General features: G+C 59.2%; 103 protein-coding genes and 4 pseudogenes (1 of these 107 cut by a window edge). 63 read left to right on the top strand and 44 right to left on the bottom strand.

What is annotated here, in order from left to right; genetic code table 11:
• On the top strand, positions 1–672 hold the final stretch of the coding sequence (tldD, locus tag CYD26_RS13965; protein WP_065759396.1) for a metalloprotease TldD. The gene continues 768 nt to the left of window position 1, outside the view; 672 of the gene's 1,440 nt are visible here — the last part of the coding sequence; the start codon falls outside the window, past its left edge; it ends in the stop codon at positions 670–672.
• Between the two features lie 42 nt (positions 673–714).
• Here tldD and yjgA read toward each other — a convergent pair whose 3' ends face one another.
• Positions 715–1,239 carry a ribosome biogenesis factor YjgA gene (yjgA, locus tag CYD26_RS13960; protein ID WP_065759397.1) on the bottom strand — a complete coding sequence of 175 codons (525 nt, stop codon included), beginning with the start codon at positions 1,237–1,239 and terminating at the stop codon, positions 715–717.
• A gap of 108 nt (positions 1,240–1,347) precedes the next feature.
• Between yjgA and pmbA the strand changes: the two genes are divergently transcribed.
• Positions 1,348–2,694, top strand: coding sequence for a metalloprotease PmbA (gene pmbA, locus CYD26_RS13955; protein WP_102052851.1), 1,347 nt, complete (start codon positions 1,348–1,350; stop codon positions 2,692–2,694).
• Between the two features lie 477 nt (positions 2,695–3,171).
• Positions 3,172–3,360, top strand: a pseudogene (locus CYD26_RS13950) (metallopeptidase TldD-related protein); the annotation flags it as partial.
• Between the two features lie 104 nt (positions 3,361–3,464).
• On the opposite strand, the gene CYD26_RS13945 reads toward CYD26_RS13950, so the two are convergent.
• The 10 genes from CYD26_RS13945 to CYD26_RS13900 form a co-directional block, all read right to left on the bottom strand.
• The gene (locus CYD26_RS13945; protein ID WP_065759401.1) at positions 3,465–3,737 is read right to left on the bottom strand and encodes an HPr family phosphocarrier protein; all 273 of its coding nucleotides are present in this window, start codon (positions 3,735–3,737) and stop codon (positions 3,465–3,467) included.
• Positions 3,738–3,755: 18 nt separating this feature from the next.
• Complete coding sequence (gene rapZ / locus CYD26_RS13940) at positions 3,756–4,610, bottom strand: RNase adapter RapZ (RefSeq protein WP_065759402.1); 855 nt, start codon at positions 4,608–4,610, stop codon at positions 3,756–3,758.
• Between the two features lie 2 nt (positions 4,611–4,612).
• Entirely contained in the window at positions 4,613–5,077 is a 465-nt protein-coding gene (ptsN, locus tag CYD26_RS13935; protein WP_099773638.1) for a PTS IIA-like nitrogen regulatory protein PtsN, read from the bottom strand.
• Between the two features lie 12 nt (positions 5,078–5,089).
• On the bottom strand, positions 5,090–5,398 hold the full coding sequence (gene hpf / locus CYD26_RS13930; protein ID WP_065760933.1) for a ribosome hibernation-promoting factor, HPF/YfiA family: 309 nt from the start codon (positions 5,396–5,398) through the stop codon (positions 5,090–5,092).
• Between the two features lie 83 nt (positions 5,399–5,481).
• Positions 5,482–6,975, bottom strand: coding sequence for an RNA polymerase factor sigma-54 (locus tag CYD26_RS13925; protein WP_065760932.1), 1,494 nt, complete (start codon positions 6,973–6,975; stop codon positions 5,482–5,484).
• 179 nt (positions 6,976–7,154) lie between these two features.
• The gene (gene lptB / locus CYD26_RS13920) at positions 7,155–7,880 is read right to left on the bottom strand and encodes an LPS export ABC transporter ATP-binding protein (RefSeq protein ID WP_065760931.1); all 726 of its coding nucleotides are present in this window, start codon (positions 7,878–7,880) and stop codon (positions 7,155–7,157) included.
• Complete coding sequence (gene lptA, locus CYD26_RS13915) at positions 7,880–8,404, bottom strand: lipopolysaccharide transport periplasmic protein LptA (RefSeq protein ID WP_065760930.1); 525 nt, start codon at positions 8,402–8,404, stop codon at positions 7,880–7,882. The genes lptB and lptA overlap by 1 nt, the downstream gene beginning before the upstream one ends.
• A complete protein-coding gene (gene lptC / locus CYD26_RS13910; RefSeq protein WP_065760929.1) occupies positions 8,391–8,963 on the bottom strand; it encodes an LPS export ABC transporter periplasmic protein LptC in 573 nt (190 codons plus the stop codon). The genes lptA and lptC overlap by 14 nt, the downstream gene beginning before the upstream one ends.
• A gap of 8 nt (positions 8,964–8,971) precedes the next feature.
• The gene (locus tag CYD26_RS13905; protein WP_065760928.1) at positions 8,972–9,496 is read right to left on the bottom strand and encodes an HAD family hydrolase; all 525 of its coding nucleotides are present in this window, start codon (positions 9,494–9,496) and stop codon (positions 8,972–8,974) included.
• On the bottom strand, positions 9,496–10,470 hold the full coding sequence (locus CYD26_RS13900) for a KpsF/GutQ family sugar-phosphate isomerase (RefSeq protein ID WP_065760927.1): 975 nt from the start codon (positions 10,468–10,470) through the stop codon (positions 9,496–9,498). The genes CYD26_RS13905 and CYD26_RS13900 overlap by 1 nt, the downstream gene beginning before the upstream one ends.
• A 257-nt stretch (positions 10,471–10,727) precedes the next feature.
• On the opposite strand from CYD26_RS13900, the gene CYD26_RS13895 reads away from it, so the two are divergent.
• The 13 genes from CYD26_RS13895 (at position 10,728) to CYD26_RS13835 (ending at position 20,997) form a co-directional block, all read left to right on the top strand.
• The gene (locus tag CYD26_RS13895; protein WP_065760926.1) at positions 10,728–11,537 is read left to right on the top strand and encodes an ATP-binding cassette domain-containing protein; all 810 of its coding nucleotides are present in this window, start codon (positions 10,728–10,730) and stop codon (positions 11,535–11,537) included.
• On the top strand, positions 11,538–12,335 hold the full coding sequence (gene mlaE / locus CYD26_RS13890) for a lipid asymmetry maintenance ABC transporter permease subunit MlaE (RefSeq protein ID WP_065760925.1): 798 nt from the start codon (positions 11,538–11,540) through the stop codon (positions 12,333–12,335).
• Positions 12,335–12,802: an outer membrane lipid asymmetry maintenance protein MlaD gene (mlaD, locus tag CYD26_RS13885; protein WP_065760924.1), complete on the top strand. Its 468-nt coding sequence runs from the start codon at positions 12,335–12,337 to the stop codon at positions 12,800–12,802. Before mlaE ends, mlaD begins: the two co-directional genes overlap by 1 nt.
• A 9-nt stretch (positions 12,803–12,811) precedes the next feature.
• Entirely contained in the window at positions 12,812–13,465 is a 654-nt protein-coding gene (locus CYD26_RS13880; RefSeq protein ID WP_065760923.1) for a phospholipid-binding protein MlaC, read from the top strand.
• Positions 13,462–13,767, top strand: a complete 306-nt coding sequence (locus CYD26_RS13875; protein ID WP_065760922.1) for a lipid asymmetry maintenance protein MlaB — start codon at positions 13,462–13,464, stop codon at positions 13,765–13,767. The genes CYD26_RS13880 and CYD26_RS13875 overlap by 4 nt, the downstream gene beginning before the upstream one ends.
• Positions 13,768–13,882: 115 nt before the next feature.
• Complete coding sequence (locus tag CYD26_RS13870) at positions 13,883–14,122, top strand: BolA family protein (RefSeq protein ID WP_065760921.1); 240 nt, start codon at positions 13,883–13,885, stop codon at positions 14,120–14,122.
• A gap of 21 nt (positions 14,123–14,143) precedes the next feature.
• Complete coding sequence (gene murA / locus CYD26_RS13865) at positions 14,144–15,409, top strand: UDP-N-acetylglucosamine 1-carboxyvinyltransferase (RefSeq protein WP_065760920.1); 1,266 nt, start codon at positions 14,144–14,146, stop codon at positions 15,407–15,409.
• 106 nt (positions 15,410–15,515) lie between these two features.
• Positions 15,516–16,151, top strand: a complete 636-nt coding sequence (gene hisG / locus CYD26_RS13860; RefSeq protein ID WP_065760919.1) for an ATP phosphoribosyltransferase — start codon at positions 15,516–15,518, stop codon at positions 16,149–16,151.
• Between the two features lie 127 nt (positions 16,152–16,278).
• A complete protein-coding gene (gene hisD / locus CYD26_RS13855; RefSeq protein ID WP_065760918.1) occupies positions 16,279–17,604 on the top strand; it encodes a histidinol dehydrogenase in 1,326 nt (441 codons plus the stop codon).
• A gap of 2 nt (positions 17,605–17,606) precedes the next feature.
• Complete coding sequence (gene hisC, locus CYD26_RS13850) at positions 17,607–18,653, top strand: histidinol-phosphate transaminase (protein WP_065760917.1); 1,047 nt, start codon at positions 17,607–17,609, stop codon at positions 18,651–18,653.
• Positions 18,654–18,772: 119 nt separating this feature from the next.
• The gene (locus CYD26_RS13845; protein ID WP_099773642.1) at positions 18,773–20,059 is read left to right on the top strand and encodes an MFS transporter; all 1,287 of its coding nucleotides are present in this window, start codon (positions 18,773–18,775) and stop codon (positions 20,057–20,059) included.
• 124 nt (positions 20,060–20,183) lie between these two features.
• Positions 20,184–20,654, top strand: coding sequence for a nuclear transport factor 2 family protein (locus CYD26_RS13840; RefSeq protein ID WP_065760915.1), 471 nt, complete (start codon positions 20,184–20,186; stop codon positions 20,652–20,654).
• Positions 20,655–20,697: 43 nt separating this feature from the next.
• Entirely contained in the window at positions 20,698–20,997 is a 300-nt protein-coding gene (locus tag CYD26_RS13835; RefSeq protein WP_099773643.1) for a GIY-YIG nuclease family protein, read from the top strand.
• Here CYD26_RS13835 and yejK read toward each other — a convergent pair.
• Positions 20,978–21,985: a nucleoid-associated protein YejK gene (gene yejK, locus CYD26_RS13830; RefSeq protein ID WP_065760913.1), complete on the bottom strand. Its 1,008-nt coding sequence runs from the start codon at positions 21,983–21,985 to the stop codon at positions 20,978–20,980. The genes CYD26_RS13835 and yejK overlap by 20 nt on opposite strands.
• 410 nt (positions 21,986–22,395) lie before the next feature.
• Between yejK and CYD26_RS13825 the strand changes: the two genes are divergently transcribed.
• Positions 22,396–22,677, top strand: coding sequence for an HU family DNA-binding protein (locus CYD26_RS13825; protein WP_009398256.1), 282 nt, complete (start codon positions 22,396–22,398; stop codon positions 22,675–22,677).
• A 51-nt stretch (positions 22,678–22,728) separates the two neighbouring features.
• Here CYD26_RS13825 and rlmF read toward each other — a convergent pair whose 3' ends face one another.
• The 5 genes from rlmF to CYD26_RS13800 form a co-directional block, all read right to left on the bottom strand.
• Positions 22,729–23,691, bottom strand: a complete 963-nt coding sequence (gene rlmF / locus CYD26_RS13820) for a 23S rRNA (adenine(1618)-N(6))-methyltransferase RlmF (protein ID WP_099773644.1) — start codon at positions 23,689–23,691, stop codon at positions 22,729–22,731.
• A 108-nt stretch (positions 23,692–23,799) separates the two neighbouring features.
• A complete protein-coding gene (locus CYD26_RS13815; RefSeq protein ID WP_065760911.1) occupies positions 23,800–26,646 on the bottom strand; it encodes a valine--tRNA ligase in 2,847 nt (948 codons plus the stop codon).
• A 170-nt stretch (positions 26,647–26,816) separates the two neighbouring features.
• The gene (locus tag CYD26_RS13810) at positions 26,817–27,212 is read right to left on the bottom strand and encodes a DNA polymerase III subunit chi (RefSeq protein ID WP_065760910.1); all 396 of its coding nucleotides are present in this window, start codon (positions 27,210–27,212) and stop codon (positions 26,817–26,819) included.
• A gap of 5 nt (positions 27,213–27,217) precedes the next feature.
• Positions 27,218–27,646, bottom strand: coding sequence for a DNA polymerase III subunit chi (locus CYD26_RS13805; protein ID WP_102052850.1), 429 nt, complete (start codon positions 27,644–27,646; stop codon positions 27,218–27,220).
• Positions 27,647–27,699: 53 nt separating this feature from the next.
• Complete coding sequence (locus tag CYD26_RS13800; RefSeq protein ID WP_099773647.1) at positions 27,700–29,193, bottom strand: leucyl aminopeptidase; 1,494 nt, start codon at positions 29,191–29,193, stop codon at positions 27,700–27,702.
• A gap of 282 nt (positions 29,194–29,475) precedes the next feature.
• On the opposite strand from CYD26_RS13800, the gene lptF reads away from it, so the two are divergent.
• Both lptF and lptG read left to right on the top strand, forming a co-directional pair.
• Complete coding sequence (gene lptF, locus CYD26_RS13795; RefSeq protein ID WP_099773648.1) at positions 29,476–30,591, top strand: LPS export ABC transporter permease LptF; 1,116 nt, start codon at positions 29,476–29,478, stop codon at positions 30,589–30,591.
• On the top strand, positions 30,584–31,645 hold the full coding sequence (lptG, locus tag CYD26_RS13790; RefSeq protein ID WP_102052849.1) for an LPS export ABC transporter permease LptG: 1,062 nt from the start codon (positions 30,584–30,586) through the stop codon (positions 31,643–31,645). Before lptF ends, lptG begins: the two co-directional genes overlap by 8 nt.
• 70 nt (positions 31,646–31,715) lie before the next feature.
• On the opposite strand, the gene CYD26_RS13785 is transcribed toward lptG, so the two are convergent.
• From CYD26_RS13785 to gap, 16 genes and pseudogenes are all read right to left on the bottom strand, one after another.
• Positions 31,716–32,213, bottom strand: a complete 498-nt coding sequence (locus CYD26_RS13785) for an RDD family protein (protein WP_065760171.1) — start codon at positions 32,211–32,213, stop codon at positions 31,716–31,718.
• A gap of 94 nt (positions 32,214–32,307) precedes the next feature.
• Positions 32,308–32,520 (bottom strand): cold-shock protein, encoded by a 213-nt coding sequence (locus CYD26_RS13780; RefSeq protein WP_065760170.1) that lies wholly within the window; start codon positions 32,518–32,520, stop codon positions 32,308–32,310.
• A gap of 347 nt (positions 32,521–32,867) precedes the next feature.
• Positions 32,868–33,992 (bottom strand): glycine cleavage system aminomethyltransferase GcvT, encoded by a 1,125-nt coding sequence (gene gcvT / locus CYD26_RS13775; RefSeq protein ID WP_065760169.1) that lies wholly within the window; start codon positions 33,990–33,992, stop codon positions 32,868–32,870.
• Positions 33,993–34,022: 30 nt separating this feature from the next.
• A complete protein-coding gene (locus CYD26_RS13770; RefSeq protein ID WP_102052848.1) occupies positions 34,023–35,399 on the bottom strand; it encodes an L-serine ammonia-lyase in 1,377 nt (458 codons plus the stop codon).
• A 64-nt stretch (positions 35,400–35,463) separates the two neighbouring features.
• Positions 35,464–38,319 (bottom strand): aminomethyl-transferring glycine dehydrogenase, encoded by a 2,856-nt coding sequence (gcvP, locus tag CYD26_RS13765; protein WP_065760167.1) that lies wholly within the window; start codon positions 38,317–38,319, stop codon positions 35,464–35,466.
• Positions 38,320–38,328: 9 nt separating this feature from the next.
• Positions 38,329–38,712, bottom strand: a complete 384-nt coding sequence (gcvH, locus tag CYD26_RS13760; protein ID WP_102052847.1) for a glycine cleavage system protein GcvH — start codon at positions 38,710–38,712, stop codon at positions 38,329–38,331.
• A 275-nt stretch (positions 38,713–38,987) separates the two neighbouring features.
• Positions 38,988–40,496, bottom strand: coding sequence for a sigma-54-dependent transcriptional regulator (locus tag CYD26_RS13755; protein WP_102052846.1), 1,509 nt, complete (start codon positions 40,494–40,496; stop codon positions 38,988–38,990).
• Between the two features lie 115 nt (positions 40,497–40,611).
• On the bottom strand, positions 40,612–40,971 hold the full coding sequence (locus tag CYD26_RS13750) for a DUF5064 family protein (RefSeq protein WP_102052845.1): 360 nt from the start codon (positions 40,969–40,971) through the stop codon (positions 40,612–40,614).
• A 52-nt stretch (positions 40,972–41,023) separates the two neighbouring features.
• Entirely contained in the window at positions 41,024–41,953 is a 930-nt protein-coding gene (gene arcC, locus CYD26_RS13745) for a carbamate kinase (RefSeq protein WP_102052844.1), read from the bottom strand.
• Between the two features lie 105 nt (positions 41,954–42,058).
• The gene (locus CYD26_RS13740) at positions 42,059–43,069 is read right to left on the bottom strand and encodes an ornithine carbamoyltransferase (protein WP_065760162.1); all 1,011 of its coding nucleotides are present in this window, start codon (positions 43,067–43,069) and stop codon (positions 42,059–42,061) included.
• Between the two features lie 69 nt (positions 43,070–43,138).
• Positions 43,139–44,395: an arginine deiminase gene (gene arcA, locus CYD26_RS13735; protein WP_102052843.1), complete on the bottom strand. Its 1,257-nt coding sequence runs from the start codon at positions 44,393–44,395 to the stop codon at positions 43,139–43,141.
• Positions 44,396–44,427: 32 nt separating this feature from the next.
• Positions 44,428–45,855, bottom strand: a complete 1,428-nt coding sequence (gene arcD / locus CYD26_RS13730; protein ID WP_065760160.1) for an arginine-ornithine antiporter — start codon at positions 45,853–45,855, stop codon at positions 44,428–44,430.
• Between the two features lie 573 nt (positions 45,856–46,428).
• Positions 46,429–47,184, bottom strand: a complete 756-nt coding sequence (locus CYD26_RS25945; RefSeq protein WP_371917225.1) for a methyl-accepting chemotaxis protein — start codon at positions 47,182–47,184, stop codon at positions 46,429–46,431.
• A 102-nt stretch (positions 47,185–47,286) separates the two neighbouring features.
• Positions 47,287–48,276 (bottom strand): annotated as a pseudogene (locus tag CYD26_RS25940) (HAMP domain-containing protein); the annotation flags it as partial.
• A 416-nt stretch (positions 48,277–48,692) separates the two neighbouring features.
• Complete coding sequence (locus CYD26_RS13720) at positions 48,693–49,091, bottom strand: YbaN family protein (protein ID WP_065760158.1); 399 nt, start codon at positions 49,089–49,091, stop codon at positions 48,693–48,695.
• Positions 49,092–49,308: 217 nt separating this feature from the next.
• A complete protein-coding gene (gene gap / locus CYD26_RS13715; protein ID WP_099773652.1) occupies positions 49,309–50,310 on the bottom strand; it encodes a type I glyceraldehyde-3-phosphate dehydrogenase in 1,002 nt (333 codons plus the stop codon).
• A gap of 266 nt (positions 50,311–50,576) precedes the next feature.
• Here gap and edd point away from each other — a divergent pair, with 266 nt between their 5' ends.
• The 10 genes from edd to CYD26_RS13665 all read left to right on the top strand — a co-directional run bounded on the left by edd (position 50,577) and on the right by CYD26_RS13665 (position 62,392).
• A complete protein-coding gene (gene edd / locus CYD26_RS13710) occupies positions 50,577–52,403 on the top strand; it encodes a phosphogluconate dehydratase (RefSeq protein ID WP_102052841.1) in 1,827 nt (608 codons plus the stop codon).
• Positions 52,400–53,356 (top strand): glucokinase, encoded by a 957-nt coding sequence (locus tag CYD26_RS13705; RefSeq protein ID WP_102052840.1) that lies wholly within the window; start codon positions 52,400–52,402, stop codon positions 53,354–53,356. Before edd ends, CYD26_RS13705 begins: the two co-directional genes overlap by 4 nt.
• A gap of 47 nt (positions 53,357–53,403) precedes the next feature.
• Entirely contained in the window at positions 53,404–54,129 is a 726-nt protein-coding gene (locus CYD26_RS13700) for a response regulator (protein WP_065760153.1), read from the top strand.
• Complete coding sequence (locus CYD26_RS13695) at positions 54,110–55,570, top strand: ATP-binding protein (RefSeq protein ID WP_065760152.1); 1,461 nt, start codon at positions 54,110–54,112, stop codon at positions 55,568–55,570. The genes CYD26_RS13700 and CYD26_RS13695 overlap by 20 nt, the downstream gene beginning before the upstream one ends.
• Before the next feature lie 172 nt (positions 55,571–55,742).
• Positions 55,743–57,005 carry an ABC transporter substrate-binding protein gene (locus CYD26_RS13690; protein ID WP_102052859.1) on the top strand — a complete coding sequence of 421 codons (1,263 nt, stop codon included), beginning with the start codon at positions 55,743–55,745 and terminating at the stop codon, positions 57,003–57,005.
• Between the two features lie 86 nt (positions 57,006–57,091).
• Positions 57,092–58,000: a carbohydrate ABC transporter permease gene (locus CYD26_RS13685; protein ID WP_065760150.1), complete on the top strand. Its 909-nt coding sequence runs from the start codon at positions 57,092–57,094 to the stop codon at positions 57,998–58,000.
• Entirely contained in the window at positions 57,993–58,838 is an 846-nt protein-coding gene (locus tag CYD26_RS13680; RefSeq protein ID WP_102052839.1) for a carbohydrate ABC transporter permease, read from the top strand. The genes CYD26_RS13685 and CYD26_RS13680 overlap by 8 nt, the downstream gene beginning before the upstream one ends.
• Positions 58,839–58,841: 3 nt before the next feature.
• On the top strand, positions 58,842–60,017 hold the full coding sequence (locus CYD26_RS13675; RefSeq protein WP_099773657.1) for an ABC transporter ATP-binding protein: 1,176 nt from the start codon (positions 58,842–58,844) through the stop codon (positions 60,015–60,017).
• A gap of 54 nt (positions 60,018–60,071) precedes the next feature.
• A complete protein-coding gene (locus CYD26_RS13670) occupies positions 60,072–61,418 on the top strand; it encodes a carbohydrate porin (protein WP_102052838.1) in 1,347 nt (448 codons plus the stop codon).
• Positions 61,419–61,537: 119 nt separating this feature from the next.
• Entirely contained in the window at positions 61,538–62,392 is an 855-nt protein-coding gene (locus tag CYD26_RS13665; protein WP_102052837.1) for a D-hexose-6-phosphate mutarotase, read from the top strand.
• Here CYD26_RS13665 and hexR read toward each other — a convergent pair.
• Positions 62,385–63,245 carry a MurR/RpiR family transcriptional regulator gene (hexR, locus tag CYD26_RS13660; RefSeq protein ID WP_218060847.1) on the bottom strand — a complete coding sequence of 287 codons (861 nt, stop codon included), beginning with the start codon at positions 63,243–63,245 and terminating at the stop codon, positions 62,385–62,387. The genes CYD26_RS13665 and hexR overlap by 8 nt on opposite strands.
• Positions 63,246–63,458: 213 nt before the next feature.
• On the opposite strand from hexR, the gene zwf reads away from it, so the two are divergent.
• The 3 genes from zwf to CYD26_RS13645 are packed head-to-tail and all read left to right on the top strand — an operon-like array spanning position 63,459 to position 66,320.
• A complete protein-coding gene (zwf, locus tag CYD26_RS13655) occupies positions 63,459–64,928 on the top strand; it encodes a glucose-6-phosphate dehydrogenase (RefSeq protein ID WP_102052836.1) in 1,470 nt (489 codons plus the stop codon).
• Positions 64,915–65,628 carry a 6-phosphogluconolactonase gene (pgl, locus tag CYD26_RS13650; RefSeq protein WP_102052835.1) on the top strand — a complete coding sequence of 238 codons (714 nt, stop codon included), beginning with the start codon at positions 64,915–64,917 and terminating at the stop codon, positions 65,626–65,628. Before zwf ends, pgl begins: the two co-directional genes overlap by 14 nt.
• A 17-nt stretch (positions 65,629–65,645) precedes the next feature.
• Entirely contained in the window at positions 65,646–66,320 is a 675-nt protein-coding gene (locus CYD26_RS13645; protein ID WP_065760142.1) for a bifunctional 4-hydroxy-2-oxoglutarate aldolase/2-dehydro-3-deoxy-phosphogluconate aldolase, read from the top strand.
• Positions 66,321–66,618: 298 nt separating this feature from the next.
• Here the strand turns inward: CYD26_RS13645 and leuA are convergent, their stop codons facing one another.
• The 3 genes from leuA to xseA form a co-directional block, all read right to left on the bottom strand.
• Positions 66,619–68,292 carry a 2-isopropylmalate synthase gene (gene leuA / locus CYD26_RS13640; RefSeq protein ID WP_099773660.1) on the bottom strand — a complete coding sequence of 558 codons (1,674 nt, stop codon included), beginning with the start codon at positions 68,290–68,292 and terminating at the stop codon, positions 66,619–66,621.
• A gap of 311 nt (positions 68,293–68,603) precedes the next feature.
• The gene (locus tag CYD26_RS13635; protein WP_099773661.1) at positions 68,604–69,422 is read right to left on the bottom strand and encodes a M23 family metallopeptidase; all 819 of its coding nucleotides are present in this window, start codon (positions 69,420–69,422) and stop codon (positions 68,604–68,606) included.
• A gap of 3 nt (positions 69,423–69,425) precedes the next feature.
• Positions 69,426–70,805, bottom strand: coding sequence for an exodeoxyribonuclease VII large subunit (gene xseA / locus CYD26_RS13630; RefSeq protein WP_099773662.1), 1,380 nt, complete (start codon positions 70,803–70,805; stop codon positions 69,426–69,428).
• Positions 70,806–71,309: 504 nt separating this feature from the next.
• Between xseA and CYD26_RS13625 the strand changes: the two genes are divergently transcribed.
• The 3 genes from CYD26_RS13625 (at position 71,310) to CYD26_RS13610 (ending at position 73,349) form a co-directional block, all read left to right on the top strand.
• On the top strand, positions 71,310–71,600 hold the full coding sequence (locus CYD26_RS13625; protein ID WP_145991793.1) for an immunity protein: 291 nt from the start codon (positions 71,310–71,312) through the stop codon (positions 71,598–71,600).
• A gap of 877 nt (positions 71,601–72,477) precedes the next feature.
• Positions 72,478–72,768: an immunity protein gene (locus CYD26_RS13615; RefSeq protein ID WP_099773665.1), complete on the top strand. Its 291-nt coding sequence runs from the start codon at positions 72,478–72,480 to the stop codon at positions 72,766–72,768.
• Positions 72,769–73,058: 290 nt separating this feature from the next.
• On the top strand, positions 73,059–73,349 hold the full coding sequence (locus tag CYD26_RS13610; RefSeq protein WP_102052832.1) for an immunity protein: 291 nt from the start codon (positions 73,059–73,061) through the stop codon (positions 73,347–73,349).
• A gap of 44 nt (positions 73,350–73,393) precedes the next feature.
• On the opposite strand, the gene CYD26_RS13605 is transcribed toward CYD26_RS13610, so the two are convergent.
• The gene (locus CYD26_RS13605) at positions 73,394–74,281 is read right to left on the bottom strand and encodes a LysR family transcriptional regulator (protein WP_102052831.1); all 888 of its coding nucleotides are present in this window, start codon (positions 74,279–74,281) and stop codon (positions 73,394–73,396) included.
• A gap of 114 nt (positions 74,282–74,395) precedes the next feature.
• Between CYD26_RS13605 and CYD26_RS13600 the strand changes: the two genes are divergently transcribed.
• The 4 genes from CYD26_RS13600 to guaA all read left to right on the top strand — a co-directional run bounded on the left by CYD26_RS13600 (position 74,396) and on the right by guaA (position 78,967).
• Positions 74,396–75,154 (top strand): sulfite exporter TauE/SafE family protein, encoded by a 759-nt coding sequence (locus CYD26_RS13600; RefSeq protein ID WP_256588023.1) that lies wholly within the window; start codon positions 74,396–74,398, stop codon positions 75,152–75,154.
• A gap of 43 nt (positions 75,155–75,197) precedes the next feature.
• The gene (locus CYD26_RS13595; RefSeq protein ID WP_102052829.1) at positions 75,198–75,755 is read left to right on the top strand and encodes a sugar ABC transporter ATPase; all 558 of its coding nucleotides are present in this window, start codon (positions 75,198–75,200) and stop codon (positions 75,753–75,755) included.
• Between the two features lie 85 nt (positions 75,756–75,840).
• Positions 75,841–77,310 (top strand): IMP dehydrogenase, encoded by a 1,470-nt coding sequence (gene guaB, locus CYD26_RS13590; protein WP_099773668.1) that lies wholly within the window; start codon positions 75,841–75,843, stop codon positions 77,308–77,310.
• A 79-nt stretch (positions 77,311–77,389) separates the two neighbouring features.
• Entirely contained in the window at positions 77,390–78,967 is a 1,578-nt protein-coding gene (gene guaA / locus CYD26_RS13585) for a glutamine-hydrolyzing GMP synthase (RefSeq protein ID WP_065761731.1), read from the top strand.
• 57 nt (positions 78,968–79,024) lie between these two features.
• On the opposite strand, the pseudogene CYD26_RS13580 reads toward guaA, so the two are convergent.
• Positions 79,025–79,171: pseudogene (locus CYD26_RS13580) on the bottom strand (PH domain-containing protein); the annotation flags it as partial.
• A 148-nt stretch (positions 79,172–79,319) separates the two neighbouring features.
• Between CYD26_RS13580 and CYD26_RS13575 the strand changes: the two are divergent.
• Positions 79,320–79,721 (top strand): Rid family hydrolase, encoded by a 402-nt coding sequence (locus tag CYD26_RS13575; RefSeq protein ID WP_102052828.1) that lies wholly within the window; start codon positions 79,320–79,322, stop codon positions 79,719–79,721.
• Positions 79,722–79,938: 217 nt separating this feature from the next.
• Here the strand turns inward: CYD26_RS13575 and CYD26_RS13570 are convergent, their stop codons facing one another.
• Positions 79,939–80,310: a PH domain-containing protein gene (locus CYD26_RS13570; protein ID WP_099773671.1), complete on the bottom strand. Its 372-nt coding sequence runs from the start codon at positions 80,308–80,310 to the stop codon at positions 79,939–79,941.
• Positions 80,311–80,523: 213 nt separating this feature from the next.
• Between CYD26_RS13570 and CYD26_RS13565 the strand changes: the two genes are divergently transcribed.
• Together CYD26_RS13565 and tadA are read left to right on the top strand one after the other, a co-directional pair.
• The gene (locus CYD26_RS13565) at positions 80,524–81,897 is read left to right on the top strand and encodes a multicopper oxidase family protein (protein WP_102052858.1); all 1,374 of its coding nucleotides are present in this window, start codon (positions 80,524–80,526) and stop codon (positions 81,895–81,897) included.
• The gene (tadA, locus tag CYD26_RS13560; protein WP_099776550.1) at positions 81,897–82,379 is read left to right on the top strand and encodes a tRNA adenosine(34) deaminase TadA; all 483 of its coding nucleotides are present in this window, start codon (positions 81,897–81,899) and stop codon (positions 82,377–82,379) included. Before CYD26_RS13565 ends, tadA begins: the two co-directional genes overlap by 1 nt.
• A 43-nt stretch (positions 82,380–82,422) precedes the next feature.
• Here tadA and mltF read toward each other — a convergent pair whose 3' ends face one another.
• On the bottom strand, positions 82,423–83,883 hold the full coding sequence (mltF, locus tag CYD26_RS13555) for a membrane-bound lytic murein transglycosylase MltF (protein WP_102052827.1): 1,461 nt from the start codon (positions 83,881–83,883) through the stop codon (positions 82,423–82,425).
• Between the two features lie 260 nt (positions 83,884–84,143).
• On the opposite strand from mltF, the gene purL reads away from it, so the two are divergent.
• Positions 84,144–88,043: a phosphoribosylformylglycinamidine synthase gene (purL, locus tag CYD26_RS13550; protein WP_102052826.1), complete on the top strand. Its 3,900-nt coding sequence runs from the start codon at positions 84,144–84,146 to the stop codon at positions 88,041–88,043.
• 5 nt (positions 88,044–88,048) lie between these two features.
• Positions 88,049–88,360, top strand: a complete 312-nt coding sequence (locus CYD26_RS13545) for a YqfO family protein (protein WP_099773673.1) — start codon at positions 88,049–88,051, stop codon at positions 88,358–88,360.
• Between the two features lie 76 nt (positions 88,361–88,436).
• Here CYD26_RS13545 and CYD26_RS13540 read toward each other — a convergent pair whose 3' ends face one another.
• Entirely contained in the window at positions 88,437–88,958 is a 522-nt protein-coding gene (locus tag CYD26_RS13540) for a murein L,D-transpeptidase family protein (protein WP_102052825.1), read from the bottom strand.
• 29 nt (positions 88,959–88,987) lie between these two features.
• Entirely contained in the window at positions 88,988–89,542 is a 555-nt protein-coding gene (locus CYD26_RS13535) for an NUDIX hydrolase (RefSeq protein WP_102052824.1), read from the bottom strand.
• A gap of 134 nt (positions 89,543–89,676) precedes the next feature.
• Here CYD26_RS13535 and CYD26_RS13530 point away from each other — a divergent pair, with 134 nt between their 5' ends.
• The 13 genes from CYD26_RS13530 (at position 89,677) to CYD26_RS13470 (ending at position 109,396) form a co-directional block, all read left to right on the top strand.
• Complete coding sequence (locus CYD26_RS13530; RefSeq protein WP_102052823.1) at positions 89,677–90,276, top strand: CoA pyrophosphatase; 600 nt, start codon at positions 89,677–89,679, stop codon at positions 90,274–90,276.
• A gap of 40 nt (positions 90,277–90,316) precedes the next feature.
• Complete coding sequence (locus CYD26_RS13525; protein WP_065759971.1) at positions 90,317–90,841, top strand: gamma carbonic anhydrase family protein; 525 nt, start codon at positions 90,317–90,319, stop codon at positions 90,839–90,841.
• Positions 90,841–91,053: a DUF1289 domain-containing protein gene (locus CYD26_RS13520; protein WP_102052822.1), complete on the top strand. Its 213-nt coding sequence runs from the start codon at positions 90,841–90,843 to the stop codon at positions 91,051–91,053. Before CYD26_RS13525 ends, CYD26_RS13520 begins: the two co-directional genes overlap by 1 nt.
• 52 nt (positions 91,054–91,105) lie before the next feature.
• The gene (locus CYD26_RS13515; protein WP_065759969.1) at positions 91,106–91,573 is read left to right on the top strand and encodes a VUT family protein; all 468 of its coding nucleotides are present in this window, start codon (positions 91,106–91,108) and stop codon (positions 91,571–91,573) included.
• Between the two features lie 95 nt (positions 91,574–91,668).
• Positions 91,669–92,541 (top strand): formate-dependent phosphoribosylglycinamide formyltransferase, encoded by an 873-nt coding sequence (purT, locus tag CYD26_RS13510; protein ID WP_256588022.1) that lies wholly within the window; start codon positions 91,669–91,671, stop codon positions 92,539–92,541.
• Positions 92,542–93,002: 461 nt separating this feature from the next.
• A complete protein-coding gene (locus CYD26_RS13505) occupies positions 93,003–93,902 on the top strand; it encodes a WYL domain-containing protein (protein WP_099169454.1) in 900 nt (299 codons plus the stop codon).
• A complete protein-coding gene (locus CYD26_RS13500) occupies positions 93,899–99,184 on the top strand; it encodes a DEAD/DEAH box helicase (RefSeq protein ID WP_102052821.1) in 5,286 nt (1,761 codons plus the stop codon). The genes CYD26_RS13505 and CYD26_RS13500 overlap by 4 nt, the downstream gene beginning before the upstream one ends.
• Positions 99,181–101,964, top strand: a complete 2,784-nt coding sequence (locus tag CYD26_RS13495) for a helicase-related protein (protein WP_102052820.1) — start codon at positions 99,181–99,183, stop codon at positions 101,962–101,964. Before CYD26_RS13500 ends, CYD26_RS13495 begins: the two co-directional genes overlap by 4 nt.
• A 24-nt stretch (positions 101,965–101,988) precedes the next feature.
• Complete coding sequence (locus tag CYD26_RS13490) at positions 101,989–106,062, top strand: Eco57I restriction-modification methylase domain-containing protein (protein WP_102052819.1); 4,074 nt, start codon at positions 101,989–101,991, stop codon at positions 106,060–106,062.
• A complete protein-coding gene (locus CYD26_RS13485) occupies positions 106,062–107,408 on the top strand; it encodes a DUF3696 domain-containing protein (protein WP_102052818.1) in 1,347 nt (448 codons plus the stop codon). The genes CYD26_RS13490 and CYD26_RS13485 overlap by 1 nt, the downstream gene beginning before the upstream one ends.
• Positions 107,395–107,931 (top strand): hypothetical protein, encoded by a 537-nt coding sequence (locus CYD26_RS13480; RefSeq protein ID WP_145991792.1) that lies wholly within the window; start codon positions 107,395–107,397, stop codon positions 107,929–107,931. Before CYD26_RS13485 ends, CYD26_RS13480 begins: the two co-directional genes overlap by 14 nt.
• Positions 107,928–108,629, top strand: a complete 702-nt coding sequence (locus CYD26_RS13475) for an RNA ligase family protein (RefSeq protein ID WP_102052816.1) — start codon at positions 107,928–107,930, stop codon at positions 108,627–108,629. The genes CYD26_RS13480 and CYD26_RS13475 overlap by 4 nt, the downstream gene beginning before the upstream one ends.
• Positions 108,626–109,396, top strand: coding sequence for an HNH endonuclease (locus CYD26_RS13470; RefSeq protein ID WP_102052815.1), 771 nt, complete (start codon positions 108,626–108,628; stop codon positions 109,394–109,396). Before CYD26_RS13475 ends, CYD26_RS13470 begins: the two co-directional genes overlap by 4 nt.
• 132 nt (positions 109,397–109,528) lie before the next feature.
• Here the strand turns inward: CYD26_RS13470 and CYD26_RS13465 are convergent, their stop codons facing one another.
• Positions 109,529–109,750 (bottom strand): helix-turn-helix domain-containing protein, encoded by a 222-nt coding sequence (locus CYD26_RS13465; protein WP_099169446.1) that lies wholly within the window; start codon positions 109,748–109,750, stop codon positions 109,529–109,531.
• A gap of 103 nt (positions 109,751–109,853) precedes the next feature.
• On the opposite strand from CYD26_RS13465, the gene CYD26_RS13460 reads away from it, so the two are divergent.
• The 6 genes and pseudogenes from CYD26_RS13460 (at position 109,854) to CYD26_RS25115 (ending at position 114,124) form a co-directional block, all read left to right on the top strand.
• The gene (locus CYD26_RS13460) at positions 109,854–110,444 is read left to right on the top strand and encodes a hypothetical protein (RefSeq protein WP_102052814.1); all 591 of its coding nucleotides are present in this window, start codon (positions 109,854–109,856) and stop codon (positions 110,442–110,444) included.
• Positions 110,441–111,841 carry a DEAD/DEAH box helicase gene (locus tag CYD26_RS13455; protein WP_102052813.1) on the top strand — a complete coding sequence of 467 codons (1,401 nt, stop codon included), beginning with the start codon at positions 110,441–110,443 and terminating at the stop codon, positions 111,839–111,841. Before CYD26_RS13460 ends, CYD26_RS13455 begins: the two co-directional genes overlap by 4 nt.
• Positions 111,842–111,931: 90 nt before the next feature.
• Positions 111,932–112,234 (top strand): hypothetical protein, encoded by a 303-nt coding sequence (locus CYD26_RS13450; protein WP_102052812.1) that lies wholly within the window; start codon positions 111,932–111,934, stop codon positions 112,232–112,234.
• Positions 112,235–112,296: 62 nt separating this feature from the next.
• A pseudogene (locus tag CYD26_RS13445) lies at positions 112,297–112,500 on the top strand (IS21 family transposase); the annotation flags it as partial.
• 70 nt (positions 112,501–112,570) lie between these two features.
• Positions 112,571–113,839: a site-specific integrase gene (locus CYD26_RS13440; RefSeq protein ID WP_102052810.1), complete on the top strand. Its 1,269-nt coding sequence runs from the start codon at positions 112,571–112,573 to the stop codon at positions 113,837–113,839.
• Between the two features lie 6 nt (positions 113,840–113,845).
• A complete protein-coding gene (locus CYD26_RS25115) occupies positions 113,846–114,124 on the top strand; it encodes a hypothetical protein (RefSeq protein ID WP_158240128.1) in 279 nt (92 codons plus the stop codon).
• Positions 114,125–114,181: the final 57 nt, after the last annotated feature.

Below are 114,181 nucleotides of genomic sequence, written 5' to 3'. Positions count from 1 at the left end.
TTGCTCCATGAAGCGGTCGGCCATGGTCTTGAGGGTGATTTCAACCGCAAGGGCAGCTCGGCCTATAGCGGTCGTTTGGGGGAGCAGGTCGCGTCCAGTCTCTGCACCATTGTCGACGACGGTACCCTGGAAGGGCGCCGCGGCTCGCTGAGCGTCGATGACGAAGGTACCCCCACCGAATGCACCACCTTGATCGAGAACGGCATCCTCAAAGGCTACATGCAGGACAAGCTCAATGCCCGCTTGATGGGGATGGCGCGCACCGGTAACGGCCGGCGTGAGTCCTATGCACACTTGCCGATGCCGCGCATGACCAACACCTACATGCGCGCCGGTGATAGCGACCCGGCTGAAATCATCGCTTCGGTGAAGCGTGGCCTGTACTGCGCAAACCTTGGCGGCGGGCAGGTGGATATCACCAGTGGCAAGTTCGTGTTTTCCACCAGTGAGGCCTACCTCATCGAGGACGGCAAGATTACCACGCCGGTGAAGGGAGCGACCCTGATCGGTAACGGGCCGGAGGCCATGAGCCGTGTGTCGATGGTCGGTAACGACCTGTCGCTGGACAGTGGTGTCGGCACGTGTGGCAAGGATGGGCAATCGGTGCCTGTGGGTGTGGGTCAGCCGACGCTGAAGATCGATGCGATCACCGTGGGTGGCACGGGCGCATGACGAAAAGGTCGAGCCGGCAGGGTGCCGGCTCGGCTACGAAGATCAGCGCAGGCCGCGCTGGGTTTCGTCGAGGTCGCGGATGTACTTGAAGATCTTGCGGCTGGCAGTTGGCGGCTTGTTGCGCGCCAGCTCATGCTGGGCCTGACGGATCAGCGAGCGCAGCTGTTGGCGATCCGCTTCGGCGTATTCGTTGACGAAACGCTCGAGGTCTTCGTCGGTGCCGCCGATCAGACGGTCGCGCCAGCGTTCAAGGTTGTGGAATCGTTCGTTGTACTGGCGAGTGGAGGCATCGAGTTGGTCCAGCAGCGCAAGAATGGCCTCGATGTCCTGATCGCGCATCAATTTGCCGATGAACGACAAGTGGCGTTTACGGGCAATGTGGGCGGTGTGTTTGCTGGCATCGGCCAAGGCCCGGCGCAGGGCGTCGGTCAGCGGCAGGCGTGCCAGGGTGTCCGGCTTGAGCGTTGTAAGGCGCTCGCCGAGGTCGACCAGCGCATGCAGCTCGCGCTTGATCTGGGTTTTGCTTTTTTCGCCTTCGTCGAAGGCATCGTCGTAAGAATCAACCATGGTGGCAGTCCGCGTGGAAACGCCGCCATGATAACCAGTCGGGGGCCGCTTGTCCGGCCCGGTCGTGAGTTGACCCGTGCCGAGAGCAGATTTTGAGTGGAGAAGACCATGAGTTCAGTCCAGAGCGTAGGTCCGCAAGCCCTGCCGGCACTGCAGGAGCAGGTCGAGCAGATCATTGCCGAGGCCCGGCGCCAAGGCGCCAGTGCCTGCGAAGTAGCCGTTTCGCTGGAGCAGGGGCTGTCGACCTCGGTGCGTCAACGTGAAGTAGAGACGGTTGAGTTCAACCGTGACCAAGGCTTTGGTATCACTTTGTACGTTGGTCAGCGCAAAGGTTCGGCCAGCACCTCGGCCAGCGGCAGTGAGGCGATTCGTGAAACCGTTGCTGCCGCACTGGCGATTGCCAAGCACACCTCCGAAGACGATTGCGCCGGGCTGGCTGATGCCGCGTTGATGGCTCGCGATTTGCCGGACTTCGATCTTTACCATGCCTGGGACATCACTCCGGAACAGGCCATCGAGAAGGCCTTGGCCTGCGAGGCGGCGGCATTCGAGGCCGATCCACGGATCAAGAATGCTGATGGCACCACCCTCAATACCCATCAGGGCTGCCGCGTCTACGGCAACAGCCATGGTTTCATCGGCGGTTATGCCTCGACGCGTCACAGCTTGAGTTGCGTGATGATCGCCGAGGGCGATGGGCAGATGCAGCGCGACTACTGGTATGACGTCAATCGTCAGGGCGAGTTGCTGGCCGACCCGCAGAGCATTGGCCGGCGCGCTGCGCAGCGTGCTGCCAGCCGTCTGGGCGCGCGCCCGGTACCCACCTGCGAGGTGCCGGTGCTGTTCTCGGCGGAACTGGCCGGTGGGCTGTTCAGCAGCTTCCTGTCGGCGATCTCCGGTGGAAACCTGTACCGCAAATCGTCGTTCCTCGATGGCGCCATGGGCCAGCAGTTGTTCCCGAATTGGCTGACCCTGGATGAGCGTCCGCACCTGCAGCGTGCCTTGGGCAGTGCGGCCTTCGATGGTGATGGGCTGGCAACCTATGCCAAGCCATTCGTCAAAAACGGTGAGTTGGTGTCTTATGTTCTGGGCACTTATTCCGGGCGCAAACTGGGCATGCCGAGCACCGCCAACGCCGGTGGTGTGCACAACCTGTTTGTCACCCATGGTGATGAAGATCAGGCTGAACTGCTGCGTCGCATGGGGCGCGGCCTGTTGGTCACTGAACTGATGGGGCATGGCCTGAATATGGTGACAGGCGATTACTCCCGTGGCGCGGCAGGTTTCTGGGTGGAGAACGGTGAGATCCAGTTTGCGGTTCAGGAGGTGACGATCGCCGGCAATATGAAAGACATGTTCCAGCAAATCGTTGCAATCGGTAATGATCTGGAAACCCGCAGCAATATCCACACTGGCTCCGTACTGATCGAGAAAATGACGGTCGCTGGTAGCTGATTCCCTTGGGCCTGGCCATAACTATGTAGGATCAGGTCATCTGTTTGCAGGCGTAGAGTCCGTTCTGTCGTTCGATAAGGATACGAACACTGAAACGGACTCTCGTACTGTCGTGGCGTAAGCCCTTCTTCGCTGTTCGTCCTTCTTGAACGTATCGCTTGCCCGGCGAACGTGCGCGTTAGCGCTGCGCAGGCCTCACTTTACCTGGCTCAAGAAAAGGATTTCCCAATGATGAATGATGTGAACAAGGCGCCGGAGGCTGTAGGGCCTGAAAATCTGCCCGACTTGAAGGCGCATGTCGAAGTGCTGCTTGCTGAGGCTCGCGCACAAGGTGCAGCGGGTGGCAGATGATCACGTGGACCCCCTGTACACCGACGCTACAGCTTGGCTTGGGCTGGCAGTCTACGTTGGTCAGTGCAAGGCTGAGGTGAGCATCGACCTGAATGAGGAATTCTCGCCTGATGAAGCGGTGAGTTCTCCATGCGCGGCATTGGTTTCTGGATTGAGCATGGCGAGGTGCAGCATGCGCTGAACCCGTTTATTGTCTCGGGCAATATGAACGCACTGTTCAAGCAAATCGTTGCTGTAGGCCGTGATCGCGAGCCCGTTGGACGCTCATTGGGGCGCTCGCTTCTGATTGAACAACTAGATATCGTGAGTGATTGAGCAACTGTCGTAGTGGATCCTACGTCTGGTAGCTCGGCTTGGTGTTGGGCTACCAGAAGGGCACGCGGCTGTGTGAGACAAGGGGGCAGTAGAATGCTTGTGCGTTATTCGCCTTCGTCAAAGCGATTGTTGATCAGCTCAACCAGTGCGTTGAGTGCCTCTGTGTCGTCTTCACCTTCGGTGTGCAGGTGTACCTGAGTACCTTTGCCTGCTGCGAGCATCATCACGGCCATGATGCTCTTGCCATCGACCAGTTTGTCCGGTGCACGGCCAATTCGTACCTGGCAAGGAAAACGGCCGGCAACGCCAACGAATTTTGCGGCTGCGCGGGCATGCAGGCCCAGCTTGTTGATGATGGTTATTTCAAGAGCAGGCATCGCACAAGAGTCCTGTGGCTAGAGGTCGCGGTGGCGGACCTGGACGTTCTTCAGCGATTGCTGCAGCAACTGACCCAGGCGTTCGGTCAGATAGACCGAGCGATGATGACCACCGGTACAACCGATGGCAATGGTGACATACGCACGGTTGCTGGCGGCAAAGCGGGGTAGCCATTTGAGAAGATACCCGGAGATATCCTGGAACATGTCTTCGACATCCGGCTGGGCGGCCAGGTAGTCGATTACCGGTTGCTCAAGCCCGGAGTGATCCCGCAGTTCTGGCTTCCAGTAGGGGTTGGGCAGGCAGCGCACATCGAACACCACGTCAGCGTCTACGGGCATTCCACGCTTGAAGCCGAATGATTCGACCAGGAACGCAGTACCCGGCTCGGGTTGATTGAGCAGGCGAAGCTTGATCGAGTCTTTGAGCTGGTACAGGTTGAGGTTGGTGGTGTCGATCTTCAGGTCGGCCAGATCGGAAATAGGACCGAGCAGTTCGGTCTCGACCCGGATGGCCTCAGCCAGCGAGCGCTGAGCGTTGGTCAGCGGGTGACGGCGACGGGTTTCCGAGAAGCGCTTGAGCAGGGTTTCTTCATCGGCGTCCAGATACAGCACATCGCATTGGATATGCCGGTTGCGTGCATCTTCAAGCAGTTCCGGGAACCGGGATAGATGGCTTGGCAGGTTGCGTGCATCAATGGACACGGCAACCTTGGGTTGCATCAGTTCGGTATTGATCAGCGCATTTTCGGCAAGCTGCGGCAGCAAGCCGGCTGGAAGGTTGTCGATGCAATAGTAGCCATTGTCCTCAAGCACATCGAGGGCAGTGCTTTTACCTGAGCCGGACCGGCCGCTGACGATGATCAAACGCATGTTCAGTGCCCGTTCTGTACATCCAGTACGACCTGATACAGGGACTGGCTATCGCCGGCCGCACGCAGTTTTTCGCGAACGTCCTTGCGGTCAAGCATGCTGGCGATCTGGCGCAGCAGCTCCAGGTGCTCGTCGGTGGCGGCTTCCGGAACCAGCAGTACGAACAGCAGGTCTACGGGAGCACCATCGATGGCGTCGTAATCTATGGGGGCATCCAGGTGGAGCAGCGCACTGATCGGTGCGGTGCAGCCACTGAGGCGGCAGTGTGGAATGGCGATACCGTTGCCGAAACCGGTTGAACCCAGTTTTTCGCGGGCAATCAGGCTCTCGAAGACATCTTGCATTTCCAGATCCGGTACTTCCCGGTCAATCAGGTTGGCAATGTGTTCGAGTACGCGTTTTTTACTGCCGCCCGGCACGTTCACAAGTGAACGGCCGGGGGTCAGGATATCTTCAAGTCGGATCATGAGTGGGGGGGATCAGCGAGCGGCTGCACCTTGCAGCAAGGCCTGCTGTTTTTCCTTGTGTTTTTTCAGTTGGCGGTCGAGCTTGTCGGCAAGCAGGTCGATCGCGGCATACATGTCTTCATGCTCGGCATTGGCGACGACTTCGCCGCCTGGGATGCGCAGGGTGGCCTCGATTTTCTGTTTCAGCTTCTCGACCTCCAGAATGACCTGCACATTGGTGATCTTGTCGAAGTGACGCTCAACACGCTCGAGTTTTTCCCCGATATAAGTGCGCAGCGCTTCGGTGACTTCTACTTGGTGTCCACTGATGTTGACTTGCATACAGCTTCTCCTTTTGTTGCCGGTGCATAAAGAGGCAGGTATTGCGCCTGCCACTTGAATTGCGGTGGCACACCTCAGGTGCGTTACATCAGTCGCTTGCGTTCACTCGACGGTGCAATGCCGAGCGACTCGCGGTACTTGGCGACGGTGCGTCGTGCTACCTGGATGCCTTGTGCCTCCAGTAAACCAGCGATCTTGCTGTCACTCAATGGCTTTTTCTGATTTTCCGCTGCAACCAGTTTTTTGATGATCGCGCGAATCGCCGTGGACGAGCATTCTCCGCCTTCGGAGGTGCTGACATGGCTGGAGAAAAAGTACTTCAGTTCGTAAATTCCACGCGGGGTATGCATGTACTTTTGCGTGGTCACCCGGGATATGGTCGATTCGTGCATGCCCACCGCTTCGGCGATGTCGTGCAGCACCAGCGGCTTCATGGCCTCGTCACCGTGGTCGAGGAATCCACGCTGGTGTTCGACGATCTGGGTGGCAACCTTCATCAGCGTTTCGTTGCGGCTTTGCAGGCTCTTGATGAACCAGCGGGCTTCCTGAAGCTGATTGCGCATGAAGGTGTTGTCTGCGCTGGTATCGGCGCGGCGTACAAAGCCTGCGTATTGTGGATTGACGCGCAGGCGTGGGACGGCTTCCTGGTTCAGTTCAACCAGCCAGCGATCGCTGTCCTTGCGCACGATCACGTCAGGCACCACGTATTCGGGTTCACTGGACTCGATCTGTGAGCCGGGGCGTGGGTTCAGGCTTTGTACCAGTTCGATCACCTGGCGCAGCTCGTCTTCCTTGAGCTTCATGCGGCGCATCAGCTGGCTGTAGTCGCGGCTGCCGAGCAGGTCGATGTAGTCGCTGACCAGTCGTTGCGCTTCAGTCATCCAGGGTGTTTGTGCCGGCATCTGACGCAACTGCAACAACAGGCATTCGCTCAGGTTGCGGGCGCCTATACCGGCAGGCTCGAATTGCTGGATGCGGTGCAGGACGGCTTCCACTTCGTCCAGCTCGATATCGAGTTCCGGGTCGAAGGACTCACAGACCTCTTCCAGGGTTTCGTCGAGATAGCCCTGGTTGTTGATGCAGTCGATCAGGGTGACGGCAATCAGTCGGTCGGTATCCGACATTGGCGCCAGGTTCAACTGCCACAGCAGGTGGCTCTGCAGGCTTTCACCGGCCGAGGTGCGGGTGGTGAAGTCCCACTCGTCGTCATCGTTGCTGGGAAGGCTGCTGGCGCTGGTTTGATAGATATCTTCCCAGGCGGTGTCTACCGGCAGCTCATTGGGAATACGCTCGTTCCACTCACCTTCCTCAAGGCTTTCCACGGGAGTGGCGGTTTCCTGGAAGCTGGTTTCCTGGGATTCCGAGGTCGGCTTGGATTCGGCGTTATCCGCCATCGGGTCGCTGTTATCGAAGTCGTCGCCATCTTCCTGGCGTTCGAGCATCGGGTTGGATTCCAGGGCTTCCTGGATTTCCTGCTGCAGGTCCAGTGTGGAAAGCTGGAGCAGACGGATGGCCTGTTGCAACTGCGGTGTCATCGTCAGTTGCTGGCCCATTCTTAGGACGAGCGATGGTTTCATGGCAGGGGCTTAACACCTTATTCGCCGGCGCACATGCGCCATCCACTACAAGGGCGCCGAAGCGCCTTCTTTAAGCAAATTATATGCCTGAAACCGAGGTGTTTGCCTAGAGCGCTGTAACAAATAAGCCGGTATTTGGGCGGATCGTCAGCGCTCTGGCGGTGCCTCGCACCTCGGGCTTACAGGCGGAACTCGTGGCCGAGGTAAACCTCTTTCACCAGTTCGTTGGCCAGGATGGTTTCTGCATCACCTTCGGCGATTAGGCGACCATCGTTGACGATGTAAGCGGTTTCGCAGATATCCAGTGTTTCACGGACGTTGTGGTCGGTGATCAGAACGCCAATGCCTTTGGCTTTCAGGTGGTGGATGATCTGCTTGATGTCGCCGACCGAGATCGGGTCGACACCGGCAAACGGTTCGTCGAGCAGGATGAATTTCGGTGCAGTCGCCAGTGCGCGGGCGATCTCCACACGGCGACGTTCACCACCGGAAAGGCTCATGCCGAGGTTGTCGCGGATGTGGCTGATGTGAAACTCCTGCAGCAGGCTTTCCAGTTCCTTGCGACGCCCTGCGGCGTCCAGCTCCTTGCGTGTTTCCAGGATCGCCATGATGTTGTCGGCCACCGACAACTTGCGGAAGATCGAGGCTTCCTGGGGCAGGTAGCCAATCCCAGCGCGTGCACGACCGTGCATCGGCTGGTGGCTGACATCCAGGTCGTCGATGAGCACGCGGCCCTGGTCGGCCTGTACCAGGCCGACAATCATGTAGAAGCACGTTGTCTTGCCGGCGCCGTTAGGGCCGAGCAGGCCGACGATCTGGCCGCTGTCGATTGACAGGCTGACGTCACGTACGACTTGTCGACTCTTGTAGCTCTTGGCCAGGTGCTGGGCTTTGAGGGTTGCCATTACTCGGCCTTCTTCTTCGGCTGGATCACCATGTCGATGCGTGGGCGCGGTGCGGTAATGTTGCTGCCGCGGCCGGCGGTGGCGACCTGAGACTTGGTGTTGTAGACGATTTTCTCGCCTTCGGTGGTGTTGCCTTCGTTGATCACCTTGGCCCGGTCAGTCAGAACCACCAGGTCTTTCAATGCCTGGTATTGGATCTGCACGGCATAGCCTTGCATCTTGTCCGGCTTTGCAGCGCTTTGTTGCTGCTCGAAATACGCCAGGTTGCCCACCGAAGTGACCACGTCGATATCGCCGGAAGCGGAGCGGGTGATGGTCACGGTGTTGCCTTTGATCATCATCGAGCCTTGGGTGATGATCACGTCGCCGGTGTAGGTGGCAATGCCTTTCTTGTCGTCCAGTTGGGCGTTATCGGCCTGGATGCGGATTGGCTGGTCGCGGTCGTTCGGCAGGGCCAAGGCGCTCGCGCTTCCCAGTGCTGCGCTCAGGCTGAGCAAAAAGGGGAGGGTTTTAACGAGCCTCATACTGTCCTCTTACGTTGGACAGCAGGTCCATCCTGCCGTCTTTCAAATACGCTTTCATTCCCTTGCCCGTAGTGGTTCCACCGGCGCCGTCGATTCTAACGGCTTGATCGGTTTGAGCATATTGCTTCTGTGGGAATACCGTCATGCGGGTCGTGGTAATAATGGTTTCGCGGTTCTGTTCATCGGTGCGGGCAACCCGTACCGAGTCAATCAGCTCGACTTCGGTACCGTCCGGGTTGACCTCGCCGCGTTCGCTCTGAACGTGCCAAGGGTAGGCGGTGCCGCGGTACATGTGCAGGTCGGGCGTGGTCAGCAGGGTGATCTCGCTGGCCTGCAGGTGCTCGACCTTGTCTGCCGTCATGTCGTATTGCAGCTTGCCGTCAGGTAGAAACTGAACGCTGTGGGCATTGGTGGCGTAATAGTCGATGGCGCCTTTGTCGACAGTGGCCACCGGTTTCTCGAGGAAAGTATCGGGGCCGACCTTCCAGTAGCCAACCGCCGCCAGCAGGACGGCGATCGCCCCGAGCAGCGCAATGTTGCGGATTTTATTGCTGAACATGTGTCGCCCTACAGATAGTTGGCGTTTGCCGCATCGAGGTTGCCTTGGGCTCGCAGGATCAACTCGCAGAATTCGCGAGCGGCACCTTCGCCACCGCGTGCGAGGGTAACGCCATCAGCGTGTTCGCGTACGAAGGCCGCGGCGTTGGCCACGGCCATTCCCAAGCCAACCCGGCGGATGACGGGCAGGTCCGGTAGATCGTCGCCCAGGTAGGCAACCTGTTCATAGTCTAGGCCGAGCTGGCCGAGAAGTTCGTCCAGTACGACCAATTTATCTTCACGCCCTTGGTACAGGTGCGGGATGCCGAGGTTTTTCGCTCGGCGTTCGACCACCGGTGTCTTGCGACCGCTGATGATCGCGGTGGTCACACCCGAGGCCATGAGCATTTTGATGCCTTGACCGTCCAGGGTGTTGAAGGTCTTGAACTCGCTGCCATCTTCGAGGAAATACAGGCGACCGTCGGTGAGGACGCCATCAACATCAAAAACGGCCAGTTTGATGGCCTTGCCGCGCTGCAGCAGATCGGTTTGCATTACATTACTCCCGCACGCAGCAGGTCGTGCATGTTCAGTGCGCCTACCGGGTGATCGTCCGTGTCTACGACGACCAGGGCGTTGATCTTGTGGTCTTCCATGATTTTCAAGGCCTCGGCGGCGAGCATTTCGGCGCGGGCGGTTTTGCCGTGCGGTGTCATCACGTCTTCGATTCGCGCCTTGTGCAGGTCGATGTTGCGGTCGAGCGTGCGGCGCAGGTCGCCGTCAGTGAAGATCCCGGCCAGACGGCCGTCGGCTTCCAGTACCACGGTCATGCCCAGGCCCTTGCGGGTCATTTCCATCAGGGCATCCTTGAGCAGGGTGCCGCGGGCAACCTGGGGCAGCTCGGCGCCGGCGTGCATGACGTTTTCGACTTTCAGCAGCAGGCGTCGGCCCAGTGCGCCACCGGGGTGCGAGAACGCGAAGTCCTCTGCGGTGAAGCCTCGCGCTTCCAGCAGGGCAATGGCCAGTGCATCGCCCAGCACCAGGGCTGCGGTGGTCGAGGAGGTTGGCGCCAGGTTAAGCGGGCAGGCTTCCTGTTGCACACGGGCGTCAAGGTTGACTTCGGCGGCTTTGGCCAGTGGCGAATCCGGGTTGCCGGTGAGGCTGATGAGTTGAATGCCCAGGCGTTTGATCAGCGGCAGCAGGGTCACGATTTCAGCGGTTGAACCGGAGTTCGACAACGCCAGGATGATATCGTCACGGGTGATCATGCCCATGTCGCCATGGCTGGCTTCGGCAGGGTGGACAAAGAACGCCGGTGTGCCGGTACTGGCCAGGGTTGCGGCGATCTTGTTGCCGATGTGCCCCGACTTGCCCATGCCGACTACCACGACCCGGCCTTTGCTGGCCTGGATCAGCTCGCAGGCCTTGACGAAATCAGCGTCGATATGGGCAAGCAGGCCTTCTACCGCTTCAAGTTCGAGGCGGATGGTGCGTTGTGCGGATTGGATCAGGTCGCTGGATTGGCTCATGTGGAAAATCGGATTGCCTGATGAAAAGGCGGCGATTATAGCGGGAATGCGCGAAAGCCTCACCTGCGAATCGCTGTCAGTGGCGTGTCAGTCGTTCATTTTTGGCTCAAGGAAGTCTGCGCAAGCGCTGCGATGGCCTTGGGGCGGCCCTGTCTGCGGTGCTATAGTTCGCCGCCAGTTCGGCCCGCTCAGGGCGTGCGTGCCTCCATGAAGGAGGTGGACGTCTGAGTGAGAAGGCTGCATCGCAAGGAGTTTAGATGAGCGTTGATAACGCCTACGCGGTCGAGTTGAAGGGCGTAACCTTCAAGCGCGGTTCGCGCAGTATCTTCAATAATGTCGATATACGCATTCCCCGAGGCAAGGTCACCGGCATCATGGGGCCATCCGGGTGTGGCAAGACCACGCTGCTGCGGCTGATTGGTGCGCAGCTGCGACCGGCCAGCGGCGAAGTCTGGGTGGCGGGGCAGAATTTGCCGACCCTGTCACGAAGCGACCTGTTCGATGCGCGCAAGCAGATGGGCGTGCTGTTCCAGAGTGGCGCCTTGTTCACGGATCTCGACGTGTTCGAGAACGTCGCCTTCCCCCTGCGCGTTCATACGCAGTTGTCTGATGAGATGATTCGCGACATCGTGCTGATGAAGTTGCAGGCGGTGGGCTTGCGCGGCGCCTTCGAGTTGATGCCCGACGAGCTGTCAGGCGGCATGAAGCGCCGTGTGGCGTTGGCCCGTGCAATTGCCCTGGACCCGCAAATCCTCATGTACGACGAACCCTTCGTTGGTCAGGATCCGATCGCAATGGGCGTGTTGGTGCGCTTGATTCGCCTGCTCAACGATGCCCTGGGTATCACCAGTATCGTCGTTTCGCATGACCTGGCGGAAACCGCCAGTATTGCCGACTACCTCTATGTGGTGGGTGATGGGCAGGTATTGGGGCAAGGCACGCCGCAGGAGCTGATGAGCTCCGATAACCCCCGTATTCGTCAGTTCATGAAGGGCGATCCGGACGGCCCGGTGCCTTTCCATTTTCCTGCGCCTGACTACCGCGCCGATTTGCTGGGGAAGCGTTAGATGCGCAGAAAATCGTTACTTGAGCGTATTCGTCTTTTCGGTCGCTCGGCCATTGATGTGCTCGCTGTGCTGGGCCGATCCTGGCTGTTCCTGCTGCATGCGTTGATTGGGCGTGGCGGTATTGGTGGCAGCTTTCAGTTGCTGATCAAGCAGCTCTACTCGGTCGGTGTGTTGTCGCTGGCGATCATCGTGGTTTCCGGTATTTTCATCGGCATGGTGCTGTCGTTGCAGGGCTTCAATATCCTGAGCAGCTATGGCTCGGAACAGGCAGTAGGGCAGATGATTGCCCTGACCCTGCTGCGTGAGCTTGGCCCGGTGGTGACCGCGCTGCTGTTTGCTGGGCGGGCGGGCTCTGCATTGACCGCTGAAATCGGCAACATGAAGTCCACCGAGCAACTGTCCAGTCTTGAGATGATCGGTGTCGATCCGCTCAAGTACATTGTTGCCCCACGCCTGTGGGCAGGCTTCATTTCCCTGCCGCTGCTGGCAATGATTTTCAGTGTGGTGGGTATCTGGGGTGGGTCCTGGGTCGCGGTTGACTGGCTGGGGGTCTATGAAGGCTCTTTCTGGTCCAACATGCAAAACAGTGTGTCCTTCACCGATGATGTGCTTAACGGGATCATCAAGAGCCTGGTTTTTGCCTTTGTCGTTACCTGGATCGCCGTATTCCAAGGCTATGACTGCGAGCCCACCTCAGAGGGGATCAGCCGTGCCACTACCAAGACCGTGGTCTATGCCTCGTTGGCAGTCCTGGGTCTGGACTTTATTCTGACCGCCTTGATGTTTGGAGATTTCTGATGCAAAACCGCACCCTGGAAATCGGTGTCGGCCTGTTCCTCCTGGCCGGGATCCTGGCGCTGCTTCTGCTGGCACTGCGTGTCAGCGGCCTGTCTGCCAGCCCGAGCAGCGATACCTATAAACTTTATGCCAACTTCGACAATATCGCCGGTTTGACGGTCAGATCCAAAGTGACCATGGCCGGTGTCACCATCGGTCGGGTCACGGCCATCGACCTTGACCGCGACAGCTTCACCGGTCGCGTGACCATGGAGCTGGAAAAACGCCTAGACAATCTGCCTTCGGACTCCACGGCGTCGATCCTGACCGCGGGGTTGCTGGGTGAAAAGTACGTAGGTATCAGTGTCGGTGGCGATGAGACGGTGTTGAAGGATGGCGGTGTCATCCATGACACCCAGTCGTCATTGGTGCTTGAGGACCTGATCGGCAAGTTCCTGCTCAACAGTGTTGGCAAAGAAGCCAAATAAGGAGTTTCTATGATCTCTATTCTGCGACGCGGCCTGCTGGTGTTGCTGGCGGCACTGCCAATGTTTGCGGGCGCGGCAGTGGCCCCGTCGGCTCATGACCTTATACAGGGCACGACCAATCAACTGCTGTCCGACCTGAAGTCGAACAAAGAGCAGTACAAGGCCAACCCGAGCGCCTTCTACGACGCCCTCAACCGTATCCTAGGGCCTGTGGTGGATGCCGATGGCATCTCGCGCAGCATCATGACCGTTAAGTATTCGCGCAAAGCCACGCCTGAGCAGATGGCGCGCTTTCAGGAGAACTTCAAGCGCAGCTTGATGCAGTTCTACGGTAACGCCCTGCTGGAGTACAACAACCAGGGTATTACGGTCAGCCCGGCCAAGGATGAAAGCGGCGATCGGACCAGCGTTGACATGAAGGTCACGGGTAACAACGGCGCGATCTATCCTGTTTCCTACACGCTGGAGAAGATCGATGGCGTCTGGAAAGTGCGCAATGTGATCGTCAATGGCATCAACATCGGCAAGTTGTTCCGTGACCAGTTTGCCGATGCCATGCAGCGCAACGGTAACAACCTGGACAAGACCATCGATGGTTGGGCTGGCGAAGTCGCCAAGGCCAAGGAAACGGCGGAGCAGTCCACCGAGAAGCAAACGCAATGAGCAGTGCCTCTGTTCAGTGGGGTGAGGCCGGTGTCCTGAACCTTTCGGGGGTTCTGGATTACCGCACGGGCCCGACCTTGCGCAAGGAAGGTCAGGTGCTGATTGCTTCCGAGAAGGCGCCCGCGCTGGTGCTCGACTGCTCTGCGGTAGAGAAATCGAGCAGTGTAGGCCTCTCACTGTTACTGGCCTTCATGCGTGATGCCAGTGCAAGCGGGAAAACCGTCGAAGTGCGCGCAATGCCCCAGGACATGCGCGAAATCGCCGAGGTCTATGGCCTCGCCGAACTGTTGGCGGGCCGATAATCGGCCCCCGTCTAGCGGCCCCTCGGTCAGAGTCCTCGTTTACGGGGTTCGCAGGCGAGGGGCTTTTTTGTATGATGGCCGACCCGCGCGCACAGGGCGCCGATTGAGGTTGAGCATGCAGGCCGTAGAAGTTAAGAGCTTCCTTGAAGAAAAGTTGCCGGGAACCCGGGTCGAAGTTGAAGGCGAAGGCTGCAACTTCCAGTTGAATCTGATCAGCGACGAGTTGGCGGCCCTGAGCCCGGTCAAACGTCAGCAAGCGATCTATGCTCACCTGAACCCGTGGATCGCCGATGGCAGCATCCATGCGGTAACCATGAAATTTTTCAGCAGCGCAGCCTGGGCTGAGCGCACCTGAGCCAATTGGCGCGAGACTCAAATGGATAAACTGATTATTACTGGCGGTTCTCGTCTTGATGGCGAAATCCGCATTTCCGGGGCGAAGAACGCTGCCCTGCCGATTCTGGCTGCCACCTTGTTGGCTGACGGCCCTGTGACGGTTGGCAACCTGCCACACCTGCACGACATCACCACCATGATCGAGCTGTTCGGGCGTATGGGCATTGAGCCTGTCATCGATGAAAAGCTTTCGGTGGAAATTGACCCGCGTAGCATCAAGACGCTGATCGCGCCTTACGAGCTGGTGAAAACCATGCGCGCCTCGATCCTGGTACTCGGCCCGATGGTCGCGCGCTTTGGCGAGGCTGAAGTGGCCCTGCCTGGCGGTTGCGCCATCGGTTCGCGTCCTGTCGACCTGCACATTCGTGGCCTTGAAGCCATGGGTGCGAAGATCGAAGTCGAGGGTGGTTACATCAAGGCCAAGGCACCTGAAGGTGGCTTGCGTGGTGCGCACTTCTTCTTCGACACCGTCAGTGTGACCGGTACCGAGAACATCATGATGGCGGCGGCGCTGGCCAAAGGCCGCAGCGTACTGCAAAACGCCGCGCGTGAGCCGGAAGTGGTCGACCTGGCCAACTTCATCAACGCCATGGGCGGCAAGGTTCAGGGCGCTGGCACCGATACCATCACCATCGATGGCGTCGAGCGCCTGGGTTCGGCGACCTACCGTGTCATGCCTGACCGTATCGAGACCGGTACCTACCTGGTGGCTGCCGCCATTACCGGTGGCCGCGTCAAGGTCAAGGACACCGATCCAACCATCCTCGAAGCGGTTCTTGAGAAACTCAAGGAAGCCGGTGCCGAAATCACCACGGGTGAAGACTGGATCGAGCTGGACATGCACGGCAAGCGGCCTAAAGCCGTGAACCTGCGTACCGCCCCATACCCGGCGTTCCCGACGGACATGCAGGCGCAGTTCATCTCCCTCAACGCCATCGCCGAAGGCACTGGCGCAGTGATCGAGACGATCTTTGAGAACCGTTTCATGCACGTGTACGAGATGCACCGCATGGGCGCCTTGATCCAGGTCGAAGGCAACACGGCCATCGTTACCGGGACCAAGACCCTCAAAGGCGCGCCAGTGATGGCGACTGACCTGCGGGCTTCGGCCAGCCTGGTGCTGTCGGCGCTGGTTGCCGAAGGTGATACCCTGATCGACCGCATCTACCACATCGACCGTGGTTATGAGTGCATCGAGGAAAAACTGCAGATGCTGGGCGCGAAGATCCGTCGCGTACCGGGCTAGTCTGCCTGCGGCGCAAGGACGCGCCACACATTGCTGGACCGAATTGAATGCTGTCGAGCCTGCTGTGCGGCTCGACGGGCACATGCCGCATAAGGACCGACGTTTCATGTTGACCATCGCGCTGTCCAAGGGCCGTATTCTTGACGATACCCTGCCGTTGCTGGCAGAGGCGGGCATTGTCCCGACCGAGAATCCGGACAAGAGCCGCAAACTGATCATCCCGACGACCCAGGCCGATGTACGCCTGCTGATCGTGCGGGCCACCGACGTGCCGACGTATGTCGAGCATGGTGCCGCCGATCTGGGTGTGGCCGGCAAGGACGTGTTGATGGAGTACGGTGGTCAGGGCCTTTACGAGCCGCTGGATTTGCAGATTGCCAAGTGCAAGCTGATGACCGCCGGCGCAGTCGGTGCTGCCGAACCCAAAGGCCGTCTGCGGGTGGCGACCAAGTTCGTCAACGTTGCCAAGCGCTACTATGCCGAGCAGGGCCGTCAGGTCGATATCATCAAGCTCTATGGCTCGATGGAGCTGGCGCCTTTGATTGGCCTGGCTGACAAGATCATCGACGTCGTCGATACCGGTAATACCCTGCGGGCAAACGGCCTGGAGCCCCAGGAACTGATCGCGACCATCAGCTCCCGCCTGGTGGTCAACAAAGCGTCCATGAAAATGCAGCATGCGCGTATTCAAAGCCTGATCGATACCCTGCGTCAGGCCGTAGAGTCGCGACACCGCGGTTGATACCTGCGCGCGACCTTCGCTGTCGCGCCCGTCTATCCGCGTCATAGCCAACTTTTTCAGGTGCCCTCGCGGATCGGCTGCTACGTTAAGGGCGCCTGAGCATCCGCCAATTATTGAGGCCCTCGCTATGACCACGTCCACTGCTATTGCCCGACTCAATGCCGCTGACCCGGATTTCGCCCGACATCTGGATCATCTGCTGAGCTGGGAAAGTGTGTCCGACGACACGGTCAATCAGCGCGTGCTGGACATCATCAAGGCCGTGCGCGAGCGCGGTGACGCCGCACTGGTGGAGTTCACCCAGCGTTTTGATGGGGTTGAAGCCACCTCGATGAGCGACCTGATTCTCGGTCGCGAGCGCCTGGAACTGGCCCTGAGCCGAATCACTGTCGCCCAGCGCGAAGCACTGGAAAAGGCTGCTGCGCGGGTTCGCAGCTACCACGAAAAACAGAAGCAGGACTCCTGGACCTACACCGAGGCCGATGGCACCGTGTTGGGTCAGAAAGTCACGCCGTTGGACCGTGCGGGCTTGTACGTACCCGGCGGCAAAGCCTCCTACCCGTCTTCAGTGCTGATGAACGCCATTCCGGCCAAGGTCGCTGGTGTTGCCGAGGTGGTAATGGTCGTGCCGACTCCGCGTGGCGAGGTCAATGAACTGGTACTGGCTGCTGCCTGCATCGCTGGCGTTGATCGCGTCTTCACTATTGGTGGCGCCCAGGCCGTTGCAGCGCTGGCCTATGGTACCGAAAGCGTGCCGCAGGTCGACAAGGTGGTAGGGCCGGGCAACATCTACGTCGCAACCGCCAAGCGCCATGTGTTCGGCCAGGTGGGGATCGACATGATTGCCGGTCCTTCTGAAATCCTGGTGGTGTGTGATGGCCTGACCGATCCGGACTGGATCGCGATGGACCTGTTCTCCCAGGCCGAGCATGACGAAGATGCCCAGGCCATTCTGGTAAGCCCGGACGCGGCCTTCCTTGATCGCGTCGCTGCGAGCATCGACAAGCTGTTGCCGACCATGGACCGTGCCGAGATCATCAAGACCTCGATCAATGGCCGTGGCGCCCTGATCCAGGTGCGCGACATGCAGCAGGCTATCGAGGTGGCCAACCGTATTGCCCCCGAGCACCTGGAGCTGTCGGTTGCCGACCCGCAGGCCTGGCTGCCGCAGATTCGTCACGCCGGGGCCATCTTCATGGGCCGTCACACCAGCGAGGCGCTAGGCGACTACTGCGCCGGGCCGAATCACGTCTTGCCGACTTCCGGCACGGCGCGCTTTTCCTCGCCTCTGGGGGTGTATGACTTCCAGAAGCGTTCCTCGATCATCTTCTGCTCCGAACAAGGCGCTTCCGAACTGGGCAAGACCGCTTCGGTCCTGGCCCGTGGCGAATCGCTCAGTGCTCACGCGCGCAGCGCCGAATACCGCATCATTGCCGACAACGAGGGGAACTGAACATGAGTAAATTCTGGAGCCCCTTCGTCAAGGACCTGGTGCCTTACGTGCCGGGTGAGCAGCCGAAACTGGCCAAACTGGTGAAGCTCAATACCAACGAGAATCCGTATGGGCCCTCGCCGAAAGCCCTTGAGGCCATGCGCGCCGAGTTGAATGACAACCTGCGTCTGTACCCTGACCCGAACAGCGATCTGCTCAAGCAGGCCGTGGCCGAGTACTACGGCGTGCAGGGTAACCAGGTGTTCCTGGGTAACGGTTCCGATGAAGTGCTGGCGCACATCTTCCACGGCCTGTTCCAGCATGACGCGCCGCTGTTGTTCCCGGACATCAGCTACAGCTTCTATCCGGTTTACTGCGGCCTTTACGGTATTCCGTACGAGGCGGTAGCGCTGGATGAGCAGTTCCAGATTCGCGTCGAGGATTATCAACGAGCGAATGCCGGGATCATCTTCCCGAACCCTAATGCGCCAACTGGCTGCCTGCTGGCCCTGGACGCCATTGAGCAGTTGCTCAAGGCCAACCCGGATTCCGTGGTGGTGGTCGACGAGGCTTACATCGACTTCGGTGGGCAGACGGCGATCAGCCTGGTTGACCGTTATCCGAACCTGCTGGTCACCCAGACCCTGTCCAAGTCGCGTTCGCTGGCCGGGTTGCGTGTGGGCCTGGCGGTCGGTCATCCAGACCTGATTGAGGCCCTGGAGCGGATCAAGAACAGCTTCAACTCCTACCCGCTCGACCGTATGGCCATTGTCGGGGCTGCTGCGGCGTTCCAGGACAAGGCTTACTTTGACGAGACCTGCCGCAAGGTCATCGACAGCCGCGAACATTTGGTGGCCGAGCTCACCGCGCGCGGTTTTGAAGTGTTGCCGTCGGCGGCGAACTTTATCTTTGCCCGTCATCCTGAGCAGGATGCTGCCGGCCTGGCTGCCCGTCTGCGTGAACAGGGCGTGATTGTGCGGCACTTCAAGCAAGCGCGTATCGCGCAGTTCCTGCGGATCACCATCGGTACCCCGGAGCAGAATCAGGCGTTGCTCGACGCGTTGAACTGATATCGGTTGGGCCCTCTCGCCGGCCAGGCTGGCTCTTGCGCATGTGTATTGCACTGGAGCTGGTCTGGCCGGCGATTGCATTTGTACCGCAGTCTAACCCCTTTGCTGGAGCCCGATGGATGAACCCTGAACACGCTGCTGCCCGTGACCGCGAAGCGCGTGGAGCGGAACTCGACGAACTGCTGATCGACGCTGAAGCTGACGATGAGCAGGTTCAACAACAGCCCGTGGTATTGCAACGCCCTTGGTTGCTGCTTCTGGGGCTGGTGTTGGTGGCCCTGAACCTGCGCCCGGCGTTGTCGAGCATGGCGCCGGTGCTCGGGCAGGTCTCTGAGAGTCTTGGGCTGAGTGCTTCCCAAGCGGGCCTGCTGACCACCTTGCCCGTGCTGTGCCTGGGCCTGTTTGCACCGTTGGCGCCTGTGCTGGCGCGGCGTTTCGGCAGTGAGCGGGTCGTGCTGGGTGTTCTCTTGTGCCTGGCGGCCGGTATTTTCCTGCGCAGCGTCCTGGGCAGTTTTGGGGTGTTTGTCGGCAGCATACTGGCCGGCGCCAGCATCGGCGTGATCGGCGTTTTGTTGCCGGGTATCGTCAAGCGTGATTTTGCCAAGCATGCCGGTACGCTCACCGGCGTCTACACCATGGCCCTGTGCCTCGGCGCTGCAGTTGCCGCTGGCGCCACCGTGCCGCTTGGTCGTTACTTTGATGACAGCTGGTCGATGGGGCTGGGTTTCTGGTTGCTGCCAGCGGTCGTTGCGGCGCTGTTCTGGCTGCCTCAGGCACGTCAGGGCCATGCGGCGCATAGCGTCGCCTACCGGGTGCGCGGTGTGTGGCGTGATCCGCTGGCCTGGCAGGTGACCTTGTACATGGGGCTGCAGTCGTCGTTGGCCTACATCGTCTTCGGTTGGCTGCCTTCGGTGCTGATCGGGCGCGGCCTCAGCCCGACCGAGGCAGGCCTGGTGTTGTCCGGTTCGGTCATTGTTCAACTGCTCAGCTCGTTGACTGCACCTTGGCTGGCCACCCGGGGCAAGGATCAGCGCTTGGCCATTGTGTTGGCCATGCTGATGACGTTGGCCGGGTTGTTCGGTTGTCTTTATGCGCCGCTGAACGGCCTCTGGGGCTGGGCGGTGGTCTTGGGCTTGGGGCAGGGCGGAGCGTTTGCGCTGGCATTGACCCTGATCGTGCTGCGCTCCCGGGATGCCCATGTCGCGGCCAACCTGTCGAGCATGGCGCAAGGGGTGGGTTACACCCTGGCGTCCCTTGGGCCTTTCGCCGTGGGTGTGGTGCATGACCTGACGGGCGGGTGGAAGGCTGTGGGGTGGATTTTCGCGGTGCTCGGTGTCAGCGCCATAGTCTTCGGCCTCAAGGCCGGGCGCGCCCTGTATGTGAACGCGACCAGCGAGCGGGTCTGATCCGCGCTGGCGGTCAGCGATTGATTTCAGGTGGTGCGCGCTATTCGCCGTGCAAATGTCCGTAGCTTTTCGGCCTCGGCCCGGACTATCGTTCCAGACTCTCTTCTCGGTAATGGATCTGCCCATGAGCGATGCCCACAGTGCCCTGATCACCCGCTTCTATCAGGCCTTTCAGCGGCTGGATGCCGAGGCCATGGTGGCCTGCTACAGCGACGATGTGCTTTTCAGTGACCCGGCCTTCGGCATTTTGCAGGGCAAGGATGCGGGTGATATGTGGCGCATGCTGACGACTCGCGCCAAGGATTTCTCCCTGACGTTCGACAATGTGCGCGCCGATGAGCGCAGCGGTGGCGCGCACTGGGTGGCCACCTACCTGTTCAACCAGACCGGCCGGGTCGTGATCAACGACATACAGGCGCGCTTCGTGTTTCGCGACGGCAAGATCTGTGAGCATCATGACAGTTTCGAAATGTGGCAATGGGCGCGCCAGGCGTTAGGCATGAAAGGTTTGCTGCTGGGGTGGACGCCATGGCTGCAGGGTAAGGTGAGGGCGCAGGCGTTGAAGGGCTTGCGGACGTTTCAGGCTGCCCGCTGAGGCGGTAAGCTGTGAGCCTTGTCGTCTTCTTTACGAATATGCCGTGACCGATAGCCTCTGTGAACTCACCAGCAAACCTTGGTACGTCTACCTGGTGCGCGCCGCCAACGGCTCACTGTACTGCGGTATCAGTGATAACCCGCAACGACGTTTCGAGGCTCATCAGAAGGGGCGGGGCGCTCGCTATTTCAGCACCAGCCCGGCGGTCGCGCTGGTGTATGTAGAGGTGTGGCCGGACAAGGCTGAAGCCCTGCGCCAGGAGCGGCTGGTGAAGAAGCTGCGCAAAAGTGCCAAGGAGGCGTTGGTCGCCTCCTATCTCGCGGTCAGTCCTTGCGACGCTTGAGCTGATCGGTCAGCTGTGTCGGCAAGCCTTTGATGATCAGTGTTCCGGCTTCCTCGTCATATTCGATCTTCGAGCCAAGCAAGTGCGCTTCAAAGCTGATCGACAAGCCTTCGGCTCGACCGGTGAAGCGGCGGAACTGATTCAAGGTGCGCTTGTCGGCAGGAATTTCCGGCGACAGGCCATAGTCCTTGTTGCGGATGTGGTCGTAGAAGGCCTTTGGGCGGTCCTCATCGATCAGGCTGGAGAGTTCTTCCAGGGTTACCGGCTCACCGGCTTTGGTCTGGCTGGTGGCGTAATCGACCAGGGTCTGGGTTTTCTCTCGGGCGGCTTCCTCGGGCAGGTCTTCGCTTTCGACGAAGTCACTGAAGGCCTTGAGCAGGGTGCGGGTTTCGCCGGGGCCGTCCACGCCTTCCTGACAGCCAATGAAATCGCGGAAGTACTCCGAGACTTTCTTGCCGTTCTTGCCCTTGATGAAGGAAATGTACTGTTTCGAGTTCTGGTTGTTTTGCCACTCGGAAATGTTGATGCGTGCAGCCAGGTGAAGCTGACCCAGGTCCAGATGGCGCGACGGGGTGACGTCGAGCTCGGCGTTAACCGCCACGCCTTCACTGTGGTGCAGCAGGGCGATGGCCAGGTAATCGGTCATGCCTTGCTGGTAGTGGGCAAACAGCACGTGGCCACCCACCGAGAGGTTGGACTCTTCCATCAGCTTCTGCAGGTGTTCGACGGCGACACGGCTGAAGGCGGTGAAGGTCGTACCGTTGTCCAGGTACTCCTTGAGCCAGCCACTGAACGGGTGCGCCCCGGATTCGGCATGGAAGAAACCCCAGGCCTTGCCCTGTTTGGCGTTGTAGCTGTCGTTGAGGTCGGCCAGCAGGTTTTCGATGGCGGTCGACTCGCTCAGTTCAGAGTCGCGGGCATGCAGCACGGCTGGGCTGCCATCGGGCTTTTTGTCGATCAGGTGGACGATGCAATGACGGATCGGCATGGGATTCTCGGCTGAAAAAGGGCAGGGCGCTGCCATATTGCAAAGTCGCCCAGTGTAACCCAGACCTGGGGCTGCGCCGTGTCTGGATGTATTGTGAAATGGCCTTTGTTCATTTTTTGTTCGATTTTTTGCGTTTTTTGGCGCAAACCCCCGAAAAACCTGAACATTTGCCTTGCTTGAGGCGGATATTTATTCGCCTCTGTGGTAGCTTTGCCCCCGTCTTGCGCCCCCCTATGTGGCGCATCGCTGGCAGACCGCTCGTGTCACATCGAACCAAACGTCATTTTGCGTATCTACATACGCGATTGGTGTGGCTGTAACACCGAGCCGCCGGGCATTTGCAGGCCTGGCCCGATAGCTGACGCGGCACTCTGCAAACCAACTGAATTTGATAGGGAAGGAACACCACCATGGCATTGACCAAAGACCAACTGATCGCCGATATCGCTGAAGCTATCGACGCGCCAAAAACCACCGCGCGTAACGCTCTGGAGCAACTGGGCCAGATCGTTGCTGATCAACTGGAAAATGGCAGCGAAATCACTCTGCCAGGTATTGGCAAACTGAAAATCACCGAGCGTCCTGCCCGTACCGGCCGTAACCCATCGACTGGCGCTGCCATCGAAATCGCGGCCAAGAAAGTTGTCAAGTTCGTTCCAGCCAAAGTGCTGACCGACGCTGTCAACAAGTAAGTCGTAAGCTGTTCCTGAAGCCGCGCCTGATGTTTGTCTGGCGCGGCTTTTTCATGCCTGCCGTTCGGCCCAGCGTTGCTGGCGCCATTGTTGCCGGGCGGCTGCGTCCTTGAAGGTCCAGGCCACCAGACGGCTTTGCTTCTGTCCTTGCCCCATCTCGACGACGCGATGCTCGAGAGCGCCCGCCTTGTTCAGGGCCGCCTGAATGCCAGGCAGGTTGGAGGCTTTGGAGACCAGGCTGGTGAACCACAGCACCTGTTGACCCATCGCCGCGCTTTCGGTCACCAGTTGGCTGACGAAACGTATCTCGCCACCCTCGCACCACAGTTCATTGTTTTGCCCGCCAAAGTTGAGCACAGGCAGTTTGCGCTTGGGGTCGGCCTTGCCCAGCGCCCGCCATTTGCGCTGGCTGCCACGGGTGGCTTCGTCGCGCGAGGCATGGAAGGGCGGGTTGCACAGGGTCAGGTCAAAGCGGTCTTCAGCGCTGAGCAGGCCGAGCAGGATGTGTTTGCGGTTGCTCTGCAGGCGAAGGCCAATGGCCTTGCCCAGCCCATTGGCCTGGACGATGGCCTTGGCCGAGGCCAGTGCGACGGTATCGATGTCCGAGCCTACGAAGCGCCAGCGGTAATCGCTATAGCCGAGCAGCGGGTAGATGCAGTTGGCGCCCACACCGATGTCCAGCGCCTGGATTTTCGCCCCGCGAGGAATTTCGCCGGCGTTGTCGTCGGCCAACAGGTCGGCCAGTGCGTGCAGGTAGTCGGCGCGTCCGGGGATGGGCGGGCACAGGTAGTCTGCCGGTATGTCCCAGTGCTGGATGCCGTACTGGGCCTTGAGCAGGGCCCGGTTGAAAACCCTTACGGCCTCGGGGTCGGCAAAATCAATGCTGGGTTTGCCGTACGGGTTCGTGATCAGGAAACGGCCCAGTTCCGGGCTGCTTTTGATCAGTTGGGGAAAGTCATAGCGGCCCTGATGGCGATTGCGCGGGTGCAGGGTCGGTTTGTTGGGTGTGCTCATGAGGGTGTCCTGTGGAACGCATCGCGGGCAAGCTCGCTCCCACACGGTTGGTTGTCAACCTGTAGAAGCGGGCTTGCCCGCGATGGCATTACGGCGGCGTACTAGCGGTTACAGGCTGGCAATCCGCGCATGCTGCTCGGTGAAGTTGGCCAAGGCCTGCTCGGCTTCAGCCAGCTTGGCGCGTTCCTTGTCGATGACGGCAGGTGGTGCCTTGTCAACGAACGCTGCGTTGGACAGCTTGCCGCCCACGCGCTGGACTTCGCCTTGCAGGCGCTGGATTTCCTTGTTCAGGCGCGCCAGCTCGGCATCCTTGTCGATCAGGCCTGCCATAGGAACCAGTACCTGCAGATCGCCTACCAGTGCGGTAGCGCTCAGTGGTGCCTCGTCCTGCTCGCCCAGCACGGTGAAGGATTCGATCTTCGCCAGCTTCTTCAGCAGCGCTTCGTTTTCCTGCAGGCGGCGCTGGTCTTCGCTGCTGGCGTTCTTCAGGAACAGTTGCAGTGGTTTGCCCGGGCCGATGTTCATTTCGCCACGGATGTTACGCACGCCGAGCATCAGTTCCTTCAGCCACTCGATGTCGCCTTCGGCAGCCGTATCGATGCGGCTGTCGTTGGCCACTGGCCAAGGCTGCAGCATGATCGTCTTGCCTTCAGCACCAACCAGCGGCGCCAGGCGCTGCCAGATTTCCTCGGTGATGAATGGCATGAATGGGTGAGCCAGGCGCAGCGCGACTTCCAGTACCCGTACCAGGGTGCGACGGGTGCCGCGCGCGCGTTCGACAGGCGCGTTTTCGTCCCACAGCACAGGCTTGGACAACTCCAGGTACCAGTCGCAGTACTGGTTCCAGATGAACTCGTACAGCGCTTGAGCTGCCAGGTCGAAACGGAACTGCTCCAACTGACGGGTCACTTCGGCTTCGGTGCGCTGCAGCTGCGAGATGATCCAGCGATCAGCCAGTGACAGTTCGTAGGCTTCGCCGTTCTGGCCGCAGTCTTCGCCCTTGTCCAGCACGTAGCGGGCGGCGTTCCAGATCTTGTTGCAGAAGTTGCGGTAGCCTTCGACGCGGCCCATGTCGAACTTGATGTCGCGGCCAGTGGACGCCAGCGAGCAGAAGGTAAAGCGCAGGGCATCGGTGCCGTAGCTGGCAATACCTTCCGGGAACTCGGCACGGGTCTGCTTGGCGATCTTCTCGGCCAGTTTTGGCTGCATCATGCCGCTGGTGCGTTTTTCCAGCAGGGCATCGAGGGTGATGCCGTCGACGATGTCCAGCGGGTCAAGGACGTTGCCCTTGGACTTGGACATCTTCTGGCCCTGGCCATCGCGCACCAGGCCGTGGACGTAAACGGTCTTGAACGGTACCTGCGGGGTGCCATCCTCGTTCTTCACCAGGTGCATGGTCAGCATGATCATCCGGGCAACCCAGAAGAAAATGATGTCGAAACCGGTGACCAGCACGTCGGTGGAGTGGAACTTCTTCAGGAATTCGGTCTGCTCTGGCCAGCCGAGGGTCGAGAAGGTCCACAGGCCCGAGCTGAACCAGGTGTCGAGTACGTCGTTGTCCTGGTTCAGGACAACCTCGGCGCCCAGGTTGTGCTTGCTGCGCACTTCCTCTTCGCTGCGCCCGACATAGACCTTGCCGGCTTCGTCGTACCAGGCTGGAATGCGGTGGCCCCACCACAGCTGGCGGCTGATACACCAGTCCTGAATGTCACGCATCCAGGAGAAGTACATGTTTTCGTACTGCTTCGGTACGAACTGGATACGGCCATCTTCGACGGCGGCAATGGCCGGCTCGGCCAGGGGCTTGGTCGACACGTACCACTGGTCGGTCAGCCACGGCTCGATGACGGTGCCGGAGCGGTCGCCCTTCGGTACTTTCAGGGCGTGGTCGTCAACGCTGACCAGCAGGCCTGCGGCTTCAAAATCGGCGACGATCTGCTTGCGCGCGACGAAACGGTCGAGGTTGGCGTAGCGGGCAGGCAGGGTGGCATCGATGGATTCGTTGACGCTGCCGTCGAGGTTGAATACCTGGGCTGCCGGCAGCACCATGGCGTTCTTGTCGAAGATGTTCAGCAGTGGCAGGTTGTGACGCTTGCCGACTTCATAGTCGTTGAAGTCGTGGGCCGGGGTGATCTTCACACAGCCGGTGCCGAATTCCGGGTCGCAGTAGTCATCGGCGATGATCGGAATGCGGCGGCCAACCAGTGGCAGCTCGACGAACTTGCCGATCAGGGCCTGGTAGCGCTCATCGTTCGGGTTAACGGCTACGGCGGCGTCGCCCAGCATGGTTTCCGGACGGGTAGTGGCAACGACCAGGTAATCCTTGCCTTCAGCGGTTTTCGCGCCGTCGGCCAGCGGGTAGCGCAGGTTCCACAGGTGGCCTTTCTCGTCGTGGTTTTCCACTTCAAGGTCGGAGATCGCGGTGTGCAGCTTGGTGTCCCAGTTGACCAGGCGCTTGCCGCGGTAGATCAGGCCGTCTTCGTGCAGGCGCACGAAGGCTTCCTTGACCGCTTCGGACAGGCCGTCGTCCATGGTGAAGCGCTCGCGGCTCCAGTCTACCGAGGAGCCCAGGCGGCGGATCTGGCGGCTGATGTTGCCACCGGACTGGTCTTTCCATTCCCAGACCTTTTCCAGGAACTTTTCCCGGCCCAGGTCGTGGCGGCTCTGGCCCTTGGCTTCCAGTTGACGCTCCACCAGCATCTGCGTAGCGATACCGGCATGGTCGGTGCCTGGCTGCCACAGGGTGTCGCGGCCCTGCATGCGGCGGAAACGGATCAGGGCGTCCATGATCGCGTTGTTGAAGCCGTGACCCATGTGCAGGCTGCCGGTGACATTCGGCGGCGGAATCATGATGGTGTACGGCTCGCCCGCACCTTGCGGGGCGAAGTAATTCTCGGACTCCCAGGTCTGGTACCAGGAAGTTTCAATAGCGTGCGGCTGGTAGGTCTTATCCATGCGCGGCGGGACCCTATGGCGTTTATTCGGGAAAGCCGAGAAGTATAACGGGGAATAGGCGCTGGGGCGTAGCCTGAGGTGATGGCAGGAGGCAGAAAACGTCGTTTCACCCATTGCGGGCACGACCGGTATGGCGATCGCAGAGCAATGCGGGCCAACGGCCCGCGGATTTACTCTGGCAACTGGTTCAGCAAACGCTCGAGACGCGCATCCAGCCGACGCTTGATCTCGGTTTCGATGTGCGGAGCGAAGTCATCGATCACGTCCTGCATGATCAGCTGTGCGGCAGCACGCAACTCAACGTCCAGGTGCAGGAGGGTATCCTGTCGCCTGGCCTGAGGGTCAGGTGCTTCCTGTGCCGGTGGCTGAGCGCTTGGCACTTCAGCTTCAAGCGTTGGCACAACCGGTTCGATGGCCTCTTCAAGCAGCAGTGGAATCTGCTCGTTGTGGTCCACGGTTTCGGTCAGCAAGGGTGGTTGCAGGGTATCGTCGCCGAGCAGTTGGCGGATCGACTCAAGGTCATCCAGCAAGTGCGCGGACTTGGAGTGGGGCGTGGGTTTGTCCATCGTCGTCAGAGTCGCTGTAAGCGGTGATCTTGCAGAGCATAGCCCTGTTGTCGGTAGAAACGGAAACTCTCCCGTGTCGCCTGGCGAATCGCGGGGTCTTCGACCACGATTTCAGCGATGCGGGCAAAACGGTCAGCGAAGCCTGGCACCTTCAGGTCGAGGTTGATCAGCAGGTCCTGATGGCTGCCGGGCGTGTCGCCCAGGCCCAATACCACAGTGGCCTCGGGGTCGTCTTCGGCATTGCTGTGCGGTACGAATGCCTCGCCCTTGAAGCGCCAGAGCAGTTCATCCAGTTCGTCGCGCTGGGTGATGTCACTGCAGTTGAGGTAGACCTGGTGGCCGAGGCGCCAGGCTTTCTCGCACAATTTGCAGGCGAACACCAGCCGCGCCGAAAGGGCCGGGCTTGGGAGGATGTAGAAATCGACTTGGCTCATGGTGTGCAGTGCCCGCCGGCTGCGCGTAAGCGGCGCAGCCGGGCAGGGCGGCCTCAGCCGTTGGCGCGATCGAGCAGGTACTGGGTCAGCAATGGAACCGGGCGACCTGTAGCGCCCTTGTCCTTGCCGCCACTGATCCAGGCGGTACCGGCGATATCCAGGTGCGCCCACTCATAGGCCTTGGCAAAGCGCGACAGGAAGCAGCCCGCCGTGATGGTGCCGGCCTTTGGTCCGCCAATGTTGGCGATGTCGGCGAACGGGCTGTCGAGCTGTTCCTGGTACTCGTCGAACAGTGGCAACTGCCAGGCACGGTCGTCGGCGCGTTTGCCTGCTTCGAGCAGTTGCGCGACCAAGGCGTCATTGTTGCCCATCAGGCCCGAGGTATGGCTACCCAGGGCAACGATGCAGGCGCCGGTCAGGGTGGCGATATCGATCACTGCCTGCGGCTTGAAACGCTCGGCGTAGGTCAGGGTGTCGCACAGCACCAGGCGGCCTTCGGCGTCGGTGTTGAGGATCTCGACGGTTTGCCCGCTCATGGTCGTGACAATGTCGCCTGGACGGGTGGCGCCGCCGCTTGGCATGTTCTCGGCGCAGGCCAGCAGGCAGACCAGGTTGATGGGCAGTTGCAGTTCGAGTACGGCATGCAGGGTGCCGAAGACGCTGGCAGCACCGCACATGTCGTACTTCATTTCATCCATGCCGGCGCCAGGCTTGAGGCTGATACCACCGGTGTCGAAGGTGATGCCCTTGCCCACCAGCACGAACGGCTTCTCGCTTTTCTTGCCGCCCTGGTAGTTGAGCACGATCAGTCGCGGTGGCTGGTCGCTGCCCTGGCCCACGGCGACAAAGGCCCCCATGCCCAGTTCCTTGAGCTTCTTCTCGTCGTGGATTTCGACCTTGAGGTTCTTGTGAGCCTTGCCCAGTGCCTTGGCTTCGTCCGCCAGAAAGCTTGGGTGGCACAGGTTGGGTGGCAGGTTGCCAAGGTCACGGGTGTAGCTCATGCCGCTGGCAATCGCACTGGCGTGCTTGACCGCGCGCTCGGTCTCGGCCTGGGTGGCCTTGTCGGTGAGCAGGGTGATTTTCTTCAGCGCCCGAGGCTCGGCTTTCTTGCTCTTGAAGCGGTCGAAGACATATTCGCCGTCGAGCAGGGTTTCGGCCAGCAGGCGGGTTTTTTCGTAAGGGGCATCACGGCCAGTGACCGCTACATCGTCCAGCGCCAGCACGGCATCGCTGCCGCCCAGGCCCTTGAGCACGTTCAGTACGCTGGAAACGACTTTGCGCCAGCTGCGATCACCCAGTTCGGCGTCTTTGCCGGTGCCGACCAGCAACAGGCGCTCGGCCTTCAGGCCAGGCAGGCTTTGCAGCAGCAGCGTCTGGCCCACCTTGCCGGCCAGGTCGCCGCGCTTGAGCAGTGCGCTCAGGGCGCCGTCGGTCGCGTCGTCGATGCCTTTGGCGGTGGTGCCGAGTTTGCGGCCTTCACCGACAGCCAGTACCAGGGTTGCGGTCTTCAACGATGCTGCGGCTACACTTTTTACAACCAATTCCATGTCAGGGTCCCCAATGATCGGTCTGTGCGCTGTCTGTGCAGGCGCTTGGAGCGGCCTGGCGGCGCATCTGCGTGCCAGTGATAAAGCCGCCAGTTTGAGCCTGCTGCGCCCAGCCTGACAACCCCGAGATGACGCTTTGCGTACGCCAAGTGACAGGCACGGCCAATCACAGGATAATGCGCCAACTTTTTTGCCGGTTTCACGTCTGCAGCGTGCATCCGGTGCGACTGCTACGTTTCCCTTGTTCGGCTGTTTGAGCCTGACAACCCAGGAGTGTCTGGTTTGATCGTCTTTCGTTATCTGTCTCGCGAGGTCATGCTGACCTTGAGTGCCGTCAGCGCCGTGCTGCTGGTTATCATCATGAGCGGGCGCTTCATCAAGTACCTGGCTCAGGCCGCACAGGGCCTGCTCGACCCGAGCGTATTGTTCATGATCATGGGGTTCCGCTTGCCGGGTTTCCTGCAACTGATCCTGCCGCTGGGCCTGTTTCTGGGCATTTTGCTGGCATACGGCCGGCTCTACCTGGAAAGCGAGATGACCGTGCTCGCCGCCACCGGGATGAGCCAGCAGCGCCTGCTGGCGATGACCATGGCTCCGGCCTTGCTGGTGGCCTTGCTGGTGGCCTGGTTGAGCCTGGGCCTTGCGCCTCAGGGCGTTGCGCGGGTGGCACAGATCATCAATGAACAGGACGCCTTGACCGAGTTCGACACCTTGGTTCCGGGACGCTTCCAGACCCTGCGTGACGGTTCACGTGTTACCTATAGCGAGCAGCTATCCGATAACCGTGAGAATCTGGGCGGGGTGTTCATTTCCGAGAAACGCGTCTCCCAGGACAAGAGCAAGGACCGCGGTCCTTCTGTGCTGGTGGCCGAGAAGGGGCGTCAGGAAGTGCAGGCGGATGGCAATCGTTACCTGATCCTGGAAAACGGCTACCGCTATGACGGTAATCCGGGGCAGGCCGATTACCGCATCATCAAGTACGACACCTACGGGGTGCTGTTGCCCAAGCCGGAAGTCAGCGAGGAAGTGACTGATCGGGAAGCAATCCCGACGTCGACGTTGCTGGGTGCCAAGACCCTGCGCGAGCGCTCCGAGTTGCAATGGCGGATTTCGTTGCCATTGCTGGTGTTTGTCGTGACCGTGCTGGCCGTGCCGCTGTCGCGCGTCAATCCGCGGCAAGGACGTTTCCTCAAGCTGCTGCCGGCGATTCTTTTGTATATGGCGTATCTGACAATGTTGATCGCTGCGCGTGGTGCCCTGGAAAAAGGCAAGCTGCCGATCGCCTTGGGGCTTTGGTGGGTGCATGGCTTGTTCCTGCTCATCGGCCTTGGGTTGATGTACTGGGAGCCGTTGAAGCTCAAGCGTGCTGCCCGCCGTGCGGAGGTGGCCCGTGGTTAAACTCGACCGTTACATCGGCAAGAGTGTGTTCCTGGCAATTATTGCCGTACTGGGGATCATTCTCGGCCTGGCCTCGCTGTTTGCCTACATTGATGAAATGAGCGACATCAGCAACACCTATACCCTGATGGATGCGGCTAGTTTTGTGCTGTTGACCGCGCCGCGTCGGCTCTACGACATGCTGCCGATGGCAGCACTGATCGGTTGCCTGATCGGTCTCGGCAGCTTGGCCAGCAGCAGTGAGCTGACCATCATGCGCGCGGCTGGCGTGTCTATTGGCCGTATCGTCTGGGCAGTCATGAAGCCGATGCTGGTGCTGATGCTGGTCGGCGTGCTGATTGGTGAGTACCTGGCCCCGGTCACCGAAAACAAGGCCCAGGCCGAGCGCTCCCTGGCGCAGGGCGGTGGTGAGGCGCAGTCTTCCAAGCGCGGTATGTGGCATCGTCAGGGTGATGAGTTTGTCCACATCAACAGCGTTCAGCCCAACGGCCTTTTGTATGGCGTAACGCGCTACCGCTTCGACAGCGAGCGCCGCATGCTGACGTCCAGCTTTGCGCGCAAGGCCCAGTATCAGAACGATCACTGGTTGCTCAGTGGCGTCACCACCACGCACTTCCGCGGCGACAGCACTGAAGTGCTCAAGAGCCCCGAGGAGCGTTGGGATGTGGCGGTTACCCCTGAGTTGTTGAATACGGTGGTCGTTGCCCCGGACTCGCTCTCTATTTCCGGGTTGTGGGACTACATTCACTACCTGTCCGACCAGGGCTTGAACAACGCTCGCTACTGGTTGGCGTTCTGGACCAAGGTGATGCAGCCGATTGTGACGGCGGCGCTGGTGCTCATGGCGGTGTCGTTCATCTTTGGCCCGTTGCGTTCGGTGACCTTGGGGCAGCGGGTGTTTACCGGCGTGCTGGTGGGGTTCGCCTTCCGGATTGCCCAGGACCTGCTGGGGCCATCCAGCCAGGTGTTCGGTTTCCCGCCATTGCTGGCGGTGCTGATTCCGGCAGGCATCTGCACGTTGACAGGCGTATGGCTGTTGCGCAGGGCTGGTTAAGTCAAACGCGTATGAAAAAGCCGACCCTAGGGTCGGCTTTTTCATGGGCGACTGATCAGGTTTTCAGCGCTCAGGCTTTTTCCTTGCCCTTCTTGGGGATGCGCACCAGCTGACTGTCGGAATACATGTCATGCCAGCTGCGCTTTTGTTTGTCGATCAATACCCAGAAGAAACCCAGGCCCAGGCACAGCCAGGAGGCGATGGAGACAACAAAGCGCAACAGTGCCTGCCACAGGCCGATGGCGCTGCCATCAGCATTTTGTACGCGAATCCCCCAGACCTGCATCCCCAAGGTCTGTCCACCGTGGGTCCAGAATTTGGCGAAGAAGCCAAACAGCATGAACACCAGAATGGTCGACAGCAGCGGGTCGGTGTCCAGGGCGCCAGCATCGGTCAGTTCGCGCATCCGCGCTTCACCGATGAAGGCCATCATGATCATCTTGTAGACCAGGGTGGTGACCATTAGCAGCGCTGTACACAGCAGGAAATCGTAGAACATTGCCGCAAGGCGACGTCCCAGGCCGACGGCTGGGAAATCGCCCTGAGGCTTCAACAGGTGCTTGGGCATACAAGAAGCCCTCCTTGCGCAAAACGCCCATTCTACGGAATAACAGGCACAAAAAAGCCCCTGCTGTTGCCAGCAGGGGCTTTTTATCGGGAAATCAATTTTCCGCGATAACTTCGTCAGCCTGCATGCCTTTTTGGCCCTGCACGGCGATGAAGGTAACTTTCTGGCCTTCTTTCAGGCTCTTGAAGCCGTTGCCCTGAATAGCGCGGAAGTGTACGAACAGATCCGGACCGCTTTCTGGAGTGATGAAACCAAAACCTTTTTCGTCGTTAAACCACTTGACGGTACCGCTCTGACGAGTCGACATAGCTTATTTCCTTTGGAACTTAGAATTAGTAACAGCTTCTTTCAAATGAAAGAGTACTGGGCTGGGTTGCAGGAAAGTAAGAGACGTCGAACGGGTTGTAGCAAATCTCAGAGCTACTGCCCAGGTCACGAACCATAGCGACCCATGCAAACACAGTGAACAGACAATACGCTAACTTTGAAGACAAAAACAAGCCCTGAAAAGCGCCGGATTTTGACCTTTTTAGCCGCTGCTTGGGCGATTTTTTCTGGCGCATTCCAAGCGGTTTTTCGGCTGTGTTCAGATGTTGTGAAACGCGTTCGGTTACGAAAATCTCGAACGCGTTTCGTCACGCTTCTGGGCGGGTATCAGCCGCGGTAGTAGCGTTGGGCAACAAAAGGCATCTTGCTGACTTTCATCGCTACGCGTTTGCCACGCACGATGGCCCACACAGGGGTATCCAGAGCGGCATGGGCAGTGTCCAGGTAGCCCATGGCTACAGGGGCGCTCAGGCTCGGGCCGAACCCACCGCTGCAGACACGGCCAATGACGCTGCCGGCTTCATCGACGATCTCGGCGTCCTCGCGGACAGGTGTGCGCTCTTGGGGCAGCAGGCCGACCCGCTTGCGTGCAACACCGTCTTGCTGCTGAGCGAAGATCCGCTCGGCACCCGGGAAGCCGCCCGCACGCGCGCCATCGGCACGGCGTACTTTGGAGATGGCCCAGAGCAGGCTGGCCTCGATGGGGGTGGTTTGCGCGTTCATGTCGTGGCCATACAGGCACAGGCCGGCTTCCAGGCGCAGTGAGTCGCGCGCACCCAGGCCGATCGGCGCCACTTCCGGCTCAGCCAGCAGGCGACGTGCCAGGGCGTCGGCATTGGCCGCCGGTACGGAAATTTCAAAGCCGTCTTCACCGGTATAGCCGGATCGGCTGACGTAGCAGTCCACACCCAGCAACTGCACGCTGGTGAACTGCATGAAGGTCATGCCCGCGACTTCGGGAGCCAGACGCTCGAGTACCTTGACTGCCGCCGGGCCCTGCAGGGCCAGCAGGGCGCGTTCCTCAAACAGGGGCTGGATTTCGCACTGGTTGCCGATGTGCTGGCGCAGGTGCGCCAGGTCCTGCTCCTTGCAGGCCGCATTGACCACCAGGAACAAGGTGTCGTTGCCCAGGTTGGCGACCATCAGGTCGTCGAGGATACCGCCCTGTTCGTTGGTGAACATGGCGTAGCGCTGCATGCCTACCGGCAAGTCGATGATGTCCACCGGCACAAGGCTTTCCAGTGCCTTGGCGGCTTCACTGCCCGTCAGGCGGATCTGGCCCATGTGCGAGACATCGAACAACCCGGCCTGTTCACGGCTGTGCAGGTGCTCTTTCATCACCCCCATTGGGTACTGCACGGGCATGTCGTAGCCAGCGAAGGGCACCATGCGTGCGCCCAGTTCCAGGTGCAGGGCATGCAGTGGGGTGGTGTGCAGTGTTTCGGTGGACATTGATGACTCCTTGGGACTTGAGAAGGGGTGTCAGCATTCGATGATGTTGACGGCCAGACCGCCGCGGGCGGTCTCCTTGTATTTGCTTTTCATGTCGGCGCCGGTCTGGCGCATGGTACGGATAACTTTGTCGAGCGAGACGAAATGCTGCCCGTCGCCACGCAAGGCCATGCGTACCGCATTGATCGCCTTGACCGAGCCCATGGCATTGCGTTCGATGCACGGCACCTGAACCAGCCCGCCGATGGGGTCACAGGTCAGGCCGAGGTTGTGTTCCATGCCGATTTCGGCGGCGTTCTCGACTTGCTGCACACTGCCGCCCATCACTTCGCAGAGGGCACCGGCGGCCATCGAGCAGGCCACACCGACCTCGCCCTGGCAGCCGACTTCGGCGCCGGAGATCGACGCGTTTTCCTTGTAGAGAATGCCAATGGCTGCGGCGGTGAGCAGAAACCGCACAACGCCGTCTTCGTTAGCACCCGGGATAAAGCGCATGTAGTAGTGCAGCACTGCCGGAACGATGCCGGCGGCACCGTTGGTCGGTGCGGTAACCACGCGTCCGCCAAAGGCGTTTTCCTCGTTGACCGCCAGTGCATAGAGGTTGACCCAGTCGAGCACCGAGAGCGCATCACGCAGGTTCGCTTCCGGGTGCTGGCACAATTGGCGGTACAGCGCGGCGGCCCGGCGCTTGACCTTGAGCCCACCCGGCAGGATGCCTTCATTGCGACAGCCAGCGGCCACGCAGTCCTGCATCACCTGCCAGATTCGCAGCAGGCCGCTGCGGGTTTCGCTTTCCGGGCGCCAGGCGGCCTCGTTGGCCAGCATGACCTGGCTGATCGAGAGGTTCTGTGTGGTGCAATGGCTGAGCAGTTCCTTGGCAGTCTTGAACGGCAATGGCAGCACCGTGCGGTCCTCGACGATGCGGTCGGCCCCGGCTGCATCATCATCCACGACAAAGCCGCCACCGACCGAGTAGTACTCGCGGCTGCGAATTTGCAACCCGGCAGCGTCGAAGGCGCGAAAGATCATGCCGTTGGGATGGTAAGGCAGCGGTTTGCGAATCATCGCCAGGTGCTGCTTTTCAATGAACGCGATGCTGTGTTCACCCAGCAGTTTCAGCTGTCCGCTGCTGCGGATGGCCTGCAAGCGAGCAGGAATGGTTTCGGTATCGACGCTGTCGGGATGCTCGCCTTCCAGGCCGAGCAAAACCGCCTTGTCGCTGCCGTGGCCCTTGCCGGTGGCGCCGAGCGAGCCGTGCAGTTCGACTTTGACGCTGGCGGTGGCGCCCAGCAGGTGATCGCGGCGTAACCCTTCGGCGAAGCGCGCAGCGGCACGCATCGGGCCGACGGTGTGGGAACTGGAGGGGCCGATGCCAATCTTGAACAGGTCGAAGACGCTTAGTGACATGGTCGTGCCCTCAGGGGTGGGACGGTTGCAGGAGCCGGTTGTGCCGGCTCCTGCCGTTCAGGCATCAGGCGTCCTGATAGCTCTCGATCGACGGGCAAGCGCAGACCAGGTTACGGTCGCCGAACACGTTGTCGACCCGGCCAACCGGCGGCCAGTACTTGGCTTCGATCAGCGTTGGCAGTGGGTACACCGCCTGTTCGCGGCTGTAGCCATGTGCCCATTCACCCACCAGTTCGGCCGCTGTGTGTGGCGCGTTCTTCAGCGGGTTGTCGTCCTTGTCCAGGCTGCCATTTTCTACCGCGCGGATCTCTTCTCGGATGCAGATCATCGCGTTGCAGAAGCGGTCCAGTTCTTCCTTGGACTCACTCTCGGTAGGCTCGATCATCAACGTGCCGGCTACCGGGAAGGACATGGTCGGTGCGTGGAAGCCGAAGTCGATCAGGCGCTTGGCCACATCGTCAACGCTGATACCGCTGCTGTCCTTGAGTGGGCGCAGGTCGAGGATGCATTCATGGGCAACCAGGCCATTGCTGCCGGTGTACAACACAGGATAGTGCTCTTCCAGGCGACGGGCGATGTAGTTGGCGTTGAGGATCGCCATTTGCGAGGCGCGTTTGAGGCCGGCGCCGCCCATCATGCGAATGTACATCCAGGTGATCGGCAGAATGCTCGCGCTGCCGAACGGTGCGGCACAGACCGCGCCTTCCTTGCGCGCCATGTGCCCGTGGCCTGGCAGGAACGGTGCCAGGTGGGCCTTGACGCCAATCGGACCAACGCCCGGGCCGCCACCGCCGTGCGGGATGCAGAAGGTCTTGTGCAGGTTCAGGTGCGACACGTCGCCACCGAACTTGCCAGGGGCGCACAGGCCGACCATCGCGTTCATGTTGGCGCCGTCGATGTACACCTGGCCGCCGTTGTCATGAATGATTGCACAGATCTCGCCAATGGCTTCCTCGAACACGCCGTGGGTCGACGGGTAAGTGATCATCAGCGCGGCGAGGTGTTCGCGGTGCTCGATGGCCTTGGCGCGCAGGTCGTCGATATCGACGTTGCCGCGGGCGTCACAGGCAGTGACGACCACGCGCATACCGGCCATGTGCGCAGTGGCTGGGTTGGTACCGTGGGCCGACGACGGGATCAGGCAGATGTCACGACGATCGTCGCCACGGCTCTGGTGGTAGGCGCGAATGGCCAACAGGCCAGCGTACTCGCCCTGAGAGCCGGCGTTAGGCTGCAGCGATACTGCGTCGTAACCGGTGGCAGCGCAGAGCATGGCCTCCAGCTCGTCGGTCAGTTGCTGGTAACCCTGGCTTTGTTCGGCCGGGGCAAAGGGATGCAGGTTGCCGAACTCTGCCCAGGTGATCGGAATCATTTCGCTGGCAGCGTTGAGCTTCATGGTGCAGGAGCCCAGCGGAATCATGGTGCGGTCCAGCGCCAGGTCCTTGTCGGCCAGCTTGCGCAGGTAACGCATCAGCTCGGTTTCGCTGTGGTAGCGGTTGAACACCGGGTGCTCGAGGATCGCTGACTGGCGCAGCAGTGCTGTTGGCAGGCGCGATTCGACGCGGGCTGCCAGTGCGGCGAAGTCTGGCAGTGCCTGGCCGTTGGCAAACAGCGCCCAGAGTGTTTCAACATCGGCCTGACGGCTGGTTTCATCCAGCGACAGGCCCAGGCGCTGGGCGTCGATCTGGCGCAGGTTCAGCTGTTGGGCGCGGGCGCGCTCATGCAGCGCAGCGGTGTTGCTGCCGGTGGCCAGGGTGAGGGTGTCGAAGAAGCTCTGTGGCTCGACGGTGACACCCAGTGCCTGCAAGCCGGCAGCGAGGATGGCGGTCAACTGGTGGGTGCGCTCGGCGATCTGCTTCAGGCCTTGTGGGCCATGATAGACCGCGTACATGCTGGCGATGTTGGCCAGCAGTACCTGAGCGGTGCAGATGTTGCTGGTGGCCTTCTCGCGGCGAATGTGCTGCTCGCGGGTTTGCATGGCCAGGCGCAGTGCGGTCTTGCCGAAGCGATCGATGGACACACCGACCAAGCGGCCTGGCATGTCGCGCTTGAAGGCGTCGCGGGTGGAGAAGTAGGCGGCGTGCGGGCCGCCGAAGCCCAGCGGAACACCAAAGCGCTGGGCGCTGCCGATGGCCACGTCGGCACCGAATTCGCCTGGTGGCGTCAGCAGGGTCAGGGCCAGCAGGTCAGCGGCAACCGCGACCAGGGCATTGGCGGCGTGGAAGCGTTCGGTCAGCTCGCGGTAGTCGAAGACCTCACCGTTGCTGGCCGGGTACTGCAGCAGAGCGCCGAAGAACGCGCTGACGTCGCTCAGCTCGCGCTCGTCGCCAACCACCACGTCGATACCCAGCGGTTCGGCGCGGGTGCGCAGTACGTCGAGGGTCTGTGGGTGGCAATGCACGGAGGCGAAGAAGGCATGGCTGCCTTTGTTCTTGCTCAGGCGCTTGCAGAAGGTCATGGCTTCGGCAGCAGCGGTGGCTTCATCGAGCAACGAGGCGTTGGCAATCGGCAGGCCGGTCAGGTCGCTGATCAGGGTCTGGAAGTTCAGCAGGGCTTCCAGGCGGCCTTGGGAAATTTCGGGTTGGTACGGGGTGTAGGCGGTGTACCAGGCCGGGTTTTCCAGCAGGTTGCGCAGGATCGGCGCAGGGGTATGGCAGTTGTAGTAGCCCTGGCCAATGAAGGTCTTGAACAGTTGGTTCTTGCTGGCGATGGCCTTGAGTGCCGCCAGTGCGTCTGCTTCGCTCTGGCCTGCGCCAGCATCGAGCACGCTGGTGCCCTTGATGCTGTCGGGAATCACGCTGGCGCTCATGGCGTCCAGCGAATCAAAGCCCAGGGTGGCAAGCATGCTCTGCTCGTCGCTCTGGCGTGGGCCGATGTGCCGGGCGATGAATTCGTTGGCAGTGCCGAGGTTGATAGTCATGGCGGCTCCTCAGGCGTCGGCGCTGGCTTTGATCAGGCGGTCGTAGGCGTCCTGGTCGAGCAGTTGCCCGACGGCGCTGGCATCGGCCGGGATGAAGCGGAAGAACCAGCCTGCGCCCAGTGGGTCTTCGTTGACCAGCTCAGGGCTGTCTTCCAGGCCGTCGTTGACGGCAACGACTTCGCCGTCGAGTGGCATGTAGACACCACTGGCGGCCTTGACCGACTCGACGGTAGACGCTTCGGCGCCTTTTTCGTAGTGCTGCAGTTCCGGCAGTTGCACATAGACCACATCGCCCAGCGCGTTCTGGGCGAACGCGGTGATGCCAACCGTGACGCTGCCGTCAGCTTCGACACGCAGCCATTCGTGATCTTCGGTAAAACGCAACTCGCTCATGGGAATTCCTCGGGGGACGCGGTGACGGGCCGGTTACGCAACCAGGCCTAGGACTGGTAACTCCTTAGCAATTTTGTGGCCACTTCTATAATTTTCTTTTAAATCAATGACTTATGATTTTTCATGAATGCGAGATGACACGGCTGTAACGAAATCGCTACAGTCGGGGTGCGAGAAAAAAGCTCAAAGGGATCAAAACCTTGCGGTGTAGCGCAAAAACCGTGCTGTATCGAAATCGTTACGCCGTAGCGTTTTCAGTACGCTGAATGTCGCTTTCAGTGCTTTCCGGGGATGCCGTACTTGCGCAGGCGATGGGCGATGGCCGTGTGAGAGGTCTGCAGGCGGTTGGCCAACTGCCGGGTGGAAGGGTAGGTGGCATAGAGTTTTTCCAGCAGGCTGCGTTCGAAGTCTTCCACGGCCTGTTCCAGGCTGGTCACTTCACCATCCTGTTCGCGGGCCACAGAGGTGCCGGCGATGTCCAGGTCGCCAATGTCCACCAGGCTGCTTTCGCAGATCGCGGCGGCGCGGAAGATCACGTTCTGCAATTGCCGCACGTTGCCAGGCCAGTGGTTGCTGAGCAGGGCAGGGTACGTTCCGGGGGCCAGACGGCAGAGCGGACGCTGGATCTGGGTGCAGGCCTGTTGCATGAAATAGCGGGCCAGCAACAGGATGTCCTGGCCGCGCTCGCGCAGTGGCGGTACTTGCAGGTTCAGCACGTTCAGGCGGTAGAACAGGTCTTCGCGAAAGGTACCCTCGGCGACCATTTTCTCCAGATTGCGGTGGGTGGCGCTGAGGATCCGCACGTTGACCTTGACCTCACGGTCGCCGCCCACCCGGCGAAAGCTGCCATCGCTGAGAAACCGCAGCAGCTTGGCTTGCAGGTAGGGCGACATTTCGCCGATCTCGTCGAGAAACACCGTGCCTTGGTTGGCCAGTTCCATCAGCCCCGGCTTGCCGCCACGCTGCGCACCTGTAAAGGCCCCGGGGGCATAGCCGAACAGTTCGCTCTCGGCAAGGTTCTCCGGCAGGGCTGCACAGTTCAGGGCCAGGAACGGTGCAGTGTGTCGGCTGCTGATGGCATGGCAGGCGCGGGCCACCAGCTCTTTGCCGGTACCGGTTTCGCCATGGATCAGCAGCGGGGCATCCAGGGTGGCGACCCGCAGTGCGCGGGCCTTGAGTGTACGTATCGGCGGTGAGTCACCGAGCAGCGCATCGAAGCCTTCGGCGTGGTCGTGATGCAGGGCCGACAGGCGCTCACCGATACGGTTGGGTTGGTACAGGGTCAGCAGGGCACCGGCATTGGTGATCGGGGTGGCGTCGAGTAGCAGGCTCTGGCCGTTGAGGACCATTTCACGCATGGGCAAGCGAAAACCGTTTTCGAGCAAGGCATCGAGCAGGCCGGGGTCGCCGAAAAACTCCCCCACCGAGCGCCCCGCCGGCTCCTGGCCGCAGAGCGCAATCAGCGCCGGATTTGCCAGCAGGACAGTACCTGCACTGTCCAGTGCCAGCACCGGGTCGCTCATTGCCGCCAGCAGTGCATCGAGCTGCAAGTGCCGACGCTGGCCGGGGAGAATGTCGACGACCTTCACCGTTTGCACGCCGCGTACATTGAGCAGGGCGTCGTGCAACTCCTCGAGTACATCGGGACTCAAGGTCGGCGCATCGATGTAGACGTTGGGCGGCACCATTTCCACGGCATCCAGGTTCAGATGACGGGCACCGAGCAGGGCCAGGACTTCCTGGGTGATACCGACGCGGTCGATGAAGCTGACGTGGATGCGCATGGGGCGTTAACGGGTCTGTACTGCCGGGGGAGGCTAGTATGCCTTGCGCCTGCGATACGGTCGAATCGCTGGCAGGTGTGTGCCCGTTACCACGCTGGCGATGAGGCCCTGACGGCTAGCCGAGATGTTCCGGTTTGATCGGGTCTCCGGGTTTTACGTCGAGCTGTCGGCGCACGTCTTCGAACACCTGGTCGTAGTAACTGTGCATTGAGCCGATGCCTGCGGTTTTGGGCATGCCGTATTGTTGGGCGATGCGTGTTGCATGGCGGGCAAAATCGAACGCCTGATCTTTGGGCAGGAAGAACGGCTCCTTCAAGGTATTGCCCTCGATTGTGCCGTGAAGGGTAAAGAGCATGCCTTTGCCTTCCTTGGGGTCGTGCGTGACTTCATAGTCAAGACACAGGTTGTAGCTGTAGTCATCCTTGTTCAGCGCATGGCGCTCAAAATGCAAATGACCGGGTTCAAACTTGGCCATGGTGTGCTCCTTTGGGGTTAGAACTGACGGGCGCGCACGCCCGTCACACGGGTCAAAGGTAGCGGATACCTGCTGAGGCCGTGCTGACGCGAGTGCCTGCAGTACCTTTGACGATGTCTTCAATGTCGGCCAACGATCCGATGACCGCCACTTTGCCGGTGTTGCGTGCAAAATCGCAAGCTGCCTGCACCTTTGGTCCCATAGAGCCGGCGGCAAAGCCGAGCTTTTCCAGTTCGTCCGGGTGCGCCTGGGCGATTGCTTTCTGGGTAGGCTTGCCGTAGTCGATGAACGCCGCACTCACATCTGTAGCGATCACCAACAGGTCCGCTTCCAGTTGTTCAGCCAACAGGGCCGAGCACAGGTCCTTGTCGATCACCGCCTCGATACCCTGGAGCTTGCCGTTGGCATCGTACATCGTTGGAATGCCGCCCCCACCGGCACAGATCACGATGCTGCTCTTTTCCAACAGCCATTTGATCGGGCGAATTTCAAAGATGCGCTTGGGTTTTGGGCTGGCGACCACGCGCCGGTACTTGTCGCCGTCCGGGGCGATGGCCCAGCCTTTCTCCTTGGCCAGGCGCTCGGCGTCTTCCTTGCTGTAGACCGGGCCGATCGGTTTGCTCGGATGCTTGAACGCCGGGTCATTGGCATCAACTTCGACCTGGGTAAGCAAGGTGGCGAAGGGCACTTCGAAATCCAGCAGATTGCCCAGTTCCTGTTCGATCATGTAACCGATCATGCCCTCGGTTTCGGCACCGAGCACATCCAGCGGATAGGGGGAAAGCGACGTGTAAGCCGCCGCCTGCAGCGACAGCAGGCCCACTTGCGGGCCATTACCGTGAGCGATGACCAACTGGTTGCCGGGGTGAACCTTGGCGATCTGTTCGGTGGCAATCCGGATATTGGTGCGCTGGTTGTCCGCAGTCATTGGTTCGCCACGGCGCAGCAGAGCGTTACCGCCCAATGCAATAACGATACGCATGGTGATGTCCTTTTAGCGAAAGGGGAGGAAGCATGTTGGCTGTTTGGCAACCGTCACGTTCGGGGGCAGGCAGCGCTGCCCCCGCACGTGCTTAAGGCCGAGGGCCTACAGGTCTGCCAGGGTCGACACCAGGATTGCCTTGATGGTGTGCATGCGGTTTTCCGCTTGCTCAAAGGCAATACAGGCTGGCGACTCGAAGACGTCGTCGGTCACTTCGATGCCGTTTGCCAGGTGCGGGTACTGCTCGGCGATCTGCTTGCCGACCTTGGTGTCGGCGTTGTGGAAGGCCGGCAGGCAATGCATGAACTTGGTCCGTGGGTTGCCAGTGGCTTTCATCAGTTCGGCGTTGACCTGATACGGCAGCAGTTGCTGGATGCGTTCGCCCCAGGCTTCGACGGGCTCACCCATCGACACCCAGACGTCGGTGTGGACAAAGTCGACGCCCTTGACCGCCGCTTTCGGGTCTTCGGTGAGGGTGATACGTGCACCACTTTCCTCGGCGAATTTCTTGCAGCGAGCCACCAGGTCATCATGTGGCCACAGGGCTTTGGGCGCGGCAATGCGCACATCCATGCCCAGTTTGGCGCCGATCAACAGCAGCGAGTTGCCCATGTTGTTGCGGGCATCGCCCAGGTAGGCGTAGCTGATGTCGTGCAGCGGTTTATCGCTGTTCTCACGCATGGTCAGTACGTCGGCGATCATCTGGGTCGGGTGATACTCGTCGGTCAGGCCGTTGAACACCGGTACGCCGGCGTACTTGGCCAGTTCTTCGACGATCTCCTGCTTGAAGCCACGGTACTCGATGGCATCGTACATGCGCCCGAGCACGCGGGCGGTGTCCTTCATGCTTTCCTTGTGGCCGATCTGCGAGGAGTTGGGGTCGATGTAGGTCACGTTGGCGCCCTGGTCGTAGGCGGCCACTTCAAAGGCGCAGCGCGTGCGGGTCGAGGTTTTCTCGAAGATCAGCGCAATGTTGTTGCCTTTGAGGTGCTGCTGTTCGGTACCGGTGTACTTGGCGCGCTTCAGGTCGCGTGACAGGTCGAGCAGGTAGCGCAACTCGCGTGTGGTGTGGTGTTCCAGGCTCAGCAGGTTACGGTTGTGGATGTTGAACGCCATGATGATTCTCCTTGGATTCGGTGATCGGCCCGGCCAACGCCGGGTAGGCGTGGCCGGGGTGATGGTCGTTTAGTAATCGATCGGGTCACGTACGATTGGGCAGGTCATGCAGTGGCCGCCGCCACGGCCACGGCCCAGCTCGCCAGCGCTGATGGTGATGACTTCGACACCGGCCTTGCGCAGCAGGGTGTTGGTGTAGGTGTTACGGTCATAGCCAATGACCACACCAGGCTCCAGGGCCACCACGTTGTTGCCGTCGTCCCACTGTTCGCGCTCGGCAGCGAAGCTGTTGCCACCGGTTTCCACAACGCGCAGTGCTTTCAGGTTCAAGGATTCGGCTACGACATCAAGGAAGGATTTGTTCTCCCTTCGTACGTCCAGGCCGTAGCTGTTCTTGGTGTCTGGACGGATGATGAACGGGATGATTTCCTTGACCACTTCCGGGAAGACCGTGACCAGGTCGCGGTCGCAGAAGCTGAACACAGTGTCCAGGTGCATCGCCGCACGGGATTTCGGCAGGCCGGCGACCACGATTTTCTCTGCGGCGCCCTTGGCGAACAGCGATTGCGCGAGTTGGCCGATTGCTTGGCGCGACGTACGCTCACCCATGCCGATCAGAACCACGCCGTTGCCGATCGGCATCACATCGCCGCCTTCCAGCGTTGCCTGGCCATGGTCCTTGTCCGGGTCGCCGTACCAGATTTCAAAGTCGGCGTTGATAAACTCCGGGTGGAACTTGTAGATGGCGGTGGTCAGCAAGGTTTCCTGGCGTCGGGCCGGCCAGTACATCGGGTTCAGTGTCACGCCGCCGTAGATCCAGCAGGTGGTGTCCCGGGTGAACTGGGTATTGGGCAGCGGTGGCAGCAGGAAGCTGGAGTGGCCGAGGTAGTCGCGGTACATCTTGATGACGCTGGCGCCTTCACTTTCTGGCAGGTCTTCACCGGCCACGCCGCCGATCAGGAATTCGGCCAGCTTGCGGGGCTCCAGGCTTTCCAGCCAGCCGCGCACTTCATTGGTCAGGCCGACGCCGACGGTGTCCGGGGTGATCTTGCGGTCGAGAATCCACTTCAGGGCTTCGGGGTTCTGAATGGTTTCGGTCAACAGGTTGTGCATTTCCAGCACTTCAACACCGCGCTCACGCATCTTGGTGACGAAGTCGAAGTGATCACGCTTGGCCTGGTTGACCCAGATGACGTCATCGAACAGCAACTCGTCGCAGTTGCTCGGCGTCAGGCGCTGATGCGCCAGGCCGGGGGAGCAAACCATCACTTTGCGCAGTTTGCCGGCTTCGGAATGTACGCCGTACTTAACTTTTTCCGTGGACATGGCTTATTTCCTCCAAGTTGCGAATACGGGGGTTACAGAGTCAGGAAGCCGTCATACAGGCCGTAGGCTGCCACCAGGGCGCCGACGATCACGGCGGCGAAAATCAACTTCTCCACGTTGGTAAAAATGGGTTGGCCGACTTCACGCTTGGCCTTGGCGAACAGAATCACGCCGGGGGCATAGAGCAACGCCGAGAGCAGCAGGTACTTGACGCCGCCGGCGTACAGCAGCCAGATCGCGTAGATCAAGGCAATCCCACCGATGAACAGATCCTTCTTGCGCTCGGCCAAGGCTTGCTCATAGGTTTCATTGCGTACCGCCAGCAGCACGGCATAGGCTGCCGACCACAGGTAAGGCACCAGGATCATCGAGGTGGCGAGGTAGATCAGCTTCAGGTAGGTGCTGGCAGAGAACAGGGTGATGACCAGGAAAATCTGCACCATGGCATTGGTTAGCCACAGGGCATTGGCCGGTACCTGCTTGGCGTTCTCACGGCGCAGGAATTCCGGCATGGTGTGGTCCTTGGCCGCTGCGAACATGATTTCGGCGCACAGCAACACCCAGGACAGCAGCGCGCCCAGCAGCGAGATGACCAGGCCTACACTGATCAACACCGCGCCCCAGTGACCGACCACGTGCTCAAGCACCGCCGCCATCGACGGGTTTTGCAACTTGGCCAGTTCGGGCTGCGTCATGATGCCTAGCGACAGCACGTTGACCAGCACCAGGAAGAGCAGCACGGTAATGAAACCGAGGACCGTGGCCTTGCCCACGTCCGAGCGTTTTTCTGCCCGCGCCGAGAAGATGCTCGCGCCTTCGATACCGATGAACACCCAGACGGTGACCAGCATCATGTTGCGCACCTGGTTCATCACGCTGCCCAGGTCCGGGTTCATGCGGCCCCAGATGTCAGCGGTGAAAATGTCCAATTTGAAGGCAAAGAGGGTGATCAGAACAAACAGCACCAGTGGCACCACCTTGGCGACGGTGGTGATCAGGTTGATGAAGGCCGCTTCCTTGATCCCGCGCAACACCAGGAAGTGTACGGCCCAGAGCAGGATTGACGAGCCGACGATCGCGGCGGGCGTGTTGCCCTCGCCGAAGATCGGGAAGAAGTAGCCCAGGGTGCTGAACAGCAGCACGAAGTAGCCGACGTTACCTATCCAGGCGCTGATCCAGTAACCCCAGGCCGATGAGAAGCCCATGTAGTCGCCGAAGCCGGCCTTGGCATAGGCATACACCCCGCCGTCCAGATCCGGTTTGCGGTTGGCCAGGGTCTGGAAGACGAAGGCCAGGGTCAGCATGCCGACTGCGGTAATAGCCCAGCCGATCAGAATTGCACCGACATCAGCGCTGGCGGCCATGTTTTGCGGCAGTGAAAAGATACCACCGCCAATCATTGAACCCACCACAAGTGCGACTAGCGCACCGAGCTTTAGTTTTCCAGGAGCGTCAGACATTGGATAACTCCATTCCAGGAGAAGAGAGAGGCCAGCATAAAATTGGCGACTTTTGGATGAACTGATTCAGGTCAGTTCATGGCTACATTCCATTGTTGTTCAAATAGTTAGGCGGTGTATTCCTGTCTGTTTTTGAAGTGCTGCAGCCCCGTCTGGCTGGGCTTTCATGGGTTTTTAGAGCATTTTATCTAGGGTGATTCGAGATTTGACGCTAGCCCCTTTTTCGGGATTCGCAAATTTTTGTCGGGAGAAATTCCTATTAAGTTGATGGAGATCAAGTGCTGTTCAAAACTATTGTTTTAATGCCGTTGGTATAGATGCGCCAGTTATTAGCGCTCTGGTTTGAATGCGTCATTACCTATAAACACGCACGGAACAAATGCCGTTAATTCAGGGTGCATCGCCAACGTTACAAATGCGGGACAGGGCGGGATGACCGAAGGCTCGGCGCTGGGGAAGGCAACCGCTATCGGTTGTATGTCGGGGAGGAGGTATTGCCGGTGCCGGGGCTTTGCTGGCGTGCGCAGATGCGACCAGAGGTCGATGCTGCGGACGCCAGCATGGGCTAGAGGGTCAAACCTTGAACTGCTCGATCAAGGCCATCTGTTGCGAGGAGAGGGTGTTGAGTCGATTGCTGATTTGCGCCGACTCGGCCGCCTGGCCGGTCAGGGTTTCAGTGACACCACGGATTGCCGAGACGTTGCGGTTGACCTCTTCTGCCACTGAGCTTTGCTGTTCGGCAGCGCTGGCGATCTGAAGGTTCATGTCGCTGATGACTGTCACCGCTTCGCTGATGCGGTTAAGGGCTGCGACGGCCTGATGAATCTGCCCGGCGTTCTCCTGAGCCTTGCCTTGGCTTGCATGCATGGTTGCGACCACGCTGCGGGTATTGCTCTGGAGACGTTCGATTACTTGGCGAATTTCTTCCACGGACTCCTGAGTGCGCTTGGCCAGGTTGCGCACTTCATCGGCGACCACGGCGAAGCCTCGGCCACTCTCACCGGCACGTGCGGCCTCAATGGCGGCATTGAGGGCCAGCAGGTTGGTTTGTTCGGCAATGCTGCGAATGACTTCCAGTACAGAGCCGATCTGTTCGCTGTTGGCCGCCAGGGTTTCGACTTCGCCAACCGCCTTGCTGACATCCTCGGCCAGCAGGGCGATGTCACGGGTGCTGCGCTCGATGATTGCACTGCCGTCCTTGGCGGACTGATCGGCACCACGGGCGGCATTGGCAGCGCTTGCGGCACTGTTGGCGACGTCATGGGCGGTGGCGCTCATTTCATTGGAGGCGGTGGCCACCTGGTCGATTTCGCGGAACTGCACCTGCATGCCGTCGCTGGTACGTTGGGCGATGGCTGAGGACTGGTCGGCGGTGGCGCGTGCTTGAGTGATGCTCTGTTTGATCTGGGCGATGATCGGCTGCAGCTTGTCGAGGAAGCGGTTGAAGCCGCCGGTCAGCCGTCCCAGTTCGTCCTGCCGGGCATAGTGCAGGCGTTGGGTCAGGTCGCCGTCGCCGCTGGCGATGTCTTCAAGCATCGCGGCCACGCTGTTCAGTGGTCGGGTTACGCCGGTGGCGGTCATCCAGATCACCAGCAGGCCGCCAAGACCGGCGAGGGCTGCGAGCAACAGAACCTTCAGGGTGCCACTGGTACGGGCCTCTTGCAGCACCTTTTGCAGGGCACTGGCATCGGCCAACAGTACGTCTTTTGGCAGGTCGATCAACACCCCCCAAGGTTTGCTGCTCGGGATCGGTTCGACCGGGTACAGGGCGCGAACCATTGTCCCCTGCTCGATGACGTGAGGGCGTTTGTCGGTAAGCCTTTCCAGTGCCTGCCGACCTTCCTGGCCAAGGGCCTGCTCAATACCTCGGCCGACTTTGCTGGCGTCATTGCTGTTGGCGGCGAGCAGGCCACCTGAAGAAACGACCAGCAGGTGGCCGGCACCGTCGAACAGTTCACGCTGGGCGGCGCTGGCAGCGGTTTGCAGATCGTCCAGCGCCATGTCGACGCCGGCCACGCCAATCACCTTGCCGTCGCTGAGCAGCGGTACGGTGATACTGGTCATCAGCACTTTTTTGCCGCCGACGGTATCTTCATAAGGTTCCAGCAGGCAGGGCTGGGCACTGTTGAAGGTGCAGGTGTACCAGCTGTTGTAGGGGGTGCCGCTGAGGTTGAGCTCGGTTTTGGCCAGGTCGTCTTCGACAATCAGTGTGTTCAGCGCGGTGCCTTGGGCGCGGCTCCAATAGGTGGCGAAGCGCCCGCTGTCGTTGCCGCCATTTGCCAGTGTATTGACGAACGCGCTGTCGCGGCCGTTCAGCGCATTGGGCTGGAACACCAGCCAGAGGCCGAGGATGTCGGTGTTGCGATTGAACGCGGTCGCCAGGCTTTGGCTCAGTGCGGCGCGCACACTGGCCGCGTCCATCGTCTGGGCCTGGCCCAGCTTGCGAAGGTCCAGCGCCTGGTCGCTGACGCCAGTGGCCAGGGTCAGCTTGTTGCTGAAGGTGCGTTTGAGCAACTCGGCCTTTTCACCCGCCCGCGCTTGCAGCAACGCCTGTACGTTGCGGGTGAGCATGGTGCTGCTGGCTTTATCGACCAGTTGATCGCTGTCGTGTGACTGGTACAGGTTGATGCTGACGACCAGGGCAACGACCCCCAGCAGGCAGAGGCCGGAAAGCAGAACGATTTTCAGACGAATCGAAAGCGTGTCGAACATGAACGTACTCGCAAATGAACGGGTCGTTGAAAAGCCGAGTTGCTCGGCGCTGTTCGCCAGATGAGTTCAGCGATATCGGTGTATCGGCAGGGCCTTGTTAGACTTTAGTCGTATGCGGTGGGCGGTCATCTGTTTGTCACAGAAACCTGTTCCGGGCGTGACCAGATCCACAGGTTGACCAGGGCCATGCCCGCGAGGGCGCAAAACAGCGGCCAGCGATGTTCGAGCATTACCAGCATCAGTGCGCTGCACAGCAGCATGCTCACGGAGGCGCTGAACTTGGTCTTGCGGGTTATCACCTTGCCGTTGTGCCAGTTGTGCAGCATGGGGCCGAACAGGCGGTGATTTTCCAGCCAGTGGCTCAGGCGCGGGGAACTGCGGGTGGCGGCCCAGGCAGCGAGCAGAATGAACTCGGTGGTCGGCAGGCCGGGAACGAAAATGGCAATCAGGCCAATAGTCAGGCTTGTATAAGCCAGTAGGCCGAACATCAGGCGGGACAACTTGGAGGCGGGTGGGCGAGGCATGGGCGCTTTGACTGTGCGGGTAGGGCCCGGTTGCCGTCAGTGGCGATAGCGGGCTTGAAGGGAGCTTCGTCGCGCAGTTTGCGGCCTTTGGCGATGAAGATCCAGCACGTCTTGGCTTGGCTGCCTGTGTTTACAGGGTGGGCAGGTGCGGCAGGGGTATGGCTGCGGGCCGCGAAAGGGAGGCGCTCCCCTTCGCGTTGTTATCGCCTGCATCGACTCATTGCGCGTTGCACAGCGCCAGGCAGTTATCCAGCATGCGGTTGGAGAAGCCCCACTCATTGTCGTACCAGGCCAGCACCTTCAGCAGCTTGCCGTTGGCCTTGGTGTGGTTGGCGTCGAAAATCGATGACAGCGGGTTGTGATTGAAGTCGCAGGAAACCAGCGGCAGGTTGTTGTAACCGAGGACCTTCGAGTGTTGGCTGGCTTCCTTGAGCAGGGCGTTGACCTCCTCGGCACTCGCCTCGCGCTTGAGGTTCACCGTCAGGTCGACCAGCGACACGTTGATCACGGGTACCCGCACCGCCATCCCGGTCAGCTTGCCGGCCAGCTCCGGCAACACCAGGCCCACCGCCTCGGCGGCGCCGGTCTTGCTCGGGATCATCGATTGGGTGGCCGCGCGGGCGCGGAACGGGTCGCTGTGGTACACGTCGGTAAGGCTCTGGTCGTTGGTGTAGGCGTGGATCGTGGTCATCAGGCCTTGCTCGATGCCCAGTTCGCGGTGCAGCACCTGGGCCACCGGTGCAAGGCAGTTGGTGGTGCAGGAGGCGCTGGAGATGATCTGGTGCGATTGGCGCAGAATGTCGTGGTTGACGCCATAGACGATGGTGGCGTCAGCGCCCTTGGCCGGTGCCGAGATAATGACTTTGCGTGCCCCGGCAGTAAGATGGGCGGCCGCCTTGGCGCGGTCGGTGAACAGCCCGGTGCATTCAAAGACCACATCGATGGCCTCGGCCTTCCAGGGCAGCTCGGCAGGGTTGCGAATGGCGCTGACGGCAATGCGGTCACCGTTGACGGTCAGGCTTTCCTGATCGGACGCCACGCTGGCCTCGAATATCCCATGGACGCTGTCGTATTTGAGCAGGTGAGCGTTGATCGCGCTGTCCCCCAAATCGTTGATGGCGACGACCTGCAGGTCCTGGCGGTAGCCTTGGGTATAGAGTGCACGAAGAATGTTGCGGCCGATGCGGCCAAAGCCATTGATTGCAATTCGTAGGGTCATGGAGCTGCCTCTTGCAGACCAGGTGAAGCCCGAGATGCGAGTGAACACTTCACTGAATCTGATTTTGTTGTTGGAATAACAAGATTATTCCTAAAAAATAGAAAACAAGCCTTTTTGGTGGCAGTATTTTGTTCGATATACAACGAGTGACCTGGCAGGTCGTCCTCCCGATACGACCGATCCCCTGTACAAGAGCCTAGGCGGGGATTGGCGATAAGGGAAACTGCTGCACCGGTCGCAATCACCGCTAGCCTGGAGTCCAGTACATGCATCCGCGCATCCTTGAGGTCACCGAACGGTTGATCGCTCGCAGTCGTCCTACCCGCGAGCGCTACCTGCAACTGATTCGCGGGGCCGCCAGTGACGGACCGATGCGAGCCAAGCTGCAGTGCGCCAACTTTGCCCACGGTGTGGCCGGCTGCGCCCCTCAGGATAAGCAGAACCTGCGCCTGATGAACTCGGCCAACGTCGCCATCGTTTCGGCCTATAACGACATGCTCTCGGCGCATCAGCCCTACGAGCACTTCCCCGAGCAGATCAAGCAGGCATTGCGCGAGGTCGGATCGGTCGGTCAGTTCGCAGGCGGTGTGCCAGCAATGTGCGATGGTGTCACCCAAGGTGAGCCTGGCATGGAACTGGCCTTGGCCAGCCGCGAGGTGATCGCCATGGCGACTGCGGTGGCGCTCTCGCACAACATGTTTGACGCAACGCTGTGCCTGGGGATCTGTGACAAGATCGTTCCCGGATTGATGATGGGTGCGCTGCGTTTCGGTCACCTGCCGACGATGTTCGTCCCGGGTGGGCCGATGCCGTCGGGGATCTCCAACAAGGAAAAAGCCGACGTACGCCAGCGTTATGCTGAGGGCAAGGCCAGCCGCGAAGAGCTGCTGGAGTCGGAGATGAAGTCCTACCACAGCCCCGGTACCTGCACCTTCTATGGCACTGCCAACACCAACCAGTTGCTGATGGAAGTGATGGGGCTGCACTTGCCGGGCGCTTCGTTCGTCAACCCGTACACGCCACTGCGTGATGCCCTGACCGCCTATGCGGCGCAACAGGTCACGCGGATGACCAAGGCCAGCGGCAACTTCATGCCCTTGGGTGAAATCGTCGACGAGAAGGCGCTGGTCAACTCCATCGTGGCGCTGCATGCCACCGGCGGCTCGACCAACCATACCCTGCACATGCCCGCCATTGCGCAGGCGGCCGGTATCCAACTGACCTGGCAGGACATGGCCGACCTCTCCGAAGTCGTGCCGACGCTGTCGCATGTCTACCCCAATGGCAAGGCCGACATTAACCATTTCCAGGCCGCTGGCGGCATGGCGTTCCTGATTCGCGAGCTGCTCGATGGCGGCCTGTTGCACGAGGACGTCAACACTGTTGCGGGGCACGGGCTGCGTCGCTACACCCAGGAGCCGTTCCTTGAGGAAGGCAAACTGGTCTGGCGTGACGGCCCCACGGCCAGCCTGGACGAGAGCATCCTGCGACCACTGGCCCGTCCGTTCTCGCCTGAGGGCGGTTTGCGGGTCATGCAGGGCAACCTGGGGCTGGGCGTAATGAAAGTCTCGGCGGTGGCCCCGGAGCATCAGGTGGTCGAAGCCCCGGCGCGGGTGTTCCATGATCAGCAGGCATTGGCCGATGCCTTCAAGGCCGGCGAGCTGGAGCGCGACTTTGTCGCGGTGATGCGTTTTCAAGGGCCGCGCAGCAATGGCATGCCGGAGCTGCACAAGATGACGCCGTTTCTCGGTGTGCTGCAAGACCGTGGCTTCAAGGTCGCGCTGGTCACCGACGGGCGCATGTCTGGCGCCTCGGGCAAGATCCCCGCGGCTATCCACGTTTGCCCGGAAGCCTTCGATGGCGGTCCGCTGGCGCGGGTACGCGATGGCGACATCATTCGTGTCGATGGTCATACGGGTACGCTGCTTGTGCGTGTCGATGAGACCGAGCTGGCGGCAAGGCCTCTGGCGCAAGCCCCAACCGGCAATGACCTGGGCTGTGGGCGCGAGCTGTTTGGCTTCATGCGCCATGCGATGAGTTCGGCGCAGCACGGCGCCAGCGCCTTCACCGCTTCACTGGAGGCGCTGAAATGAAGCGTGCGCTGGTGGGTGACATCGGTGGCACCAATGCCCGTTTTGCCTTGTGGGAAAACGATCGGATGCACTCGGTCAAGGTCTATCAGACCGCCGACTACACCAGCCCGGAACAGGCCATCGACGCTTACCTGAGCGACCATGGCCTGGCGCGTGGCGCCTTGGGCGCTGTGTGCCTGGCGGTCGCAGGGCCTGTAGACGGCGATGCGTTTCGTTTCACCAACAACCACTGGCGGCTCAGCCGGCAGGCATTCTGCAAGACCCTGCAGGTGGATGAGCTGCTGCTGATCAACGACTTCTCGGCCATGGCCCTGGGCATGACCCGTTTGCAGCCCGGCGAGTTTCGCGAGGTGTGTGCCGGGCAGGCCGAGGCGTTGCGCCCGGCGGTGGTCATCGGCCCGGGCACAGGCCTGGGCGTTGGTACCCTGCTGTCATTGGGCGAAGGGCGCTGGATGGCCTTGCCGGGCGAGGGCGGCCATGTCGATCTGCCGGTCGGCAATGCCCGTGAAGCGGCGATTCGCCAACAGATCGAGCGTGAAATCGGCCATGTCAGCGCTGAAACCGTGCTCAGTGGCGGCGGTTTGCTGCGCTTGTACCAGGCGATCTGCGTATTGGATGGCCATCGTGCAGTGCTGCAGACCCCGGCTGCGATCACCGAGGCGGCTCTGGCTGGCGAGCCGTTGGCGTGTTCGGTAATTGAGCAGTTCTGTCGCTTCCTGGGGCGGGTGGCGGGCAACAATGTACTCACCTTGGGCGCACGCGGTGGTGTGTACATCGTTGGCGGCGTGATTCCGCGCTTCGCCGAACTGTTCCTGAACAGCGGTTTTGCCGAGTGTTTTGCTGACAAGGGCTGCATGAGCGGTTATTTCAAGGATGTACCGGTATGGCTGGTGACGGCCGAATTTTCCGGCCTGCTCGGTGCCGGTGTCGCCTTGCAGCAGAAACAGGCCTGAGGGCCTAAGCGTGCAGCGGGCAACAAGACCCGCCAAGGATCAATGCATTGAGTACTGCCGGTAAGTCGATCCTGTTGGTCGATGATGACCAGGACATTCGTGAACTGCTGCAAGCCTACCTGAGCCGTTCAGGCTTTGCCGTGTGCGCGGTGGCCAACGGTCAGGGGTTTCGTCAGGCATTGGACGAGGGTGGTCATGATCTGGTGATCCTCGACGTGATGCTCCCGGATGAAGATGGTTTCAGTTTGTGTCGCTGGACTCGCCAACATCCGCGCCAGTCCCAGGTGCCGATCATCATGTTGACGGCCAGCTCCGATGAGGCCGATCGGGTGATCGGCCTGGAGCTGGGGGCTGACGATTATCTGGGCAAGCCGTTCAGCCCGCGCGAGTTGCAGGCGCGTATCAAAGCCCTGTTGCGCCGGGCCGGTTTTGCTCAGGAGCGTAACGGCGGCGAGGTACTGGCGTTCGATGAGTGGCGGTTGGACACGGTCAGCCACCGGCTGTTTCACCGCGACGGTGAAGAGGTGATTCTGTCGGGGGCGGATTTCGCCCTGCTCAAGCTGTTTCTCGATCATCCGCAACAAATCCTCGACCGCGACACCATCGGCAATGCCACCCGTGGTCGGGAACCGATGCCGCTGGACCGGATTGTCGACATGGCGGTCAGCCGCCTGCGTCAGCGTCTGCGTGACACTGACAAACCACCCCGTTTGATTCGTACTGTTCGCGGCAGCGGTTATCTGCTGGCAGCCCATGTCGCGCCTGCGCACTGAGCGGCGCTGGCGCCTGCCGTGGCCGCGTTCGCTGCTCGGGCGCATGCTGCTGTTGACGTTGTTGGCGGTGTTGCTGGCCCAGGGGCTGGCTAGCCTGATCTGGCTATCGCAGTTGCGTGCCAGCCAATTGGAGGGCTTGGTGGCCAGTGCGCGCAGCCTGGCTCACTCGATGACCGCCAGCGTCAGCTACTTTCGCTCGCTGCCTGTGGCCTATCGGCCGATGGTGCTGGACCAGTTGCGTAGCATGGGCGGTACCCGTTTCGTGGTGTCGCTCAACGACCATCCATTGGACATGCAGATGTTGCCGGCCACACCGCGCAAAAAAGCAGTGATCGAAGCCGTGGAACAGGTGTTGCGCCAACGCCTGGGTGAGCAGATGAGTATCTCTGTGGAGTTCGTCAGCCCAAAGGAACTGCGGGTGTTCAATAGCGGCCTGAAGCTGGACGAGCTGCCGCGATCCTGGGCGCATTACGCGCTGACCCTGGCGCCGCTTGATCCACCGGTGCTGGTGACACAAATCGGTTTGGCGCCGGGTGAGTGGTTGTACATCGCCTCGCTGTTGCCTGAGCCGTACACCAGCCTGGAAGAAGAGGGCGTGCCGGGTCAGCAGATCGGTTTCATGGTGCTGACCAGTACCTTCCTGTTGCTGTTCATCGGTGTACTGGTGCATTGGCAGAGCCGTCCGTTGAAACGCCTGGCGCGGGCGGCGCGGGACCTTTCGCTAGGGGCCGCCGAGGTAGAGCCGGTGGTCGAAGGCGGTGGCAGCGAAGTGGTCGAGGTAGGCCGTGCCTTCAATGCCATGCGCGAGCGCATCAGCCGTTATTTGACGGAGCGCAGTCAGTTGTTCAGCGCGATTTCCCATGATTTACGCACCCCGATCACCCGTTTGCGGCTGCGGGTCGAGCTGTTGGATGACGAGCACGTGCAGCACAAGTTCAGCCGTGATCTGGATGAGCTGGAGATGCTGGTCAAGGGCGCGCTGCAGTGTGTGAAAGATACCGACATCCACGAGAACATCGAACCGATCGATCTTGCGCAGGCGCTGCATGGCCTGATCGAGCCGTACCTGGGGACCGGTCAGGTCACCCTTGAGGGGCAGGTGTTGGCGCCATACCCCGGCAAGCCGCTGGCGCTGCGCCGGTGCATGGGCAACCTGATCGACAATGCGCTCAAGTACGGCCAGCGTGCGCACCTGCGGATCGAGGACAGCGATCAGGCGTTCGTGCTGCATGTCGATGACGAAGGCCCTGGCGTGCCCGAGCAGCGCCTGGAACAGGTGTTCGAGCCCCACTTCAGGCTGGCCGGGCAGCAGCAGGGTTATGGCCTTGGCCTGGGGATCGCCCGCAATATTGCTCACAGTCATGGCGGCGAGCTGACCCTGCAAAACCTGCGTGAAGGGGGGCTGCGGGTCACCCTGCGCCTGCCGCGAACCGGTGATTGAGTTCACTGAATTGGCGGTCGGCCGGGACAGGGCGGCGCTTGCACAATGTCACTGTTTGGTGACATTCGCGCATCCCTTCGTTACGTCCAGCGGGCGGGCCTCTGGTTAGACTGCCATGCAGCGCAAGCACCACGACTTGCACCTGCATAACAACAAGAAAAGGTTCCCTTCGATGAATGCGATTACTCGCCTCGCCGCTGTCATTTCTCTTGCTTCCTTGTTCCCCCTGAGCGCCGTCGCTGCCGATCCCGGTACAGTGGAAGTGCTGCACTGGTGGACGTCCGGTGGTGAAGCAAAGGCCGTGGAAACCCTGAAGGAACAGGTCAAGAAAGACGGTTTCGTCTGGAAGGACAACGCCGTTGCCGGCGGCGGTGGCGCAGCCGCCATGACCGTACTGAAAACCCGGGCCATTTCCGGTAACCCCCCTGCCGCCGCCCAGATCAAGGGCCCGGACATCCAGGAGTGGGGCGCCCTCGGCCTGCTGACCGAACTGGATGACGTGTCCAAGGCCAACCACTGGGATGCGTTGCTGCCCAAACAAGTCGCCGACATCATGAAGTACGACGGCCACTACGTTGCGGTGCCGGTGAATATCCACCGAGTCAACTGGCTGTGGATCAACCCGCAGGTGTTCGAGAAAGCCGGTGCCAAGGTGCCGACCACCCTTGATGAGCTCTTTGCTGCTGCCGACAAACTCAAGGCCGCAGGCTTCACTGCGCTCGCCCATGGCGGTCAGCCATGGCAGGACAGCACGGTTTTCGAAGACCTGGCACTGAGCATTCTGGGGACCAAGGGCTATCACGCGGCGTTCGTTGAGCTGGATGAACAGGCCCTGACCGGCGAGAAAATGGTCGAGGTGTTCAAGACCTTGCAGCGCCTGGGCACCTACATGGACCCGAACCGCGCGGGGCGTGACTGGAACATTGCGGCGGCCGAGGTCATCAGCGGCAAGGCGGGCATGCAGATCATGGGCGACTGGGCCAAGAGCGAGTGGACCGCTGCAGGCAAGGTCGCCGGCAAGGACTACTTGTGCGTGGCCTTCCCCGGAACCCAGGGCAGTTTTACCTACAACATCGACTCGCTGGCGATGTTCAAGCTCAAGAACGCGAACGACATCAAGGCCCAGAACGATCTGGCCAAGGTCGCGCTGGAGCCTGAGTTCCAGACCGTGTTCAACCGGAACAAAGGCTCGCTGCCGGTGCGTCAGGACATGGACATGAGCCTGTTCGACGCCTGCACGCAGAAGTCGTCGGTGGACTTCAAGGACGCCGAAAAAGGTGACGGCCTGCAACCGAGCATGGCGCACAACATGGCCACGTCGCTGGCCGTGCAGGGGGCCATCTTCGATGTGGTCACCAACTTCCTCAATGACCCGAGCGCCGATCCGGCCAAGGCGGTCAAGCAACTGAGTTCGGCGATCAAGTCGGCCAAGTGAGGCTGTGAGCCTGCTCTACCCGCTGTAGGAGCCGGCCTTGCCGGCGATGCGGTGCTTCGCGCCGCCCTCCATTCGAGATTTCCACGATGAGCACTGTTGTTGCACTCAACAAGGCCTCGCCCCTCGACGCATTGCAACGCTGGCTGCCAAAACTGGTGCTGGCGCCAAGCATGCTGATCGTCCTGGTGGGGTTCTATGGCTACATCTTCTGGACCTTCCTGCTGTCGTTCACCAACTCCAGTTTCATGCCCAGCTACAAATGGGTAGGGCTGGCGCAGTACGCCAAGCTGCTGGAGAACGACCGTTGGTGGGTGGCGAGCAAGAACCTGCTGGTGTTCGGTGGGCTGTTCATCAGCATCAGCCTGGTGGTCGGCGTGCTGCTGGCGGTGTTGCTCGATCAGCGCATCCGCCGTGAAGGCTTTATCCGCACCATCTACCTGTACCCGATGGCGCTGTCGATGATTGTCACCGGTACTGCTTGGAAGTGGTTGCTCAACCCCGGCCTGGGCCTGGACAAGCTGCTGCGTGATTGGGGCTGGGAGGGCTTCCGCCTGGACTGGCTGGTCGATCCGGACCGAGTTGTCTACTGCCTGGTGATTGCCGCGGTGTGGCAGGCCTCGGGCTTTGTCATGGCCTTGTTCCTGGCGGGCCTGCGGGGTGTCGATCAGTCGATCATCCGTGCCGCCCAGGTCGATGGGGCAAGCCTGCCGAGTATTTACCTGCGCATCGTCCTGCCCAGCCTGCGCCCGGTGTTTTTCAGTGCACTGATGATCCTGGCGCACATTGCGATCAAGAGTTTCGACCTGGTAGCCGCGATGACTGCAGGTGGCCCGGGCTACGCCTCCGACTTGCCGGCGATGTTCATGTACGCCTTCACCTTCAGCCGCGGGCAGATGGGCATGGGCTCGGCCAGCGCGATTCTGATGCTGGGGGCGATCCTGTCGATCCTGGTGCCTTACCTGTACTCGGAATTGAGGAACAAGCGCCATGACTAAGCCTCTTGCTTCGCGTGGCTTCAGCCTCAGCCGCCTGGCCATCTACGGCACCTTGCTGCTGGCCTGCGCGGTCTACCTGATCCCGCTGATCGTGATGCTGCTGACCAGCTTCAAATCACCGGAGGACATCCGCACCGGCAACTTGCTGAGCTGGCCCGAGGTGATCACGGGCATCGGCTGGATCAAGGCCTGGGACACCGTGGGTGGCTACTTCTGGAACTCGGTGAAAATCACCGTACCGGCGGTGGTGGTTTCGACGCTGTTGGGGGCGCTTAACGGGTATGTGCTGTCGATGTGGCGCTTCCGTGGCTCGCAGTTGTTTTTCGGCTTGCTGTTGTTCGGTTGCTTTCTGCCGTTTCAGACCGTGCTGCTGCCGGCCTCGTTCACCCTCGGCAAGCTGGGCCTGGCCAGCACCACCACGGGCCTTGTGCTGGTGCATATCGTCTATGGCCTGGCCTTTACCACGCTGTTCTTTCGCAACTACTACACCAGTGTCCCGGATGCCCTGGTGCGGGCGGCACGGCTCGATGGTGCGGGCTTCTTCACCATCTTCGGGAAGATCCTGCTGCCGATGTCGGTGCCGATCATCATGGTCTGCCTGATCTGGCAGTTCACGCAGATCTGGAACGACTTTCTTTTCGGCGTGGTGTTTGCCAGCGGCGATGCCCAGCCCATCACGGTGGCGCTGAACAACCTGGTCAACACCAGCACCGGGGTCAAGGAATACAACGTCGACATGGCGGCGGCGATGATCGCCGGGTTACCGACCCTGTTGGTCTATGTGATGGCTGGCAAGTATTTCCTGCGCGGGCTCACTGCCGGCGCGGTCAAGGGGTGAATTATGGCAACGCTTGAATTGCGCAACGTCAACAAGACCTACGGCAGTGGCCTGCCGGACACCTTGAAGAACATCGAGCTGAAGATCGACTCGGGCGAGTTCCTGATTCTGGTTGGCCCCTCGGGCTGCGGCAAGTCGACCTTGATGAACTGCATCGCCGGGCTGGAGCAGATCAGCGGCGGGGCGATCCTGGTGGATGAGGCTGATATCAGCGGCATGAGCCCGAAGGACCGGGACATTGCCATGGTCTTTCAGTCCTATGCGCTGTACCCGACCATGAACGTGCGGGAGAACATCGCCTTCGGCCTGAAGATCCGCAAGATGCCCGCCGCCGCCATCGAAGAAGAGGTGGCGCGGGTGTCCAGGCTGCTGCAGATCGAGCACCTGCTCAATCGCAAGCCCGGTCAGCTCTCGGGTGGTCAACAACAGCGCGTGGCGATGGGCCGGGCGTTGGCGCGGCGGCCGAAGATCTACCTGTTCGATGAGCCACTGTCCAACCTCGATGCCAAGTTGCGGGTGGAGATGCGCACCGAGATCAAGCTGATGCACCAACGCTTGAAGACCACCACGGTCTACGTGACCCACGACCAGATCGAAGCGATGACCCTGGGTGACAAGGTTGCTGTGATGAAGGACGGGCTGATCCAGCAGTTCGGAACCCCGCAGCAGATCTATAACGACCCGGCCAACCTGTTCGTCGCCAGTTTCATTGGCTCACCGCCGATGAACTTCATCCCTTTGCGTCTGCAGCGCAAGGACAGCCGGCTGCTGGCGCTGCTCGACAGTGGTCAGGCGCGCTGCGAGTTGCCGATGGGCATCGACGATGCGGGCCTGGAAGAGCGTGAAGTGATTCTGGGCATTCGCCCCGAACAAGTCTGCCTGGCACCGGAACAGCCCAATGGCCTGCCCAGTATTCGTGCCGAGGTGCAGGTGATCGAACCTACCGGCCCGGACACTCTGGTGTTCGTCAGCCTCAACGGCACCAAAGTCTGCTGTCGCCTGGCGCCTGACTGCCCGGTGCAGGTGGGGGACAACCTGAACCTGCAGTTCGACCCGGCGCGGGTGTTGCTGTTCGACGCCGTAACGGGTGAGCGATTGGGTGTGGTCGGCAACCCGCAAGTGCATGCGCCCAAGGACAATGTAGCCAAGGACAATGTGGCGCAGTTCAAGGGGCGCTGAGCCGTTTGCAGGACGTGTAAATCCATCGATAACAATAAGACGAGGAAACAAGGGATGGCTCATTACAAACGCATCAGGTCGCTGGCTCCGCTGACCTTGCTGGCTGCGTTCGGGGTAAACGGTGGTGCTCATGCTGCCGGTGCTTTCGACCCGGAATCGAAATGGATGACCGGAGATTGGGGCGGCACGCGTACCGAGTTGCTGGAGAAGGGTTACGACTTCTCGCTGGAGTACGTGGGCGAGGTGGCTGGCAACCTCAGCGGTGGCTACAACGATGACAAGACGGCGCGCTACAGCGACCAGTTTGCCTTGGGCGTGAAGCTGGACCTGGAAAAGATCCTCGGTTGGCAGGATACCGAGTTCAAGCTGGCCGTTACGGAACGCAGTGGCCGTAACCTGTCCAACGACCGCATCAGTGATCCGCGTGCCGGGCAGTTCAGTTCGGTGCAGGAAGTCTGGGGGCGCGGCCAGACCTGGCGGCTGACCCAGATGTGGATCAAGCAGCAGTATTTCGATCAGGCGCTGGATGTCAAAGTCGGCCGCTTCGGCCCGGGTGAGGACTTCAACAGCTTCCCCTGCGACTTCCAGAACCTGGCGTTCTGTGGATCCCAAGTTGGCAACTGGGTTGGCAGCATCTGGTACAACTGGCCCGTCAGCCAGTGGGCGTTGCGGGTCAAGTACAACATCACCCCGGAGTTCTTCGCTCAGGTCGGCGTGTTTGAGCAGAACCCGTCCAACCTGGAAACCGGCAACGGTTTCAAGCTCAGCGGCAGTGGTACCAAGGGCATGATCCTGCCGGTGGAAATGGTCTGGTCGCCCAAGGTCAACGACCTGCCGGGTGAGTACCGTCTGGGTTACTACTACAGCACCGCCAAGGCTGACGATGTCTTTGAAGACGTCAATGGCCAACCGCAGGCGCTAACCGGTAATGACTTCAAATCGCACAGCAGCAAGCATGGCTGGTGGGTTGTCGCCCAGCAGCAGGTTACTGCGCACAACGGCGATGCCGCACGTGGTTTGAGCCTTTTCGCCAACTTCACTGTTCACGACAAGGCCACCAACGTGGTCGATAACTACCAGCAGGTCGGCCTGGTCTACAAAGGTGCCTTTGACGGGCGACCCAAGGACGACATCGGCTTTGGCGTGGCGCGTATTCACGTGAACGACGATGTGAAAAAACGTGCAGAGTTGCTCAATGACGTCAGTGGTATCAACGACTACGACAACCCGGCGTTCGTCCCTGTCCAGAAGACCGAATACAACGCCGAGCTGTACTACGGTTTTCACGTCACCAACTGGCTGACCGTACGGCCGAACCTGCAGTACATCCGCAGCCCAGGGGGTGTGGATGAGGTGGACAACGCGGTCGTCGCCGGCTTGAAGATTCAGTCGGTGTTCTGACCTAATATGTTGTAAATTTACGCCATTTGTTGCAGCTGATTGCCGGCTTGCTCAGCACCTGCCTGTAGGTGCTGAGCTGGCTGGCGATAAAGCCCGTCAGTCAATCAGAGTTCCTAGCCATGCAAGAGCATCCGCTCCAGCGCTTTTTCACCTCGCGCCGGCCGCGTCCGACCTTTGAGTGGGAACGCCATCAGCAGCGCGACGTGCTGATCATTGATCACCCACGTTGCCAGGCGGTGTTCAGTCGTCAGGGCGCCCAGTTGCTGCATTTTCAGCCGCAGGGCCAGCGCCCGTGGTTGTGGTGTGCCGCACAGTGGCCACAGGTTGGGGCGATCCGTGGCGGTGTGCCCGTGTGCTGGCCCTGGTACGGTCGTCACCCCAGTGAAGACCTCTGGCCTTCTCATGGTTGGGCACGGCTGCTGGACTGGAAGCTGATCGACAGCTCAGAGGATGCCGAAGGGGTTAGCCTGACCTGGCGTTTGCAGCTGTGTGACTGGCAGGTTGACTTGCAGGCGCGGCTGGGTGATGGCATGGAGTTGCAGTTGCGTACTGAGCATCAGGACAGCTTGCCCTGCCAGTTGAGTCATGCGCTGCTGGCTTACTGGCGTATCAGTGACGTCTCAAAGATAGCGCTGTCTGGGCTCGAAGGTGCGGAAGGTTACGACCAGTTGAGTCGTCAAACCTGCCGGCAGAAAGGTGAGCTGAAAGTGCAGGGCGGCTGTCAGCGGGTGTTCCAGAATGCGGCAACGCTACAACTGCACGACCCGGCCTGGAAGCGCCAGCTGTGCATTGATATGGGCGACAGCGAGGACACGGTGGTCTGGCACCCCGGTAGTCGGCCGCTGATGGGTGTCAGTGGCAGCGAAACCCTCGGCTTTGTCTGCGTCGAGGCGACCAGTGGCCACAACGACAGCCTGAGCCTGGCACCGGGCGAGCAGGCTCATCTGCGGCTGCAGGCGCACCTGTTCAATTGAGTTCATCGTCGATCGGGTAGCGGCTGGCGTTGAGGCTTTCCTTGATTTTGCGCAGGTGTGGCTGGAAGTCCACGCCACGGCGCAGGGTCATGCCGGTGGCCAGTACATCGAGTACCGTCAGCTGGATGATCCGCGAGGTCATCGGCATGTAGATGTCGGTGTCTTCCGGCAGCGGGATGTTCAGGCTCAGGCTGCTGGCCTTGGCCAGTGGTGAGCCGGCAGCGGTCAGGCCGAGCACCGAGGCACCGTTTTCACGGGCCAGGCGTGCGACTTCGACCAGTTCGCGGGTGCGCCCTGTGTAGGAAATGATCACGAACAGCTCGCCAGTGTGCGCCACCGACGCCAGCATGCGCTGCATCAGGACATCGGCATGGGCCGACACGGCAAGGTTGAAACGGAAGAACTTGTGTTGGGCATCCAGTGCCACCGGGGCCGAGGCGCCGAGGCCGAAGAAGTGGATCTGTCGGGCCTGGATCAGCATGTCGACGGCGCGGCTGATCAACTGCGGGTCGAGTTGCTGGCAGGCGCTGTCCAGCGAGGCGATGGCACTGCCGAAGATTTTCTGGGTGTAGGCGGCCGGATCATCGTCGGCCTCGACCGCGCGGCTGACGTAGGCGGCGCCACTGGCCAGGCTCTGCGCCAGTTGCAGTTTGAGTTCCGGGTAGCCGCTGACATCGAACGAGCGGCAGAAGCGGTTCACGGTCGGTTCGCTGACCTTGGCCGCCTGGGCCAGGGCGGCAATGCTGAAGCGCGTCGCTTGCTGGGGGTTGAGCAGGATGACTTCGGCGACTTTGCGCTCGGCCTTGTTCAGCTCTTCAAGGCGGCCCTGGATCTGTTCCAGGAGGTTTCGCACGCGGTCCATGGTTTATGTCCTTGGGTCGAGGATGCAGCCAATAGCGGGCAGCAGCGGGCTTTTTGGGGGTGGCCTATCGTACTGATGGCCTGATTGCTTCACCACTTGAATCTGTCCAAGGGGTCAAATGTTGTGTTTATTACTACATAATCCCCTTGATTACTGCCCTTGAACAGGGTATTTGTACGTCAACTTGATAAAAGAACCAACATCATGTCTTCGATCTCCGTTGAGCCTTGTACGTTTGCCCTGTTTGGCGCCCTTGGCGACCTGGCATTGCGCAAGCTGTTTCCGGCGCTGTATCAGCTGGATCGCGCCGGGCTGTTGCATGCTGACACCCAGGTGCTGGCATTGGCCCGCGAGCCGGGCAGCGTCGAGGAGCACCTGCAGCGAATCGAAGCGCACCTGCATGAATTCGTCGAGGCCGGGCAGATAGAGGCCATCCCTCTGCAACGCTTCCTGGCCCGCCTGAGCTACCTGCATGTGGACTTTCTCAAGGCGGATGACTATCAGGCGCTCGCCGAAAAGGTCGCTCCCCAGGCACCACTGATCGCCTACTTCGCAACGCCTGCAGCGGTTTATGGCGGCATCTGCGAAAACCTCGACAAGGCAGGCCTCGGCCCGCGTACCCGGGTTGTGCTGGAAAAACCGATTGGCCACGACCTGGAGTCGTCACGGCGGGTCAACGATGCCGTGGCGCAGTTTTTCCCGGAAAACCGGGTCTACCGCATCGACCATTACCTGGGCAAGGAAACCGTCCAGAACCTGATTGCGCTGCGTTTCGCCAACAGCCTGTTCGAAACCCAGTGGAACCAGAATTCGATCTCCCATGTGGAGATCACCGTGGCGGAGAAGGTGGGTATCGAAGGGCGCTGGGGCTACTTCGACAAGGCCGGCCAACTGCGGGACATGATTCAGAACCACTTGCTGCAATTGCTTTGCCTGATCGCCATGGACCCGCCCAGCGACCTGTCGGCCGACAGTATCCGTGATGAGAAGGTCAAGGTGCTCAAGGCGCTGGCGCCGATCACCGGTGAAGGCCTCGGCAGCCGCGTCGTACGTGGCCAGTACATCGCCGGTTACAGTGAGGGGCGCCCGGTACCGGGATACCTGGAAGAAGACAACGCCAACCCGCAAAGCAATACCGAAACCTTTGTTGCCTTGCGTGCCGACATTCGCAACTGGCGCTGGGCCGGTGTGCCGTTCTACCTGCGTACCGGCAAGCGGATGCCGCAGAAATTGTCGCAGATCGTCATCCACTTCAAGGAACCGCCGCACTACATCTTCGCGCCGGAGCAGCGTTTACAGATCGGTAACAAGCTGATCATTCGTTTGCAGCCGGACGAAGGTATTTCTTTGCGGGTGATGACCAAGGAGCAGGGCCTGGACAAGGGCATGCAGTTACGCAGCGGCCCGTTGCAATTGAATTTCTCCGACACCTACCGCAGTACACGCATCCCCGATGCCTACGAGCGGTTGTTGTTGGAAGTGATGCGCGGCAATCAGAACCTGTTTGTGCGCAAGGATGAAATCGAATACGCGTGGAAGTGGTGCGACCAGTTGATTGCCGGTTGGAAGAGTTCGGGCGAAGCGCCCAAGCCCTACGCCGCCGGGTCCTGGGGGCCGATGAGCTCGATCGCGCTGATAACCCGTGATGGGAGGTCGTGGTATGGCGATATCTGAACTGCAATGGCCGGCTAACGTGGCGACGCATACCTATGCAAGCCCGGCGCTGCTGGCTGAAGACCTGGCCAAGAATGTCGCCGAGCGCCTGAGTGCGGCCATTGCCGCCAACGGGCAGGCCACCCTGGTGGTCTCTGGTGGTCGTAGCCCGGTGATGTTTTTCCAATGCCTGGCACGCCGGTCGCTGGACTGGTCAAAGGTAGTGGTCAGCCTTGCGGATGAGCGCTGGGTGCCGGTGGAGCATGTCGACAGTAATGCCGGGCTGCTCAAGCGCTACCTGTTGGTCGGGGCGGCGGCCAAGGCTCGTTTTATTGGCCTGTATCGTGCCAGTGCCAGCCTTGAAGCGGCTGCCCTGGACGCCGATCAGGCCTTGGCCGAGTTGCCGCCGATTGATGTGCTGGTGCTGGGTATGGGCGATGACGGGCATACAGCGTCGCTGTTTCCGGCCAGCCCGAACCTTGCCCAAGGCCTGGCAGCCGACAGCCCTCGACGTTGCCTGCCCATGCTGGCGCCGAGCGTTCCGCATCAGCGCCTGAGCATGACCCGTGCCTTGCTGGGGACTGCCGCATTCACTGCCTTGTCCGTGCAAGGGCAAGGCAAACTCGCTACCCTGCGCGCCGCGCTGGCAGGGGATGACCCTGCCGAAATGCCAATTCGCGCCTTTCTACACGCTTCCCTGGATATTTTCTGGTGCCCATGAGCCAAGGACCCGCCGTTATGACCACGCATGAACATTCGCAACCGGGCATCTCCATGGCCGACAAAATCGCGCAGATCGACCGTATCTGCGGTGAGGCGCGCATCCTTCCGGTGATTACCATTGCCCGCGAGGAAGACATTCTGCCGCTGGCCGATGCGCTGGCCGCGGGTGGCCTGAAGACGCTGGAGATCACCCTGCGCTCCGAACATGGCCTGAAAGCCATTCGTATGCTGCGTGAGCAACGCCCCGAGTTGTGCATTGGTGCTGGTACCGTGCTCGACCGCTCGATGCTGAAGGCGGTTGAGGCGGCGGGTGCCCAGTTCATCGTCACCCCCGGCTGTACCCAGGACATCCTTGAGGCGGGCGTCGAAAGCGCCTTGCCATTGCTACCGGGCATCAGCAGCGCTTCGGAAATCATGATGGGCTATGCCCTGGGCTACCGTCGCTTCAAGCTGTTTCCAGCGGAAATCAGTGGTGGCGTCGCAGCGATCAAAGCCTTTGGTGGCCCGTTTGGTGAGGTGCGTTTCTGCCCGACTGGCGGGGTGAATGAAAGTAACCTGAAGAGCTACATGTCCCAGCCCAATGTGATGTGCGTGGGCGGGACCTGGATGTTCAACAGCGCCTGGGTCAAGGACCGTGACTGGGCGCGTATCCAGGCCTGCAGCGCCGAGGCCTTGGCCCTGCTGGACTGATCCCTATTCGTTATGTGCTACACGGCTTTAGGTGCGCTTGGTCGGCGCACCTTTTTTTTGCCTGTCAGAAACACAGGAGCCAGTCTGCGCCTGCATCGTTGTGTAGGTTTGCCTGCAATGGCTTCGGCGGGGGCCAGTGAGTCCGCGGCGCCTGCATCGCGGGCAAGCCCGGCTCCTACAGGCTGCGCGGTCTTTGGCTTAAAAAAAAGAACCCCCGCAATAAAAGCGAGGGTTCTTCGGTAGCCTGTGCCCGGCTCTTTCAAGACGGGCATTTTCAACGGCTGGGTGCCAGGCCGGTTTACGCGGCTTTGGCGGCCTGTTGGCTCAGCGAGCGGTTCAGGGCACTGAACAAGGCCTTGAAGCTGGCGGTGGTGATGTTTTCATCGATACCGACGCCATGCACTGGGCGGCCACCGGCCACGCGCAACTCTATGTAGGCCGCCGCCTTGGCGTTGGTCCCGGCACCGATCGCATGCTCGTTGTAGTCCATGATTTCGACGGCAACCGGCAAGCCGGCAACCAGTGCTTCCAGGGCGCCGTTGCCCTTGCCGCGCCAGTGCAGGGTGGTCTCTCCTTCGCCAGCGACTTCCACTTCCACTGCGCTGTGACCGTTCTCTTCCTGCAGGCGGTGGCTGACCAGCGCATACGGCGAGTTGGCCTGCAGGTATTCACGGTGCAGCAAGTTGTAGATCTGCTGAGCGCTCATTTCCAGGCCCAGGCGGTCGGTTTCACCCTGTACGACCTGGCTGAACTCGATCTGCATGCGACGCGGCAGGCTGATGCCGTATTCCTGTTCGAGCAGGTAGGTGATACCGCCCTTGCCGGACTGGCTGTTCACGCGAATCACTGCCTCGTAGCTGCGGCCGATGTCGGCCGGGTCGATCGGCAGGTACGGTACTTCCCAGAGGGCGTCATCTTTCTGCTGGGCAAAGCCCTTGCGGATGGCATCCTGGTGGGAGCCGGAGAACGCTGTGTGAACCAGGTCGCCAACATACGGATGACGTGGGTGCACGGGCAGCTGGTTGCACTCCTCGACCACCTTGCGCACGCCGTCGATGTCGGAGAAGTCCAGTTGAGGGTCGATACCCTGGGTGTAGAGGTTCAGTGCCAAGGTCACCAGGTCGACGTTGCCGGTACGCTCGCCGTTGCCGAACAGGCAGCCTTCGGCGCGATCGGCGCCCGCCATCAAGCCCAGCTCGGTGGCAGCAACGCCGGTGCCGCGGTCGTTGTGGGTGTGCAGGCTGATGATCACGCTGTCACGACGCGAGATGTTGCGGCAGAACCACTCGATCTGGTCGGCGTAGACGTTCGGCGTCGATACTTCAACGGTGGCCGGCAGGTTGAGGATGACCTTGTGTTCCGGGGTCGGGTTCCAGACTTCGATCACCGCATCGCAGACTTCCTTGGCGAACTCCATTTCGGTGGCGCTGAAGGTTTCTGGCGAGTATTCGAACGTCCAGTGGGTGTCCGGCTGCTGGGCGGCATATTTGACGAACAGCTTGGCTGCGTTCACCGCAATGTCTTTCACGCCTTGCTTGTCCTGGTTGAAGACAATGCGACGGAACGATGGGCTGGTGGCGTTGTACAGGTGGACGATGGCCTTTTTCGCGCCGCGCAGCGACTCGAAGGTACGGGCGATCAAGTCTTCACGAGCCTGGGTCAACACTTGAATGGTGGTGTCGTCAGGAATGTGGCCGTCTTCGATCAGGGTGCGAACGAAATCGAAGTCGGTTTGCGAGGCGGAAGGGAACGATGCCTCGATCTCTTTCACGCCAACGCTGACCAGGGTCTTCCAGAAACGCAACTTCTTCGCCGAGTCCATTGGTTCGATCAGCGACTGGTTACCGTCACGCAAGTCCGAGCTGCACCAGATCGGCGCCTGGGTGATGGTCTTCGATGGCCAGGTACGATCCGGCAAGTCGATGGTCGGAAACGCGCGGTATTTTTTCGAAGGGTCTTTGAGCATGGACATGGAAGCAATCCTTTAATGTGCGGCCTTGAAAGGGGCCCGCCGAGCAAACAAAAAGATGAAAAGGCGAGGCGACGCGATTCAGCTTGGTAGTCGGGCACTGACCAGGCAAAGGCTGCGGTGTTGGCGAAGCTGGAAGAGGTTCTGGAAGGTTTTCATGAGCTCAACCCTACCCAGTGGGGTGAAAGATGGCAAGCACTCGAAAAAAATTGATAGAAATGCTTAAAAAGTACTTTTTTGCGAGATTTTATAGCGCTTCATGGCGCAAAAGACCGCGTCTATTGCGCGGTCTTTTTAAATGGCGCAAACCTGCCTCAGGGCTGGAAGGCACCGATGAAAATGGCCGGATCGACCCGTGCATCGTTCAGGCTGATGTTCCAGTGCATGTGCGGGCCAGTGGCGCGCCCGGTGGAACCCACCCGCCCGATGACGGCGCCGCGACTCAGCGTCTGCCCGGGTTTCACGTCGATTTTCGACATGTGGCAGAACATGCTGATAAAGCCTTGGCCGTGGTCGACGAAAACGGTATTGCCATTGAAGAAGTAGTTACCGACCAGGATGACCTTGCCATTGGCCGGCGTCTTGATTGGCGTGCCGGCCGGTACGGCGAAGTCCAGGCCCGCATGGGGATTGCGCTCTTCGCCGTTGAAGAACCGACGTACGCCAAAACGGCTGGACAGGGGGCCGTTGACCGGCTTGTCGAGTAGCAGGTTGCTTGGCAAGCCTGGGCTGAAGCTGCGGTAGGCGCGAACCTGTTCGGCCAGTTCGGCGTCGATGCGCTTCAGGTCAGCCGGGTTGGGATTGACCTGGCGCTTGTTCTTCAGGGTGATGTGCTGCTCTGGGTATTGCTTGCTGCCGACGGTAAAAGCCAGCGTCCGCGTGCCGAGGCTGAGTGTCGCCGGGCCGGGTTTCTGAGTCAGGGGCACGCCGACAATAGCCAGCCATTTGTCCTGTTCCTTTACCACCAGCACCGGTTTGCCATCGAAGCGAGCATTGGGCGCCTGAGCGCCTGGGCCCAAGTCAATGACTGCGACGCCGCCAGGCACCGGCTTGTTCAGTTTCTGGGTGATGTAGCTGGCGTGGGCGGTGCCGGCCAGTGTCAGGCAAAGCAGAAAAGCGAGCAGACGGGGCATGGATCAATCCAGTAGAGAAAGCGTGACCGGGGTCTGGTGGTTGTCTTCGACGCGTACCTGTAACTGACCTTCGCCGAGGCGCGCAGTCAGGCGTTGGCCGTTTTGGGTCTGGCTGGCGCTGCGAATGGCCTGGCCACGCTCATCCAGCAGGATGCTGTAGCCGCGGCCCAGGGTGGCCAGCGGGCTGACCACCTGCAGGGTCTGGACGGTGGCCTGCAACTGTTGGCGACGATCCTTCAGGGCTTCACGCATGGCGCGTGGCAGGCGCTCGGAGAGGCTGTCCAGGCGTTGCTTGAGCAGTGCCAGTGTGCGCCCGGGGTGCTGCGCGGCCAGCCGTGTGTCAAGCCGGGCCAGGCGCTCGCGGCGTTGGTTCAGGCGTTGCTCGAATGCGCGGCGCAGGCGCATATCCAGGTCATCCAGGCGTTGTGCTTGCTGGCGCAGCCGTTCGCCGGGGTGGCGCAGGCGTCGGCTCAGGCCTTCGACACGCAGGCGCGCATGGGCCAGACGGTTTTGCATCTGCAGCAGCAGGCGCCGTTGCAGGCTGTCGATGCGCCGTTGCAGGTCACTGCTGTCTGGCGCCAACAGCTCGGCTGCAGCCGACGGGGTAGGCGCGCGGACGTCGGCGACGAAGTCGCTGATCGAAACGTCGGTTTCATGGCCGACTGCGCTGACGATCGGTGTTACGCAGGCGGCGATGGCCCGGGCCACATCCTCTTCGTTGAAGCACCAGAGGTCTTCAAGCGAGCCGCCGCCACGGGCCAGGATCAGCGCGTCGAAACCCAGGCTGTCGGCCCGTTGCAGTGCGCGAACAATTTGCCCGATGGCTTCACGGCCCTGCACGGCGGTTGGGATCAGGGTCAGCTCAACCTGTGGCGCACGGCGCCGAAAGACACTGATGATGTCGCGGATCACCGCGCCGGTGGGTGAGCTGATAATGCCAATGCGCTGCGGATGCGCGGGCAAGGCAACCTTGCGCTCGCTGCTGAACAGGCCTTCGGCGCCGAGCTTTTCCTTCAGCGCCTCGAAGGCCAGGCGCAAGGCGCCATCACCGGCCGGTTCCACGGTGTCGAGAATCAACTGGTAGTCGCCACGCCCCTCAAACAGAGAGACCTTGCCGCGCACCTTGACCGCCAGGCCATCGCGCAACGCTTGACGCACCCGTGCGGCGTTGTTGCGAAACAGCGCGCAGCGCACCTGGGCACCACTGTCCTTGAGGGTGAAATAGATATGGCCGGAGGCCGGGCGGGCGAGGTTGGATATCTCGCCCTCGACCCAGATACTGCTGAAAACATCTTCAAGCAGCACCCGGGCGCGGCCGTTGAGTTGGCTGACGGTCAGGACTTCGCGGTCCAGACCGAGTCGTTCGAAAGGGTCTCTGATCATGGGCCGCATCATAAAGGATTGTGAGCGCATTGCGCGCTATCGACGGTTCGAATGCAGCCGGTCGCGTCGGGCCGTTGCATCGCTGCTGGCTTGAGAGTGGGTTAAATCGAATGCTCCATGCGTGTGGTCAATGACCTGCGCTGCAGCCGAACAGTGATGGTTGTCTAGGGAAACGTTGAGCCATTCATTCGTTCGCTTAGGAGAAGTCCTGCATTAATTCTGGAATCGGCTGATATACGCCCTCTGGCTAAAGTTGATTAGCTGTCATGCAGGCACAAGGCAAAGCGGTATGTGCAGCAAGTGTAGGCTGACATTAATGCTGCAATGGCCAATCTCGGGGTATTGGGCAATGCCTCTGCGCTGGAAACAACTCAAAGATGGCTGTAAGTCCTTGAATACCTGACGGTCACGAAAAATAGCGCGTAATGCACGCAGCATAAGCCAATGAAATTTACGCTGGCAGCCCTTTCACCACGATACTCAATGCATTTTGGGGAGTTTGAAATGAGTTATCTAGAGGATGTCATAATCAATGAGCCCATCGCTGACGTGCTGACTGCATTCATTCCCAGAGTCCCATACCAGACGATTGATCGTCTGTACGTCCAATTCAAGTTCGAGGTCATCGCCAATGGTGAGCTTATTAAGGTGTATAAACAGCTTTTCAAAGACGGGGTTTTTGTCAAAAATGAAAAAGGCCTGCCGATGAAAGGCCCGAACTGGTCAGTTCCAGATTTTGTAACCTTGAACAAGTACAGGACCGACTCGTTGGATACACCCTCCAACCCGGTTTGATTGAGTGAGGGTTAAATCATAACCATTTAGAACATTCCGATCACTCACGCACAGGTCAGACGGCCTGTGCTGACGTGATCGGAGTTTTCATGGCCTTTACTGGCGAGGGCAGAAATGAGGGGCTGGAGCGCTATCGAGTGCTCAGCATGAAGATAGGCGTGCATGGAACGATGCTTATACGGTAACCCTTGAGGGCTATGAGGGCTATGAGGGCTATGAAGAAGCGGACCCGCTTTACACAGCAGAAGCGGAAGAAGCGTATATCGGCGACAGATGGAAAATGAAATGGGGTGTGAGCAATGAGTTATCTGGAGAAGATCATAGTCAACGAGTCCATCGCTGACGTGCTGACGGCATTAATTCCCATCTCTTCATATCCAATGATTGACTGTATGTACGTTCGATTCAAATTCGAAGTCGTCGCCAGTGGTGAACTTATGAGAGTGTATGAGCAGCTTTTCACAGATGGTGTGTTTGTCACGAACGAAAAAGGCAGGCCTATAAAAGGCCCAAACTGGTCAGTCCCAGATTTTGTAACCTTGAACAAATACAGGACCGACTCGTTGGATACACCCTCCAACCCGGTTTGATCGAGTGAAGGTTCAATCGCAACCATTGAGAGTATTCCGCTCACGTCATCACAGGTCAGACGGCCTGTGATGACGTGAGCGGAGTTTTCCTAGCGTTTACTGACGAGGGCAGAAATAAGGGGCTGGAGCGCTATCGAGTGCTCGGCATGAGGATAGGCGTGTATCGAACGATGCTTATACGGCAACCCTTGATGACTATGGGGCGATGAAGAAGCGGACCCACTTTACAAAGCATAAGCGGAAGAGGCGTATCGGCGACAGATGGAAAATGAAATGAGGTGTTAGCAATGAGTTATTTAGAGGATGTCATAATCAATGAGTCCATCGCTGACGTGCTGACTGCATTTATTCCTGGAGTCTCATACCAGACGATTGATCGTCTGTATGTCCATTTCAAGTTTGAGGTCATCGCCAATGGTGAGCTTATAAAAGTGTATGAGCAGCTTTTCAATGATGGGGTGTTTGTCACGAACGAAAAGGGCCTGCCGATGAAAGGCCCGAACTGGTCAGTCCCAGATTTTGTAACCTTGAACAAGTACAGGACCGACACGCTGGATACACCCTCCAACCCGGTTTGATCCAGTGAAGGTTCAATTACAACCATTGAGAACATTCCGATCACGTCAGCACAGTTCAGGCGGCCAGTGATGACGAGATCGGAGTTTTCCTAGCGTTTACTGACGAGGGCAGAAAATAGGGGCTGGAGCGCTATCGAGTGTTCGGCATGAAGATAGGCGTGTATGGAACGATGCTCATACTGCAACCCTTGAGGGCTATGGGGGCGATGAAGAAGCGGACCCGCTTTATGCAGTAGAAGCGGAAGAAACGCACCGAAGGCAAACAGATAAAGAGAAGTGGGGAGTTTGCAATGAATTATCTAGAGAGTGTCATAATCAATGAGCCCATCGCTGACGTGCTGACTGCATTCATTCCCAGAGTTCCATACCAGACGATTGATTATCTGTACGTCCAATTCAAGTTCGAGGTCATCGCCAATGGTGAACTAATTGAGGTGTATAAGCAGCTTTTCAAAGACGGGGTGTTTGTCAAAAACGAAAAAGGCCTACCGATGAAAGGCCCGAACTGGTCAGTCCCAGATTTTGTAACCTTGAACAAGTACAGGACCGACACGTTGGATACACCCTCAAACCCGGTTTGATTGAGTGAAGGTTCAATCGCAACCATTAACGGTTGGCAGATGAGTCATCCCCGTTCACGCAGGTGCTTAACAAACTGCTGCACCAACGGCCCGGCATCGCGCCGATAGGCGACGGCCACGGTGCTGGTACAGCCCTCATCGGCCAAGGGCACGAATGTTAGTCCGCTGGGCGCGATGTCTTTCATGCAGCGCGGTAGCAGGGCCACGCCAAACCCGGCCTGAATCAACTGCAGTTGCGTGGTCTTGCGTGACACCACTCGCGCAGCCTTCGGAAAGAATCCCGCTTGCATGCATAACTGCGCAGACAGGTAGCTCAAGCCGCCTCGTTGGCGATGGGGGATGGAGATAAAGGCTTCTTCTCGCAATTGCGCCAGGTTGGCTGTGGCCGCGCTGGCCAAGGGGTGGTCGCTGGCCACCGCTAGCAGCAGCGGTTCCTCGAACAGCGGTTCAATGCACAAGGCTTCATGCTGGCGCAGTACGGGGAGGCGCAGCAGGCCCAGCTCCAGCCGGCCTTCGACAAGCTCTTCGAGCTGCGCTTCGGAGGACTGCTGGGCAATCTCCATGGAAACCTTTGGGTTGTCCTGCAGGTAGCGGCTGAGCCGGGCGAGCAAGTGCCCTGTCAGCGGTACGGTGCTGGAGTGACTGAGGCGAAGGCTACCGCGCAGGCCATTACCGATTTCGTGGGCCATGCGACTGGCTTTTTCCAGTTCGCTGAGCAGGCTGCGTGCGCGTGGCAGGAACGCCTCGCCCGCCGTTGTCAGGCGCGGCTGGCGGGCGGTGCGCTCGAACAGTGGCGTGTCGAGCAGGTCTTCCAGCACCTTGATCTGCCGGCTCAAGGCCGATTGGGCGATGTACAGGCGCTCGGCGGCGGCACTGAAGCTGCCGCTGTCGGCGATTTCAACGAAGTAGCGCAGCTGTCGCGTGGAGATCATTGAGCTATGCCTTTTAAAGATACCTTCTGCATGAATTGCATATTAGTCGGCATGGCTGGTGAGTGGATAAAGTTTCCGCGTCTTCCTTAGAGGTCGCTCGCTATGACGGTGGCAATGGTGTTTTCCCTACTTCCCTTTTCGGCGATTGACTGGCTGCTGATCATGTTGGGTGTCGGTGCGGCCTATGTTGTCTTTGGTGTCGCCGGGTTTGGTACAGCGCTGGTCGCGGGGCCGGTGATGATTCAGTTCATGCCGTTGTCGCGGATTATCCCGTTGTTGGTGCTGCTGGATTTCGTGGCGGCGTTTGGTAACTGGCTACCGGCACGCAAGGCTGTGGTTCGCAGCGAGCTGATGCGTCTGCTGCCGTGCATGGCGCTGGGCTGCACCCTGGGTGTGGTGTTCCTGCTCAACCTCAAGTCCGACCTGCTGTTGCTGCTGATGGGGCTGTTTATTACGGCGTATGCCGTCTACAGCCTGGCAGTGACCGTCAAGCCTGCACGCCTGGCGCCTGGCTGGGTGGTGCCAATGGGTACGGTTGGTGGCCTGTTTGGGGCGCTGTTCGGGAGTGGCGGCTTTCTTTATGCGATCTACCTTAATGCCCGGTTGCTCTCCAAGGATCAGGTGCGTGCCACCCAGAGTGCCTTGATCAGTTGCAGTACGCTGGTGCGCCTGAGCCTGTTCCTGCTGGCGGGTGTGTATGCCGACCTGCCGTTGTTGCTGCTGGCGCTGTGCCTGGCGCCGATGATGCTGCTGGGCGTGTGGGTGGGCCGACGGCTGACCTTGAACATGTCGCGCGAAGCGTTTGTGTGCATGGTCACCTGGCTGGTGCTGGCCAGTGGTATTGCACTGATCGGTCGCTATCTGAGTGCCTGAGCACGGGTTAAACTGGCGGCTTTGAATTGGTTTGGCCGTCGTTATGAATACCCAGTGCATCATCGTCCCGAAAATTTCCACGGTCCCGGTACACGAGCCGAGAGCCCGGGCGATCCTGCGTTGGCTAGTGCGCGAAAACATTGTCGAAGAACAGCTGAGCACCTGCGGGCGTACCGGCAATCGCATGGCGTATGCCATTGCGCCGGGCGCACGCAAGGTGGTGCTGCATCCGGAGCTACTGCCGTTCGATCAGCCGATCAATGGCCTTGAGGTGGTCACCAAGCGTTGCATCTATACGCCGGTGCAGGGGTTTCTGGAGGAGGCCGGGTGTGCCGAATGCCGTCGCGAGGTTGGCGAGGCGCTGTTCGAGAGCCTGGAAGAGTGGATGCCTGGGCAGACCGATAACTTCACCTGCCCCGAGTGCGGCCATGAGGACGATATCAACGGCTTCCTGTTCCTGCAGCCGTGTGGTTTTTCCAACCTGGGGTTTATCTTCAACAACTGGGCCGAAGCTGGTTTCAAACCCTCTTTTATCGAAGCATTTGCCGATTGGCTGGACCAGCCCGTGGCCGTGGTGCAGGTGACATTGAACGACAACTGACCGAAGGGCCATCTATACATTGAGTGAAGGCCCGGGTATGAGTATAATGGCGCGCTTCCATTTTTCCCGCCCGGGAGCCCCCGCGATGCTGCGTATCAGCCAAGAAGCCCTGACCTTCGACGACATTCTCCTAGTGCCTGGTTATTCCGAGGTACTGCCCAATGAAGTCAGTCTCAAGACCCGTTTGACCCGTGGCATCGAGCTGAATATTCCGTTGGTTTCCGCCGCCATGGATACCGTGACCGAAGCCCGCCTGGCCATTGCAATGGCACAGGAAGGTGGCATCGGCATCATCCACAAGAACATGACCATCGAGCAGCAGGCTGCCGAAGTGCGCAAGGTCAAGAAGTTCGAGGCTGGCGTGGTCAAAGACCCGATCACCATCGACGCTGACGCTACCGTGCGCGACTTGTTCGAATTGACCCGCCTGAACAATATCTCCGGTGTACCGGTACTGCACAAGGGTGACCTGGTCGGTATCGTGACCTCCCGTGACGTGCGCTTCGAGAACCGTCTGGACGCCACCGTGCGTGAAGTGATGACGCCGAAAGAGCGTCTGGTCACTGTCCGCGAAGGCGCCGACAAGAACGAAGTCCGCGAGCTGCTGCACAAGCACCGCCTGGAAAAAGTCCTGATCGTCGACGAGCAATTCGCCCTCAAGGGCATGATGACCGTCAAGGACATCGAAAAGGCCAAGGCCTACCCGCTGGCCAGCAAGGACGACCAGGGTCGTCTGCGCGTCGGCGCTGCTGTCGGCACCGGCAAGGACACTGGCGAGCGCGTTGCCGCACTGGTTGCTGCTGGCGTTGACGTGGTTGTGGTCGACACCGCGCACGGTCATTCCAAAGGCGTTATCGACCGCGTTCGCTGGGTCAAGGAAAACTTCCCAGAAGTGCAGGTCATCGGCGGCAACATCGCCACTGGCGCTGCGGCCAAGGCACTGGTTGAAGCTGGCGCTGATGCGGTCAAGGTCGGTATCGGCCCAGGCTCGATCTGCACCACCCGTATCGTTGCAGGTGTTGGCGTGCCGCAAATCAGCGCCATCGCCAATGTCTCTGCTGCACTGGAAGGCACCGGTGTGCCATTGATCGCTGACGGCGGTATCCGTTTCTCTGGTGACCTGTCCAAGGCCATCGTTGCAGGCGCTTCCTGCGTAATGATGGGTTCGATGTTCGCCGGTACCGAAGAAGCGCCAGGTGAGATCGAGCTGTTCCAGGGCCGCTCCTACAAGGCGTACCGCGGCATGGGTTCGCTGGGTGCTATGTCCCAGGCCCAGGGCTCTTCCGATCGCTACTTCCAGGACTCCTCGGCCGGTGCCGAGAAGCTGGTACCGGAAGGTATCGAAGGTCGCGTTCCGTACAAAGGCTCCCTGACCGCAATCATTCACCAATTGATGGGCGGTCTGCGCTCCTCGATGGGTTACACCGGCAGTGCCACCATCGAAGAGATGCGCACCAAGCCTGAGTTTGTCCGCATCACCGGTGCCGGCATGGCCGAGTCCCACGTGCATGACGTGCAGATCACCAAAGAAGCGCCTAACTACCGCGTAGGTTGATGCTTCTGGCAGTACTAGCAAGCGGGGCTGTTATCGACAGCCCCGTGTCGTTTCCGATTACCACTGACGAGATTGAGTCATGGCCCTCGACATTCACGCTCACCGCATCCTGATCCTCGATTTCGGTTCCCAGTACACCCAACTGATCGCTCGTCGCGTTCGCGAAATCGGTGTGTACTGCGAACTGCATCCGTTCGACATGGACGATGAAGCGATTCGCGAATTCGCCCCGCGCGGCATCATCCTCGCAGGCGGCCCCGAGTCGGTCCACGAAGCCAACAGCCCACGTGCACCGCAAGCCGTTTGGGACCTGGGCGTACCTGTGTTCGGCATCTGCTACGGCATGCAGACCATGGCCGAGCAATTGGGCGGCAAGGTTGAAGGTTCCGACCTGCGCGAATTTGGTTACGCCCGTGTCGATGTCGTCGGCAAGAGCCGCGTGCTGGACGGCATCGAAGACCATGTAGACGACGATGGCGTATTCGGCCTCGATGTCTGGATGAGCCACGGTGACAAGGTTACCGAGATTCCAGCCGGCTTCCACATTCTGGCCAGCACCCCGAGCTGCCCGATCGCCGGTATGGCCGACGACACCCGTGGCTACTACGGCGTGCAGTTCCACCCGGAAGTGACCCACACCAAGCAGGGCGGTCGCATCCTGTCGCGCTTCATCCTCGACATCTGCGGCTGCGAAGCACTGTGGACTGCGTCGAACATCGTTGAAGACGCCATTGCCCAGGTGCGTGAGCAGGTGGGTTCGGCAAACGTACTGCTGGGGCTGTCTGGCGGTGTCGACTCTTCGGTGGTGGCTGCGCTGTTGCACCGTGCCATTGGCGATCAACTGACCTGCGTCTTCGTCGATAACGGCCTGCTGCGTCTGCACGAAGGTGAGCAAGTGATGGCCATGTTCGCCGAGAACATGGGCGTCAAGGTGATCCGTGCCAACGCCGAGGAACAGTTCCTGTCCAATCTGGCCGGCGAAGCCGACCCGGAGAAGAAGCGCAAGATCATCGGTCGCACCTTCATCGACGTGTTCGATGCTGAGGCGAGCAAGCTGGAGAACATCCAGTTCCTGGCCCAGGGCACCATCTACCCTGACGTGATCGAGTCGGCCGGTGCCAAGAGCGGCAAGGCTCACGTGATCAAGTCGCACCACAACGTTGGTGGCCTGCCAGAGGAAATGAACCTCAAGCTGGTCGAGCCGCTGCGCGAGCTGTTCAAGGACGAAGTCCGCCGTATCGGTCTGGAACTGGGCCTGCCTTACGACATGGTCTACCGTCACCCGTTCCCGGGCCCAGGCCTGGGGGTGCGGATCCTCGGTGAGGTGAAGAAAGAGTACGCCGACCTGCTGCGTCGTGCCGACCACATCTTCATCGAAGAGCTGCGCAAGGCCGACTGGTACCACAAGGTCAGCCAGGCGTTCGTGGTGTTCCAGCCCGTCAAATCCGTTGGCGTGGTAGGTGATGGCCGTCGTTACGCCTGGGTCGTGGCCCTGCGTGCCGTGGAAACCATCGACTTCATGACCGCCCGTTGGGCGCACCTGCCGTACGAGCTGCTGGAAACTGTCAGTGGTCGCATCATCAACGAGATCGATGGCATCTCGCGGGTGACCTACGACGTGTCGAGCAAGCCGCCGGCAACCATCGAGTGGGAATGATCCCAGGTCCGGCATAGGCTACTGACAAACCCCCGCTTTTTAGCGGGGGTTTGTTTTTTAAGCCAAGGTGAACTCGAATTTCACTTTGCCCTGGGACGAAAAGTAAATGTCCAACTCCGAGTCCAGGTCTAACGTGCCGGAAGTTTAAACCGAGTAGGCCATGATATTTTTGTAGGGCGGGGAGGTGAAATCCTTTTTGCTGCCGTGCATCTTGGTTTCCGCCAAACTTCGGCGGTAAGCCGGGCAGCACAGAAGCATCGCTCACGTTGACGTACCTTGGGGCTAAAACGGGTAGCTTCAGTGTTCATGACTCAATCTTCTTGAATCAATATTTTTACAGGTTGGTGTTTTCATGCATAAGAGGATAAATCCAGGTTTTTTATTTGATAGCACCCAATACGGATTCAGCCAGGCTGTTGTTTCAAAAGGAAGCAATCACATTTTCTTATCGGGGCAAGTTGCAGCCAACGCAGATCAGTCTCTGCACAGTGTTGGCATGTACGAGCAAGCAATACAGTGCTTAACATGCATTGAAAGGTTGTTGGCAGAAGTCCCTGCGCGCTTGAGTGATGTAACGATTCTCAGAATCTATATACGAGCTGATGCGAGTAATCCAGATTCTCAGAACGATATCTCAAGAGCACTGCATGACTCATTTGGAGACAAGTTGCCAGCCTCCTCGTGGATCTTGGTCTCGGGGTTGGCGAGCCCAGACTGGCTCCTGGAGATTGAAGCCCAAGCCGTTACTGAATAATGTGATCGCGCTCGGGCGTGTAAACGCCTGCGGCAGGCGTTTACACGATTTGTTCTAATGGTTGCCCGGCGAAACGCTGGAGAGGCCATTGACCGGTACCAGGGCAAGCCTGGATCCCACAGGGAACGCCCATGTTCTGCGCGGTCCCCTGTGGGAGTTGGCTTGCCAACGATGCAGGCGCCGCATGTTCGCTGACACCCCGCTTCGCGCAGTGCTGTCAGGCAAAAATATGTGCAGAGATAAGCTTGGAAATTTCGACGATCGCGGTCTTGCCGGTGAACTCGAACTTCACTTTGCCCAGCGACGAAAAGTAAATTTCCAGCTCCGAGTCCAGGTCGAACGTGCCGGAGGTTTCAACCGAGTAGGCCACGATATTTTTGTAGGGCAGGGAGGTGAAATCCTTTTTGCTGCCGGTGAGGCCTTGCACGTTCACCGCGATGATGCGCTTGTTGGTGAACACCACGCCGTCGCGCATGGATTTGTAAGCGTCGATGACGTGTTCGCCGTCTAGCAGCAGGGCGGTTACGCGTTCGGCGTATTCGTCGTTTTGCTTGAGTTTGAAGAAGCCTTTGTTGTTGAAGTCGATCATGCGTGGATATCCCTATGAGGTAAGCAACAGTCCAGGTTTTTCAATGGCAGGGGCTGGTCGTGGGGATTCTGGTGCAGGTGGGGTGTGTGCCACAAGGCGGGTGCGACAAAGTCTTCACTTAATCTTTCTCAAATGCAGGTGTATCGTATTCGCCCTTCATCGCTGGCACAGTTCGCCAGCCTGTTGAGTCTGCAGTACGAGGTGCTTGCTCCGATGTCCTTTACCCGGCGACAAATTCTCGGTGGCCTTACTGGCTTGGTGGCGGTTGGCCTGGGGGCGGGTGGCGCTGCGCGCTATTGGCTGGGCAGGACCGACCCGAATGCTGGCCATGACTACGAGCTGATTGCCGCACCCCTGGATGTGGAGCTGGTATCGGGCTACAAGACACCGGCGTGGGCGTTTGGGCCTTCGGCGCCGGGCACCGAGTTGCGCGTACGTCAGGGCGAATGGCTGCGTGTACGCTTCATCAATCACCTGCCGGTTCCCACGACTATCCACTGGCATGGCATTCGCCTGCCGCTGGAAATGGATGGCGTACCCTACGTTTCGCAACTGCCGGTATTGCCGGGCGAATACTTCGACTACAAATTCCGTGTGCCGGATGCCGGTAGCTACTGGTATCACCCGCATGTGAGCAGTAGTGAGGAGCTGGGACGCGGGCTGGTGGGGCCGTTGATTGTCGAGGAGCGCGAGCCCACCGGGTTCAAGTACGAGCGCACCCTGAGCCTGAAGAGCTGGCATGTGGACGAGCAAGGGGCCTTTGTGGCCTTCAGCGTGCCTCGTGAAGCTGCCCGGGGTGGTACGGCGGGGCGCTTGCTCACCATCAATGGTGAACCCAATGCTGTTGTCGATCTGCCGGCTGGGCAGATTGTCCGCGTGCGCTTGCTCAACCTGGACAACACCCTGACCTACCGGATCAACCTGCGCGGGAATGCCGAGGCGCGTATTTATGCGCTGGATGGCAACCCGATCACGCCGCGTCCGCTGGGCAAGGACTACTGGTTGGGCCCGGGTATGCGTATTTGTCTGGCGATCAAGGTGCCGCCGGCGGGTGAGGAAATCTCCCTGCGCGATGGCCCGGTACGCTTGGGTACCTTGCGCTCGGTCGCCAGCAATGACACGCCGAGTGACTGGCCGCCAGCGCTGCCGGCCAACCCGGTGGCCGAGCCGGATCTGGCCAATGCCGAGAAGCTCCACTTCAATTTTGAGTGGGCAGGTTCGGTGTCGGTGAATACCGAGAATCGACCGCCGAGCCTGTGGCAGATCAATGGTGTTGCCTGGGACATCACGGATAAGACCTGCTCTGATCGCCCGATTGCTACGCTGAAGAAGGGCAAGAGCTACATCTTCGAGCTGAAGAACATGACCCAGTATCAGCACCCTGTTCACCTGCATGGCATGTCCTTCAAGGTGATTGGGTCGAACCGACGCAAAATCGAGCCGTACTTCACCGACACCTACCTGTTGGGCAAGAACGAACGCGCCCAGGTCGCCTTGGTAGCCGATAACCCGGGAACCTGGATGTTCCACTGTCATGTCATCGATCACATGGAAACCGGCCTGATGGCTGCAATCGAGGTGGCATGATGCGCCAGCCCCAGATCATTGATCGCAGTCGCGATCAGGTTTTCATGCAGATGGCCCTTGACCTTGCAGCCCAAGGCGCGGCCTTGGGTGAAGTGCCGGTGGGTGCGGTGTTGGTGCAGCATGGTGAGGTCATTGGTCGGGGGTTCAATTGCCCGATCAGTGGCAGTGATCCCAGCGCGCATGCCGAGATGGTCGCCATTCGTGCGGCCGCGCAGGCTGCCAGTAACTACCGCTTGCCGGGCAGCACCCTCTACGTGACGCTGGAGCCGTGCAGCATGTGCGCAGGGCTGATCGTCCATTCGCGTATTGCCCGTGTGGTGTACGGGGCGCTGGAGCCTAAAGCCGGGGTGGTGCAGAGCCAGGGGCAGTTTTTTACCCAGGGTTTTCTCAATCACCGCGTGCTGTTTGAAGGCGGGGTATTGGCCGAAGAATGCGGCAGTATTCTCACTGAGTTCTTCAAGGCGCGGCGTGCGCGATCCTGAGCGGGCATGCCGCTGGAAAGTGCGCGATGACTGACAGCGGGGCTCAGAGGGACGACGGCTGCTCAGGTGGTTTGGTCTTGTTGACCCCCGGCACATGCAGCGTGCCTTCGGCCACCTGATTGCCCTCAAGCTGTGGCTGCGTAACCCAGGTCAGGATGTCGTAGTAGCGACGGATGTTGGCCACGAAGTGCACGGGTTCACCGCCGCGGGCGTAGCCATACCGGGTTTTGCTGTACCACTGCTTTTGCGACAGGCGTGGCAGCATTTTCTTTACATCCAGCCACTTGTTCGGGTTCAGGCCTTCCCGGGCCGCCAGTTTGCGTGCGTCGTCCAGGTGGCCGCTGCCCACGTTGTAGGCCGCCAGTGCGAACCAGGTACGGTCCGGCTCTTCGATCTTGTCGTCCAGCTCGTTCTTGACGTGCATGAAGTACTTGGCGCCACCGCTGATGCTCTGCTTGGGGTCCAGTCGATTGGAGACGCCCATGGCCTGGGCCGTGCGTTGGGTGAGCATCATCAGCCCGCGAACGCCGGTCTTGGAGGTGACCTCTGCCTGCCACATCGACTCTTGGTAGCCGATGGCCGCCAGCAGGCGCCAATCAACCTTTTCTTTCTTGGCCGTGGCCTGGAAATGCTTCTCGAAGCGTGGCAAGCGTTGCTGCAGGTGTTGGGCGAAGGTGTACGCGCCGACGTAGCCAAGTACATCGACATGGCCGTAGTAACGGTCTTTCAGGCGTTGCAGGGTGCCGTTCTTTTGGGCCTTGTCGAGGAAGGTGTTGATTTCGTTGAGCAGGCTGTTGTCGTCGCCAGCGGCGACGGCCCAGCGCTGGTCGCGGGCATCCCCCAGATCAAACGCTACCCGTACGTTGGGGAAGTACACCTGATTCATTGCCAATTCGTTGGAGTCGACCAGGGTCAGGTCGATCTGGCCTTCGTCGACCATGCGTAGCAGGTCGACCACTTCGACCGCCTCGGACTCTTCGTAGCTGAGCTTGGGGTACTGTTTCTTCAGTTCCGCCAACTGCTCGGCATGGGAGCTGCCCTTGAGCACCATGATGCGCTTGCTGACCAGGTCGGTGACGTCGGTAGGGCGTGAGCGGCCGTTGCGATAAATGATCTGGGGCGTGACTTCCAGGTAGGGGTGGGAAAAGCGCACCTGTTGTTTGCGCTGCTCGCTGCTGACCAGGCCGGCGGCCGCCAGTACCGGGCCTTGTGGCTTGCCCAGTTGTCCGAACAGGTCATCAAGGTTGTCGGCGGTTTCGATCTTCAGCTCTACCCCCAGATCGTCGGCAAAGCGCTTGACCAGTTCGTACTCGAAGCCGGTTTCGCCGTTGCGGTCCTGGAAGTAGGTGGCCGGGCTGTTGCGGGTAACCACGCGCAGCACGCCATCCTCTTTGACTCGCTCGAGTGTGCTGGGTTTTTCAACGCAGGCACCGAGCAGCAGTAAGAGTCCGGTTGCGATGAGCCATTTGGCGCAACGCTGGCGCAAAGCAGTCTGGGCAAACATAACGTGCAGTATACGCAAAGGTCAGGCCCAGCCATATCTCGACAATGGGTGGCTTGTCTGTTAGCGATGGGCAAAAATGTACGCGCAAAACGTAGGGTTTTTACCGTCTTTTTCAATTTAAGAGGTGGCGCTGTTGTAGGCCGTCAGCAGATACCGATATTCGGGCAGGGGTGGATGCAGCGTTTCGAGTGCCTGACGCGCCGGTTTAGGCTACAATGCACGGCCTCTAAGCACACCCCCTTCCTGAGGCTGTCCCGACGATGTTGATCCTGCGCGGCGCTCCTGCCCTTTCTGCCTTTCGCCACGGTAAGTTAATCGAGCAACTGAGCCAGAAAGTCCCCGCTGTTAGTGGTTTGTATGCTGAATTCGCTCATTTCGCCGAGGTTGACGGTGATCTGACCGCCGACCAACAGCAGGTGCTTGCACGTCTGCTCAAGTACGGCCCTAGCGTACCGGTCCAGGAGCCCACTGGCCGCCTGTTTCTGGTAGTGCCACGTTTCGGCACCATTTCGCCCTGGTCGAGCAAGGCCAGCGACATCGCCCACAACTGTGGCCTGACTAATATCCAGCGCCTGGAGCGGGGTATCGCCTTCTATGTCAGCGGTGAGCTGAGCGAGGCTGATGTCGTTGCTGTTGCCGACGTGCTGCACGACCGCATGACTCAGCTGGTGCTGAGCAAGCTGGAAGATGCCGCGGGTCTGTTCAGTCACGCACAACCCAAGCCGTTGACGGCGGTCGATGTGCTGGCCGGTGGCCGCGCCGCACTGGAAAAGGCCAACGTCGAGTTGGGCCTGGCCCTGGCTGACGATGAGATCGATTACCTGGTCAATGCCTTCCTGGGCTTGAAGCGCAATCCGCACGACATCGAGCTGATGATGTTCGCCCAGGCCAACTCCGAGCATTGCCGGCACAAGATCTTCAATGCCAGCTGGGATATCGATGGCGAAAGCCAGGAAAAAAGCCTGTTCGGCATGATCAAGAACACCTACCAACTGCACAGCGAAGGCGTGTTGTCTGCTTACAAGGACAACGCCTCGGTGATCGTAGGTTCCGTGGCCGGTCGTTTCTTCCCGAACCCTGAAACTCGCCAGTACGGCGCGGTGCAGGAGCCGGTCCACATCCTGATGAAGGTCGAGACCCACAACCACCCGACCGCTATTGCGCCGTTCCCGGGTGCTTCTACCGGCTCCGGTGGCGAGATTCGTGACGAAGGCGCTACCGGCCGTGGTGCCAAGCCGAAAGCGGGCCTGACCGGTTTCACCGTTTCCAACCTGCGCATCCCCGGTTTCGAACAGCCTTGGGAAAAGCCTTACGGCAAGCCTGAGCGTATCGTCAACGCGCTGGACATCATGATTGAAGGCCCACTGGGTGGTGCGGCGTTCAACAACGAATTCGGTCGTCCAGCCCTGACCGGCTACTTCCGTACCTTCGAGCAGTCGATCACGACCCCGCACGGTGATGAAGTCCGTGGCTACCACAAGCCGATCATGCTGGCCGGTGGTATGGGCAACATCCGTGAAGATCACGTGCAGAAGGGCGAAATCAGCGTCGGCGGCAAACTGATCGTGCTGGGTGGCCCGGCCATGCTGATCGGCCTGGGCGGCGGTGCCGCCTCGTCGATGGCGACCGGTTCCAGCTCGGCTGACCTGGACTTCGCTTCCGTTCAGCGGGAAAACCCTGAAATGGAGCGTCGTTGCCAGGAAGTGATCGACCGCTGCTGGCAGCTGGGCGACAACAACCCGATCAAGTTCATTCACGACGTCGGTGCGGGCGGCCTGTCCAACGCTTTCCCTGAGTTGGTTAACGACGCCGGTCGCGGCGGTCGTTTCGAACTGCGCAACGTGCCGAACGACGAGCCAGGCATGGCGCCGCTGGAAATCTGGAGCAACGAATCCCAAGAGCGTTATGTGCTCTCGGTCGATGCGGCCGATTTCGAGCGTTTCAAGGCTATCTGTGAGCGTGAGCGCTGCCCGTTCGCGGTGGTTGGCGAGGCCATTGCCGAACCGCATCTGACCGTTACCGACAGCCATTTCGGCAACAATCCGGTGGATATGCCACTGGACGTGCTGCTGGGCAAGCCGCCAAAGATGCACCGTTCGGTGACCCGTGAAGCGGAACTGGGCGATGATTTCGATCCAAGCGCACTGGCGCTGGATGACTCCATTGATCGCGTATTGCGTCACCCTGCGGTGGCCAGCAAGAGCTTCCTGATCACCATCGGCGACCGCACCATCACGGGTCTGGTTGCTCGCGACCAGATGGTCGGCCCGTGGCAAGTGCCCGTGGCCGATGTCGCTGTCACCGCCACCAGTTTCGATGTCTACACCGGTGAAGCGATGGCCATGGGTGAGCGTACCCCGCTGGCCCTGCTCGATGCCCCGGCGTCCGGTCGCATGGCGATTGGCGAGACCCTGACCAACATGGCTGCCTCGCGGATCGGCAAGCTGTCCGACATCAAACTGTCGGCCAACTGGATGTCCGCCGCAGGTCACCCGGGTGAAGATGCGCGTCTGTATGACACCGTCAAGGCCGTTGGTATGGAGCTGTGCCCAGAGCTGGGCCTGACCATTCCGGTGGGCAAGGACTCCATGTCCATGAAGACCCGCTGGAGCGAAGAGGGCGAGGAGAAGAGCGTTACCTCGCCGCTGTCGCTGGTTGTCACCGGTTTTGCGCCCGTGACTGACATTCGCAAGACCCTCACCCCAGAGCTGCGCATGGACAAGGGCGAGACCGATCTGATCCTGATCGACCTCGGCCGTGGCCAGAACCGCATGGGTGCCTCGATCCTGGCACAGACCCACGGCAAACTGGGCAGCCAGGCGCCTGACGTCGACGATGCCGAAGACCTGAAAGCCTTCTTCGCTGTGATCCAGGGCCTGAACGCTGACGGTCATCTGTTGGCCTACCACGACCGTTCCGATGGTGGTCTGCTGGTCAGCGCACTGGAAATGGCCTTTGCCGGCCACTGTGGCCTGAGCCTGGAGCTCGACACCCTGACCAGCAAGCGTGAGAAGGTCGCGGCGATTCTTTTCAACGAAGAGTTGGGTGCGGTCATCCAGGTGCGTCAGGACGCTACGGCAGAGGTACTGGCACAGTTCAGCGCCGCAGGCCTTGGCGAGGACTGTGTTGCCGTGATCGGTCAACCGATCAACAGCGCAGAAGTGCAGATCAGCCTGAACGGCGAAGTGCTGTTCGACGGTGAGCGCAGTGTGTTGCAGCGCACCTGGGCAGAAACCAGCTACCGGATCCAGCGTCTGCGTGATAACGCTGACTGTGCCGATCAGGAGTTCAATGCCCTGCTGGAAGAAGACAACCCAGGCTTGAACGCCAAGCTGGGCTTTGACGTCAACCAGGATGTCGCGGCGCCTTACATCAAGACCGGTATTCGCCCGCAAGTGGCTGTACTGCGTGAGCAGGGTGTCAACGGCCAGGTAGAAATGGCCGCTGCGTTCGACCGCGCCGGCTTCAATGCCATCGACGTGCACATGAGCGATATCCTCGCCGGTCGCGTTGACCTGAACGACTTCAAGGGGCTGGTCGCCTGTGGTGGCTTCTCTTATGGTGACGTGCTGGGTGCCGGTGAAGGCTGGGCCAAGTCGGCCCTGTTCAACAGCCGTGCGCGTGATGCCTTCCAGGGCTTCTTCGAGCGTAACGACAGCTTCACCCTGGGTGTCTGCAACGGTTGCCAGATGCTCTCCAACCTGCATGAGCTGATTCCGGGCAGCGAGCTCTGGCCGCACTTCGTGCGTAACCGTTCCGAGCAGTTCGAGGCCCGTGTGGCCATGGTTCAGGTTCAGGAGTCGAACTCGATCTTCCTGCAGGGCATGGCCGGTTCGCGTATGCCGATCGCCATCGCTCACGGTGAAGGTCATGCCGAGTTCCAGAGCCCTGAGGCGCTGCTTGAGGCAGACCTGTCCGGCTGCGTGGCGCTGCGTTTTGTCGACAACCATGGCAAGGTCACCGAAGCTTACCCGGCCAACCCTAACGGTTCGCCGCGCGGTATCACTGGCCTGACCAGTCGCGACGGTCGCGTCACCATCATGATGCCGCACCCTGAGCGGGTCTTCCGTGCCGTACAGAACTCCTGGAAGCCGGACGAGTGGAGCGAAGACGGTGCGTGGATGCGGATGTTCCGTAACGCGCGCGTGTGGGTGAACTAAGCCGGATGTACAAGCTCGCCTTCTTCGTACCGCCTAGCCATCTAGAGGTGGTCAAGGCTGCCGTATTCGCCGCCGGTGGCGGCCGAATCGGTGACTATGACTGCTGCGCCTGGCAGGTACTTGGCCAGGGCCAGTTTCGCCCATTGGACGGCAGCCAGCCGTTCATTGGGCAGGCGGGTGTGGTTGAGCAGGTGGAAGAGTGGCGGGTGGAGTTGGTGGTGGCCGACGCGTTGATTGAATCGGTCGTCACCGCTCTGAAACAGAGCCATCCGTATGAAACCCCGGCCTATGAAGTCTGGCAGCTCGCCAACTTTTGAGGGGTTCAATAAAAACGCCGCGATCGATACCGATCGCGGCGTTTTTTTATGGGTTCAGTTTACTGTTCTTGCTGCCTCAGGGGCGGATCTCGATCATGGTGCCGTCCTTGACCAGGCTCCAGACTTCGCGCATGTCAGCGTTCTTCATGGCGATGCAGCCTTCGGTCCAGTCCAGGGTATGGAAGTACCACTCCGGGTACTCGTCATTGAGGGGGGTGCCGTGGATCATGATCATGCCGCCAGGCTCGACACCTTCGCGGCGCGCTCGGGCGGCATCGCTGACGTTCGGGTAGGAGACATGCATGGCCAGGTTGTAGCGATCGCTAACCTTGCGCCAGTCAAGCCAGTACAGGCCTTCCGGGGTGCGTTTGTCACCTTCGCGCTGTTTCGGGCCGTTGGGCTGCTTGCCCAGGGAGATGCGGTAGCTCTTGAATGGTTCTCCAGCGCTGATCAGTTGCAGTTGACGGGCTGATTTGATGACCAGCACTTTGTCGACTGTGCGTTGCTGTGAGACCGGCTTGGTCACGATGGTTTCGGTGAAGGCCGCCTGAGATACCGAGGCCACTGTGAGGCAGAAGAGGGCAAGCAACCAACGCATGAAACAATATCCCTGATAAGTAGCCAGATCTAAGTTGTGAATGACGGGCCGAACAGGGGGGGTAGGCATTCGTTACCGACCGGGAAGCGCTGCTCGACGAGGTCACGATAATAGCATTCTAGGGTACGACTGATGGTGCGGAAAGCCAGCTCATCCCAAGGTATTTCGCTTTTTTCAAACAGCCGTACTTCCAGGCTTTCCTCGCCAATGGCGAAATCCAGATCGCTCAGTTCGGCGCGGAAGAACACGTGTACCTGGTTGATATGCGGCAGGTCGAACAGTTGGTACAGGCTCATTGGGCCAAGTCGCGCGCAGGCCTCTTCGATGGTCTCGCGGCGAGCGGCCTGTTCGATGGTCTCACCGTTCTCCATGAAGCCAGCAGGCAGCGTCCAGTACCCGCGTCGAGGTTCGATGGCGCGGCGGCACAGCAGTATCTGGCTGCCCCAGATTGGCAGAACGCCGGCGACGATGTTCGGGTTCTGGTAATGAACGGTCTGGCAATGCTCGCACACATAGCGCAGGCGGCTGTCGCCTTCGGGGATGCACTGAATGACCGGTTTGCCGCAGGCGCTGCAGAAATTCATGATCGGATTATCCTGATGGTTAGGCCTATCTTCGCGCCAGCGTCGGCAGGCCCGCAAGCGGGTTTGCCGCAGGGGGTTGGGCAGGGCGGTGCATTTGGTGCATGATGAGGAGAGTCCTTGAGTTGAGAGAGACCATGCTGGACGAGTTACTTCGCCGAGTGAGTAGTCATACACCGAGTACCCTGGAGACGGATCGACGTTTTCCCGAGGCCGCCGTGTTATTGCCCATCACGCGCAGCGACGAGCCTGAGCTGGTGCTCACCTTGCGCGCCAAGGGGCTTTCCACCCATGGTGGTGAAGTAGCCTTCCCGGGTGGTCGACGCGACCCGGAAGACCCCGACCTGATCTTCACCGCCTTGCGCGAGGCCGAGGAGGAGATTGGCCTGCCGCCGGGTCTGGTGGAGGTCATCGGCCCGTTAAGCCCACTGATTTCCCTGCACGGCTTGCGTGTCACGCCCTTTGTCGGGGTGATTCCCGACTATGTCGAGTACCGCGCCAACGATGCCGAAATTGCCGCGGTGTTTACTGTGCCGCTGGCGTTCTTTCGTCAGGACCCGCGCGACCATACGCACCGCATCGACTATCAGGGGCGCAGTTGGTATGTGCCCAGCTACCGATTCGGCGAATACAAGATCTGGGGGTTGTCGGCGATCATGATCGTCGAGCTGGTCAATCTGGTTTACGATGCCGGCATCAGTTTGCACAAGCCGCCAGAGCGTTTCATTCCAATCTGAGCGGGCTCAACCGCCATGATCCAATCGTGAGGAACCACGCATGAAATACCGTCTGGGCGACCTGCGGGTCGAAGCTCATCCGCAGAGCTGGGCTGCGCCCACCGCCACGCTGATTGGCAAGGTGCGCCTGCAGGCGGGCGCCAGTGTCTGGTTCGGTGCGGTACTGCGTGGTGACAACGAGCTGATCGACATTGGCGAGAACAGCAACGTTCAGGACGGTACGGTGATGCACACCGACATGGGTTCGCCGCTGACCATCGGCAAGGGCGTGACGATTGGTCACAATGCCATGCTCCATGGCTGCACGGTGGGTGACTACAGCCTGATCGGCATCAACGCAGTAATCCTCAACGGCGTGCGTATCGGCAAGCACTGTATTATCGGCGCCAATGCACTGATTCCCGAAGGCAAGGAGATCCCCGATGGCTCCTTGGTCATGGGCTCGCCGGGCAAGGTCGTGCGCGAACTGACAGAAGCGCAGATGAAAATGCTTGAAGCCAGTGCGGCCCACTACGTTCACAACGCACAGCGTTATGCCCGTGATCTGGCTGAGCAGGAGGCATGATGGTCAGCCCGGAGCGCCCGGTGGCGTCACCTTGTGTCAACGTGTGCGCACTGGACGAGCAGGATATCTGTACCGGTTGTCAGCGTACCGCCAGTGAAATCACGCGCTGGGGGCGCATGGACAACAGTGAGCGGCGTAAGGTGCTGCTGTTGTGCCACGAGCGCGCGCTGGCTGCGGGTTTGATACTGCCGACGGCCCAGCCATCGGCTTGAGCCTTACCGGGGCGGTCAAGTATTCTGTGCGGCTTGCCCTTCGGTTGCCCCTATGTTCTTTCTGATCGCTTACATCAGCAGTGTCGTGCTGATCAACTACGCCTTTTCCAGCGCCCCGCACCTGGACATCATCTGGTCTGCCTGGGGTGGTCTGGTGTTTATCCTGCGCGATATGGTGCAAACCCGCTTTGGGCATGGCGCTCTGATCGCCATGCTGGCAGCCCTGGTACTGTCCTACCTGACCTCCGAACCGGCCATCGCCCTGGCCAGCGCCACGGCTTTTGCGGTCTCCGAGTGCATCGACTGGCTGGTCTTCAGTATCACCAAGCGGCCCTTGCATGACCGCCTCTGGCTCAGCTCGGCGCTGAGCATTCCGCTGGATACCTTTATCTTCTTCGGCATGATCGGTGCGCTGACGCCTGCGGTAGTCGGTACTGCATTGGGCTCCAAATTTGCCGGTGTGACGGTGGTCTGGCTGGCGATGGCCTGGCGCGCGCGGAAAAACGCTTACGCCAGCTGAGGCTTAGATGACCGGTTCATGTAAAATGTGCCCCCTATTACCGGGTTGCACCGAGCGCGGGGCGGCCCTGGACTCCTTCCTTTTGAGGACCTGAGATGACCCGTATCGGAACCCCATTGTCGCCGACCGCGACCCGCGTACTGCTGTGTGGCTGCGGCGAGCTGGGCAAGGAAGTGGTAATCGAGCTGCAACGCCTGGGTGTTGAAGTGATTGCCGTGGACCGTTACGCCGATGCGCCGGCCATGCAGGTGGCGCACCGTAGTCATGTGATCAACATGCTCGATGGTGTTGCCCTGCGCGCTGTGATCGAGGCCGAGAAGCCGCACTACATCGTTCCGGAAATTGAAGCCATTGCCACCGCGACCCTGGTCGAGCTTGAAGCTGAAGGCTTTACCGTGGTGCCGACAGCCCGTGCTGCGCAATTGACCATGAACCGTGAAGGCATCCGTCGTCTGGCCGCTGAAGAGCTCGATCTGCCAACCTCGCCGTATCATTTTGCCGACACCTTCGAAGACTATCGCAAGGCTGTTGAAGACCTGGGCTTCCCGTGCGTGGTCAAGCCGGTGATGAGCTCTTCGGGCAAGGGTCAAAGCCTGCTCAAGAGCGCCGATGACCTGCAGAAGGCCTGGGACTACGCTCAAGAGGGCGGTCGTGCCGGCAAGGGGCGGGTGATTATCGAGGGCTTCATTGACTTCGACTACGAAATCACCTTGCTGACCGTGCGACACATTGGCGGTACGACGTTCTGCGCACCTGTCGGCCATCGTCAGGAAAAGGGCGATTATCAGGAGTCCTGGCAGCCGCAGGCCATGAGTCCGGTAGCGCTGGCTGAGTCCGAGCGCGTGGCCAAGGCCGTTACTGAGGCCCTGGGCGGGCGTGGTCTGTTCGGTGTCGAACTGTTCGTCAAAGGCGATCAGGTGTGGTTCAGCGATACGGGTGAGGTTGCTGGTATGGACATGGTACGGTGATGATTCATAGTGTGGACATTTAGGGTTTGACGAGAGCCGTAAACCGACTGGGGTACGTCTCAGTCATCGCTAAGTTCTGATAGTCATCAAGGCCTTGATCGGGTCGGAAAGTTGCGCTCAGCTATGCCTGGCTGGCGGGACATCGTTAGGGTTCGACTTTGAGAGGTAAGCGTTGTCATGGTGCTGGCCGCGACAGGCTTCTACAAAAGTATGCCTTTTGTGCTCGGAACCTTGAAGGTTCGCCGTTAGCGCGCTTTCGAAAATCCGGGCACAAAGAAAGCCGCTAACAGAGAAAGCGGGAGCTCAACTTCCGTCGCAAGCTAGAGAAGCAATTACTTGCGCTGCTACACCTCTCACATCATGATGTGATCATATTGATTATATTAATAGGGTGATAATGAGTATGTGGGCGAACCTTACTACCTTGTGGTCGCTCCCGTGCATATGGTGAGCCTTTGACTATGCACACTCAGCGTGTCGATCATTTGAGCCATACCCAACGAGAACGTTTGGCCTATATCGACTTTCGCCTCTACTTCATGGGAGAGATCGGGCGGCCTGACTTGGCGAACCGCTTCGGAGTTGCTCCAGCGGGTGCCACAAGAGACTTGGCCCTGTATCGAGAAATTGCGCCACAGAACATCGAGTTCGATGGGAGTAACAAGATCTACCGGACGGGTAAAGCGTTTGTACCCTTGTTTGAGCATGCTCAGCCGCGAGTTTTGTCAGCACTTTCACTCGGATTTGACGATGGTGTGAATGGCGAATCAAAGCCGCTACTTCCCTGCGAAACTCCGGCTATCTTAAGTTGCCCTCGCATAGAGATCCTTGCGCCAATCTGTCGGGCTATCCACCTAAAGTGCCCGGTATCCATCCGCTACCACTCTATGAGCAGTGGAGAATCCGAACGCGTAATTGTGCCTTTTGCGCTCGTCGATACAGGACTGCGCTGGCACATTCGTGCCTTTGACCGGAAGAGCAACGAATTCCGTGACTTTGCCGTAACGCGGATTCAAGCCCCAAAGTTATTAGATGAAGAAGCGAAAGCGGGAGAACGCCAAGACCACGACATTCAGTGGACTCGGATTCTGGAGCTAGAGCTTGTACCGCACCCACGCTTGGAACGCCCCGAGATCATTCGAATGGACTACGCGATGGCAGGCGAATCGATTCGGATTCGTGTCCGCGCGGCGATTGCTGGCTACATGCTTTTGCGATGGAGCGTCGACGCTTCGTCAGACCATAGCTTGCAAGGACATCAATATCGGCTTTGGCTGAAGGACAACCTATCGCTGTATGGCGTCGAGAATGCTGTATTAGCTCCCGGCTACACGCTTCCAAGGGAAGGAAAGAATAAATGAATGATGTATTTGGCTTTCGCGATCAGCTTATCGACGAATACAGCTCGTTTTCCCGAAGCTTTTCCCGAATCGCAGCATCCGATATCAGGGATGAAGTTGAACGGCAATATGCCGATGGCCGCTATTGGCCAGAGCCTCTCGTCCAAATCAACCCAAACTACCAACGCAAAGGCACGGTGCAGCAGTTGGTCGCAGAGGGCGTGTTGCATGGCGCTTGTGCCGAGCTTTTTCAGGTTGGCAAAGCAGAGGGACATCCGCAGCCACTGCACCTATATGCGCATCAGTTGCAAGCGCTGGCTAAGGGGCAAGGAAAGCAGAGCTATGTCGTTACAACAGGCACTGGCTCCGGGAAATCGCTGTCCTTCTTCATTCCGGTCATTGACCGGATTTTGAAAGCAAAAGACCAAGGAACAACCGCACGAACCCGCGCCATCGTTATCTATCCAATGAACGCCCTGGCGAATAGTCAGCTTGAAGAGCTAGACAAATTCCTTCATGGCTATCCGGAGGGACAACAGCCCTTCACGGTTGCACGTTATACCGGGCAAGAGTCAAAAGCAGAAAGGGATGTGATTGCAGGCAACCCGCCTGACATCCTGCTAACTAACTTCATGATGCTGGAGCTGATCCTAACTCGCTTTGACGAAGTGGATCGCCGCGTGGTGGATCACTGCCAAGGGCTGGAATTCCTGATTCTCGACGAGCTTCACACGTACCGTGGGCGTCAAGGTGCGGACGTGGCATTGCTTGTGCGTCGGTTGCGGGAGCGTTTGCAGGCAGATGAACTTGTCTGCATCGGCACGTCCGCGACCATGTCCAGCACCGGAACCCTGGCAGATCGCAACAAGACAGTGGCGGCAGTTGCCAGCAAGTTATTTGGCACACCTATCAGTGAGCAAGAGATCATCGGTGAAACGCTGGAGCGCGTGACCGACCCACTGAAAGATGTCACGGCCGTTCAGCCTGATTTGGCTGCCGCGGTAGCTAGTCCTGAATTTTCGTGGAGCAACTTTGAAGCATTTCAGGTCGATCCACTATCCATTTGGGTCGAGTTAAATCTTGGCATTGAGCTACCTGACAACGAGCCACCGCGCCGGGCAAAGCCGATGACCATCCAGGCAGCCAGTGAAAAGTTGGCGGGCGATTCAGGTTGTGCAGTAGATGTAGCGCGCGATGGTCTGCAGCGCTTTCTCGTGGCCGCACATGAAATCAAAACGCCACAAGGGCGGCCACCATTCGCGTTCAAGCTTCACCAATTCATCAGTGGCCCTGGTAAGGTCCTGACTACCCTTGAGGCCCCTGGGATTCGTTATGTCACTCTGGATGCTCAGCGTTTCGCACCAGGCCGCCAGGGAGAGGGTACACAGCTCTATCCCGTGCACTTTTGCCGAGATTGCGGCCAAGAGTATCTGCCAGTTTGGCAATCAAAGCAGACGCAGGCGAGTTTCACGCCCCGTGAAATCGATGACATCACAACAGACGATAACGAAGACGTCTTTTACGGATTTCTGTGCCCAGCGGGCTCCAATCTTCCATACCGTGGCGATATTGAAGATCTTCCAGAAACGTGGCTGGATTTAAGTCGCGATCAAATCAAAATCAAACAAAATTACAAGAAATCCGTGCCTTACAGCGTGACCGTTAACCCACAGGGAAATGAGGGGTGTGGCGAGTCGTTTTGGTACATCCCGGGCAAATTCCGCTTCTGCCTGAATTGCGGCCAATTGCATGAGGCACACGGTAAAGACATCAATCGGCTGGCCAGTCTTTCTGGTGAGGGGCGCTCGTCTGCTACGACGATTCTGACCCTGACAGCACTGCGCCAGCTCTTTAACGAAAAAGAGCCGGAAAGCGGGCAACCTGATCCACGCAAGCTGCTCGGCTTTACCGACAACCGTCAGGACGCAGCATTACAAGCAGGTCATTTCAACGATTTCGTTTTTCTGCTGACATTGCGCGCAGGTCTGATTGGCGCGCTACAGAACAGCGGCGGTGAGCTTAGCGAAGAACAGTTGGCAGATGCCGTATTCAAGGCACTCGGATTTGATCGGCTGGATGAAGCCACTCTGACTGAGTACCTGCGCACACCCAAGCTGATGGGTCTGGCTCGGCAAGAAGCGCAGCGCACTCTGCGCTACATCATCGGCTACCGCTTGCTGCGTGATCTGCGTCGCGGCTGGCGATTCAACAATCCGAACCTGGATCAACTGGGTTTGCTGGCCATTAGTTATCGCAGCCTGGATGATTTTTGTGCCGACTCTGCTGCCTTTAGCAAAAGTAGCCTGTTGGGGAAATTGACTGCCGCGCATCGGGCAGTCTTGTGTCAGCTTATTTTCGACACAATGCGTCGCGGGCTGTGTCTTGAGACTCGCTATCTTGATCCGGTAGAGCAAGACAAGGCCCGAACCAGTGCTTTCGCCTACCTTAACGAGCGCTGGGCGTTTGCTCCCGATGAGCAGTTGGAAACATCCAAATACCTGATTCTCAGCAAGCGGCCGGAATTTAAGGGCAAGCCGAGAACGGATCTGGTGACCGGTGGGCCTCGCTCGCGCATGCTGCGTGACATCAAAACCGCTGCCTTATGGAAAGATACAGCGCTTGCCGGGTTGGTCGCTATCTGGAAAGACCCTGAGTGGGTCGAACTGGTAGAGGAACTGCTGCAAGCAGCAGCACTTTACGGCTATGTCCAGAAGCATTCGATTGATCAACATCTAATTGGTTGGCGGCTGAATGCCGCCGCGCTGGATTGGTGTTTGCCAGAGGGTTTCCTGCAGGCGGGGGACACCCGTTCCAATCAGTTCTTTCGCACACTTTATCTGAGCATCTCGGAATTACTGCGTCAGAAAAGCCATCCGCTGTTTGATTTCGAGGCGCAGGAGCACACGGCCCAAGTGGATGCCGGGCGGCGCCAGTTGCTGGAGCAGCGTTTCCGCTACACCGACAAGGACCGTAAGGACTGGGCACAAAATCCGGCGCACGAGGCCCCTCTGGAACGTCTCCCGGTCATGTTCTGTTCGCCGACCATGGAGCTTGGCGTCGACATTTCCTCACTGAATACCGTGTACCTGCGCAATGTTCCGCCGACCCCTGCCAATTACGCGCAGCGCAGCGGCCGGGCCGGGCGATCTGGGCAGCAAGCACTGGTCATTACCTACTGCGCTTCGTTGAGCCCCCATGACCAATGGTTTTTTCATCATGCCAACGAAATGGTCCATGGCATCGTTCGTGCACCCACGCTGGATCTGGCAAATCGCGATCTGGTCGAGAGCCATTTGCAGGCGGTATGGCTGGCAAACGCCCACATTGCCCTCGATGTCAGCATCGCCCCCATGCTCGACCTTGATCAGGCCGGCAAGCCGCTGATCAAGTCCTACCACGATGCCCTTAATGACCCTGCTGTGACACAGCGCGCCCAAGCCAGTGCAGCCCGCGTAATTGCCCAGCTGAAGAACGAACTGGCCGATAGCGACTGGTTTTCAGCCGATTATGTACAGAAGGTTATTGAGCGTGCGCCCCAGGCATTTTCCGATGCACTGGAGCGCTGGCGCGTCTTGTTTGATGCCACCCGCACGCAAATGAACATGGCCGACCAAATCGTTAAAAGCCATACGGCATCACATAGTGAGCGTCAGAACGCTCAGCGCCGCTACGGCGATGCGGCCCGGCAGTACGCTGTGTTGCTAAAGAATGGCAACACGCAGAACTCGGATTTCTACACGTATCGTTATCTGGCCAGCCAGGGTTTCCTGCCCGGCTATAACTTTCCTCGGCTGCCCTTAATGGCCTGGATTCCTGCACGCGGGGGAGCCTCCGCGAATGGCAAGGACGACGAGGGCAGCATGGTGAGCCGTCCGCGCTTCCTGGCCTTATCAGAGTTCGGCCCGCGCAGTCTGATTTATCACCAGGGTCGTATGTACCGCGTAGTGCGCGCCAAACTTAACGTGGGTTCGGCCGATCACATTTCCGGCAACAGCCAGCTCGCCACCATCACCTCGCTGGTCTGCAGTCAATGCGGTTACGGTCATTTGGGCGATATCAACGGCACGCAGCCTTTGGTCAATCGCTGTGAAAACTGTGATGCCCTGCTGACCGAACACGACTGGGTGCGCGAACTGTACCGCATTGAAACCGTGGAAACGGTCGCTGTCGAACGCATCTCTATCAATGATGAGGATCGCCAACGTCAAGGGTTTGAGCTGCAAACCACCTACCGATTCCTGCCCGGGCCGGATGGAGTCATCCAGCAGCGTAAGGCCGATGTCAGGCTCGACGACGAAGCCTTAGCTGAGTTGACCTATGCGCCTGCCGCCCGCTTATGGCGCATTAACCGTGGCTGGCGTAGGCGCAAAAACAAGGAGCAACTGGGCTTTTACATCAACCCCATCACCGGCACTTGGAGCAAACAGGACGAGCCGGGGGCCAATGATGAGGAAGGTAAGGACGAGGCCCTGCTCGACAAGGTGCCCAATCAGCGCATCGTTCCCTTCGTCGAGGACCACCGCAATCTGCTGATTCTGGCTCCCGTGCATGCCTTATCGACGGAGGCTATGGCGACCTTGCAGGCAGCACTCAAGCGCGGCATCGAAATGACCTTCCAGATCGAAGAATCCGAACTCGTGGCCGAACCGTTACCCAAGGCGGACGAGCGCCGGGCATTGATGTTCTACGAGGCGGCTGAAGGGGGGGCGGGTGTGCTGACCCGTATTGCCAGTGACCCAGCCAGCCTGGCGCAGGTCGCCAGTAACGCCCTCAAGTTACTGCATCACGCTGTACCGCTAGGCCCGTGGAAACTGGAAGATTTGCCCGCGCTGGAGCAAACCAATGCGCTGGGTAACCACATCTGTGAAGCAGGCTGCTACCAATGCCTACTGTCCTACTTCAACCAGCCCGACCACGAGAACATCAATCGCCGCAATGCCGATGCGCTCAAAGTTTTGGTGGCGCTGGCAAATGCCGAAGTCCAACCCAAGCAAGATCTACCGCTAACTCAAGAAAGCGCACCAGCCAACGCTCTCCTCAAGCAGTGGTTGCAGGCTTTGGATGCTGCAGGCTTACGCCAACCGGATGCCATGCAGGTGCCCGTTAATCAAGGCGCGGCCATAGCCGCCGGCCAATACAAGTCAGTCCGCGCCCTGGTGTTTCTTGAAGACATTGACGCCGACACTGCGGCCTTAATGGCAGACAAAGGCTGGCAAGTGCTGAATTTTTCCGATCCATCGCAATGGCAAGTGCAGCTTGCAGCTCATCCCGATGTGTTCGGCAACCATGAGAAAACACAATGACCCAGCTTGAACACGACTTCATGCCCGGCAACCTAGTTCGTGCCCGTGGCCGCGAATGGGTAGTGCAAAGCGAATCACGCCGTGACTGGCTGCGCCTACGTCCTCTCGGTGGCGCGGACGACGACACCATTGCACTGATTCCGGAGCTTGAACTGCAGCCGGTTGAACCTGCCATCTTCCCCTGGCCACAGCCTGAGCAGGCTGGCAATCACGCGGCGGCACTACTGCTGCGTGATGCCTTGCGCCTCAAGCTGCGGTCCGGCGGCGGTCCGTTCCGTTCTTTTGGCAATATTGCGGTTGAGCCACGTGGCTACCAGCTAGTCCCCTTATTGATGGCGCTTCGTCTAACCACAGTGCGCCTGTTGATTGCGGACGACGTAGGTATCGGTAAAACCATTGAAGCCGGACTGATTGCCCGTGAATTGATGGACCGAGGTGAGATCGCCCGCTTAGCTGTCCTATGCCCCCCGCACTTGGTAGAGCAATGGCAAAGCGAGCTGGAAACCCGCTTCAATTTGCAAGCTAGCGCGCTGACCTCGGCATCGGCCTCCCGTATTGAACGCGACATTCCCCATGGCGTCAGCTTATTCGATCACTATCCCGTGGTGGTGGTTAGCCTCGATTACATCAAGAGCGAGCGCCATCGCGAACACTTTCTGGCAATTGCACCAGAGTGCGTCATTGTTGACGAAGCGCATACCTGCGCGAGCAGTGGTGCGGGAAAACAGCTGCGTTTTGAGCTGTTGCAGCGTCTGGTGAAGGATGAAAATCGGCACCTGATTATGCTCACCGCAACCCCCCACTCGGGCGATGAAGCAGCGTTTTACAACCTACTTTCGCTGCTCGATCCGCGCTTTGTTGCCCTACAAAACCGTACTTCCGCCAATGACCCCTTGCGGCAGGAGTTAGCCCGGCACTTTGTTCAGCGCCGTCGCAAGGACATCGCCGAATGGCAGGCCGAGACTGGCGATGGTCGCGGTTTTCCCCGCCGCATGAAAACCGAAGTGACCTACCAGCTCAGTGGCGATTGGGGGAAGTTCTTTGATTCGGTTCAGGATTATTGCCGTGAGCTGGCTGAAACCATTGAGCAGCAGGGCGAGGGCCATGGACGCCTGATCTGGTACGCCACGCTCGCGCTGTTGCGTTGCGTCGCCTCCTCACCAGCTGCTGCGGTCAAAGCACTCTCCACCCGACTGGAAGGTACTCTTGCAACAGACGACCTACTAGCCGACGAACGTCTGCACGATGGCAAGGCCGATAACCTCGACGGCAGTGACTTGGAGCCGCCCGCACAACTTGCAGAAACCGGCAGGCTGCAGGGTCTTATCCAGGAAGCCGAGCGCCTTTCCGGTAAGGCGGGAGACCCAAAGCTTGCCTCTCTGATACGGCATATCGAGGCACTGGCTAAAGACGGTTACCACACCGTAGTGTTCTGCCGCTATATCGCCACCGCTCACTATGTAGCAGAACACCTGCGCAAAGCCTTTCCCAAGGCCACGGTCGAATCCGTAACTGGGGAATACACGCCGGAAGAGCGGCATGAGCGTGTTGATGCCATGGAAGAAGGCGAACCGCGCATTCTGGTCGCAACCGACTGCCTGTCCGAGGGCATCAATCTCCAGCACCTGTTCACTGCCGTAGTTCACTACGATCTGGCTTGGAACCCAACTCGACACGAGCAACGTGAAGGCCGCGTTGATCGTTTTGGCCAGCAGTCGGAAGAGGTGCGCTGCACGATGCTCTGGGGGCAAGACAACCCTGTCGATGGTTTTGTACTGAACGTGATTTTGCGCAAGGGCGAAACCATCCAAAAAGAGCTGGGCGTACTAGTGCCTATGCCGGAAGACGAGGCCCGTATCAATCAAGCCTTGGTCAAGGCAGCGCTGATGAAGCGCAGTGATAGCCACAAGTCATCGCCTCAAGCTAGCTTTGACTTTGGCGAGCCCGAGCGCATCCTTGCTCCGTTGCAGGCGCAATGGCAGGACGCGCTGGAAAAAGCCAAGGCCAATCGCACCGTCTTCGCCCAGCGCCGTATCCGCCCTGATGAAGTGCTGCCCGAGTGGCAAAAACAGCAAGAAGCACTTGGCACCCAAGCCGATGTTCAGCGTTTTGTACAAAGTGCCTGCACCCGCCTCAATGCGCCGCTGGTGCCGACGCGTAAACAGCAGTTTCGCTTTCTGCCGCAGCATCTACCTGAAGCACTCAAGCTGCGCCTGGCCGATGAAGGCATAAGCAAACCGGTGCTAATTGACTTCAATGAGCTGCACCGCAGCCACCCGCTCGTTAGTGTGTTGGCAGAACACCTGCTGGAGACCAGCCTGAGCGGAGAGGCAGGCATTGCTGCACGCTGTGCCGCCACACTGACCGATGCCGTGGAGGTGGTAACCACCATTTATCTGCTGCGCCTGCGCCATCAATTGGGCTATGTGCGCCGTCGTCAGCCGTTCCAGATGATGGCAGAAGAAACCGTTGCCCTGGCCGTGGCGGGGCGCAGCAATCCGCAATGGTTAGAGGGCGATACGGTGGCGCGCCTGCTGGAGTGCACGCCCAGTGGCAACCTGCCGCTGGAAGCCGTGCAGCGCGAAATCCGCACCGCTCTCGACTTTATCGCCGCACACCCGCAACAACTGCAAACGCTCGCCGAGCAACGCGCTGAAATGCTGCTGGCCGACCACCAGCGAGTGCGTGAGGCGGCCCGCGATGTCGGGCAGTACAGCGTTAGCGCCTGCCTACCAGTGGATGTGATGGGCGTGTACGTGCTGCTGCCTGACTCACTGTAACGGGCGGCCACCAGGGATAAGAACATGAGAAAACTGCGTAAAACCCAAGCAGCGCTAAATCTGCCCACGCTCACGCTGGAAGGCGGGCTATTTCTGCCGGATCAACTGGAAAAGGCTGCGTTCGGCAGCGCCCAGTGGCAAACCGAAGCCGATTACGGCACACCCAAGGGCCTCAAACTCAAGGACGACTACAGCCGCGCCTTCCAGATCGCCTGCGCCCAGTGGAAGCACTTCGCAGCTCAATTGGAACGTGCCGATGTGGACGCCGCTGCGCTCACCCATACCTTTGTGCAAGAGCTGCTGCGCGATGTACTCGGCTTCACTCAACTGCAAGCCTGTTCCGGCATCACTCTGGAGGAACGTCATTACCCGATCAGCCTCCTCGCAGGAAGCGTACCTGTGGTGGTTGCACCGCACACCCTGGCCTTGCATGAGCCCGATACACGCTTTGCCGTAGTTGGCTCCGGCAGCCGCAAAAAGTCAGCCTTCATGCTGGCGCAAGAGCTGCTCAACGCAAGCTCCGATCATCTCTGGGCCATAGCCTGCAACGGCAAAACCCTGCGCCTCTTGCGCGATGCCGCCACATTGACTCGCCCCAGCTTTGTCGAAATTGACCTGGCCGATCTTTTGGGTGGCCAGCGGTATGCCGAGTTCGCCAATGTCTGGCGCCTGCTGCATGCCACCCGCGCAGCGGGCAAGCCCACCGAATGCATCTGGGAAAAATGGCGCGCTGCAGGTCAGGAGGAAGGCACCCGAGTCCGCGATGGCCTGCGCTTAGGGGTAACCGACGCCTTGCTCACCCTGGGCACAGGCTTTATCCAGCACCCGGCTAACGATGCCTTGCGCCAAGCTCTGCACAACGGCGAACTGACCAAGGATGCCTACTTTCAACAACTGCTCCGCCTGATCTATCGGCTGATCTTTTTGTTTAGCGTCGAAGAGCGCGGCTTGCTGCACCCCAAAAATGACAGCAATGACGACGGCAGCGCTGCCCAGGTCGAGCGCCGCGCCTATGCCGAGGGTTACGCCATGGGCCGCCTGCGCGAGCTATGCCTCAAGCGCCGCGCCCGCAACCGCTTTGATGACCACTGGCAGGCGCTACGTATCGTCTTCAAGGGCTTGAGCGAAGGCGAACCGCGCCTGGCCCTGCCGGCGCTGGGCGGTCTGTTCGCCACCAGCCAGTGCCCGACACTGGATGCCGCTAGCCTCGACAACGCCCACCTACTGGCCGCCATGCAAAACCTGCGCTGGGCTAGCCATAAGGGGCTGTTGGCGCCCGTGGACTACCGCAACATGGGCCCGGAAGAGTTGGGCAGCGTGTATGAAAGCCTGCTCGAACTGGTCCCGGAAGTTGACCTGCCTGCACGCCAGTTCGGCTTTGTCGGCTTGACCAGCGAGGGCAGCACGGCGGGTAACGCCCGCAAGCTTAGTGGCAGCTACTACACACCGGACTCGCTGGTGCAGGAGCTGATCAAGTCGGCGCTCGACCCCGTAATAGAGCAGCGAATTGCCGCCCAGCCCAAAGAGCCTATCGAGGCGCTGCTATCCATCCGCGTAATTGACCCCGCCTGCGGCAGCGGCCACTTCCTGCTGGCCGCCGCCCGCCGCCTTGCCGAAAAGCTAGCCCAACTGCGTGCCACCCTCAGTAACGAAGGCAGTGAACAAACCGAACAGGACTTCCGCCACGCGCTGCGTGAAGTGGTGAGCCGCTGTATTTTTGGTGTGGACCGTAACCCAATGGCCATCGAACTAGCCCGCACCGCCCTGTGGCTGGAAGGCTTTGAAGAAGGCAGGCCGCTGGGCTTCCTCGATCACCACCTGCAAGTGGGCGATGCGCTGCTGGGGCTCACCGACCTCAAGGCGCTGGAGCTGGGCATTGCCAAAGATGCCTTCAAGCCGCTCTCCGGCGATGACAAGGACGTATGCAAACTACTCGCCAAGACAAACGCCGCAGCCCTCAAAAGCCTGGAAAAGCAGCGCAACGCCCGGGCTTTTGGCCAGCTCGACGTTGCCAGCTCCACGGGCAGTGGCCTCAGCCAACTGCAAGCACTGGAAGCCCTGCCGGAAAACACCACCCGGCAGATCGCCACCAAGGAGGCTGCCTACCGGGCTTTTCTGGAGCAAGCCAAAAACAGCCGCCTGGCGCATGCTGCCGACTTGCTGGTGGGTGCCTATCTGTTGCCCAAACTAGCTTCGTCGCAAGACGATATTCCAACCAGCGCCACGCTTTACCTCACCCTGCGTGGCGATGTGTTACCTATGACACAAGAAGGCGCACTCGTTGCTGCTCAAAGCGCGTGCGCGCAGGCTCGCGTACTGCACTGGCCCTTGGCTTTTCCGCAGGTCTTTGCCAGTGGTGGATTTGACTGCGTAATGGGAAATCCGCCTTGGGAGCATGTAGAGCTGAAAGAGGAGGAATTCTTTGCCTCCCGAAACCCTCTAGTTGCCGATGCCAAAAATAAAGCAGAACGCAGCCAGCGTATCCAGTGGCTAGCCGAAGGCATGCTGGCGAAACACCTGTTTCCACAAGTTGAACACGCCCCCCACGAGTGCGCTGCCGAACAACGGCTTTTCCGAGAATTCACTGTATCGAGAAGATCTTTTGAGGCCACAAGTACTTTTGCCCATGTAAATGAGGCAGAAGGCGGGCGTTACCCACTTACCGGAGTGGGGCGCGTTAATACTTATGCACTGTTCTCCGAAACCATCCGACAAATAATGGCACCTCATGCACGCGCTGGCTTTATTGTGCCTTCAGGATTGGCCACAGATAACTCTACAAAGGCATTCTTCGGAGATCTTGTTTTCAAAAAGTCACTTGATAGCTTTTTTGAATTTGAAAATGAGGGCTTTTTTTTGGGGGCAGGCCAAGGCCACATGCTGCGCTTTGCACTGACAACAATAACAGGGGCGTCAGAAAAAATTGACGAGGCGCGTTATTTATTCCAAGGAAAAAAACTTGAACACCTGCAGGATCCCAATCGTATTTTTAAGCTTAGCCCTGAAGATATTAAGCAGGTAAATCCAAACACGCTTACCTGCCCGATATTCCAGTCGCGATATGATGCCGATCTGACGAAAAAAATATATGGAAATGTTCCAGTACTTGTTCGCGAGGAGATGTCTGGAAGCCAGGAGAATAACCCTTGGAGAGCTCGCTTCTCCCAAGGAACTCACAACATGGCAACTGACAGCCATCTATTCAAAACGCACGCCGAGCTAGTATCAAGTGGATTCGAGAGGGTCGGGAATAAATTTTCAAAAGGCGATGATAAATACATTCCATTATATGAATCAAAGATGATCCATATCTATAACCATAGACATGGTGACTTCTCCGACTCCAATCATGAAAGAGCGCACATTCTTCCTCGCATACCTGACGACAGGCTCAAAAGAAAAGACTATTTAACCACTCCATATTACTGGATCCCTGAGTCTGAAGTACGTGAAAAAGCTAAAAGTTTGGGATGGGATAGAGAGTGGTTTTTTGCATGGAGACGAGTAACTGATTCGCGAGCTAGTGCTCGCACATTAATTGCGACTGTAATACCTTGGTCTGGTGCTGGCGATAGTATTTTCTTTCCACTATTAATGCAGTGCAAAGACAAGCGCCTGTACGCATGTTTCCAGGCAAACATGGGGTCATTGATTTTAGATTATGTTACTCGACAAAAACTTGGGGGTTTAAACCTTAATTTTTTTACATTCAAGCAACTGCCGTTTTTGGAGCCAGAACGATATAACGAGACAGACCTCGCCTTTATTGTTCCTCGTGTGTTAACGCTCACCTATACTACCTACGACCTCTCACCCTGGGCTCAAGATCTCGGTTACAGTGGAGAACCGTTTTCCTTTGACCAAGGTAGACGTTCGCAAATACGAGCCGAACTTGATGCATGGTATGCCAGAGCCTACGGCATAACTCGCGATGAACTGCGCTTTATCCTCGATCCTTCTGATGTAATGGATAATGGATACCCTTCGGAAACTTTTGCAGTTCTTAAACGGAATGAAGAGCGCGAATTTGGGGAATACCGCACCCAACGGTTGGTGCTGGAGGCGTGGGACAAACTGGAGCACGGGGAGTTGTACTGATGCTGACGCATCTGAAATTGGAAAACTTCAAAATCTGGCGCAGCACGGGTCCCATTCGATTGGCACCGATTACGCTGCTGCTCGGCACCAACTCTTCCGGCAAGTCCAGCCTGATTCAGAGTCTGCTGCTGATCCGCCAAACGGTAAAAGGCGACGACCCCAATCTGGATCTGAATCTGGGCAACCCTGATGCGGATGATTCGGTCACGCTTGGGCAGTTCAAGGATGTGCTCTGCCGCCATGGCGCAGCCATTGAGGGCACGTTGACGCCGCAGGTGGGGATTGAGTTTCGCTGGAGTGAATCTGTCGCAGCGACGGATTCCAATTTGTTTTCCGCTCGCTATCGGCAAGGTATGGCAGGCAGCGCGGAGCTGGAGTATCTGCGTATCGGAACGGACAACCAAGGTTTTACAGTGCAGCGCCGTAAGCGCGGAGTATATCGATTGCAGATTGCTGGCGAGCGGAATTCCTTGCGGCAAAGCGCTGACTTCCGTCCTGAACGCTCCTTCGCGTTTTCAGCTGCAACCTTGAACAGGCTGGGTGAACGCGCTGAACCAATCCGTCTCACTGGCCCTGCACTGCTGGATGAGTTGGGTCGCATCATTTATCTCGGCCCGGTTCGCCGCTTGGCGCAACGCGACTATGTTTGGGCTGGCCGTATGCCCGCACACATCGGCGACGATGGGGCCAAGGCAGTGGATGCCTTGATCGCCAGCGGCGTGGCTTGTCAATTGGCCAAGAAACGCAAGCAGGCCATGCCTGCCGAAGGGATGCTGTTCGCGTATGTGCTTTATTGGCTAAGGGAGATGAATCTAGCTGATGATATTTCCATTCGCGCCCTGGGCAGTTCTGCACGCTATGAATTGTTGATTGAGAACGACGGCCAAGCCAGCAATCTTAAAGATGTTGGGGTGGGCGTTTCGCAGGTTCTGCCCGTCATCGTCGCTGCACTATTTGCACAACCGGGCCACATCGTCATCGTCGAGGAGCCGGAAAGCCACTTGCACCCACTGGCGCAAAGTAAGTTGGCCGAACTGCTGGCGCAGGTGAGCAAAGAGCGAAACGTCCAGTTCATCGTCGAAACCCACTCCGAACATCTGTTCCGACGGATGCAAACGCTAATTGCTAGGCAGCAGATCACTACCACTGACGCGGCTATGTATTTCGTCGAACGCGAAGGCAAAGCCGCGCGTATGCGGCCGCTGGAGCTGGATGATTTCGGCCGCGTGAAAAACTGGCCGGAGGGTTTCTTTGGCGATGCGCTGGGGGAGACGCGAGAGCAAACGGCCTTGGCCATTCAGCGTGCGAAGGAGTTGAGAGCGAGGGATGGCAATGTACCTGGTTGATACCAATGTAATGCTGGCATCCAGTGCCGTTTCCGAGTTCTCGAATCTGGCAGTAAGGGCCATGCCGCAGGAGATTGAGCTGCGCGAAATGATTTATAAGTGGCTCTCTGACTTTGACCAGTCTGATCGGCGCATTGTGCTGGATGAAGAAGGGCTGGTGCTGGACGAGTACGAACGAAACATGCCATTCAACATGCACGAGCAGGAATACGGCATGCAAGTTTTGCAATACAAGCTGGATAGAAATCTGGCGGACTATGTGCCCATCAACTCGCTTCTAGCCAACGGCGAGCACATTGCAGTGCTTGATCCTGCCCATGAAGCGTTGGTGACGGATCGGGAGGATCGCAAATGGGTTGCATGTGCGCTGGCTGCGCAGATCCTTTTCGATCAAGTGCCGCCGATTGTTTACGGAGCAGAGACAGACTGGTTTGTATCAGAAGAGCAACTGAAAGCGATAGGTCTTTGCTTCCACAAGCTGTTGCCTGATAACTGGTACACCTCAAGGATTGCTGCTGGATGACGGTCGACTTCTTCCGCTTCCCCCACACGCCGCACCTTGCTTGGCTGGGCGAAGGTGCTCCGCGCGATGACAAGGTGTTGTCACCTACTGAGGTGTCAGCACTGCTCGCCGGCAATGTGGTGGTCGAAGAAAAGCTGGATGGCGCAAATGTGGGGATATCACTCGCACCAGACGGCAGCCTGCGCGCCCAAAACCGGGGGCAATACCTGGATGAACCCCACGCCGGTCAGTTCGCACGTATGCCTGCCTGGCTGACGCAACACGGGGAAGGCTTACGTGCTGCACTCAAGCCAAACCTTATCCTCTTTGGCGAGTGGTGCGCCGCGCGCCATTCCCTGGACTACGCCGCTCTTCCTGACTGGTTCCTGCTGTTTGATGTGTATGACCGCAGTGCAAGTCGCTTCTGGAGTACGCAGAGGCGCAATGCAGTGGCCAATGCTGCTGGTTTGGTGACGGTTCCGTTGGTGCTGCAAGGCACCACGACAGTTTCTGCACTGAGGCAACTAGTCACCGCCACCCCCAGCAGCTACCGCACTGGTGCATTGGAAGGCGTAGTCATTCGCCGCGAATCACCCGAGTGGTGCGAAGCACGCGCCAAGCTGGTCCGCCCGGACTTTACCCAGGCCATCGACACTCACTGGCGAAAGCGAGCAATTGAGTGGAACCGCGTTGATTATTCGACTGGGACACCTGAATGAATCCGCTCCAACGCACCCTTATTGAAAAGGCCGGTAACGACAACGGCTTCGAGCATGTAGTGGCTTCTGAAACTAAGGCTGCGGCTGCGGCTGTGGCTCTGGCTTCGGCACGCCATCCTTCTGTTGCGTTAGTTGGCTTGGCGAGTGGTGTCTATCAAGTGCAGTTTCAGGCGGCAACTCCCGCCTTGCTGCCGGAATTGCTGCGTAGCTTTCCTGAGGCTTATGCGGAATCAGGAGTGTTTGCCCTGATGACAGAGGCCGCTCTAGCGGCCTTTCTGCGCCGTGCAGCCAGTCTTTCCCGCGCGCTACCCAGCCAAGCCGCGACTGACTACCAGCAGGCAGCAGCTGCCGAGCTAGCGGTACTCCCCGCAGGCATTATCGGTACTGAGGTCGAGCGCCTAGTGCGCCAACGTGTGGGCCAAAACAAGTTCCGAGATGCGATGCTGGACTACTGGGGCGGCGCGTGTGCAGTGACGGGTGTTGCGATCCCGGAGGTGCTGCGCGCCAGCCATGCAAAGCCGTGGGCGGAGTGTGAGTCTGATGCCGAGCGCCTTGACGTGTTCAACGGTTTTCTACTCAGCGCCAATCTGGATGCCTTGTTTGACCGTTTTCTGATCAGTTTTGATAACCAGGGTGCTCTGGTGATTGCACCAACATTGGCAGAGATGGATTTGCTGCCCCTTGGCATTAGACCAGGAATGAAGCTGCGTTGGATCAATGCGCTGCATCAACCCTATCTGGCACTTCACCGCGTCAGATTGCTGTAGGGGGATACGTTCACTCAGAGATCCTTCTCATGACTGTAGGTTCGAAAATCTTATGCGGTGCGGTACAAGCTCGAAACGTTCCGGCGTTCGAGCACAAGCTTTCACCGGTCCACATAAACCGGTCCCCCAAAGTTATGGCTCATCAACATGAGGCAAAAGTGATGCCGGATTGCAAGCCAGAACACCGGCGATGCGGTACAGCTTCTCGACAGTGATGTTGACCTCGCCTCGCTCGATCCGCCCTATGTAGCTTCGGTCGATATTGCATGCTAGCGCCAGTGCATCCTGGGAAATCCGGCAGGCCTTCCTCTGCACTCGGATGCGTTCCCCTAACGCTTTCGCCAACTTATCCATGACCGTCTCAATTCAACTTGAGGCGGCACTATCGTGCGTTTGCGGATGTACAGGCCACGGATTATAATCCGCATTTCTTTGCGTTAATTCTTCTGGTGCCTCAATGAAATCGGCCTCGTTTATCTTCGACAGGCGTCTGTATGAGCTGCTTCAGGAGCCAGGACGTACATCGTTTACGACCCGCGAACTGCGCGATGCCTATGCCGCTCGCTTGAGTGGCACACAATTCCGTATCGCCGATGTGCGCCGCTATGTGTATGAACAGATTCGCCGATTAGTGCGCGCGGGCTGGGTTTCACCGGACGAGGACCGCCGTGTTCGAGGGCAGGTCTACCACTTGCAGCCGATTCCGACACATCTGCAACTCGAACTCATCGACAACGGTTTTGAGAACAGCCTGATGGCTGCCGGAGTGCCCGAGGCAGGCACAGCGGTACGCGATGTGGAAGCTTTGCCGCTTAAGTCGTCAGCCAATACGGATTTGCAGTTGGAAGCGCTCCACAAGGAAATCCGCTTGGACTTTCTCACTTCAATGGGCGAGGCCGAGCGATTCAAACTGCTTCTGGACGAAATGCCGCATTTACGGGACAAGCTTGAAGGCGATTACCTGGAAGCCAGGGATCGCAGTTCTCGCCTCTTGGGTCATCTGCGCGCCATCGAAAAGACCCTTAAAACGCTCGCTGCGCCACGATGAGCAGCTCGCTACGCAGCTGGCAGAACAGCTGCATCACCAGGGCGTTGGAGCACTTCACCGTCACGCCGCACTTCTTCTGCCAAGCAACGCCGGGAGCCGGAAAGACGCGCATGGCTGCTGAACTGGCCAGCCGACTGATTGAACAGGACAGAATCGATTTGGTGCTGTGCTTTGCGCCGTCCTGCCAGGTCGTGGAGGGTTTTCGTTCGACCTTTGCGGCTGTGCTAGGCAGGCGTCTCGACGGCCAGATAGGTGCCGTGGGCGCGGCTTATACCTATCAGGCTATGGAATACCGTGATGAGGGATTCTGGCAGCTGCTTGATGACTACCGGGTGTTCGTGGTCTTCGATGAGATCCACCATTGCGCCGGCCACGATCCGCTGCTCAGCAATGCCTGGGGGCAGCAGATACTGCATCGGATACAGGATCGGGCTGCCTTCACTCTGGCCCTTTCTGGCACGCCCTGGCGTTCGGACGATCAGGCCATAGTATTGGCGCGCTACTCTTCGCCTGAGGGGCATTTGATTTGTGATTACCGTTATGGCTTGAAAGACGCCATTGCCGACGGCGTGTGCCGATCCCCTCGCATTGTTCTGCTCGACAATCAGAAGGTGAAACTGACTGAGGAACTGGGTGCGGATAGCTCCGTGAGGATGTTTCCCAGCATCGCCAAACTGTTGGGTGAGTCGCCTGTCACCTATGAAGAACTGCTGCGCCATGATGAGGTGATCAATCCAATCCTTGATCTTGGCTGCAGCAAGCTGAACGAGCTACGCCAGGTCAAACCTGATGCCGCCGGTTTGGTGGTGGCCACCGATATTGAACACGCTCAGCAAATTGCACTCGCACTGGAAGCCATGGGTGAAGAGTGCCGCATCGTGACGAACAAAACCCCGGATGCGCAGCAGGTGATCAATGCATTCCGCGGCAGCACCTGCCGCTGGATTGTGGCTGTCGGAATGATCAGCGAAGGCACCGACATCCCGCGCCTACAAGTGTGCTGCTACCTCAGCCGTATCCGCACCGAACTGCATTACCGGCAAGTGCTGGGGCGAGTGCTGCGGCGCACAGGTGAGTCCGACGACCAGGCATGGCTATTCATGTTGGCGGAGCCAACGCTTCAAGGCTTTGCGGAGCGAATTGCGGATGACTTACCGGATGATCTGGCTGTTTTAAGCGATGCTCATATGGCAGGTTTAACCCCAGGCTCCCGGCCAGACCCGGTGGGGGCTTTGGAGCATGCAGAAAGTATCGGAGATGCAGGGTTGGGTAGTGCAGAACCTGGTACTGGGTCGCAGGCTACGAACATTATTTCGCTGGGTGGCTTTGCAATTGAGCCCGCTTACCAGGTCAGCTTTTCCCAGCATTACCGGCAGCAGCTACTGGCTTGTTTTTGATGCTCACCCAGTCGAAGCTGATCACACGATACCGGTGTGGATGAATCCATAGCAGGCCGTTGCTGCCTGGAACGTAGTCGAGAGGTGCGTATGGAGATTAAGTCGCAGGCATTGGTCGATGTCGTTGAGGATGTGATCTGCGACGTGTGCCGCTCTGGCACACGTATTCCCGGCTATGGCCTCCAACACGGCAAGCTTGAAGCCCATTGGGGATATGGCTCGCAGCATGACGGCGAGCACTACCAGGTGCATCTCTGCGAGCCCTGCTTTTTCAGGGTGCTGAGTGGGTTGCGTCGGGAGCGCATGGTCAATGGTATGTTCGATGATGATCAGCCATTTTCCTCAGAGGATTTTGGCTTAGTCAGCAAGGGAAACTACTGGGGAAAGAGCTGATGTCTGAATCAGGGGTTGCTGAGCGCCTTGAGCAGGTCGAAGCGCTTGCTATTGAGGTAGGGAAACTGTTCGTCGACTACGCCGGCCAGACGGTGACCGTGATCGACCTCCAAAGCGGCGAGATCCGTCAGGCGCAGGTACTCGTCGCGGTGCTCGGTGCCTCCCGCTACACCTTCGCCGAGACCACCTGGTCGCATTAGTTGCCGGATTGGCTAGGCTCGCATGTGCGCGGCTACGCAGATATGGACTATCTTGAGGAATTGCTCTGCGACAAAGGTGTTATCGGCTCGGCAGTAACGCGCTGTTGTATGCAGTAGCCATGGGAGTGATAGCAGAATGGCAACGCTTGAGTACATTACATACACACCTCACCGCGCTGAAGTAGCGGGAGGCAGTGTTGTTTGGCAGCGTGTGCGAGGAGGTCGTACTCTATTAGGGCTTCCACAAGTATTCTGGCGTGACGGAACTCCCTGGAGAGAGGCAAATGTATGGGCACGCGAGCGTGCGACAGCCAAGGGAGTTGATCTAAAGACCATTCAGGCCAACTTACGGCATCTACTTGCGTATGCCCATTTTCTTGAGGCTGAGGAAATCGACTGGCGGCATTTCCCGCAACGAGAAGAGGACCGATGCTTAGTTCGTTGGCGTGGGGCGTTGGTAAAAGCCCGTGGAGATGAAATATCTTCCTCTACGGCCTCGCAGCGTATGGCTGCAACAATCCGCTTTTATCGATATGCCGCAGCCAACGGACTTATTAGCAAATCGTCGCCAATGTGGGAAGATAAGTCGGTAGTGTTGCGTACTTTTAACCAGGTTGGTTTTGAGCGCACCATATCCATGGTGAGCACAAATCTATCCATATCGAATCGAACCAGGCATGCCGAGCGGCTTGAGGATGGACTACAGCCAGTCTCTGAAGTGCATATGCAGGAGCTCCTTGCATACACGGCTAAAAATACAAGTAGCGAACTAAACCTTTTGCTGAGTTTGGGGTTTTTTACCGGAGCACGTATTCAAACGCTTGCGGGGCTACGTGTAAAGACCATCTTGAATGCCGTTGAGGATCCCTGTGCAAGAGGAATCTTTCGCCTGTCTGTCGGGCCGGCTGCAAATCCTCCGGTGCCAACTAAGTTCAGTGTTAATGGACAGATACTCATACCTGAACAGTTGCTCAATACGATCAAAGCATACATTTATAGCGTTCAGCGGCTTCATAGAGAAGCGAAGGCGGATCAAGAGAATAAAGACCTCGTTTTTCTAACTCGGTTTGGTCATGCGTATAGCGATAGAGTTTTAGGAAAAAGCCCCGCTATCAATCGTCTAATGGCTGATCTCAGGCGAAAAGCCGTAAAGGATGGGCTGAACTTCATGGCGAACTTCCACTTTCACCAAACGCGCGCAACGTTTGGTACATGGCTTACAACAATAGCTCTTCGTGTAGGGGATCCTATTACTGCAGTCGCTTTCGTGCGAGATGCGATGTTGCATAAGAATGAAAGTACAACTTTTAGATACATAAGATTTATCAGGCAGAGCAAAGTAAAGGCGGAAGTGGCAAATGAATTTACCAGGGCCTTTTCTGGCATAGATATTTTTCAGGAGTAAGTGCGGGTGAGTGATTATCAGCTTCCTGATCTAAAATTCCCGCAGGTTACACTTGGTAGGCATGAAACACCATGGAACTTGAATAGTTTGTTATATTTTGGTTGCAGTGATTTACCTGTGCGCGAGTTTTTGGATTTAGAAATAAAAGGTCAGTTGGGTGAGCCAATTTTTGAAAGAATAGAGCTTGTCAAAAGCATTCATAATGTCATATCCGTAGGTCTAGTTAGTGGGCACAGTCAAGCTACGGCGAAAAAGCGCATAAAAGAGGGCGGCGGCAAAAACTGAGTGCAACACCTGACCTTTCCGGTACGGTGCTGCCCCTATGTCTTATACCGAACTCAG

Origin of the sequence: Pseudomonas sp. FFUP_PS_473 (genome assembly GCF_002858665.1) — a bacterium.
In the GTDB taxonomy this organism is placed as follows: domain Bacteria; phylum Pseudomonadota; class Gammaproteobacteria; order Pseudomonadales; family Pseudomonadaceae; genus Aquipseudomonas; species Aquipseudomonas defluvii.
Note: the sequence above shows the minus strand (reverse complement) of the source record. Positions and strands in the feature narration are given on the sequence as shown.

Excerpts from the sequence above, each read along its gene's own strand:
- CYD26_RS13615 (WP_099773665.1), top strand. The coding sequence starts at position 72,478 with ATGAGTTATTTAGAGGATGTCATAATCAATGAGTCCATCGCTGACGTG.
- CYD26_RS13875 (WP_065760922.1), top strand. The coding sequence starts at position 13,462 with ATGAGCAGTGCCTCTGTTCAGTGGGGTGAGGCCGGTGTCCTGAACCTT.
- CYD26_RS13880 (WP_065760923.1), top strand. The coding sequence starts at position 12,812 with ATGATCTCTATTCTGCGACGCGGCCTGCTGGTGTTGCTGGCGGCACTG.
- CYD26_RS13535 (WP_102052824.1), bottom strand. The coding sequence starts at position 89,542 with ATGAATTTCTGCAGCGCCTGCGGCAAACCGGTCATTCAGTGCATCCCC.
- CYD26_RS13530 (WP_102052823.1), top strand. The coding sequence starts at position 89,677 with ATGCTGGACGAGTTACTTCGCCGAGTGAGTAGTCATACACCGAGTACC.
- CYD26_RS13525 (WP_065759971.1), top strand. The coding sequence starts at position 90,317 with ATGAAATACCGTCTGGGCGACCTGCGGGTCGAAGCTCATCCGCAGAGC.
- CYD26_RS13625 (WP_145991793.1), top strand. The coding sequence starts at position 71,310 with ATGAGTTATCTAGAGGATGTCATAATCAATGAGCCCATCGCTGACGTG.
- CYD26_RS13720 (WP_065760158.1), bottom strand. The coding sequence starts at position 49,091 with ATGCCTCGCCCACCCGCCTCCAAGTTGTCCCGCCTGATGTTCGGCCTA.
- CYD26_RS13825 (WP_009398256.1), top strand. The coding sequence starts at position 22,396 with ATGGCATTGACCAAAGACCAACTGATCGCCGATATCGCTGAAGCTATC.
- CYD26_RS13780 (WP_065760170.1), bottom strand. The coding sequence starts at position 32,520 with ATGTCGACTCGTCAGAGCGGTACCGTCAAGTGGTTTAACGACGAAAAA.
- CYD26_RS13545 (WP_099773673.1), top strand. The coding sequence starts at position 88,049 with ATGTACAAGCTCGCCTTCTTCGTACCGCCTAGCCATCTAGAGGTGGTC.
- zwf (WP_102052836.1), top strand. The coding sequence starts at position 63,459 with ATGTCTTCGATCTCCGTTGAGCCTTGTACGTTTGCCCTGTTTGGCGCC.
- CYD26_RS13785 (WP_065760171.1), bottom strand. The coding sequence starts at position 32,213 with ATGCCCAAGCACCTGTTGAAGCCTCAGGGCGATTTCCCAGCCGTCGGC.
- CYD26_RS13465 (WP_099169446.1), bottom strand. The coding sequence starts at position 109,750 with ATGGATAAGTTGGCGAAAGCGTTAGGGGAACGCATCCGAGTGCAGAGG.
- CYD26_RS13945 (WP_065759401.1), bottom strand. The coding sequence starts at position 3,737 with ATGCCTGCTCTTGAAATAACCATCATCAACAAGCTGGGCCTGCATGCC.
- CYD26_RS13770 (WP_102052848.1), bottom strand. The coding sequence starts at position 35,399 with ATGTCACTAAGCGTCTTCGACCTGTTCAAGATTGGCATCGGCCCCTCC.
- CYD26_RS13495 (WP_102052820.1), top strand. The coding sequence starts at position 99,181 with ATGACCCAGCTTGAACACGACTTCATGCCCGGCAACCTAGTTCGTGCC.
- CYD26_RS13505 (WP_099169454.1), top strand. The coding sequence starts at position 93,003 with ATGCACACTCAGCGTGTCGATCATTTGAGCCATACCCAACGAGAACGT.
- CYD26_RS13455 (WP_102052813.1), top strand. The coding sequence starts at position 110,441 with ATGAGCAGCTCGCTACGCAGCTGGCAGAACAGCTGCATCACCAGGGCG.
- CYD26_RS13450 (WP_102052812.1), top strand. The coding sequence starts at position 111,932 with ATGGAGATTAAGTCGCAGGCATTGGTCGATGTCGTTGAGGATGTGATC.
- gcvH (WP_102052847.1), bottom strand. The coding sequence starts at position 38,712 with ATGAGCGAGTTGCGTTTTACCGAAGATCACGAATGGCTGCGTGTCGAA.
- gcvT (WP_065760169.1), bottom strand. The coding sequence starts at position 33,992 with ATGTCCACCGAAACACTGCACACCACCCCACTGCATGCCCTGCACCTG.
- ptsN (WP_099773638.1), bottom strand. The coding sequence starts at position 5,077 with ATGATCCGACTTGAAGATATCCTGACCCCCGGCCGTTCACTTGTGAAC.
- arcA (WP_102052843.1), bottom strand. The coding sequence starts at position 44,395 with ATGTCCACGGAAAAAGTTAAGTACGGCGTACATTCCGAAGCCGGCAAA.
- CYD26_RS13900 (WP_065760927.1), bottom strand. The coding sequence starts at position 10,470 with ATGAGCCAATCCAGCGACCTGATCCAATCCGCACAACGCACCATCCGC.
- CYD26_RS13440 (WP_102052810.1), top strand. The coding sequence starts at position 112,571 with ATGGCAACGCTTGAGTACATTACATACACACCTCACCGCGCTGAAGTA.
- gcvP (WP_065760167.1), bottom strand. The coding sequence starts at position 38,319 with ATGACTATCAACCTCGGCACTGCCAACGAATTCATCGCCCGGCACATC.
- CYD26_RS13740 (WP_065760162.1), bottom strand. The coding sequence starts at position 43,069 with ATGGCGTTCAACATCCACAACCGTAACCTGCTGAGCCTGGAACACCAC.
- gap (WP_099773652.1), bottom strand. The coding sequence starts at position 50,310 with ATGACCCTACGAATTGCAATCAATGGCTTTGGCCGCATCGGCCGCAAC.
- arcC (WP_102052844.1), bottom strand. The coding sequence starts at position 41,953 with ATGCGTATCGTTATTGCATTGGGCGGTAACGCTCTGCTGCGCCGTGGC.
- CYD26_RS13600 (WP_256588023.1), top strand. The coding sequence starts at position 74,396 with ATGGTGTTTTCCCTACTTCCCTTTTCGGCGATTGACTGGCTGCTGATC.
- yejK (WP_065760913.1), bottom strand. The coding sequence starts at position 21,985 with ATGCCGATCCGTCATTGCATCGTCCACCTGATCGACAAAAAGCCCGAT.
- CYD26_RS13540 (WP_102052825.1), bottom strand. The coding sequence starts at position 88,958 with ATGCGTTGGTTGCTTGCCCTCTTCTGCCTCACAGTGGCCTCGGTATCT.
- CYD26_RS13810 (WP_065760910.1), bottom strand. The coding sequence starts at position 27,212 with ATGGACAAACCCACGCCCCACTCCAAGTCCGCGCACTTGCTGGATGAC.
- CYD26_RS13575 (WP_102052828.1), top strand. The coding sequence starts at position 79,320 with ATGCATAAGAGGATAAATCCAGGTTTTTTATTTGATAGCACCCAATAC.
- mlaE (WP_065760925.1), top strand. The coding sequence starts at position 11,538 with ATGCGCAGAAAATCGTTACTTGAGCGTATTCGTCTTTTCGGTCGCTCG.
- CYD26_RS13665 (WP_102052837.1), top strand. The coding sequence starts at position 61,538 with ATGCAAGAGCATCCGCTCCAGCGCTTTTTCACCTCGCGCCGGCCGCGT.
- lptA (WP_065760930.1), bottom strand. The coding sequence starts at position 8,404 with ATGAGGCTCGTTAAAACCCTCCCCTTTTTGCTCAGCCTGAGCGCAGCA.
- CYD26_RS13595 (WP_102052829.1), top strand. The coding sequence starts at position 75,198 with ATGAATACCCAGTGCATCATCGTCCCGAAAATTTCCACGGTCCCGGTA.
- purL (WP_102052826.1), top strand. The coding sequence starts at position 84,144 with ATGTTGATCCTGCGCGGCGCTCCTGCCCTTTCTGCCTTTCGCCACGGT.
- guaA (WP_065761731.1), top strand. The coding sequence starts at position 77,390 with ATGGCCCTCGACATTCACGCTCACCGCATCCTGATCCTCGATTTCGGT.
- CYD26_RS13695 (WP_065760152.1), top strand. The coding sequence starts at position 54,110 with ATGTCGCGCCTGCGCACTGAGCGGCGCTGGCGCCTGCCGTGGCCGCGT.
- CYD26_RS13520 (WP_102052822.1), top strand. The coding sequence starts at position 90,841 with ATGGTCAGCCCGGAGCGCCCGGTGGCGTCACCTTGTGTCAACGTGTGC.
- CYD26_RS25945 (WP_371917225.1), bottom strand. The coding sequence starts at position 47,184 with ATGCAGGTGCAGTTCCGCGAAATCGACCAGGTGGCCACCGCCTCCAAT.
- purT (WP_256588022.1), top strand. The coding sequence starts at position 91,669 with ATGACCCGTATCGGAACCCCATTGTCGCCGACCGCGACCCGCGTACTG.
- CYD26_RS13905 (WP_065760928.1), bottom strand. The coding sequence starts at position 9,496 with ATGCAAACCGATCTGCTGCAGCGCGGCAAGGCCATCAAACTGGCCGTT.
- mlaD (WP_065760924.1), top strand. The coding sequence starts at position 12,335 with ATGCAAAACCGCACCCTGGAAATCGGTGTCGGCCTGTTCCTCCTGGCC.
- CYD26_RS13565 (WP_102052858.1), top strand. The coding sequence starts at position 80,524 with ATGTCCTTTACCCGGCGACAAATTCTCGGTGGCCTTACTGGCTTGGTG.
- CYD26_RS13475 (WP_102052816.1), top strand. The coding sequence starts at position 107,928 with ATGACGGTCGACTTCTTCCGCTTCCCCCACACGCCGCACCTTGCTTGG.
- CYD26_RS13675 (WP_099773657.1), top strand. The coding sequence starts at position 58,842 with ATGGCAACGCTTGAATTGCGCAACGTCAACAAGACCTACGGCAGTGGC.
- rapZ (WP_065759402.1), bottom strand. The coding sequence starts at position 4,610 with ATGCGTTTGATCATCGTCAGCGGCCGGTCCGGCTCAGGTAAAAGCACT.
- lptB (WP_065760931.1), bottom strand. The coding sequence starts at position 7,880 with ATGGCAACCCTCAAAGCCCAGCACCTGGCCAAGAGCTACAAGAGTCGA.
- pgl (WP_102052835.1), top strand. The coding sequence starts at position 64,915 with ATGGCGATATCTGAACTGCAATGGCCGGCTAACGTGGCGACGCATACC.
- lptC (WP_065760929.1), bottom strand. The coding sequence starts at position 8,963 with ATGTTCAGCAATAAAATCCGCAACATTGCGCTGCTCGGGGCGATCGCC.
- CYD26_RS13670 (WP_102052838.1), top strand. The coding sequence starts at position 60,072 with ATGGCTCATTACAAACGCATCAGGTCGCTGGCTCCGCTGACCTTGCTG.
- yjgA (WP_065759397.1), bottom strand. The coding sequence starts at position 1,239 with ATGGTTGATTCTTACGACGATGCCTTCGACGAAGGCGAAAAAAGCAAA.
- CYD26_RS13690 (WP_102052859.1), top strand. The coding sequence starts at position 55,743 with ATGAATGCGATTACTCGCCTCGCCGCTGTCATTTCTCTTGCTTCCTTG.
- xseA (WP_099773662.1), bottom strand. The coding sequence starts at position 70,805 with ATGATCAGAGACCCTTTCGAACGACTCGGTCTGGACCGCGAAGTCCTG.
- CYD26_RS13480 (WP_145991792.1), top strand. The coding sequence starts at position 107,395 with ATGTACCTGGTTGATACCAATGTAATGCTGGCATCCAGTGCCGTTTCC.
- leuA (WP_099773660.1), bottom strand. The coding sequence starts at position 68,292 with ATGTCCATGCTCAAAGACCCTTCGAAAAAATACCGCGCGTTTCCGACC.
- CYD26_RS13470 (WP_102052815.1), top strand. The coding sequence starts at position 108,626 with ATGAATCCGCTCCAACGCACCCTTATTGAAAAGGCCGGTAACGACAAC.
- arcD (WP_065760160.1), bottom strand. The coding sequence starts at position 45,855 with ATGTCTGACGCTCCTGGAAAACTAAAGCTCGGTGCGCTAGTCGCACTT.
- hisD (WP_065760918.1), top strand. The coding sequence starts at position 16,279 with ATGACCACGTCCACTGCTATTGCCCGACTCAATGCCGCTGACCCGGAT.
- CYD26_RS13925 (WP_065760932.1), bottom strand. The coding sequence starts at position 6,975 with ATGAAACCATCGCTCGTCCTAAGAATGGGCCAGCAACTGACGATGACA.
- edd (WP_102052841.1), top strand. The coding sequence starts at position 50,577 with ATGCATCCGCGCATCCTTGAGGTCACCGAACGGTTGATCGCTCGCAGT.
- hpf (WP_065760933.1), bottom strand. The coding sequence starts at position 5,398 with ATGCAAGTCAACATCAGTGGACACCAAGTAGAAGTCACCGAAGCGCTG.
- pmbA (WP_102052851.1), top strand. The coding sequence starts at position 1,348 with ATGAGTTCAGTCCAGAGCGTAGGTCCGCAAGCCCTGCCGGCACTGCAG.
- rlmF (WP_099773644.1), bottom strand. The coding sequence starts at position 23,691 with ATGAGCACACCCAACAAACCGACCCTGCACCCGCGCAATCGCCATCAG.
- CYD26_RS13485 (WP_102052818.1), top strand. The coding sequence starts at position 106,062 with ATGCTGACGCATCTGAAATTGGAAAACTTCAAAATCTGGCGCAGCACG.
- hisG (WP_065760919.1), top strand. The coding sequence starts at position 15,516 with ATGTTGACCATCGCGCTGTCCAAGGGCCGTATTCTTGACGATACCCTG.
- CYD26_RS13610 (WP_102052832.1), top strand. The coding sequence starts at position 73,059 with ATGAATTATCTAGAGAGTGTCATAATCAATGAGCCCATCGCTGACGTG.
- guaB (WP_099773668.1), top strand. The coding sequence starts at position 75,841 with ATGCTGCGTATCAGCCAAGAAGCCCTGACCTTCGACGACATTCTCCTA.
- CYD26_RS13750 (WP_102052845.1), bottom strand. The coding sequence starts at position 40,971 with ATGGCCAAGTTTGAACCCGGTCATTTGCATTTTGAGCGCCATGCGCTG.
- CYD26_RS13490 (WP_102052819.1), top strand. The coding sequence starts at position 101,989 with ATGAGAAAACTGCGTAAAACCCAAGCAGCGCTAAATCTGCCCACGCTC.
- CYD26_RS13800 (WP_099773647.1), bottom strand. The coding sequence starts at position 29,193 with ATGGAATTGGTTGTAAAAAGTGTAGCCGCAGCATCGTTGAAGACCGCA.
- CYD26_RS13515 (WP_065759969.1), top strand. The coding sequence starts at position 91,106 with ATGTTCTTTCTGATCGCTTACATCAGCAGTGTCGTGCTGATCAACTAC.
- murA (WP_065760920.1), top strand. The coding sequence starts at position 14,144 with ATGGATAAACTGATTATTACTGGCGGTTCTCGTCTTGATGGCGAAATC.
- CYD26_RS13755 (WP_102052846.1), bottom strand. The coding sequence starts at position 40,496 with ATGCGCATCCACGTCAGCTTCATCGACCGCGTCGGTATCACCCAGGAA.
- CYD26_RS13605 (WP_102052831.1), bottom strand. The coding sequence starts at position 74,281 with ATGATCTCCACGCGACAGCTGCGCTACTTCGTTGAAATCGCCGACAGC.
- hisC (WP_065760917.1), top strand. The coding sequence starts at position 17,607 with ATGAGTAAATTCTGGAGCCCCTTCGTCAAGGACCTGGTGCCTTACGTG.
- CYD26_RS13815 (WP_065760911.1), bottom strand. The coding sequence starts at position 26,646 with ATGGATAAGACCTACCAGCCGCACGCTATTGAAACTTCCTGGTACCAG.
- CYD26_RS13845 (WP_099773642.1), top strand. The coding sequence starts at position 18,773 with ATGAACCCTGAACACGCTGCTGCCCGTGACCGCGAAGCGCGTGGAGCG.
- CYD26_RS13500 (WP_102052821.1), top strand. The coding sequence starts at position 93,899 with ATGAATGATGTATTTGGCTTTCGCGATCAGCTTATCGACGAATACAGC.
- CYD26_RS13870 (WP_065760921.1), top strand. The coding sequence starts at position 13,883 with ATGCAGGCCGTAGAAGTTAAGAGCTTCCTTGAAGAAAAGTTGCCGGGA.
- CYD26_RS13645 (WP_065760142.1), top strand. The coding sequence starts at position 65,646 with ATGACCACGCATGAACATTCGCAACCGGGCATCTCCATGGCCGACAAA.
- CYD26_RS13895 (WP_065760926.1), top strand. The coding sequence starts at position 10,728 with ATGAGCGTTGATAACGCCTACGCGGTCGAGTTGAAGGGCGTAACCTTC.
- CYD26_RS13685 (WP_065760150.1), top strand. The coding sequence starts at position 57,092 with ATGAGCACTGTTGTTGCACTCAACAAGGCCTCGCCCCTCGACGCATTG.
- CYD26_RS13840 (WP_065760915.1), top strand. The coding sequence starts at position 20,184 with ATGAGCGATGCCCACAGTGCCCTGATCACCCGCTTCTATCAGGCCTTT.
- CYD26_RS13460 (WP_102052814.1), top strand. The coding sequence starts at position 109,854 with ATGAAATCGGCCTCGTTTATCTTCGACAGGCGTCTGTATGAGCTGCTT.
- mltF (WP_102052827.1), bottom strand. The coding sequence starts at position 83,883 with ATGTTTGCCCAGACTGCTTTGCGCCAGCGTTGCGCCAAATGGCTCATC.
- CYD26_RS13805 (WP_102052850.1), bottom strand. The coding sequence starts at position 27,646 with ATGAGCCAAGTCGATTTCTACATCCTCCCAAGCCCGGCCCTTTCGGCG.
- CYD26_RS13570 (WP_099773671.1), bottom strand. The coding sequence starts at position 80,310 with ATGATCGACTTCAACAACAAAGGCTTCTTCAAACTCAAGCAAAACGAC.
- CYD26_RS13680 (WP_102052839.1), top strand. The coding sequence starts at position 57,993 with ATGACTAAGCCTCTTGCTTCGCGTGGCTTCAGCCTCAGCCGCCTGGCC.
- tadA (WP_099776550.1), top strand. The coding sequence starts at position 81,897 with ATGCGCCAGCCCCAGATCATTGATCGCAGTCGCGATCAGGTTTTCATG.
- CYD26_RS13635 (WP_099773661.1), bottom strand. The coding sequence starts at position 69,422 with ATGCCCCGTCTGCTCGCTTTTCTGCTTTGCCTGACACTGGCCGGCACC.
- CYD26_RS13705 (WP_102052840.1), top strand. The coding sequence starts at position 52,400 with ATGAAGCGTGCGCTGGTGGGTGACATCGGTGGCACCAATGCCCGTTTT.